At 66.8% G+C, this 82795-nt stretch carries 74 protein-coding genes, 1 other RNA gene and 1 pseudogene; 46 read left to right on the top strand and 30 right to left on the bottom strand.

Going from position 1 to position 82795, the window contains the following annotated elements; genetic code table 11:
• The 5 genes and pseudogenes from BM388_RS09160 to BM388_RS09140 form a co-directional block, all read right to left on the bottom strand.
• A pseudogene (locus tag BM388_RS09160) lies at window positions 1-245 on the bottom strand (hypothetical protein); the annotation flags it as partial.
• 266 nt (window positions 246-511) lie between these two features.
• On the bottom strand, window positions 512-1231 hold the full coding sequence (locus tag BM388_RS09155; protein WP_089849345.1) for a CvfB family protein: 720 nt from the start codon (window positions 1229-1231) through the stop codon (window positions 512-514).
• A 74-nt stretch (window positions 1232-1305) separates the two neighbouring features.
• Complete coding sequence (locus BM388_RS09150; RefSeq protein WP_089849343.1) at window positions 1306-2031, bottom strand: 16S rRNA (uracil(1498)-N(3))-methyltransferase; 726 nt, start codon at window positions 2029-2031, stop codon at window positions 1306-1308.
• A 34-nt stretch (window positions 2032-2065) separates the two neighbouring features.
• Window positions 2066-2590, bottom strand: a complete 525-nt coding sequence (gene secB / locus BM388_RS09145) for a protein-export chaperone SecB (protein WP_089849342.1) — start codon at window positions 2588-2590, stop codon at window positions 2066-2068.
• Window positions 2591-2674: 84 nt separating this feature from the next.
• Entirely contained in the window at window positions 2675-3097 is a 423-nt protein-coding gene (locus BM388_RS09140; protein WP_089849340.1) for a rhodanese-like domain-containing protein, read from the bottom strand.
• 216 nt (window positions 3098-3313) lie between these two features.
• Between BM388_RS09140 and gpmI the strand changes: the two genes are divergently transcribed.
• The 3 genes from gpmI (at window position 3314) to BM388_RS09120 (ending at window position 7491) form a co-directional block, all read left to right on the top strand.
• A complete protein-coding gene (gene gpmI, locus BM388_RS09130; protein WP_089849336.1) occupies window positions 3314-4882 on the top strand; it encodes a 2,3-bisphosphoglycerate-independent phosphoglycerate mutase in 1569 nt (522 codons plus the stop codon).
• Between the two features lie 23 nt (window positions 4883-4905).
• Window positions 4906-6099, top strand: coding sequence for a murein hydrolase activator EnvC family protein (locus BM388_RS09125; protein WP_245781506.1), 1194 nt, complete (start codon window positions 4906-4908; stop codon window positions 6097-6099).
• A gap of 84 nt (window positions 6100-6183) precedes the next feature.
• A complete protein-coding gene (locus tag BM388_RS09120; protein WP_089849334.1) occupies window positions 6184-7491 on the top strand; it encodes a S41 family peptidase in 1308 nt (435 codons plus the stop codon).
• On the opposite strand, the gene BM388_RS09115 is transcribed toward BM388_RS09120, so the two are convergent.
• From BM388_RS09115 to BM388_RS09100, 4 genes are all read right to left on the bottom strand, one after another.
• Entirely contained in the window at window positions 7469-8746 is a 1278-nt protein-coding gene (locus tag BM388_RS09115; protein WP_089849332.1) for a UbiH/UbiF/VisC/COQ6 family ubiquinone biosynthesis hydroxylase, read from the bottom strand. The genes BM388_RS09120 and BM388_RS09115 overlap by 23 nt on opposite strands.
• A 109-nt stretch (window positions 8747-8855) precedes the next feature.
• Window positions 8856-10100: a 2-octaprenyl-6-methoxyphenyl hydroxylase gene (gene ubiH, locus BM388_RS09110; RefSeq protein WP_425431920.1), complete on the bottom strand. Its 1245-nt coding sequence runs from the start codon at window positions 10098-10100 to the stop codon at window positions 8856-8858.
• Window positions 10101-10165: 65 nt separating this feature from the next.
• A complete protein-coding gene (pepP, locus tag BM388_RS09105) occupies window positions 10166-11503 on the bottom strand; it encodes a Xaa-Pro aminopeptidase (RefSeq protein ID WP_089849329.1) in 1338 nt (445 codons plus the stop codon).
• A gap of 34 nt (window positions 11504-11537) precedes the next feature.
• Window positions 11538-12116, bottom strand: a complete 579-nt coding sequence (locus BM388_RS09100) for a UPF0149 family protein (protein WP_089849328.1) — start codon at window positions 12114-12116, stop codon at window positions 11538-11540.
• Between the two features lie 160 nt (window positions 12117-12276).
• Between BM388_RS09100 and BM388_RS09095 the strand changes: the two genes are divergently transcribed.
• The 3 genes from BM388_RS09095 (at window position 12277) to BM388_RS09085 (ending at window position 13455) form a co-directional block, all read left to right on the top strand.
• Window positions 12277-12576 carry a cell division protein ZapA gene (locus tag BM388_RS09095; protein WP_089849326.1) on the top strand — a complete coding sequence of 100 codons (300 nt, stop codon included), beginning with the start codon at window positions 12277-12279 and terminating at the stop codon, window positions 12574-12576.
• A gap of 53 nt (window positions 12577-12629) precedes the next feature.
• Window positions 12630-12813, top strand: a non-coding RNA gene (gene ssrS / locus BM388_RS09090) — 6S RNA.
• 9 nt (window positions 12814-12822) lie between these two features.
• Entirely contained in the window at window positions 12823-13455 is a 633-nt protein-coding gene (locus BM388_RS09085; protein ID WP_089849324.1) for a 5-formyltetrahydrofolate cyclo-ligase, read from the top strand.
• A 494-nt stretch (window positions 13456-13949) separates the two neighbouring features.
• On the opposite strand, the gene ilvA is transcribed toward BM388_RS09085, so the two are convergent.
• A complete protein-coding gene (ilvA, locus tag BM388_RS09080) occupies window positions 13950-15464 on the bottom strand; it encodes a threonine ammonia-lyase, biosynthetic (protein ID WP_089849322.1) in 1515 nt (504 codons plus the stop codon).
• 153 nt (window positions 15465-15617) lie between these two features.
• Here ilvA and rpiA point away from each other — a divergent pair, with 153 nt between their 5' ends.
• The gene (rpiA, locus tag BM388_RS09075; RefSeq protein WP_089849320.1) at window positions 15618-16292 is read left to right on the top strand and encodes a ribose-5-phosphate isomerase RpiA; all 675 of its coding nucleotides are present in this window, start codon (window positions 15618-15620) and stop codon (window positions 16290-16292) included.
• A gap of 171 nt (window positions 16293-16463) precedes the next feature.
• On the opposite strand, the gene waaA is transcribed toward rpiA, so the two are convergent.
• Genes waaA through BM388_RS09060 form a run of 3 tightly spaced genes read right to left on the bottom strand, consistent with a single transcriptional unit; the run spans window position 16464 to window position 20282 of the window.
• Window positions 16464-17765: a lipid IV(A) 3-deoxy-D-manno-octulosonic acid transferase gene (waaA, locus tag BM388_RS09070; RefSeq protein ID WP_089849319.1), complete on the bottom strand. Its 1302-nt coding sequence runs from the start codon at window positions 17763-17765 to the stop codon at window positions 16464-16466.
• A complete protein-coding gene (gene hldE, locus BM388_RS09065; protein WP_089849317.1) occupies window positions 17765-19195 on the bottom strand; it encodes a bifunctional D-glycero-beta-D-manno-heptose-7-phosphate kinase/D-glycero-beta-D-manno-heptose 1-phosphate adenylyltransferase HldE in 1431 nt (476 codons plus the stop codon). Before hldE ends, waaA begins: the two co-directional genes overlap by 1 nt.
• Window positions 19185-20282: a glycosyltransferase family 9 protein gene (locus tag BM388_RS09060; protein WP_089849315.1), complete on the bottom strand. Its 1098-nt coding sequence runs from the start codon at window positions 20280-20282 to the stop codon at window positions 19185-19187. The genes hldE and BM388_RS09060 overlap by 11 nt, the downstream gene beginning before the upstream one ends.
• Between BM388_RS09060 and BM388_RS09055 the strand changes: the two genes are divergently transcribed.
• Window positions 20281-21006, top strand: coding sequence for a 3-deoxy-D-manno-octulosonic acid kinase (locus tag BM388_RS09055; RefSeq protein WP_089849313.1), 726 nt, complete (start codon window positions 20281-20283; stop codon window positions 21004-21006). The two genes, BM388_RS09060 and BM388_RS09055, sit on opposite strands and share 2 nt — an antisense overlap.
• Here the strand turns inward: BM388_RS09055 and BM388_RS09050 are convergent.
• Window positions 20988-22127 carry a glycosyltransferase family 4 protein gene (locus BM388_RS09050; RefSeq protein WP_245781505.1) on the bottom strand — a complete coding sequence of 380 codons (1140 nt, stop codon included), beginning with the start codon at window positions 22125-22127 and terminating at the stop codon, window positions 20988-20990. The two genes, BM388_RS09055 and BM388_RS09050, sit on opposite strands and share 19 nt — an antisense overlap.
• A 44-nt stretch (window positions 22128-22171) precedes the next feature.
• Between BM388_RS09050 and BM388_RS09045 the strand changes: the two genes are divergently transcribed.
• From BM388_RS09045 to BM388_RS09035, 3 genes are read left to right on the top strand one after another with little or no spacing between them, the layout of a single operon-like run.
• Window positions 22172-23269 carry a glycosyltransferase family 9 protein gene (locus tag BM388_RS09045; protein WP_089849351.1) on the top strand — a complete coding sequence of 366 codons (1098 nt, stop codon included), beginning with the start codon at window positions 22172-22174 and terminating at the stop codon, window positions 23267-23269.
• On the top strand, window positions 23266-24039 hold the full coding sequence (locus tag BM388_RS09040) for a glycosyltransferase family 2 protein (protein WP_089849311.1): 774 nt from the start codon (window positions 23266-23268) through the stop codon (window positions 24037-24039). The genes BM388_RS09045 and BM388_RS09040 overlap by 4 nt, the downstream gene beginning before the upstream one ends.
• 1 nt (window position 24040) lies before the next feature.
• A complete protein-coding gene (locus BM388_RS09035) occupies window positions 24041-25654 on the top strand; it encodes a sulfatase-like hydrolase/transferase (protein ID WP_089849309.1) in 1614 nt (537 codons plus the stop codon).
• 29 nt (window positions 25655-25683) lie between these two features.
• Here BM388_RS09035 and waaF read toward each other — a convergent pair whose 3' ends face one another.
• Both waaF and rfaD read right to left on the bottom strand, forming a co-directional pair.
• Entirely contained in the window at window positions 25684-26724 is a 1041-nt protein-coding gene (gene waaF / locus BM388_RS09030) for a lipopolysaccharide heptosyltransferase II (RefSeq protein WP_089849307.1), read from the bottom strand.
• Window positions 26717-27673: an ADP-glyceromanno-heptose 6-epimerase gene (gene rfaD / locus BM388_RS09025; RefSeq protein WP_089849306.1), complete on the bottom strand. Its 957-nt coding sequence runs from the start codon at window positions 27671-27673 to the stop codon at window positions 26717-26719. The genes waaF and rfaD overlap by 8 nt, the downstream gene beginning before the upstream one ends.
• Before the next feature lie 92 nt (window positions 27674-27765).
• On the opposite strand from rfaD, the gene glyQ reads away from it, so the two are divergent.
• From glyQ to gmhB, 3 genes are all read left to right on the top strand, one after another.
• Window positions 27766-28728, top strand: coding sequence for a glycine--tRNA ligase subunit alpha (glyQ, locus tag BM388_RS09020; protein ID WP_089849304.1), 963 nt, complete (start codon window positions 27766-27768; stop codon window positions 28726-28728).
• Complete coding sequence (gene glyS / locus BM388_RS09015) at window positions 28728-30794, top strand: glycine--tRNA ligase subunit beta (protein WP_089849303.1); 2067 nt, start codon at window positions 28728-28730, stop codon at window positions 30792-30794. Before glyQ ends, glyS begins: the two co-directional genes overlap by 1 nt.
• A 303-nt stretch (window positions 30795-31097) precedes the next feature.
• Window positions 31098-31667: a D-glycero-beta-D-manno-heptose 1,7-bisphosphate 7-phosphatase gene (gene gmhB, locus BM388_RS09010; RefSeq protein ID WP_089849301.1), complete on the top strand. Its 570-nt coding sequence runs from the start codon at window positions 31098-31100 to the stop codon at window positions 31665-31667.
• Between the two features lie 125 nt (window positions 31668-31792).
• Here the strand turns inward: gmhB and gyrB are convergent, their stop codons facing one another.
• The 4 genes from gyrB to dnaA all read right to left on the bottom strand — a co-directional run bounded on the left by gyrB (window position 31793) and on the right by dnaA (window position 38030).
• Complete coding sequence (gyrB, locus tag BM388_RS09005; protein WP_089849299.1) at window positions 31793-34213, bottom strand: DNA topoisomerase (ATP-hydrolyzing) subunit B; 2421 nt, start codon at window positions 34211-34213, stop codon at window positions 31793-31795.
• 11 nt (window positions 34214-34224) lie between these two features.
• Window positions 34225-35340: a DNA replication/repair protein RecF gene (gene recF, locus BM388_RS09000; RefSeq protein WP_089849297.1), complete on the bottom strand. Its 1116-nt coding sequence runs from the start codon at window positions 35338-35340 to the stop codon at window positions 34225-34227.
• A 55-nt stretch (window positions 35341-35395) separates the two neighbouring features.
• Window positions 35396-36499: a DNA polymerase III subunit beta gene (dnaN, locus tag BM388_RS08995; RefSeq protein WP_089849295.1), complete on the bottom strand. Its 1104-nt coding sequence runs from the start codon at window positions 36497-36499 to the stop codon at window positions 35396-35398.
• 61 nt (window positions 36500-36560) lie between these two features.
• A complete protein-coding gene (gene dnaA / locus BM388_RS08990) occupies window positions 36561-38030 on the bottom strand; it encodes a chromosomal replication initiator protein DnaA (RefSeq protein WP_089849293.1) in 1470 nt (489 codons plus the stop codon).
• Between the two features lie 573 nt (window positions 38031-38603).
• On the opposite strand from dnaA, the gene rpmH reads away from it, so the two are divergent.
• From rpmH to mnmE, 4 genes are all read left to right on the top strand, one after another.
• Window positions 38604-38738: a 50S ribosomal protein L34 gene (gene rpmH / locus BM388_RS08985; RefSeq protein ID WP_008959105.1), complete on the top strand. Its 135-nt coding sequence runs from the start codon at window positions 38604-38606 to the stop codon at window positions 38736-38738.
• Window positions 38739-38751: 13 nt separating this feature from the next.
• Window positions 38752-39159 carry a ribonuclease P protein component gene (rnpA, locus tag BM388_RS08980; RefSeq protein ID WP_089849291.1) on the top strand — a complete coding sequence of 136 codons (408 nt, stop codon included), beginning with the start codon at window positions 38752-38754 and terminating at the stop codon, window positions 39157-39159.
• 207 nt (window positions 39160-39366) lie between these two features.
• Complete coding sequence (yidC, locus tag BM388_RS08975; protein ID WP_089849290.1) at window positions 39367-41058, top strand: membrane protein insertase YidC; 1692 nt, start codon at window positions 39367-39369, stop codon at window positions 41056-41058.
• Between the two features lie 158 nt (window positions 41059-41216).
• Complete coding sequence (gene mnmE / locus BM388_RS08970; protein ID WP_089849288.1) at window positions 41217-42587, top strand: tRNA uridine-5-carboxymethylaminomethyl(34) synthesis GTPase MnmE; 1371 nt, start codon at window positions 41217-41219, stop codon at window positions 42585-42587.
• A gap of 180 nt (window positions 42588-42767) precedes the next feature.
• Here mnmE and BM388_RS08965 read toward each other — a convergent pair whose 3' ends face one another.
• The 4 genes from BM388_RS08965 to rdgB all read right to left on the bottom strand — a co-directional run bounded on the left by BM388_RS08965 (window position 42768) and on the right by rdgB (window position 46220).
• Complete coding sequence (locus BM388_RS08965; RefSeq protein ID WP_089849286.1) at window positions 42768-43616, bottom strand: 23S rRNA (adenine(2030)-N(6))-methyltransferase RlmJ; 849 nt, start codon at window positions 43614-43616, stop codon at window positions 42768-42770.
• Window positions 43617-43701: 85 nt separating this feature from the next.
• Entirely contained in the window at window positions 43702-44370 is a 669-nt protein-coding gene (locus tag BM388_RS08960; protein ID WP_390882392.1) for a YiaD family glycine zipper/OmpA-like lipoprotein, read from the bottom strand.
• A gap of 48 nt (window positions 44371-44418) precedes the next feature.
• Window positions 44419-45612, bottom strand: a complete 1194-nt coding sequence (hemW, locus tag BM388_RS08955; protein WP_089849282.1) for a radical SAM family heme chaperone HemW — start codon at window positions 45610-45612, stop codon at window positions 44419-44421.
• The gene (gene rdgB / locus BM388_RS08950) at window positions 45609-46220 is read right to left on the bottom strand and encodes an RdgB/HAM1 family non-canonical purine NTP pyrophosphatase (protein WP_089849280.1); all 612 of its coding nucleotides are present in this window, start codon (window positions 46218-46220) and stop codon (window positions 45609-45611) included. The genes hemW and rdgB overlap by 4 nt, the downstream gene beginning before the upstream one ends.
• Before the next feature lie 405 nt (window positions 46221-46625).
• On the opposite strand from rdgB, the gene BM388_RS08945 reads away from it, so the two are divergent.
• The gene (locus tag BM388_RS08945; RefSeq protein WP_089849278.1) at window positions 46626-47327 is read left to right on the top strand and encodes a LuxR C-terminal-related transcriptional regulator; all 702 of its coding nucleotides are present in this window, start codon (window positions 46626-46628) and stop codon (window positions 47325-47327) included.
• A 67-nt stretch (window positions 47328-47394) separates the two neighbouring features.
• Here BM388_RS08945 and BM388_RS08940 read toward each other — a convergent pair whose 3' ends face one another.
• From BM388_RS08940 to BM388_RS08920, 5 genes are all read right to left on the bottom strand, one after another.
• Window positions 47395-48642, bottom strand: coding sequence for a P-loop nucleotide/nucleoside kinase family protein (locus BM388_RS08940; RefSeq protein ID WP_089849276.1), 1248 nt, complete (start codon window positions 48640-48642; stop codon window positions 47395-47397).
• A gap of 27 nt (window positions 48643-48669) precedes the next feature.
• Window positions 48670-49959, bottom strand: a complete 1290-nt coding sequence (hemL, locus tag BM388_RS08935) for a glutamate-1-semialdehyde 2,1-aminomutase (RefSeq protein ID WP_089849274.1) — start codon at window positions 49957-49959, stop codon at window positions 48670-48672.
• Window positions 49960-50134: 175 nt separating this feature from the next.
• Window positions 50135-50992, bottom strand: coding sequence for a bifunctional hydroxymethylpyrimidine kinase/phosphomethylpyrimidine kinase (thiD, locus tag BM388_RS08930; protein WP_245781504.1), 858 nt, complete (start codon window positions 50990-50992; stop codon window positions 50135-50137).
• The gene (hemJ, locus tag BM388_RS08925; RefSeq protein WP_089849272.1) at window positions 50992-51423 is read right to left on the bottom strand and encodes a protoporphyrinogen oxidase HemJ; all 432 of its coding nucleotides are present in this window, start codon (window positions 51421-51423) and stop codon (window positions 50992-50994) included. The genes thiD and hemJ overlap by 1 nt, the downstream gene beginning before the upstream one ends.
• A 17-nt stretch (window positions 51424-51440) precedes the next feature.
• Window positions 51441-53201, bottom strand: a complete 1761-nt coding sequence (locus BM388_RS08920; protein WP_089849270.1) for a chloride channel protein — start codon at window positions 53199-53201, stop codon at window positions 51441-51443.
• A 128-nt stretch (window positions 53202-53329) separates the two neighbouring features.
• Between BM388_RS08920 and argC the strand changes: the two genes are divergently transcribed.
• The 27 genes from argC (at window position 53330) to BM388_RS08785 (ending at window position 82498) form a co-directional block, all read left to right on the top strand.
• A complete protein-coding gene (argC, locus tag BM388_RS08915; protein ID WP_089849269.1) occupies window positions 53330-54364 on the top strand; it encodes an N-acetyl-gamma-glutamyl-phosphate reductase in 1035 nt (344 codons plus the stop codon).
• Between the two features lie 216 nt (window positions 54365-54580).
• A complete protein-coding gene (erpA, locus tag BM388_RS08910; protein ID WP_089849267.1) occupies window positions 54581-54934 on the top strand; it encodes an iron-sulfur cluster insertion protein ErpA in 354 nt (117 codons plus the stop codon).
• Between the two features lie 115 nt (window positions 54935-55049).
• Window positions 55050-55817, top strand: a complete 768-nt coding sequence (locus BM388_RS08905; RefSeq protein ID WP_089849265.1) for a transporter substrate-binding domain-containing protein — start codon at window positions 55050-55052, stop codon at window positions 55815-55817.
• A gap of 110 nt (window positions 55818-55927) precedes the next feature.
• Window positions 55928-56599 (top strand): amino acid ABC transporter permease, encoded by a 672-nt coding sequence (locus BM388_RS08900; RefSeq protein ID WP_089849263.1) that lies wholly within the window; start codon window positions 55928-55930, stop codon window positions 56597-56599.
• A 12-nt stretch (window positions 56600-56611) separates the two neighbouring features.
• Window positions 56612-57385, top strand: coding sequence for an amino acid ABC transporter ATP-binding protein (locus tag BM388_RS08895; protein WP_089849261.1), 774 nt, complete (start codon window positions 56612-56614; stop codon window positions 57383-57385).
• A 576-nt stretch (window positions 57386-57961) separates the two neighbouring features.
• A complete protein-coding gene (mnmG, locus tag BM388_RS08890) occupies window positions 57962-59866 on the top strand; it encodes a tRNA uridine-5-carboxymethylaminomethyl(34) synthesis enzyme MnmG (protein WP_089849260.1) in 1905 nt (634 codons plus the stop codon).
• Window positions 59863-60537, top strand: a complete 675-nt coding sequence (gene rsmG / locus BM388_RS08885) for a 16S rRNA (guanine(527)-N(7))-methyltransferase RsmG (RefSeq protein ID WP_089849258.1) — start codon at window positions 59863-59865, stop codon at window positions 60535-60537. The genes mnmG and rsmG overlap by 4 nt, the downstream gene beginning before the upstream one ends.
• A 31-nt stretch (window positions 60538-60568) precedes the next feature.
• Window positions 60569-61339, top strand: a complete 771-nt coding sequence (locus BM388_RS08880; protein ID WP_089849256.1) for a ParA family protein — start codon at window positions 60569-60571, stop codon at window positions 61337-61339.
• Window positions 61340-61380: 41 nt separating this feature from the next.
• The gene (locus BM388_RS08875; RefSeq protein WP_089849254.1) at window positions 61381-62295 is read left to right on the top strand and encodes a ParB/RepB/Spo0J family partition protein; all 915 of its coding nucleotides are present in this window, start codon (window positions 61381-61383) and stop codon (window positions 62293-62295) included.
• 228 nt (window positions 62296-62523) lie between these two features.
• The gene (locus BM388_RS08870; protein ID WP_089849252.1) at window positions 62524-62910 is read left to right on the top strand and encodes an ATP synthase subunit I; all 387 of its coding nucleotides are present in this window, start codon (window positions 62524-62526) and stop codon (window positions 62908-62910) included.
• Between the two features lie 14 nt (window positions 62911-62924).
• On the top strand, window positions 62925-63752 hold the full coding sequence (gene atpB / locus BM388_RS08865) for a F0F1 ATP synthase subunit A (RefSeq protein ID WP_089849250.1): 828 nt from the start codon (window positions 62925-62927) through the stop codon (window positions 63750-63752).
• A gap of 58 nt (window positions 63753-63810) precedes the next feature.
• Window positions 63811-64038: a F0F1 ATP synthase subunit C gene (gene atpE, locus BM388_RS08860; protein ID WP_089849248.1), complete on the top strand. Its 228-nt coding sequence runs from the start codon at window positions 63811-63813 to the stop codon at window positions 64036-64038.
• Window positions 64039-64113: 75 nt separating this feature from the next.
• Window positions 64114-64584: a F0F1 ATP synthase subunit B gene (locus tag BM388_RS08855; RefSeq protein ID WP_089849246.1), complete on the top strand. Its 471-nt coding sequence runs from the start codon at window positions 64114-64116 to the stop codon at window positions 64582-64584.
• Between the two features lie 11 nt (window positions 64585-64595).
• Entirely contained in the window at window positions 64596-65135 is a 540-nt protein-coding gene (locus tag BM388_RS08850; protein WP_089849244.1) for a F0F1 ATP synthase subunit delta, read from the top strand.
• A gap of 16 nt (window positions 65136-65151) precedes the next feature.
• Entirely contained in the window at window positions 65152-66696 is a 1545-nt protein-coding gene (atpA, locus tag BM388_RS08845; RefSeq protein WP_089849242.1) for a F0F1 ATP synthase subunit alpha, read from the top strand.
• Window positions 66697-66767: 71 nt separating this feature from the next.
• Complete coding sequence (gene atpG, locus BM388_RS08840) at window positions 66768-67649, top strand: F0F1 ATP synthase subunit gamma (protein WP_089849240.1); 882 nt, start codon at window positions 66768-66770, stop codon at window positions 67647-67649.
• 65 nt (window positions 67650-67714) lie between these two features.
• The gene (atpD, locus tag BM388_RS08835) at window positions 67715-69091 is read left to right on the top strand and encodes a F0F1 ATP synthase subunit beta (RefSeq protein ID WP_089849238.1); all 1377 of its coding nucleotides are present in this window, start codon (window positions 67715-67717) and stop codon (window positions 69089-69091) included.
• Between the two features lie 24 nt (window positions 69092-69115).
• A complete protein-coding gene (locus BM388_RS08830; RefSeq protein WP_089849236.1) occupies window positions 69116-69544 on the top strand; it encodes a F0F1 ATP synthase subunit epsilon in 429 nt (142 codons plus the stop codon).
• A 145-nt stretch (window positions 69545-69689) separates the two neighbouring features.
• Complete coding sequence (mgtE, locus tag BM388_RS08825) at window positions 69690-71060, top strand: magnesium transporter (RefSeq protein WP_089849234.1); 1371 nt, start codon at window positions 69690-69692, stop codon at window positions 71058-71060.
• 84 nt (window positions 71061-71144) lie between these two features.
• Window positions 71145-71948: an undecaprenyl-diphosphate phosphatase gene (locus BM388_RS08820; RefSeq protein ID WP_089849232.1), complete on the top strand. Its 804-nt coding sequence runs from the start codon at window positions 71145-71147 to the stop codon at window positions 71946-71948.
• A 1-nt stretch (window position 71949) separates the two neighbouring features.
• A complete protein-coding gene (locus BM388_RS08815) occupies window positions 71950-73062 on the top strand; it encodes an FAD:protein FMN transferase (protein ID WP_089849230.1) in 1113 nt (370 codons plus the stop codon).
• A 33-nt stretch (window positions 73063-73095) separates the two neighbouring features.
• Entirely contained in the window at window positions 73096-74475 is a 1380-nt protein-coding gene (gene glmU / locus BM388_RS08810; protein WP_089849228.1) for a bifunctional UDP-N-acetylglucosamine diphosphorylase/glucosamine-1-phosphate N-acetyltransferase GlmU, read from the top strand.
• A gap of 11 nt (window positions 74476-74486) precedes the next feature.
• Window positions 74487-76322: a glutamine--fructose-6-phosphate transaminase (isomerizing) gene (gene glmS, locus BM388_RS08805; RefSeq protein WP_089849226.1), complete on the top strand. Its 1836-nt coding sequence runs from the start codon at window positions 74487-74489 to the stop codon at window positions 76320-76322.
• Window positions 76323-76428: 106 nt separating this feature from the next.
• Window positions 76429-77292, top strand: a complete 864-nt coding sequence (locus tag BM388_RS08800) for a TnsA endonuclease C-terminal domain-containing protein (protein ID WP_245781502.1) — start codon at window positions 76429-76431, stop codon at window positions 77290-77292.
• Entirely contained in the window at window positions 77279-79366 is a 2088-nt protein-coding gene (locus BM388_RS08795; protein WP_245781501.1) for a Mu transposase C-terminal domain-containing protein, read from the top strand. The genes BM388_RS08800 and BM388_RS08795 overlap by 14 nt, the downstream gene beginning before the upstream one ends.
• Window positions 79359-80975 carry an ATP-binding protein gene (locus BM388_RS08790; RefSeq protein ID WP_089849222.1) on the top strand — a complete coding sequence of 539 codons (1617 nt, stop codon included), beginning with the start codon at window positions 79359-79361 and terminating at the stop codon, window positions 80973-80975. Before BM388_RS08795 ends, BM388_RS08790 begins: the two co-directional genes overlap by 8 nt.
• Window positions 80975-82498, top strand: coding sequence for a TnsD family Tn7-like transposition protein (locus BM388_RS08785; RefSeq protein WP_089849219.1), 1524 nt, complete (start codon window positions 80975-80977; stop codon window positions 82496-82498). The genes BM388_RS08790 and BM388_RS08785 overlap by 1 nt, the downstream gene beginning before the upstream one ends.
• A 124-nt stretch (window positions 82499-82622) precedes the next feature.
• Here the strand turns inward: BM388_RS08785 and BM388_RS08780 are convergent.
• Window positions 82623-82795, bottom strand: a 173-nt coding sequence (locus BM388_RS08780; RefSeq protein WP_175535063.1) for a transposase, incomplete at its 5' end; no start/stop codon positions are given.

Genomic DNA, 82795 nt, shown 5'->3' with positions numbered 1-82795 from the left:
AGCAGAGGCTGCCCCGCGAAGCGCTGGCTCAGCTGGCGGATCAGCGTGTCGATGGCCGTGGGCTCATTGGCGATCTCACCACGAAACTCCGGCTCATGCCGTCCCGCCTCGGCGATGGATACCGCAATGCTGGCCTTATGCACATCCAGCCCGATATAGGCGGCATGGACGTCGCTGGCGGCGCTGAGCCGCTCGGCGGCAGTGCGCTCCACAACGACCTGCTGAGTTGCGTTAGACTGTGTCATGACCTGCCTCCCTCAATAGTGGCTCTGTGTTGTTGCCCAACCTCAACGTAACCCACGACGTTGAGGAGGGGCAGGTCAATCCATCATGTCTATGCCAGGGGTGAGGAGCACTGCTCCGAACGGGCTGGCCATGGATGGCCAGCACCGGACCTGCAAGCGGAGCGGGACGCGAGAGCGCAGCAGGGCATCGGTAGCGCCCAGGGAGGGGTTCACAGCGCCCCCTCGACGCTTCGCTTCCGGGAAGCCGAATGAAAGGGCGGGTTGGATCAGTCTCCGCTGGGCGCCAGCCGGATGCCGCCGGGCTCCAGGAGGATCCTCCGCTGCTTGTAGAGCCGCCCGATGGCCTGCTTGAAGGCGTTCTTGCTCACCCCCAGGCGCGCCTTGATCTCCCCGGCGTCGCTCTTGTCGCCCAGCGGCAGGTAGCCGCCGCTCTCGCGCAGCGCCTTGAGCACCCGCTCGCCGACCACGTCGAGGCGTGCCGACCCCGGCGGCAGCAGCGACAGGTCCAGGCGGCCATCGTCACGCACGCGCTTCACGTAGCCGGCGAGCCGCTGGCCGCGGCGCAGCGGCCGGTTCACGTCGTCGCGATAGAGCAGGCCCCAGCAGCGCTGATCGACCACCACCTTGTAGCCCAGGTCGGTCTGATCGGCGATCACCAGCGCCACCTCATCACCCGACGCCAGGCCCTCGGCCTCGTCGGCCAGCAAGCGGTCGAGTCGCTGGGAGGCGACCGGTCGGCCCTGCTGGTCCTCGTAGATCATCACCAGCACCCGCCGGCCCACGCTGGGGCGGAAGCGCTGCTCGCCGTAGGGCAGCAGCAGGTCGCGGGGGTGGCCCCAGTCGAGGAAGGCGCCGGTCTCGTTGACGGTCACCACCTCGAGGTAGACCACCTCGCCGACGGCGGCCCGAGGCGCGCGATGGCGGCGCGGGGCGGCGGCATGCGGGGCGGAGGAACGCGGCGAACGGCGGTCTCGGGAATCGGGCATGGCGGGCATCCGGTAGAGAGTGGGGAGCGGGAAAGCGTGGGGGAGCCAGGGAGGAGGATAGCCGAGCGCGGGGCTCAGAGATCGCCGAAGCGGGCCTGCAGCAGCGATAGCGCCACCACCGGCGCGGTCTCGGTGCGCAGCACGCGCGGGCCAAGGGAGAGCGGGGCGAAGCCTTCGGCCCGGGCGGCCTCGACCTCGGCCTCGGCGAGCCCGCCCTCCGGGCCAATCAGCACCGCGGCGCTGGCGGGCGCCTCGGCCACATCCAACGCCCCGGGGGTGCCGGGATGCAGCACCAGGCGCAGCGCCTCGTCGCGGGCGGCGAGCCACTCGGCCAGGCCCATCGGGGCATGCACCGGCGGCAGGGTCGCGCGGCCGCACTGCTCGCAGGCGCTGGCGGCCACGGCCTGCCAGTGAGCGAGCTTCTTCGCCGCCCGCTCGGCCTTGAGCCGCACGTCGCCGTGCTCGGTGTAGAGCGGAGTGATGGCCGCCACCCCGAGCTCGACCGCCTTCTGGATGGCGTAGTCCATGCGATCCCCCTTGGAGATCGCCTGGCCGAGGTGCACCGCCAGCGGCGACTCGCCGCGCCCCGGCTCGACGGCCTCGAGGCGCGCCACCACCCGCTTGCGGGAGGCCTCGACGAGCACCGCCCGGGCCTCCAGGCCGGCGCCGTCGAAGAGGCGCAACACGGCCCCCTCGCCCAGGCGCAGCACCCGGGCCACGTGGCGAGCGGGCCCCTCTGGCAGAACGACGTCGCCGCCGACGTGGAAGTCGGCGGCGACGTGGATGCGCGGCGCCTTCACGGGCGGTTCTCGCTCATCAGGATCGGCATCGGCTTTACTGGGTCGCCTGCTCGCCAGCGGCCTGGGCCTGCTCGGCCTCGCGCTTCTTCTTCTGGGCGTAGATCGCCTCGAAGTTGACCGGCGCCAGCATCAGCGGCGGGAAGCCACCGCGGTTGACCAGGCTGTCGATGCACTCGCGGGCATAGGGGAACAGCACGTTGGGGCAGAAGGCACCCAGGGTATGGTCGAGCTGCTGGCCCTCGAGGCCGCCGATGCGGAACAGGCCGGCCTGCTCGATCTCGGCCAGGAAGGAGGTGGTGCCCTCCTCGCTGTGGGTGACCTGGGCGGTGACCTTGATCACCACCTCATAGAGGTCTTCACCGACCTGCTGATGGGTGGTGTTCAGGTCCAGGCCGACCTTGGGCTTGAACGGCTGCTGGAAGATCGCCGGCGAGTTGGGCGCCTCGAAGGAGAGGTCCTTGACGTAGATGCGCTGCAGGGCGAACTGCAGCTGCGGCTTGTCCTGCTGGCCCGACGCCTGACCATCGGCGCCGGCGTTCTGGTTGTTCTCTTCCGCCATGGGAAAGGTCCTTTGTCCGGTGAAACTATCGGGTAAACGGGTCCGGGAAATACGGGGGCGTCGTTTGCTTCTCGACGGCCAGGCCTACTTCTTGACGACCGGCAGGCCATCCGCCTGCCACTGGGCCATGCCGCCCTTGAGCTTGAGCACGCGCTCGAAGCCTGCCTTGGTGAGCTTGGCCTGGGCGACGCCGGCGCTTTGGCCGTGCTTGCAGGCCACGATGATCGGCTTGCCCTTGAACTTCTCGAGCTCGCGCAGGCGCTCGTCGAGCTTGCTCTGCGGGATGTTTCGCGCCCCGGCGATGTGGCCCGCCTTGAAGTCGTTGGCCTCGCGGAGGTCGACCACCACGGCGTCCTCGCGATTGACCAGCTGGGTGGCCTCGCTGGAGGTCACGCCGCCGGCGCTGCTGTTGCGGGCCTCGTAGGCGAGCCAGGCGATCAACACCACCAGGAAGGCCCCCACCAGCAGGGGATGATTCTGCACGAATTCGAACAGCTGATCGATCATGGGTTCGGCTAACTCTTTATCGGGTACACGGTGAACGGGGCCGGCCAGTCGCGGCGGCGCCCAGTATACACAAAGCCGCGGCGCGCCGCGGCCCGGGCGCCGGCCAAAATGACGTCCGACGGTGCCGTGCGATATGATGCCGCAAGCAGATGCAAGTCGCGACCCTGGCCGCCCGAGAGGCCGGTCGGCGCGACCCCGACCACGAGGCCCTCCCCCATGACCGACCCCCGTACCCCGCGTCCGGTAGCCCTGATCATCCTCGACGGCTACGGCTACAACGAGTCGCCCACCGACAACGCCGTGCTCGCCGCCCGCACCCCGGTGATGGATCGCCTGTGGCAGGAACAGCCGCACAGTCTGATCCATACCGACGGTCGCTACGTGGGCCTACCGGACGGCCAGATGGGCAACTCCGAGGTCGGCCACATGAACCTGGGGGCCGGGCGCGTCGTCTATCAGGACTTCACGCGCATCACCAAAGCCGTCGAGGAGGGCGAGCTTGCCACCGTCGAGGCGCTGACCGCGCCGATCGATGCCGCCGTGGCCGCGGGCCAGGCCGTGCACCTGCTGGGCCTGCTCTCGCCGGGCGGCGTGCACAGCCATGAGGATCATATCCTGGCCATGGCCGAGCTGGCCGCCCGCCGCGGCGCCCGGCGCATCTACGTGCATGCCTTCCTCGACGGCCGCGACACGGCGCCGAAGAGCGCTCTGGCCTCGCTTGAGCGCACCGACGCGCGTCTCGCCGAGCTGGTGGGCGCCGAGCACGGTTTCGTGGCCTCGATCATCGGCCGCTACTTCGCCATGGACCGCGACAACCGCTGGGACCGCGTCGAGCAGGCCTACCGCCTGATCACCGAAGGGGCGGGCGAGTTCGAGGCGAAGAGCGCCGAGCAGGGCCTCGAGCAGGCCTACGCGCGCGGCGAGACCGACGAGTTCGTCACCGCCACCAGCATCCGCCCCGCCGACGCCGTGGTGGCCATGGCCGACGGCGATGCGGGCATCTTCATGAACTTCCGCGCCGACCGTGCCCGGGAGCTGACCCGCGCCTTCGTCGAGGACGGCTTCGAGGGCTTCACGCGCCGGGTACGCCCCCGGCTTGCCGCCGACGGCCTGGTGATGCTGACCCAGTACGCCGCCGACATCCCGGCCCCGGCCGCCTTCCCGCCGGCCGAGCTCGTGAACACCCTGGGCGAGGTGATGGAGAAGCGCGGCCTCACCCAGCTGCGCATCGCCGAGACCGAGAAATACGCCCACGTCACCTTCTTCTTCTCGGGCGGTCGCGAGCAGGAGTACCAGGGCGAGACCCGCGTGCTGGTGCCCTCCCCCCAGGACGTGAAGACCTACGACGAGAAGCCCGAGATGAGCGCCGTGGAGGTCACCGACCGCCTGGTGGAGGCGATCGAGGGCGGCCAGCACGACCTGATCGTCTGCAACTACGCCAACGGCGACATGGTCGGCCACACCGGCAAGTTCGACGCTGCCGTCAAGGCCATCGAGGCCGTGGACGCCTGCGTCGGGCGGGTGGTGGAGGCGATCCAGCGCGTCGGCGGCGCCTGCCTGGTGACCGCCGACCACGGCAACGCCGAGCAGATGATCCACCCCGAGACCGGCGCGCCCCAGACCGCTCACACTACCTTCGACGTGCCGCTGATCTACGTCGGGCCGCGTACGGTGCGCCTGCTCGACGACGGTCGGCTGTGCGACATCGCCCCGACCCTGCTGACCCTGATGGACCAGCCGGTGCCCGAGGAGATGACCGGACGCGTGCTGATCGAGGCCGAGTGAGCCGGGGCCCGGAGCGCCAGGGAATGGCAATGCGGCGCGCCCTGCAGAGAGGGCCGAGAGGCCTGAGCGGCCTGGCCTTGGGGCTGGGCCTTGGCCTGACGCTGGGCTTGATGCCAAACCCGGCCTCGTCGCTTGCCGCCGCCCCCTCCGAGCGCGAGGCCCAGGCGCGCCTCGACGCCCTGGGCGAGGAGATCCTGGCCGCCTCCGGGGAGCTTTCCACCACCCGGGAGGCCCGCGACGAGGCGAGTGAGGCGCTGCGCGAGGTGGAGACGGCGCTGGCCGAGACCCATCACCGCCTCGACGCGCTGCAGGCCGAGCGGCGTGCCCTGAACGACGAGATCGCCGATCTGGAGGCCCGGCGCGAGCGCCTGGCCGACGAGCGGCGCGAGCAGCTCGAATCCCTCGAGGTCCAGCTCGAGGCCTTCTATCGCCTGGGCCTCACGCCCCAGCTCAAGCTGCTGCTCAACCAGGACGACCCGGCCCGGCTCGACCGCCTGCAGCACTACCTCAATCGCCTGGCCCGGGCCCGTCACGAGCGCCTCGATCGCATCGAGCGCCTGGAGAGCGAACTCGCCGACACCCATCAGGCCCTGGCCGAGCGCGGCGAGCGGCTGGAAGCCGTGACGGCACGCCTTGCCGAGCGCAGCGCCGCCCTGGCCGAGCAGAGCGCCGAGCGCGCCGCGCTGGTGGCGACACTGGACGAGCGCTTCGCCAGCGAGCAGGCCCGGCTGGCGACCCTCGCCCAGGACCGCGCCCATGCCGAGCGCACCCTGCGCGAGGTGCAGGAGCGGCTGGCCCGCCTCGAGCGCCCGCCCCCCTCCACCGCCATCGACGAGACCCGCGGCGCGCTGCCCTGGCCGGTGCAGGGCGCCATCGCCTCGACCTTTCGCCACGGCGAGGGAGTGCACCTCAACGGCCTGGTGATCCGCGCCGCCGAGGGCACCCCGGTCACGGCCGTGCATCCGGGCCGAGTGGTCTTCGCCGACTGGATGCGCGGCTTCGGCAACCTGCTGATCATCGATCATGGCGACCGGGTGATGACCCTGCACGCCCACCTGCAGCACTTCTCCGCCGGGGTGGGAAGCGCGGTCTCCCGCGGCGACGCCCTGGGCGCCGTAGGCGCCAGCGGCGGCCAGGATCAGCCAAGGCTCTACTTCGAGGTGCGCCGTAACGGCCAGCCCATCGACCCGCGGGGCTGGATCGCCAGCCGCCCCTGAGCGTCGCCGCACGCCCCGGCTATTCCATCGACGCCGGGGCGCGAGCTATGCTGGGCCGCCCGCCACGCAACCGCGAGAGTCTGCATGCCCCTACGTCCCGCCGCCCTGCCTACCGTGACGCGCCACCTGGTGTCGGTGCTGCTGCCGATCGCCCTGCTGGCCATCGCTCCGCTGCCCGCCGCCGCCCAGGAAGCGCCACGGGCGGGCGATGACCTGCCGGTGGCCGAGATCCAGGCCTTCGCCGAGGTGTTCGAGCGCATCAAGCGCGCCTACGTGGAAGAGGTCGAGGACGAGGACCTGTTGCGCAACGCCATGCGCGGCATGCTCAGCGAGCTCGATCCCCACTCCGCCTACCTGGACAGCGAGGAGTTCGAGAGCCTGCGCGAATCCACCCAGGGCGAGTTCGGCGGCGTGGGCATCGAGGTCGGCATGGAGGAGGGTCAGCTGACGGTGATCACGCCGATCGACGACACCCCGGCCTCCCGGGCCGGCCTGCGCTCCCGAGACCGGATCCTGCGCATCGACGACACCCCCACCGATCGGCTCTCGCTACAGGAGGCGGTCAATCTGATGCGCGGCGAACCGGGCACCCAACTGCGGCTGACCATCCTCCACCAGGATGCCAACGCGCCGCTGGAGGTCACCCTGACCCGCGAGGTCATCCGCACCCGGAGCGTGAAGCACGAGCTACTGGAGGACGGCTACGGCTACCTGCGCGTCAGCCAGTTCCAGAGCCGCACCGGAGCGCAGGTCGACGAGGCCCTGGAAAGCCTGGAACAGGACGGGCCCCTCGACGGCCTGGTGCTCGACCTGCGCAACAACCCCGGCGGGGTGCTGCAGGCCGCGGTGGACGTGGCCGACGCCTTCCTCGACAGCGGGCTGATCGTCTACACCGAGGGGCGCCTGGCCGACAGCGCGATGCGCTTCTCCGCGGGCCGCGAGACCGCGGCCCCCGAGGTGCCGCTGGTGGTGCTGATCAACGGCGGCAGCGCCTCGGCGGCGGAGATCGTCGCCGGCGCCCTGCAGGATCAGCGCCGCGGCGTGGTGATGGGCACCCAGAGCTTCGGCAAGGGCTCGGTGCAGCAGATCATGTCGCTGGGCAACGACGAGGGGCTCAAGCTGACCACGGCGCTCTACTTCACCCCCGACGGCCGCTCGATCCAGGCTCAGGGCATCGAGCCCGACGTGGAGGTGATCCGCGGCCGCCTGGAGGTCGCCGAGAGCAGTCGCCTGGATGTGCGCGAGGCGGATCTCGAGGGTCATCTGGACGCCCCCGATGAGCAGCGGGCCCGCCGCGAGGTGAGCCAGCGGCTGCGCGAGGACTACCAGCTCGGCGAAGCCCTGAACCTGCTCAAGGCCCTCAACGTGCTCAGCCAGCGTCGCGACGGCTGAACGGGCGACAGGCGGCGGGCAGCCGGCCGCGGTGGCCGGTGGCCTGCTGCATCAGCAGCCGCTTGAGCGGCCCGAGCCGGTCCACCCCGGAAAGCCCCAGATTGCGCGCCAGGGTCAGCGCCGGATGGCGCGCCCCGAACAGCAACCGAAAGCCATCCATCAGCGCCAGCATGGCGGCATTGTCGCCGCGACGCCGACGGGCATAGCGGGACAGCACGTGCTCGTCGCCGGGTGACAGCCCCCGCCGGCGCCCCTCGACCACCTCCTCGGCCAGCACCGCGGCATCCATCAGCCCCAGATTCACCCCCTGGCCCGCCAGGGGGTGAATGCTGTGCGCCGCATCGCCTACCAGGGCGAAACCCGGGCGCACGTAGTGCTCGGCGTGGCGCTGGATGAGCGGCACCGCGAGTGCCCGGTCGACCACCGTCACCTCCCCGAGGCGATGTTCGATGGCCGCGCCCAGCGCCTGGCCCAACGCCTGGGCGGACAGGGCCGTCAGGCGCTCGGCCTCCTCCGGCGTCGTCGACCAGACGATCGAGCAGTGGCGAGCGTCGCCCTCGACGCAGAGCGGCAGGAAGGCCAACGGTCCCGTCGACAGGAAGACCTGGCGCGCCACGCCACCGTGATCGCGTGCCGTGCGCACCGTGGTGACCACCGCCACCTGGCCGGTGTCGCGCTCGCGGGTCTCGATGCCGGCCCGCTCACGCAGCGGCGAACGGGCGCCGTCCGCGGCCACGATCAGCGGCGCCTGGAGCCGCTCGCCACCCTCCAGCACCACCGTGCGCCGCTCGCCCGCGCTCTCGGTATCGAGCTCGGCCACCCGGGCGTCGAAGCGCACGGTCACCGAAGGCAGCTCGGCCAGGCGCGCCTCCAGGGCCGCCAGGGTCACGTCGTTCTCGACGATGTGGCCGAGCAGCGGAACCCCAGCCTGTTCCGCGGAGAAGTTCACCTCCCCACTGCCCTCGCCGTCCCACACCTGCATGAAGCGATAGGGACTGACCCGGCGCGCGGCCATCGCCGGCCAGGCGCCCAGCCCCTCCAGCAGCTGGCGGGACACCGGCGTCAGGGCGCTGACCCGCAGGGAGGGCGCCCCCGTGCCCGCGGCCTGCCCGTCGAGCGGCGCCTCTCGGGCATCCAGCAGGGCCACCGAGAGCCCGGCCCAGCCCAGCAGGCAGGCCAGGGTCGCGCCCACCATGCCACCGCCGACGACGATCGCCTCGAACGGTGCCGTCGCGTGTGCCTGTTCTGCGCTCATGGCATCTGCTCCTCGTGATGGCCCGGATGGCCATGCCGTCTGTTCATGGTGTTCGTTCCAGCCTCTGTCGTTGCCGCCTCTGTCGTTGCCGCCTCTGTCTTTCCCACGCCTATCGTTCCAGCCCCATGGCCCGCCGCGCCAGGGTACGGCGCAGCGGCCCCACCAGGTTCAGCCCGACGAGCCCCGCCGCCCGGGCATGGGAGAGCACGGGGTGGTCGAGGCCGAACAGCCGGATCAGGCCGTCGCTGAAGCGGATGACGTCCTGGCGATCGCCGTCGCGACGCGCCTCGAAGTCCTGCAGCACTGCCACGCTCCCCGGCGCCTCGCCCCGCTCGCCGCCGGCCTCGATGGCCGCCACCAGATCCATCACCCCGCGCAGCGCCAGGTTGAAGCCCTGGCCGGCCACCGGATGCAGCGAGTGGGCCGCGTTGCCGAGCACCGCCAGCCCCGGGCGCACCGTCTCCCGCGCCGTGACCAGCGACAGCGGGTAGGCGTGACGGCGTCCGACCCGGCGAAAGTGCCCGGCGCGATCGCCGAAGGCCAGCTGCAGCTCGGCCAGGAAGTCGCCATCTGAGAGCGCCTGCCGCCGCGCCTCCTCGCCGCGCGGGTGGGTCCAGACCAGCTCCATGGCCTGCCCGGGGAGGGGCAGCAGGGCGATGGGGCCCTCGGCGGTGAAGCGCTCATAGGCGATGCCGTCATGGGGGCGGCTGATCTCGACGCTGGCGATCAGCGCCACCTGCTCATAGGGCCGCTCGCGGCTCTCGATGCCCAGGCGCTCCTTGAGCCCCGAACGCCCACCGTCGGCGAGCACCGTCAGGCCCGCCTCCAGCGTGCTGCCGTCCGAGAGCGTGAGCCGATGCCCCTCGGCGACGGGCTCGATGGCCTCCACGCTCGCCGGGCAGTGCCAGTCCACCGGCAACTCGCCCAACCGGCCGTGCAGGGCGCGTCCCATCCAGGCGTTGGGCACCACGTGCCCCAGCGCCTCGACGCCGAGCTCCGCGGCGCGCAGCCGGGTCACGCCCATCCGACCCCGCTCGCTGACGTGGATGGTGCGGATCGGTGCCGCCTGCTCGACCATCGCCTCCCACACGCCCAGGCGCTCGAAGTGCCGGGCCGAACCGCTGGCGATGGCGCTGGCCCGGGCGTCGAAGCTCGGCTGCCAGGGCTCGGCCAGCTGGCGATCCAGAGGCGCCGGCTCGATCACCGCCACCCTGAGCCCCGTCCGCTCGACCAGGGCGGCCAGAGCGCAGCCCAGGCTGGCCCCCACCAGGCCGCCGCCGACGATGGCGATATCGACCCGCTCTTCCTTTTTATTCTCCACACCCTCTAACCGCGCTTCCCGCATCGACGCCATGGTCACCGCCTCTTTATTTCATAACGTACATTACATAAAGGCATATGAATCCTCACAAAAACTGATCACTCGCCGACCATCAGCGCCTCGATATCGGCCACCCGCTTGGGCACCGCCGAGGTCAGCACCTCGCCGCCCTCGACGGTGACCGCCACGTCGTCCTCGATGCGAATGCCGATCCCCCGAAAGGCCTCGGGCAGGTCGTCGTCGGCGGGCACGTAGAGCCCGGGCTCCACGGTGAGCACCATGCCGGGACACAGAGCCCGCGGCTCGCCCTCGCGGCGATAGGCGCCGACGTCGTGCACGTCGAGGCCCAGCCAGTGGGAGGTGGAGTGCAGATAGAAGCGCCGGTAGCTGCCGTCGTCGATGCGCGCCTGGACGTCACCCGCCAAGAGCCCCAACTCGATGAGGCCGGCGGTGAGGTCGTGGACCACGCCCGCGTGGATCGACGCCAGGGTAGTACCGGGGCGCACCGCCGCGATGGCGCGCTCCTGGGCCGCCAGCACCACCTCGTAGAGGGCCCGCTGGGCCGGCGTGAAACGGCCGTTGACCGGGAAGGTGCGGGTGATGTCGCCGGCATAGAGATCGAACTCGGCGCCGGCATCGATCAGAACCAGCTCCCCGTCCATCAAAGGAGCGTGATTCTCGATGTAGTGCAGCACACAGGCATTGGGGCCGCCACCGACGATGCTGGCGTAGGCCGGCCCGCTGCCTCCCTGCCAGCGAAACTCGTGCTCGAGCTCCGCTTGAAGCTGATACTCCGAGAGCCCCGGGCGGCAGGCCCTCATGGCGCGCGCGTGGGCTCGGGCGGAGACCTCCCCGACGTGGCGCATCAGCGCGAGCTCCGTGGCGCTCTTGATCAGGCGCTGCTCGTGGATCAGCCCGCTGATGTCGGCGAAGGCGCTCGGGGCCTGCTCCCCACGGCGGGCGAGTGCCGTCAGCTCGCCGCGCACCTCCTCGGCGAGCGCCAGGGCGCCGGCATCGTCCAGCGGCAGGTAGAGCACCTCGCGGCCCTCCAGCAGCGTGGCCAGGCGCTCGTCGCGTTCGGCATTCTCGAAGGCCTGATCGAGACCGTGGCCCTGCACCGCGCCCTCGGCACCCAGGCGCCTGCCGGTCCAGGTCTCAAGCGCCGGGTCGCGATCCTGGCAGAACAGCACGCTCTCGCCGCCCTCGAGGCCGGGCAGCAGCACCAGCAGCGCCTCAGGCTCGGGGAAGCCGGTCAGGTAATGGAAGTCGCTGTCCTGGCGGAAGGCAAATTCACTGTCGCGCGAGCGGGTGACCAGCGCGGCACCGGGCAGCAGCACGGCGCTGCCGGCGGGCAGCTGCGCCATCAGGGTGCGTCGACGGGCGCGGTATTCGTCGGGGGTGATCGGCGCGGGCCGGGGCAGGATCTCAGGGGGCATCGCGGCTCCTGGGTGGCGGGGTGGGGCCAAGGGTTCAGTGGTGGGTCGGCTCGTCGGCCTGCTCGACCTGGGGCTTGCCGGGATGCTGCTCGGTGTAGAGCAGCATGGCGGCCATGCGCGCATGCTCGGTGAGGGCGAAGAGGTCGTTCTCGTTCTCGGCGCTGTCCTCGATGTCGGTCTCGATGGCGGTCAGGCCGGCCAGGTCCTCCAGGGCCTCGCGAAGGGCCGCCGACCAGTCGCGACGCGGGGCGTCGCCGGCATCGGCCACCACCTCGAGGAAGCCCAGGGTCCACTCCTGCAGGCCCTGAGCCCGCTCGGCCAGCGAGAACAGCTCATCGGGCAGCAGCGGTTCGAGGTTGAGCTCGGCCGCCGACAGGGCCTCGAGGGTCTGGCGGCGCCAGCCCAGCAGGCGCTCGGCGCTGGCTTCGTCACGGGGCTGCTCGACGCCCAGGCTCAGGCAGACCTCCTCCAGCCAGGCCTCGGGGGTAATGTCGTGCAGGGCGAGGGAGGCGCTGAGGCGACCGTCGAGGAAGGCCGGCGACTGCATGCTGCCGTGCAGCAGGAAGGTGTCGGCGATGGTCGAGAAGTCCTGGCGCTCATTGATCAGTGACATGGCAAGTTCCGCTGGTGGAGCCGGCGGGCGCGTTGACCGCCCGCGAACGGCTCTCTTATAGTGACTGGGTTTCGCTTCAGGCCTTGATGTTAACGCATCGACCCTGCATGACGCGCACCCGGTGCGCCCCCTCTGCCACTGGCCCTTGCCGGAGCCTGCCATGACCGAGCCGACACGGCCGACCACCGAGATCACCCTCCTGGAGCGCTCCTACTCCATCGCCTGCCCGCCGGAGGAGCAGGACAAGCTCGAGCGGGCCGCCCGCTACCTCGACCGCGCCATGCAGGGCATCCACGCCCAGGGCCGGGTGGTCGACCGCGAGAGGATCGCCATCATGGCGGCCCTCAACATCGCCCATGAACTGCTCGAGACCCTCGACGACCAGCGTGCCGGCGAAGAGAACCTCAACGCGCTCACCGCCCGCCTCGAGAAGGCGCTGGACGCCGTCCCCACCCGCTGAGCGGGCACGCAATTGCCCCTTTGGCCCGGCCCCGGCCTCTGATAGGATGGAGGGGTTCCCTGGGGTGTTGGCCAGTCGTTATAGTCCCTCGAGCCTATGCGCAGTACCCAGGGGGCCAATGCTAGCCGAACCCGTGTGCACGTCCGTGCGTCGGAAAGCCTGACGGTTCGGCTGCGGCCACCCACCTTGAACCACTGGGTTCAAGGGCCAGAACGACAGCGGCACTCTGGGGAACTCTGATCCGACATGACCGCCATGCAGGATATCGCCGCACCCACCCCCACCGACGATGATCGTCGCCGGCTGAGACGCGAACTGCGTCGTCGCCGACGCGAGCTATCGCCTCGAGAGCGCCGCGAGGCCTCCGAACGACTCTGCAGGCGCCTGCGCCGCCTCCCCGAGCTCCAGCGCGCCCGACGCGTGGCCCTCTATCTGCCCAACGACGGCGAGATCGATCCGACCCCCCTGATCGACTGGCTCGAGCGCCGAGGCAGCCGCGTGTACCTGCCGGTGCTGAAGCCGCTGTGTGACAACCAGCTGTGGTTCGTGCACTACCATGCCGGCACGCCCATGGTGGCCAACCGCTACGGCATCCCCGAACCCGAGACCCGCCACGGGGCGCACCGCGCCCGGCGCACGCCGACCTGGGCGCTGGACCTGATCCTGCTGCCCCTGGTGGGCTTCGACGAGCAGGGCCAGCGCATCGGCATGGGCGGCGGCTTCTACGACCGCACCCTGGCCTTCACCCGCCGCCCGGGGCCTCGCCCACGCCTGATCGGCCTGGCCCATGACTGTCAGCGAGTCTCAGCCCTGCCGGCGGCCCCCTGGGATGTGCCGCTGGACGCTATCGCCAGCGACGCCCGCCTGATTCGCCCCTGAGGCCTCCCTGATACCGCCATCAGGGCCGCTTGTCACAACCCGCCAGGAACCAGAAACGACGACGGCCGATGCGAATGCATCGGCCGTCGTCGGCAGGCGGGGTCGGGCAGGGCGGTGGCCGCCATCCCGCGGGGGCTCAGCCTCCCGCCAGCGCCTGGGCATAGCCGGTGGCCACGATCCCGATGCCGAAGACCAGCACCAGAGTCATGACCAGATCGGGCTTGCGCTTCATTGTGGTTAACTCCATGGGAGACGGGACCACGCGGGTCCTGAGTAAAAATGATGACAGCGCGGTGACTATAGAGCCTCGTGCTTACGCATGACAACCGGCAATCTCGGTACGTTACATATCTAAACACTCGCGTGACCGCGACTGCAGAGTGAGTCAGCGCTCACTCTACGATCTTGCCCTGCCACCTTCTTCGAAACCCTTCCTCGCAACCCTTTCTCGAGGACCTATTGCTAAACCGTCTCACAACACCGCGACGCTACCCTCAGGCCATGAAGAGGCGGTAGGCCGGGTTGTCGCTCTCCTTCCAGTAGCGATAACCGATCTCGTCGAAGTAGCCCTCGACGTGGCGGCGGTCGCCGTTGGGCACCTGCATGCCGACCAGCACCCGGCCGTAGGCCGCGCCGTGGTTGCGGTAGTGGAACAGCGAGATGTTCCAGTCCTGGGGCAAATGGGTGAGGAAGTTCATCAGCGCGCCGGGACGCTCCGGGAACTCGAAGCGATAGACCTCTTCCTCGAAGTGCTCCTTGGGGCGGCCGCCGCCCAGATGGCGGATGTGCAGTTTGGCCAGCTCGTTGTCGGTCAGATCCTCTACCGGGTAGCCGGCGTCGCGGAGCCGATCGATGACCGCCTGGCGGTCCTCGCCGCCGGGCTTCACCTGCACACCGACGAAGATGTGGGCCTGATCGGGCTCCGCGTAGCGATAGTTGAACTCGGTGACCATGCGCTTGCCGATGGTGCGGCAGAATTTCTTGAAGCTGCCCGGCTTCTCGGGGATGGTCACGGCGAGGATCGCCTCGCGCTGTTCGCCGAGCTCGGTGCGCTCGGCGATGTGCTGCAGACGGTCGAAGTTGGTGTTGGCTCCGGAGTTGATGCAGACGAGGGTCTCGTGCTCGGCGCCGGTCTGCTGGATGTACTTCTTCAAGCCGGCCAGCGACAGCGCCCCGGAAGTCTCGGAGACCGCCCGAGTGTCCTCGAAGATGTCCTTCACCGCGGCACACATCTCGTCGGTGTTGACGGTGATGACGTCGTCCACCAGGTCACGCATCACAGCGAAGGGCGCCTCGCCGATCTGCGCCACGGCGACGCCCTCGGCGAACACCCCGACCTGATCAAGCACCACGCGCTCGCCCGCCGCCAGCGCCGCCTTGAGGCAGGCGCTGTCTTCGGACTCCACGCCAATCACCTTGATCTCGGGGCGCAGGTACTTGATGTAGGCCGCCATGCCGGCGATCAGGCCGCCGCCGCCGACCGGAACGAAGATGGCATCGATGGGCCCACCGTGCTGGCGCAGGATCTCCACGGCGATGGTGCCCTGCCCGGCGATGACGTCGAGGTCGTCGAAGGGCGGAATGTAGGTGTAGCCGTGCTCGGCGATCAGCTCCTGGGCATGCGCCGCCGCCTCGGCGAAGGCATCGCCCTTGAGCACCACCTTGGCACCCCGCGCCCGCACTGCGGCGACCTTGATCTCCGGGGTGATGCGCGGCATGACGATCACCGCCTTGACGCCCATCAGCTTCGCTGCCATGGCCAGGCCCTGGGCATGGTTGCCCGCCGAGGCGGCGATCACGCCCTTGGCCTTCTGCGCCTCGTCGAGCTGGGCCATCTTGTTGTAGGCGCCGCGGATCTTGAAGGAGTAGACCGGCTGCAGGTCCTCGCGCTTGATCAGGATCTGGTTGTTGAAACGACGGGAAAGGAAGGGGGCCGGTGAGATGGGGGTTTCCCGGGCGGCCTCGTAGACCCGGGCCTGGAGAATCTTCTTGACGGTAGCTTCGAGCATCCTGATATCCCAGAAGTGACGCGAGGGGCACCGTGAGCGGCGCCGCGAGGAACCCTTATTGGTAGCATTCCGGCGACCGCGGCGTCCAGCATCCATCGGCGCCATGGCCTATAATGGCGCCGCATTCGCCCCCCATCAGACAGCGAGCCCGACATGACCCAGGACGAACTCAAGGACGCCGTGGCCGCCGCCGCCATCGACGAGATCCGCCCGCACCTTGGCCGTGATAGCGTCATCGGCGTCGGCACCGGCTCCACCGCGAACCGCTTCATCGACCGACTGGCCGGCCTGCGCGACGACCTGCGCGGTGCCGTGGCGAGCTCCGAGGCCAGCGCCGAACGCCTGCGCGGCCACGGCATCGAGTGCTTCGAGCTCAACGAGGTGGGCATCGTGCCGGTCTACGTCGATGGTGCCGATGAAGTGAACGCTCACCTTCACATGATCAAGGGCGGCGGCGCGGCCCTGACCCGCGAGAAGATCGTCGCCGCCTGCGCCGAGCGCTTCATCTGCATCGCCGACGCCTCGAAGCGGGTCGCGACCCTGGGCGATTTCCCGCTGCCGGTCGAGGTGATCCCCATGGCGCGCTCCTACGTGGCCAGGGAACTGGTCAAGCTGGGCGCCGATCCGGTCTACCGCCAGGGCGTGGTCACCGATAACGGCAACCAGATTCTCGACTGCTATGAGTTCATGATCGAGGACCCGGTGGCCATGGAGGCGCGCATCAATGCCATCGTCGGGGTGGTCACCAACGGGCTCTTCGCCGCCCGGGGCGCCGACCTGCTGCTGCTCGGCGGCGAGCAGGGCGTGGAGCGACTGACGCCGCAGTAGAAGGCCATGTCGAGCTTCAGGTGATGAGCGCCGGGGGCAAGACGAAGCGAGGGTCTTTTGCCATGGATGGCAAAAGTAGCGCCCAAGGAAGGGTTTACAGCGCCCTCGCGCAGGCTTGGCGCCGGAAAAGCTCATCGCATTTGGCAAGATGAGCACAGACCTCGCCAGCACTCACTCCGCGGGCAGGAGCCTTTCCAGGCCCGCCAGGGTGCGTGCCAGGGCCCCGCGGTTGGCCGCCACCACGCCGCGGCCGGCCTCGGCCAGGCGCCGGCGCTCGGCGGCGTCGTCGAAGAGCCGCCCCAGGGCGTCGCTGAGCGCCTCGCCATCGGCCACCTCGACCAGCGCCTCGGCCTCGCGCAGCGCCTCGGCCACGTCGAGGAAGTTGGCAAGTTCCGGGCCGGTGAGTACCGGCACGCCCAGTGCCGCCGGCTCCAGCAGGTTATGCCCGCCGATGGGCACCAGGCTGCCGCCCACGAAGGCCAGGTCCGCCGCGCCGTAGAGCGCCAGCAGCTCGCCCATGGTGTCGCCGAGATAGACGGCCGTGTCGTCGCCGGGCCACTCGTCGCGGGAGCGGCGCGCCACCGAGAGGCCCTCCCGGGCGCACAGCTCGGCCACGGCCTCGAAGCGCCGGGGGTGGCGCGGCACCAGCACCAGCAGCGCCCCGGGAAGGCGCGCCCGCAGCCGCGCGTGGGCCGCCAGCAGCGCCTCGTCCTCTCCCGGATGGGTGGAGCCCGCCACCCAGACGGGCCGGTCGCCCAGCTTTCCGCGCAGCCGCGCACTCGCCTCGCGGCTCGCATCATCGACGGCGATGTCGAACTTCAGGCTCCCCACCACCTCGCTGCGCTCGGCGGGCATGCCCAGCACGCGGAAACGCTCGGCATCCGCCGCGGACTTGGCCGCCAGCCAGCTCACATGGCCGAGGGCGTCGTGCATCAGCGGCCCCAGCCGGCGATAGCCCTGGAAGGCGCGGGGCGAGAGCCGACCGTTGACCACCGCCACCGGCACCGCGGCCCGGTCGCAGGCAGCCAGCAGGTTGGGCCACAGCTCAGTCTCGAAGAAGATCGCCAGTGCCGGGCATAGACGGTCGACGAAGCGGCGCGCGGCGCCGGGGAAGTCCAGCGGCACGAAGTAATGGCTCACTTCGCCGGAAGCCCTTCCCCCACCCGACGCCTCCGACAGCGCCAGCACCCGCTGGGCCCCGGTGGCGGTCATGGTGGTGATCACCAGGCGATGCTCTGGCCAGCGCTCGGCGAGGGCCGCGATCAGCGGGCGGGCGGCCTGCACCTCCCCTACCGAGGCGCAGTGCAGCCAGATCACCCGCTCGCCCTCGCCGGAAGGGAGAATGAGCCCCAGCCGCTCGCGGCGGGGGCGGCCGGGGAGCTGCTCGCGCCAGACGCGCTTCCAGGCCAGCGGGGCGAGCAGATACAGGGCCGCCGAGTAGGCGCGGCGGGCCCAGGCGGGAGAACGTCCCATCAGGTCTCGCGATCGAGGATAGTCGAGATCATCGCGGTGGTGGAGACGCCGTCCTCGAAGCCCAGCACCCGCACCTCGCCGCCGGCCTCGCGCACGGCGGCGCCGCCGGCGATCTCCTCGGGCCGGTAGTCGCCGCCCTTGACCAGCACGTCCGGCAGCACCGTCTCGATCAGCCGCTGGGGGGTGTTCTCGCCGAAGGGCACCACCCAGTCGACGGCGCCGAGACCGGCCAGCACCTGCATGCGCCGCGCCAGGGGATTGATCGGGCGCTTGGGCCCCTTGAGGCGTCCGATAGAGGCGTCGTCGTTGACCGCCACCACCAGGCGGTCGCCGAGCCGGCGCGCCTGCTCAAGGTAGGCGACGTGGCCGGCATGCAGGATGTCGAAGCAGCCGTTGGTCATCACCACCCGTTCGCCGCGGGCCTGGGCGGCGCGCACCGCCTCGACCAGGGGCGACTCCTCGATGACGCCGAACTCGGCCAGCTTGTCGCCGTGCAGGGCGGTGTAGAGCTCGGCGATGGAGAGGGTCGCGGTGCCGGGTTTGGCCACCACCAGGCCGGCGGCCAGGTTGGCCAGGGTCATCGCCTCGGCGAAGCCGTGCCCGGCGGCGAGCGCCAGGCCCAGCACGCCGATCACGGTGTCGCCGGCGCCGGTGACGTCGTAGACCTCGCGGGCCCGGGTCGGCAGGTGCAGCGGCTCATGCCCCTCGCGGATCAGCGTCATGCCCTTCTCGCTGCGGGTGATCAGCAGCGCCTCGAGCTCGAGCTCGGCGCGCAGGGTCTCCCCCTTGGCGGCGAGCTCGGCGTCGTCGCGGCAATGCCCCATGACCGCCTCGAACTCGCCGAGGTTGGGGGTGATCACGCTGGCTCCGCGGTAACGGTCAAAGTCGCTGCCTTTGGGGTCGACCAGCACCCGCTTGCCGGCGCCCCGGACTATCCGGATCAGTTCCTCGACGCGATTCAGGGTGCCCTTGCCGTAGTCGGAGAGGATCACCAGGTCGCAGCCGGGCAGGGCCGCCTCGACCTGCGTCAGCAGCCCCGAAGTATCCACCTCGCCGAGCCCCTCCTCGAAGTCCAGGCGAATCAGCTGCTGGTTGCGGCTCATCACGCGCAGCTTGGTGATGGTCGGAATGCCAGGGCTGCGTGCGAAGCGAGTGCTCACTCCGACATCCTCGAGCCGGGTCACCAGCCGGTCGGCGTTGTCGTCGTCGCCCACCAGGCCGGCCAGGGCGGCGTGGGCCCCGAGGGAGGCGATATTGAGGGCCACGTTAGCGGCGCCGCCGGGACGGTCCTCGGACTCGTCGACCTTGACCACCGGCACCGGGGCCTCCGGCGAGATACGCGAGGTGCCGCCATGCCAGTAGCGGTCGAGCATCACGTCGCCCACCACCAGCAGGCGGGAATGCTCCAGGGCGGTCAGGTCAAGCTTCATCGGGGGACTCCGTCTCGATGGGGGACTCGGGGTGGGTCAGCAGTGCTTCGAGGCGGTCGATCACGTCCTCGGCACGAATCAGCGACATGGCGTCGGGGTGGCGGACCCGCTGGCCCCAGGGCAGCGTCTCGGGATCCTTGTGCAGGTAGCTGCGCACGGCGTCCGGGTAGCGATTCACCACGAACGCCCGCCAGCAGTAGGGGCCCGCCCGATCGGGATTGGTGGTGGCGTAGAGCCCGACCACCGGGGCGCCCAGGGCGTTGGCCATGTGCACCGGCCCGGAATCCGGGGCGATCACCGCCCGGGCGCCCTGGATCAGCGCCAGCAGGCCCTTGAGCGAGGTCTCACCGATGACATCGGTCACCACCTCGTCGGGGCAGAGGGCCTGGATGCGCTCACCGAGCTCGCGCTCCTGGGTGCTGCCGCCACCGGTCAGCACCGTCTTCAGGCCGCGCTGGCGCCAGGCGTGCTCGATCACCGCCGCATAGCCCTCGGCGGACCAGTTGCGGAAGTTGCGCAGCCGGGGGTTGGCGCAGGGGCTGATCAACAGATAAGGCGACTCCCCCGTGATGCCGCGCGCCTCCTCGACGGCGGCCTCGGGCACCGGCAGGTCCCAGGCGAGCGAGAGATCCTCGACGCCCAGCAGGCGGGCGAAGTCGAGGTAGGACTCAAGCACGTGGGCGCGGGAATGGGGTGCCAGCTGACGCTGGGTGAACCAGTGCTGCGCATCCTTGGCGCGCGCCTTGTCATAGCCTATCCGCAGGTCGGCCTTGAGCCCCAGGGAGAGGACGCTGGCGCGCAGCGCCTGCTGCATGTGCAGCAGCACATCGAAGCGCGTATCGGAGAGCTGCCGCCACAGGGCCCGCATGCCGGCCAGGCCCGTCGCCTTGTCGTAGACGACGAACTCGACCCCGGAGAGGCCCGCCAGTAGACTGTGCTCGCCCTTGCCGACGATCCAGGTGATCCGCGCCTTGGGCCACTGACGCTGCAGGGCACGGACTGTCGGCACCAGGTTACAGACATCGCCCAGGGCGGAGAGTCGCAGCACACAGATGTGCTGGGGTCGATCGGGCAGAGGATGCTTCATGCGGTTGGCAACGTATCGAGCGGGAAAGACTTGCATTCTATATGATGCGGACAGTTTATGTGACGCCGACCGGGCGCCACAAACCGCGCCGCAGCTCATGCTCAAGGGCTTCGACCCCGCCTGGTGGCGCGACGCCGGCCGCGTCACCGGCGAGGCGCCGGGGCGCGGCGCCAGCCTCTTCCTGAACGTCGGCGAGGGCGTCGAGTGGGTGCTGCGCCCCTATCGCCGCGGCGGCCTGATCGCCCGGGTGAGCGACGCCCGCTACCTCTGGACCGGCCTGGAGCGGACCCGCGCCTTTCGCGAGCTGCGCCTCACCGCCCTGCTGCACGAACGCGGCCTGCCCGTGCCCCGCCCGGTAGCGGCACGGGTGACCCGCCACGGCCTCACCTACGAAGCGGCCCTGATCACCGTGCGGCTTCCCGGCGCCCGCGCCCTGGCCGAGCTGATCACCCGCCAGCAGGCCGATTCGGCCCTGCTCGAGCGGGTCGGCGCCACCGTTCGCCGCTTCCACGACGCCGGCCTCGACCACGTCGACCTCAACGCCCGCAACCTCCTGATCGACCCCGAGGGGCGGGTCTGGCTGATCGACCTGGACCGCTGCCGGCTGCGGCGTCCCGGCCGCTGGCAGGCCGCCAACCTGGCGCGCCTGCAGCGCTCCTTCGAGAAGTTCGGCGCCGCCGAGGCCATGGCGGCCGTGCGCCGCGGCTACGCCGCCTCGGCGTAGGCGGCCAGAAGCCCGGCGACGTGGGTCTCGAGGGTAAAGTCGCGCGCCACGCGCGAGCGGGCCACCTCCCCCAGCGCCTCCCTCAGGGCCGCATCGTCCGCCAGCTCGGCCAGGGCTTGGCCCCAGGCGGCAGGATCCTCGGGCGCGGCGAGTCGCCCCGTGGCGGGATCGATCAGCTCGGGAAGGGCGCCGCTGTCGCTGCCGACCACCGCCTTGCCGGCCGCCATGGCCTCGATCACCGTCAGCCCGAAGGCCTCGTTACGCGACGGCACGCAGACGATGTCCATCGCCTCGAAGAGCCGCGGCAGGTCGCGGCGAAAGCCGACGAAGGTGATGCGCTCCTCCAGGCCGAGCTCGCGGACCCGGTCGCGCAGCTCGGCCACGAAGGCCTCGTTGCTGCCCTCGGCGGCGGTCAGTCCGCCGACCAGCAGGCCCTGCCAGGCAAGCGCCGGCCGCTGCTCGGCCAGCCAGGCCAGCGCCTCGATCCACACCCGCTGCCCCTTGCCCGGGGTCACACGCCCCGCCAGGCCGATCGCCACGGTGCCCCGCGCCAGGCCGAGTTCCTCGCGCAGCGCGGCCCGCTCGACGTTCGAGAGACGCGGCGCATAGGGCGCCGGGTCGATGCCCAGATAGAGGCGCTGGATGCGCTCGGCGGGCAGGGAGAAGGCCGCCAGGTTGCGCCGGCGAGTCGTCTCGCTGATGGAGAACACCCGGGTGACGCGGCCGTAGGCCCAGCGGTGATAGGGATCCTTCTTGGGGCGGGTGACGCCCATGTGGTCGGTGAAGAAGAGCCGCAGGGAGGGACGCAGGCTCACCAGCAGAGCCCCCAGGCGCAGGTCGCTGGATTTGTGGCAGTGCAGCACGCCGATCTCGTGGGCCTTCAGGTAGGCCAGCAGCCGGCCGAGCCCCAGCAGCGCGCGGCCTCGCGAGGGCACCGTCAGCGGCGTGACGCCGGCCTCGGTGAGGCTCTCGGCCACCCGGGAGCCGGCCAGGGCCAGGCCGTGGGCTTCCCACCCCTGTCGCCTCAGCTCGGGTATAATGCGCGACGGATACATTTCCAGTCCGCCCCAGCCGTTCGAGAGGCAGATATGCAGGACCTTGCGGGACGACTTGCAGGACAAGGCGCTCTCCTTTCTTGCGGTTGCGGGGCCCGGGAGCCCGGATGATGACACTTTCTCCTGCCAGGGACGGCGGCCGCCCTCGCCTGCTGGTCGTGCGCAATGACAAGCTCGGCGACTTCATGCTGGCCTGGCCGGCGCTGGCCTGCCTCAAGGCGGCCGACCCGGCCCCCCACGTCAGCGTGCTGGTACCGGCCTACACCGCGCCGCTGGCCCGGCAGTGCCCGTGGATCGACGAGGTGCTGCTCGACCCCGGCGAAGATGCAGGACGCGAGGCGCAACGTGAGCTGCTGAGCACCCTGCGCGAGGGCCGCTTCGATGCGCTGCTGACGCTCTTCTCCACCCCGCGCATCGGCTGGCTGGGCTGGCGAGCCGGCATCCCGTTGCGCCTGGCCCCGGCCACCAAGTGGGCGCAGCTATTCTACAACCGCCGGGTCACCCAGCGCAGGTCGCGCTCCGAGAAACCCGAGTACGTCTACAACATGGAGCTGGCCGAGGCCCTGCTCGACGCGCTGGGCCTCGCCGTGCCGCCGCGCCCCGGGCCGCCCTACTGGCCGCTGCCGGCCGACACCCGCGACGCCGAGCGGGCGCGCATCGTCGATGAACTCGGCCTGAGCGCCGCGGCTCCCTGGGTCTTCCTGCACCCCGGCAGCGGCGGCTCGGCGGTCAACCTCACCCTCGATCAGTACGCGACCCTGGTGCGCGGCGTCGAGGCACGCCTCGACGCCGCCGGCGCCGTGCCGCCACGCTGGGTGCTGACCGCGGGACCGGGCGAGGAGGCCGCGGCCGACCGGCTTCGCGACGGGCTCGCCGATGCCTCGATCACCGCACACCGGCTACCGGCCCGCCGCGGCATCGACGACTTCGCCCTGAGCCTCTCGGCCGCCGACCTGTTCATCGCCGGCTCGACCGGCCCGCTGCACATCGCCGGTGCCTTGGACCGGCCGACGGCGGGTTTCTATCCCTCGCGCCGTTCGGCCACCCCGCTGCGCTGGCAGACCTGCAACGCGCAGGCCCATCGCCTGGCCTTCTGCCCTCCACAGGGCGCGGGCGAACGCGACATGTCGAGCATCGACCTCGAGGCCGCGGCGCACCGAATCGCCGAGCGCCTGCTGCCCCTCACGACCCGCGAGACGACCCCATGACGCCCATCACCGGAATCATCATCACCCTCGACGAGGCACAGAACATCACCGACTGCATCGCCTCGCTGCGACCGGTCTGCGACGAGATCATCGTCGTCGACTCGGGCAGCCGGGATGATACCGTGGCCATCGCCGAGTCGCTGGGCGCCAGCGTCATCCACCAGCCCTATCTCGGTGACGGGCCCCAGAAGGCCTTCGCCGTGCCCCGGGCGCGGCACGACTGGATCCTCGCCCTGGATGCCGATGAACGCCTCGACGACGATGCGGTCGCGGCGATCCGGTCACTGCCGCTGGACGACCCGAGCAAGGCGTACCGCTTCAACCGCCGCAACTTCGCCGGGCATCACTGGATCAAGGCGGCCGGCTTCTATCCCGACCCGGTCACGCGGCTCTACAACCGCACCACCTCGGGCTACCTGCCGAAGAAGGCGCACTCCTCGGTGCAGGCCCCCGCCGTCGTGGACACGCACAGCCATATCCGCCACTTCACCTATCGCGACCTGTCACACTGGATCACCCGCATCGATCAGCTCTCGAGCCGCGATGCCTGGGCGATGAAGGAGCGGGGCAAGGGCCCCTCGCGCTGGCGCCCCACCCTGCATGCCGCCAGCGCCATGCTGCGCAAGCTGATCCTCAAGGGCGGGCTCTTCCAGGGCGCGGACGGCATGACGGTGGCGATCACCACGGCGTTCCATGCCTACATGAAGTACGCCAAACTGAACGAACTTCATGAGAACGAACGGGCCGCGACGCCTTCCGATCATGCTTAGGATGCCACGCCGCCTCCGTCATCCGCGCTGGTGGGCCCTGCTGGTGCTGGGCCTGTGGCTGGGCTACGCCCTGGCCATGCTGACCCGGTTACCCACCTGGGCTTTCCCCCTCGTCACCGGGGCCTGGCTGCTGCTGGCGCGCTGGCGGCGCTGGGGGGCCCCCGCGAATCCCCGGCCGGCGATCCGGGTATGGCCCTGGTCGCTGTTCCCCCTGTCCCTGTGGGGGTTCTATGTCTACCTGGCCGCCAGCTTCGGGGAGGTCGATCTCGGGGCGGTGTTCTTCCACCTCCAGGCCGGCATCTCGGAGCACGGCGGAAGTGGGCGGATCCTCTCCGCCCTCCTCCACACCCTGGGCATGCTGCTGCTGCTCGCCGCCTTCACCTGGCTGGTGCGGGTCGATCGCCGCTGGCGCACGACGGAGCGCCTGCTGGCCGTGATGCTGCTGGCCGCCAACCCCATGCTCTACGGCCTCGGCCAACGAGGCGCCGCCATCGTCACCGACGACGGCGCCTGGCTCGATCGGCAGTACGTGGAACCGGTGATCCTCGACGCGCCCCGCTCGCCACCCAACCTGGTGCTGCTCTACCTGGAGAGCCTGGAGCGCACCTACGCCGATCCGGAGCGCTTCGGCGATGCCTACGCGCCCCTAAAGGCCCTGGGGGAGCGAGCCCTGGTCGTCGAGGGCGTGCGCCAGCTCGACAACACCGGCTGGACCATGGCCGGCATGATCGCCAGCCAGTGCGGCACGCCGCTGATGCCGGCCGGCCTGCTCCACGACAGCCAGTTCGAGCCGCTCGGCCGAGTCGTGCCGGGGATCGACTGCCTGGGGGACCTGCTCGCCGAGCGCGGCTATGCGCTCTCCTACCTGGGCGGGGCCAGTACCCGCTTCGCCGGCAAGGGGGTCTTCTACCGCGATCACGGCTTCGCGCGGGTGATGGGGCGCGAGGAGCTGGAGCCGCGACTTGCGGATCCCGACTACGTCAACAGCTGGGGCCTCTATGATGACACCCTCTATGACCTCACGGTCGAGGAGATCCGCCGCCTGGAGCGCCAGGGCGAGCCCTGGGGGCTGGTCAACCTGAACCTCGCCGCCCACGCCCCCAACGGCTATCCGGCCCGCGCCTGCCGCGATCGCCAGGGCGAGTTCGACGGCGCCGACATCCTGTATTCGGTGGAGTGCTCGACCTGGCTGGCGCGCCGCCTGGTGGAGCGTCTCGAGGCCGAGGGGCTGCTGGAGAACACCCTGGTGGTGGTCGCCAGCGACCACCTGACCATGCGCGTTTCGGCCTGGGAGCAGCTGGTCGCGGGACAGCGGGAGAACACCCTCATGCTGCTGGGCGAGGGGATCGAGCCGCGCCGGCTCAGCGTCGAGGCATCGACCATGGACGTCCTGCCGACGGTGCTCGAAGCCATGGGGTTCGTCATCGACTGGCACCGGGCGGGACTCGGCGTCTCGCTGCTCTCCGACCAGCCGACGCTGATCGAGGAGCACGGGCTGGAGACCCTGAACGCCCGCCTGCGGGAGGAGACGACCCTCCAGGAGCGACTGTGGGAAGGCCTGGCACCCTCGCAGCGCACCCCGCCGCCCGACGCCGTCATCGCGCCCCGGGGCTGATCCGACGCACCCACGACGCTGAGGTTGCCCTAGGGCGTCGCCGCCAGCACCGCCTGCAGTACGCGCTCGGGAGTGAGCTGCTTCAAGCAGTTCGTATGCCCCAGCGGACAGGTACGCTGGAAGCAGGGCGAGCAGTCCAGGGCCAGGGAGTGGATCTCGGCGTTCTCGGTCAGCGGCGGCGTGTAGGCCGGTGACGAGGAGCCGTAGAGCGCCTGGACTCGGGTTCCCACCGCCGCGGCCACGTGCATCAGCCCGGAGTCGTTGGTCACCACCTGCCGGCAGTCCCCGAGCAGGTCGACGGCATCCGCCAGCCGAGTCCTGCCGCAGAGATTGTGAGTATGGGGCAGGCCGTCGGCGATCACCTCGCCGGCGTCCACATCCTTGGGTCCGCCCAGCACCCGCACCTCGAACCCCTCCACCACCAGAGCCCGGGCCAGCTCGCGGAAGTGCGTGAGGGGCCACTGCTTGGCGGGGCCGTACTCGGCACCCGGCATCATGCCGATGGCCGGGCGCGACGAAAGCCCCAGCGCGACCCGCTGCTCGACCAGGTTGTCGATATCCAGGCGCAGCGAGGGGCGCGGAATGGCGAAGTCGCCGGCTGCGGCCTCCTCGCGGGGCAGCCCCAGCGCCACGAAGCGCTTGACGGTCTGATCCAGCGTCGCCTTGTCGAGGGGGCGGCGATCGTTGAGCAGCCCGAAACGCTGCTCGCCGGTGAAGCCGGACCGCCGGGGGATGCGCGCCAGGAAAGGCACCAGCGCCGATTTCCAGGAGCGCGGCAGCACGATCGCCCGATCGAAGCGCCCCTTGAGAGAGGCGGCCAGCTGCCGACGGCTCACCAGGCCGAACTCACCGTGGCCTACCCCGAGCCCCGCGACCTCGTCGACCTCGTCCATGCGCTCAAGGATCGGCCGCGACCAGCCGGGTGCCACCACGCCGATGCGACAGCCCGGGTGGCGCGCCTTGAGGGTCTTGAACAGGCTCTGGGCCATGACCATGTCGCCGACCCAGGAGGGACCCACGACCAGGATGCGCTCCCCTTCACCGCCGGGCGGCCCTGCGGCCTCAGCCATTCAGCCACTCCAGATAAGCACTCACGCCCTCGGCCACGGTGCGAAACTCGCGATCGTAGCCCGCTTCGCGCAGCCGCGAGATGTCGGCACGCGTGTAGCTCTGGTAGCGCCCCTTGAGCTCGTCGGGAAAGTCGATGTACTCGATCTCGCCCTTGCCGTAATGCTCGATGACCGCCTCGCCGATCGCCTTGAAGGGTTCGGCGCGGCCGGTGCCCAGATTGAAGATGCCGGAGGCCTCGGGGTGATCGAGGAACCACAGGTTCACATCCACCACGTCGCCCACGTAGACGAAGTCGCGGCTCTGCATGCCGGCCTCATAGCCATCCCAGGCGCCGAACAGCTTGAGGTCATGGCCATCACGGATTTGGGTATGGTGATGGTAGGCGACGCTGGCCATCTTGCCCTTGTGCTGCTCGCGGGGCCCGTAGACGTTGAAGTAGCGAAAGCCCACCACCTGGCTCTCGAACTCATCGTGACGGGCCCGCACGTACTGGTCGAACAGCAGCTTGGAGTAGCCGTAGACGTTGAGCGGCTTCTCGTGCTCGGGCGCTTCATAGAACACCTCGCTGCCGCCGTAGGTGGCAGCCGAGGAGGCGTAGATGAAGGGGATGCCCTCGCGCTGACAGAAGTGCAGCAGCACCTTGGAATACTCGAAGTTGTTCTCGAGCATGAAGCGGCCGTCCCACTCGGTGGTGTCCGAGCAGGCGCCTTCGTGGAAGATCGCCTCGATGGGCGGCAGATGCGACTCCTCGCCGTTCATCGCCGCCTTCACCCGAGCCAGGAAATCGTCCTTGTCCAGGTAGTCGCCCAGCGTGCAGTCGGCCAGGTTGACGAACTTGGTGCCGTCACTGAGGTCATCGACCACCAGGACGTCGTCGCGGCCACGGGCGTTGAGCGCCTTGACCAGATTCGAGCCGATAAAGCCGGCTCCGCCTGTTACTACGATCATGGGAATCCTCTTCTCCGGGCCTGCGCCTATAACCGATCTGCCAGTAATTGTATACTTGACGGCTCGTGAATTCATGGCCAACGGTGCTTCCAATGACACAGTCGACGCCAGACGTGACAACCTTCCAGGGCCTGATCCTCGCCCTGCAGCAGTACTGGGCCGAACAGGGCTGCGTGATCCTCCAGCCCCTGGACATGGAGGTCGGTGCCGGCACCTTCCATACCGCCACCTTCCTGCGCTCCATCGGGCCCGAGACCTGGAACGCGGCCTACGTGCAGCCCTCCCGCCGCCCCACCGATGGCCGCTATGGCGAGAACCCCAACCGCCTGCAGCACTACTACCAGTTCCAGGTGGTGATGAAGCCCTCTCCCGCCGAGCTCCAGGAGCTCTACCTGGGATCGCTCAAGCGCCTGGGACTCGATCCGCTGGTCCATGATATCCGCTTCGTCGAGGACAACTGGGAGTCGCCGACCCTGGGCGCCTGGGGCCTCGGATGGGAGATCTGGCTCAACGGCATGGAGGTGACCCAGTTCACCTACTTCCAGCAGGCCGGCGGCCTGGAGTGCTACCCGGTCACCGGCGAGCTGACCTATGGCCTCGAGCGTATCGCCATGTACCTGCAGGACGTCGACAGCGTCTACGACCTGGTGTGGACGGTGGCCCCGGACGGCACCAAGGTGACCTACGGCGACGTCTACCTGCAGAACGAGCGCGAGCAGTCGGCCTACAACTTCGAGCATGCCGACGTCGACTTCCTGTTCGCCTCCTTCGACCACCAGGAGCGCGAGTGCACCAAGCTGCTGGAAGCCCGGCTGCCGCTGCCCGCCTACGAGCAGGTGCTGAAGGCCTCTCACACCTTCAACCTGCTGGATGCCCGCCACGCCATCTCGGTCACCGAGCGCCAGCGCTACATCCTGCGCGTGCGCACCATGGCCCGAGGCGTGGCCCAGGCCTACTACGATTCACGCAAGGCCGCCGGCTTCCCGCTGGCCTCCGAGGCCCTGCGTCATGAACTGCTGGCCGACGAGCCGCTTGCCGAACAGGGAGATGTCTGATGGCTGCCAATACCCTACTGGTTGAACTGGGTGTCGAGGAACTGCCGCCGAGCGCCATCGATGAGCTCTCCGACGCGCTGGCCGAGGGCATCCGCCGCGGCCTGGCCGATGCCGACATCGACGCCGGCGAAGTGCTGGCCTACGCGAGCCCGCGACGCCTGGCCGTGCAGATCCAGGAGCTCGCCGACAAGCAGCCCGACCGCGAGGTCGAGCGCCGAGGTCCGGCCCTGGCCGCCGCCTTCAAGGAGGGCCAGCCGACCAAGGCCGCCGAGGGCTTCGCCCGCTCCTGCGGCGTCACCGTGGATCAGCTGATCCACCTGGAGACCGACAAGGGCACCTGGCTCGGTTACCGGGAGCACCAGCCGGGGGAGGCCACGACTGCCCTGCTGCCCGCCATCGTCGAGAAGGCCATCGGTGCCCTGCCGGTGCCCAAGAACATGCGCTGGGGCGCCTCGCGAATCGAATTCTCCCGCCCCGTGCACTGGCTGGTGATGCTCTACGGCAACCAGGTGGTCGAGGCCACTGCCCTGGGTCTGACGGCCGGTCGCACCACCCGCGGCCATCGCTTCCATGCCCCCGCGCCCATCGAACTCACCCATGCCGACGACTACCTCGCCGCCCTCGAGGGCGCCTGGGTGCTGGCCGATCGCGAGCTGCGCCGTGAGCGCATCCGCGAGCAGGTGCTGGCCGAGGCGGAGGTCCAGGAGGCCACGGCGGTGATCGACGAGGACCTGCTGGTCGAGGTCAGCGGCCTGGTGGAATGGCCCGTCGCCTTGACCGGCAGCTTCGACGAGCGCTTCCTCGAGGTCCCGCCCGAGTGCCTGATCTCGTCGATGAAGGCCAACCAGAAGTACTTCCACCTGCTGGATGAGGCGGGCCGGCTCAAGCCGCTGTTCATCACCGTCTCGAACATCGACAGCACCGATCCCGACCAGGTGATCCAGGGCAACGAGCGGGTGATCCGTCCGCGCCTGGCCGATGCCGCCTTCTTCTATGACACCGATCGCAAGCACACGCTGGCCGAGCGCGCCCCGGCGCTGGCCAGCGTGGTGTTCCAGAAGCAGCTGGGCAGCCTGGCCGACAAGGCACACCGCAACGCGGCCGTGGCCGCCTTCATCGCCGGCCACATCGAGGGCGACGTGCACGATGCCCGGCGCGCCGCCGAGCTCGCCAAGTGCGACCTGGTCACCGAGATGGTGCTCGAGTTTCCCGAGCTGCAGGGCACCATGGGCCGCTACTACGCGCTCAACGACGGCGAGCCCGAGGAGGTGGCCCTGGCGCTGGAGGAACAGTACCTGCCGCGCTTCGCCACCGATGCCATCCCCCAGGGCCGCACCGGCCTGGCCCTGGCGCTGGCCGATCGCCTCGACACCCTGACCGGTATCTTCGGCATCGGCCAGCGCCCCAGCGGCACCAAAGATCCGTTTGCCCTGCGCCGCGCCGCCATCGGCGTGATCAACATCCTGGTCAAGGGCGAGCTCAGCCTCGACCTGCGTGAACTGCTTGAGCTGTCGGCCGCCCAGCACCAGGAGCTGCCCTACGCCGAGGGACTCGTCGACGAGGTCCTCACCTACATGCTCGATCGCTTCCGCGCCTGGGCCGGCGACGAGGGCATTGCCACCGAGGTCTACCTGGCCGTGCGAGCTCGCCCGGTTACCGAGCCCCTCGACTTCGCCCGCCGCCTGCGCGCCGTGCAAGGCTTCGCGCGTCGCGAGGAGGCCGCCGCCCTGGCCGCCGCCAACAAGCGCGTCTCCAACATACTCGCCAAGCAGCAGCACGATGGCGACCTCAGCGTCGATGCCGACCAGCTGCAGGAAGCCGCCGAGAAGACGCTTTTCGAGGCGCTGGAGGCCTGTCGGAGCGAGGTCATGCCACTGTTCGCGGAGGCGCGCTACAGCCAGGCCCTGGACGCCCTGGCCACTCTGCGTGAGCCGGTGGACCGGTTCTTCGACCAGGTGATGGTCATGGCCGAAGACCCCGCCGTGCGTCGCAACCGCCTGGCGCTGCTGGCCGGTCTCCAGGCGCTGTTCCTAGAAGTGGCCGATATCGCCCTGCTTCAGCAGTAGCGATAGCCCGCTCCAGAACCCAAGGGCCGGCGAGATTCTCGCCGGCCCTTTTTCGTGCAATGTTCCACGTGAAACAGGCCGGCCTTGCCGGAGCTGGAAGCTGGAAGCTGGAAGCTGGAAGCTGGAAGCTGGAAGCTGGAAGCTGGAAGGCAGCATCTTGCTTCCAGAGCCTGAGCCAAGGATTTTCTTACAACTTAAAGCTTACGGCTTATAGCTCCCGGCGAAGCCGGGCAGGCTTGGCACACGATGTTCCACGTGAAACACTCCCGCCATCTCTTGGCTGCTACCGAACGGATCCGACACATGCCCCATTCCTCGAAGCTCGTGATCCTGGATCGCGATGGCGTCATCAACCGCGACTCCGATGCGTACGTGAAGTCCCTGGACGAGTGGGTCCCCTACCCCACCGCCATCGAGGCCATCGCCAGGCTTAGCCGGGCCGGATGGACCGTGGCGGTCGCCACCAACCAGTCCGGCATTGCCCGGGGCTACTACAGCAAAAGCGTGCTGGAAAGCATGCATCAACGGCTACGCGAGCTGGTCCGCCAGGCCGGCGGGGAGATTGCCCACATCGCCTACTGCCCACACGGTCCGGACGATGGCTGCGACTGCCGCAAGCCGCTGCCGGGACTGCTCGAAGAGATTCGCCAGGCGCTCGGCCTGGAGACCCTGGCCGATAGCTGGATGGTCGGCGATAGCCTGCGCGACCTGCAGGCGGGCGAGCCGATGGGCTGCCGGCCAGTGCTGGTCAGGACCGGCAAGGGGCGTCGCACGGAGGCGAAGGGAGAAGGCCTGTCGCAGGCGATGATCTTCGACGACCTGGCCGCCTACGTGGATTGGCTGCTGGCTACAGAAGCGGATAGCGCCGACTGAAGCGAGGCGCTACCAGGCATCCCAGAACGCGACGAGGCCGGCTATTAAGCCGGCCTCGTCGTCAATGCCACCCGTCCGCGGGTGGCGAGAACCGCGATGTTCCACGTGGAACATCGCATGGACGGTCAGATGTCCAGGTTAGCCACCAGGGCATTGCGCTCGATGAAGTCGCGCCGCGGCTCCACCTCGTCGCCCATCAAGGTGTTGAACATCATGTCGGCGGCCACCGCGTCCTCGATGGAGACCCGCAGCATACGACGGGTGTTGGGATCCATGGTGGTTTCCCACAGCTGCTCCGGGTTCATCTCGCCCAGCCCCTTGTAGCGCTGGATCGAGAGGCCTCGCTGCGCCTCGGCCATCAGCCAGGCCAGGGCATCGTAGAAGTTCGTCACGGGACGCTTGCGCTCGCCGCGCGCTACGTAACTGCCCTCTTCCAGCAGGCCGTCCAGGGTCTCGCCCAGCGTCGCCATGGCACGGTAGTCGGCGCTGGTGAAGAACTCGACGCCCCAGACGTAGTCGGTGGTGACGCCATGCGCGGTCAGCGTGACCGCCGGCAGGAAGAAGCCGCGCTCGCCGTCCTCTTCGAGGCGGAAGGTATAGCGCGGCCCGCCCTCATAGGAGACCAGGGCGTCCATCTCCGTCTGCAGGTAGTCGATCCAGTTCTGCATGGTGCCGCGGTCACGCAGGCTCTGCTCACCATCCAGATGGGCGGCATGCACGATCTTGCGCAACACGACGTCGGGATAGACCCGCGACAGGCGATCGATGCGCTTCATCACGTCGCGATACTGGTTGACCAGCTCCTCGAGGTGGGCGCCGGCGATACCGGGGGCGTCGGCATTGACGTGCAGCCGCGCCCCGTCCAGGGCGGTCGTCGTCAGGTAGTCGACCATCGCCTGCTCATCCTTCAGGTAAAGCTCCTGCTTGCCGCGCTTGATCTTGTAGAGCGGCGGCTGGGCGATGAAGACATTGCCCCGCTCGATAAGCGCCGACATCTGACGGAAGAAGAAGGTCAGCAGCAGCGTGCGGATGTGCGAGCCATCCACATCGGCGTCGGTCATGATGATGATCGAGTGGTAGCGCAGCTTGTCGGGATTGAACTCCTCGCGCCCGATGCCGCAGCCCAGGGCCGTGATCAGCGTGCCGACTTCGGCCGATGAGAGCATCTTGTCGAAGCGCGCCTTCTCCACGTTGAGGATCTTGCCCTTGAGCGGCAGGATCGCCTGAGTGCGGCGATCGCGCCCCTGCTTGGCACTGCCGCCGGCCGAGTCACCCTCGACCAGGAACAGCTCGGAGAGGCTGGGATCCTTCTCCTGGCAGTCGGCGAGCTTGCCCGGCAGGCCGGCGATATCCAGTGCGCCCTTGCGGCGCGTCATGTCGCGCGCCTTGCGTGCCGCCTCACGGGCGCGGGCCGCGTCCAGCATCTTGTTGACGATGGCCTTGGCTTCGTTGGGCTTCTCGATCAGATAGTCCGAGAACAGGCGACCCATCTCCTGCTCCACCGCGGTCTTGACCTCCGAGGAGACCAGCTTGTCCTTGGTCTGGGCCGAGAACTTGGGGTCCGGCACCTTGACCGAGATGATCGCGGTGAGTCCCTCACGGGCATCGTCGCCGGAGGTGTTGACCTTGGCCTTCTTGAGTAGGCCCTCGGCCTCGATGTAGTGGTTCAGCGAGCGCGTGAGCGCGGCACGGAAGCCGGCCAGGTGGGTGCCACCATCGCGCTGCGGGATATTGTTGGTGTAGCAGAAGATGTTTTCCGAGAAGGTATCGTTCCACTGCATCGCCACCTCGACGCCGACCCCATCCTCGCGCTCGGCGTTGAAGTGGAACACCGGATTGAGCACCGTCTTGTTGGTGTTCAGGTGGTTGACGAAGGCCTTGAGGCCACCCTCGTAGTGGAACAGCTCTTCCTTGCCGCTGCGCTCATCGATCAGGCGGATCGCCACGCCGGAGTTGAGAAAGGAGAGCTCTCTCAGTCGCTTGGCGAGGATATCGTAGTGGAATTCGATGTTATGGAAGGTTTCGGAAGAGGGCCGGAAGTGCACGCGGGTGCCACTCTGCTCGGTCTTTCCGACCACCGCCAGCGGGGAATCGGGCACGCCGTGGTGGTAGAGCTGCTCAAATACCTGGCCGGCGCGCCAGATGGTCAGCTTGAGCTCCTCGGACAGGGCGTTGACCACCGAGACCCCGACGCCGTGCAGGCCGCCCGACACCTTGTAGGAGTTGTCATCGAACTTGCCGCCGGCGTGCAGCACGGTCATGATCACCTCGGCCGCCGAGACCCCCTCTCCCTCGTGGATATCGGTGGGCACGCCGCGACCGTTGTCGGTCACGGTGATCGACTCATCGGGGTGAATGATCACCCGGATCTCGCTGCAGTGCCCGGCCAGCGCTTCATCGATGGAGTTGTCCACCAGCTCGAACACCATGTGGTGCAGGCCCGTGCCGTCGTCGGTATCGCCGATGTACATGCCCGGCCGCTTGCGTACGGCATCCAGGCCCTTGAGGACCTTGATGCTCGATGAGTCGTAAGCCTGTTCGCTCATTGACTACTCCGTCATGAAGTCTGTCTGTCCATTGGCAGCAGCTGCCCCTGGCCTGATTCGGAATGTTCCACGTGGAACATCGTCAACTGGGTGTCCGCCTGCCACAGGCCCGCCAGGGCTTCGGGGTCGACGCTGGTGATGAATACCTGGCACTGCATGCGCTCCAGCCACCGGCAGAAGACGCGCCGATGGTCGCTGTCCAGCTCGGCAGGCAGGTCGTCGATCAGGTAGATGCAGGTCCGCCCGGTCAGCTGCTCGAGCAGACGCCCCTGAGCCAGCTTCAGGGCGCTCACTACCAGCTTCTGCTGGCCGCGGGAGAGCACCTCAACCGCCGGCCGCTTGCCGAGCCGTATGCCCAGTTCGGCGCGCTGTGGCCCCTGCTGGGTGAAGCCCATCTGGTGGTCGGTGTGACGCGCCTGGCGGAGAATGTCGCTCAGCTCACGCTTGCGGTCCCAGCCCCGCGCGTAGCGCACGGCCAGGCCGGGCAGCGTGATGAGCTCCTGCAGAGTGTCCTCGAACACCGGCAAGAACCTGTCGATCCATTCACGGCGCATGCCGTCCAGCAGCCCGCTCCAGTGCACCAATTCCTGTTCCCAGGCATCCAGTGAAGCATCCGATATTCTACCATGCCTGAGAAGGGCATTCCGATGTTTCAGCGCGCGCCGGAAGCGTCGCCAGGCGTCGAGAAAATCGTGTTTCACGTGAAACACTCCCCAGTCCAGGAACTCGCGGCGGCCGGCCGGCGGGCCTTCCAGCAGGCGAAAGGCATCGGGGTTGATCAGCTGCAGCGGGAGGGTTTCCACCAGCCGCGAGACGCGATCGAGACGCTCACCGGAGAGACGCATCTCGAGCTCCGCCGCGTCACGCTGGCGGCGCACGCCGATGGACACGGCCGGGTCGCCGGCCAGCCTCGCGTGCAGCGTCATGGCATTGGCCTCGTGGGCGATGGCCTGGCGCAGCTGGCGCGCCCGGAAGGAGCGACCCATGCCGAGGACGTGAATGCCCTCCAGCAGGCTGGTCTTGCCGCTGCCGTTGGCTCCGGTGAGGAGGTTGATGCGTGGACCCGGGGCGACGTCGATGGCCTGCAGGTTGCGCAGGCCCTGGAAGGTAAGGCGTTCGAGAGGCATTAGACAGGTTCGACAGCGTCGGCGGCGCCCTCGTCAGGCACCGCCGGACGGCGTCTTAGAGGCGCATGGGCATGACGACGTACATGGCGTCGCCGCCACCGGGTTCTTCCATCAGCGCGCTGCTGTTAGGGTCGGCCAGGGTCATCTGCACACGATCCTCGTCCAGCACGCTGAGCACGTCGACGAGATAGCCGACGTTGAAGCCGATCTCCATGGCCGGACCGTTGTACTCGATGGCCACGTTCTCCTCGGCCTCCTCCTGCTCTGGGTTGTTGGCCATGACCCGCAGGTTGCCCTCCTCGAGGTGCAGGCGCACGCCGCGGTATTTCTCGTTGGAGAGGATGGCCGTACGCGACAACACCTGACGCAACTCGGCACGATCGGCGATGAAGACTTTGTCGCCACCGCGTGGCACGACCCTCTCATAGTCGGGGAACTTGCCGTCCACCAGCTTGGAGGTGAAGGTAAAGTCGCCGGTATGGGCCCGCACGTGGGTGGCGCCGAGGGTCAGGCTGACCGGCTCCTCACCGTCGTCGAGCAGGCGCACCAGCTCCATGATGCCCTTTCGCGGCACGATCAGCTTCTGGGAGGGCTCCACCTGGATGTCGGCGGAGCGCGAGCAGACGGCCAGGCGGTGGCCGTCGGTCGCCACGGTGCGCACCAGGTTGGGGCCCATCTCGAGCAGCATGCCGTTGAGGTAATAGCGCACGTCCTGCTGGGCCATGGCGAAGGAAGTGGCATCGATCAGGTGCTTGAGCGTGCCACGCGGCAGGCTCAACTCCACGTTGCCCTGGTCGTCCTCGATGTTCGGGAACTCGGCCACCGGCAGGGTCGAGAGCGTGAAGCGCGAGCGGCCGCTGCGCAGCACGGCCCGGCCCTCTTCGAGGCTCAGCTGGATCTCCGACTGATCGGGCAGCGACTTGCAGATATCCATCAGCTTGCGGGCCGGTACGGTGGCGGACCCCGACTCCTCCACGAGGCTGGCCGCGGTGCGCCCGATCAGTTCGACCTCGAGGTCGGTGCCGGTCAGCGATACCTGATCCTGATCGACCTGAATCAGCACGTTGGAGAGTACCGGCAGGGTCTGGCGGCGCTCCACCACGCCGGCAACCAGCGTCAGCGGGCGCAGGAGCGCTTCTCGGGAGATGGAAAATTTCATGTCGACTCCACTACTTGTCCTGGAGGGATTGAGGCCGGCGTCCCGACCGCTGGTGTTCCGTTCAGCTGGTCAACAGCCTCAGCAGATTCTTGTAGTCCTCGCGGATGTCCGCGCTCTCCTCCTGCAGCGACTTCACCTTGCGGCAGGCATGCAGCACCGTGGTGTGATCGCGGCCGCCGAAGGCGTCGCCGATCTCGGGCAGGCTATGGTTCGTCAGCTCCTTGGCCAGCGCCATGGCCACCTGGCGGGGACGGGCCACCGAACGCGAGCGGCGCTTGGAGAGCAGGTCGGAGAGCTTGATCTTGTAGTACTCGGCCACGGTGCGCTGGATGTTATCCACCCCGACCTGCTTGTCCTGCAGGGCCAGCAGGTCCTTGAGCGACTCGCGGATGAAGTCCTGGGTGATCGTCTTGCCCATGAAGTGAGAGTCGGCGATCACCTTCTTCAGCGCCCCCTCCAGCTCGCGAACGTTGGAGCGGATCTTCTGGGCGATGAAGAAGGCGGCGTCGTGGGGCAGGTCGACCTTGGCCTGATCGGCCTTCTTCATCAGGATGGCCACGCGTGTCTCCAGCTCCGGCGGTTCGATGGCCACCGTCAGCCCCCAGCCGAAGCGAGACTTCAAACGCTCCTCTACCCCACTGATTTCCTTGGGATATCGGTCGGACGTCAGGATCATCTGCTGGCCGCCCTCGAGCAGCGCATTGAAGGTGTGGAAGAACTCCTCCTGGGAGCGCTCCTTGCCGGCGAAGAACTGGATATCATCGATCAGCAGGGCATCGACGCTCCGGTAGAAACGCTTGAAGTCATTGATCGCATTGAGCTGCAGCGCCTTCACCATGTCGGCCACGAAGCGTTCCGAGTGGAGATAGACGACGCGGGCATTCTCGCGCCGTGTCGCCAGGGCATTGCCGACGGCATGCATCAGGTGCGTCTTACCCAGGCCGACGCCGCCGTAGAGGAACAGCGGGTTGTACGCCCCGCCGGGGTTCTCGGAGACCTGGCGGGAGGCGGCACGAGCCAGCTGGTTGGACTTGCCCTCGACGAAGGTTTCGAAGGTGAAGTTGGGATTGAGGCCGCTGTTGTGCTTGAGGCTGCCCTCGACCTGCACCTGTCGCTCACCGCCTCGCCGCTGGCCGGCCCCCTCCTCGCGCATCTGATCGATCTCGCGCTCGTCACCCACATCTCCCCGAGGGAGCACCTGCACGGCGGGCGCCGCCGGTGCTCGGGGCGCGGCCGAGACCGGGTTGCCCAGCTCACGGGGCTGCGGGTTCGGCGCCGCGCTGCGCCGGCTGCCCACGGTCAGCACCACCTTGGGCGGCTTGGCCGGCGAGAGCTCGCGCATCAGCTCGCTGATCCGCTTGGCATACTTGTCGCTGACCCAGTCGCGCACGAAGCGATTCGGCGCCAGCAGACGCAACTGATTGGACTCCCCTTCCTCCGCCTGCAGCGGGCGGATCCAGGTATTGAACTGCTGCGAATTCAGTTCATCCTGCAGGGTATCCAGACATTGTTGCCAGAGAGCCAGTGACACGCGAACTCACCTTTGCGTAGAAAACGACCGCCTATTGTATCGTTCAGGCCCTGGGTTATCCACATGACCGGCCTAACGCCTCGTGCTGTGGAAAACCTGGCCGCCGTGTCCGCTGTTTTTCGACAAGACACGACAAGCAGGCAAACGCGACGACACCTCAGACGCCGCAAGCCTTCGAGCCGGACCCGATACGACGACACCACGCAGGCACCGTTACCTCGCTCCCCACCCCATCCCCACTTTTTCCACAGCAAGGACACCCTCTCAATACGCTGATATATATAAATTAAATCATCTTATTCACACTACCCGTCCCCAGGAGTGACCACAGGGCCCGGCACGTTACGACATGCCGCGAGGGCAACCGAATGGTGGATAGCGGTCGAACGACCACGCCGGAGGCCGCGCCAGCAGGGCGCTCGAGCGACCGCGAAACGCAGGTAAGAATTGCACCGCAGGGCTGGAATCACTACAATTTCCGGTCTTGAGTCGAATACCCCCGGATCCGCCTGCGGCTTCCGGATCTCTACGAGTGATCAAATCATTCAGAAAACCACGTGGGAATAACGAGTTATGAAACGTACTTTTCAACCCAGCGTCCTCAAGCGCAAGCGCGCACATGGCTTCCGTGCTCGCATGGCCACCAAGAACGGTCGTGCCGTGCTGGCTCGCCGTCGCGCCAAGGGCCGCAAGCGCCTGAGCGCCTGATCGCGGCCCTCGCGTGTCAGATCAGGGCTATCCCCGGCAGCTGAGACTGCTGACTGCCGGGGACTATCGTCGTGTCTTCGAAACGGCAGCCTTCAAGGTCCATGGCAAAGGGCTGATGGCTCTGGCCTCGCCCAACGCGCTCGGCCACCCGCGACTCGGCCTGATCTTCAGCAAGAAGAACGTGCGCCGGGCCGTCGATCGCAACCGGCTCAAGCGCATCGTGCGCGACTCCATCCGGCTCCGGCAACAGCGCCTTCCCGCCGTGGATATCGTGGTACTGGCCAGGCGAGGCGTCCACGAGCTGGACAACGCCACCGTGCATCGCCAGCTCCACGGCATGTGGCGGCGCCTGGAGCGTGAGGCGAACAAGTCCGCCCGCGAGCCAGAGCTAGAACGGGGCGAAGACACGCAGCGCACATGATGACCGACCCCCCTGAGCGCCAGCGCATCCCGGAGCCTGCATGAGCATGACCACCTCGCTCTTTGCCGCGCCCCTCCACGCCGACGCGTCAGATGCCGCCGGACAGCGTGCGTTTCCTAGCCTGCCTCCGGCAGGCTTTCGTGTATCTCGGGTGTGCGACCTGCGTTGCGCCATCGGAATGTTCACTACCCATCGGGCAGACCCCTCATGGACGTAAAACGACTACTCCTGCTGATTCCCCTGGCGGTACTCGCCTACCTGTTGATGGTCCAGTGGAATCAGGACTACGGCCAGGTTCCCCCTGAGCCGCAAGCCCCCGCCATGACCAGCAACGCAGCGGACAGCAACCGCGCGTCGACCGACGGCGGCGATGATCTCTCGGTCCCCACCAGCGCCTCGTCGTCGAGCGACATGGCCGGTGGCATTCCCGGTGAAGCCGAGGCGCCGACGGGCAGCCGCGACCTGGTGGCCGTGGTCACCGACGTGCTGGACGTGCGCATCGATCCCCAGGGCGGTGACATCGTCTATGCGGCGCTGCCCCAGCACCGCTTCAGCCTCGATTCCGAGCGCCCCTATGTGCTGCTCTCCGACAGCGAGACGCGCAGCTACGTGGCGCGCTCAGGGCTGCAGCTCGAGGGCCATGAGGGCCGGATCACCTTCACCCCCGAGGCGACCGAGTACCGGCTGGGCGAGAACGACGACCGCCTCGAGGTCGATATGACCGCCGAGGTCAACGGCGTCGAGGTGATCAAGCGCCTCACCTTCGAGCGTGACAGCTACGCGGTCGACGTGAACTACTTCCTGGCCAACAACACCGAGGAGCCGGTCACCGCCCGCTTCATCGGCCAGCTGGTCCGCGACAACAGCAGCGATCCGTCAAGCGGCCCGAAGATGGGCATGCGCTCCTATCTCGGTGCCGCCTACTCCACGCCGGAGGATCGCTACCTCAAGGTCGACTTCGAGGAGATTCAGGAAGGCGCCTTCAACAACCGCGACGTCGAGGGCGGCTGGGTCGCTATCATCCAGCACTACTTCACCTCCGCCTGGGTCCCGGCTCAGAACCAGCAGAACCTCTACTACGCCACCACCGATGCGCGCGACCGCAACGTGGCAGCCTTCGCCGGCCCGACCAGCACTGTGGCCGGCAACGGGGAAGCGACGCTGGCCGCGACCCTCTACATGGGGCCCAAGGTGCAGGACCGCCTCGAGGCCGTGGCGCCCAACCTGGAGCTGACGGTGGACTTCGGCTGGCTGTGGTTCATCGCCAACCCGCTGTTCTGGCTGCTCGACCACATCCATGACCTGATCGGCAACTGGGGCTGGTCCATCGTCCTGCTGACCATGCTGGTGAAGGCGGCCCTGTGGCCCCTCTCCGCCAAGGCCTACAAGTCCATGGCTCGCATGCGCAAGCTGGGCCCGGAAATGCAGCGCCTCAAGGAGCAGTTCGGCGACGACCGCCAGAAGATGTCCCAGGAGATGATGAAGTTCTACCAGAAGGAGAAGATCAATCCTCTGGGGGGCTGTCTGCCGATCCTGGTACAAATGCCGGTGTTCATCGCCCTGTACTGGATGCTGCTGGAATCCGTCGAGCTGCGCCATGCGCCCTTCATGTTCTGGATCCAGGATCTGTCGGTGAAGGATCCGTACTTCATCCTGCCGATCCTGATGGGCGCCTCGATGTTCGTGCAGCAGATGCTCAACCCGACGCCTCCGGACCCCATGCAGGCGAAGATCATGAAGATGCTGCCGATCGTCTTCACCTTCTTCTTCCTGTGGTTCCCGGCGGGCCTGGTCATCTATTGGGTGGTCAACAACTGCATCTCGATCATTCAGCAGTACACCATCACCCGCAAGATCGAGGCCGATCCGAGCATCGGCAAGGGCATGAAGACCAAGTAGCCGAGGTTTCATCCCGCGTCTCCAGACCCCCGCCTCGGCGGGGGTCTGGCGTTTGAGGGGACCCGGTTTTTGAAGGGCTGGCCTTTGAGAGCCCCGCCCCGGACAATGCCCTCTCCAAGGCCCCTCGATCACTCCTCTTTCTACCACAGGAACCGTCCATGGCCGCCAGCCTCTACGATCAGGACACCGTCGCCGCCCTGGCCACGCCGCCGGGACGCGGCGGCGTAGGGATCATCCGCGTCTCTGGCCCCGCCTGCACGACGATCGCCCAGGCGATGCTGGGCCACTGCCCCGCCCCGCGCCAGGCACACTACGGCCCTTTCCGGGGCGCCCGCGAGGTGATCGACGAGGGCATCGCACTCTACTTCTCCGGCCCCCACTCCTTCACCGGCGAGGATGTGCTGGAGCTGCAGGGGCATGGGGGGCCGGTAATCATGGATCTGCTGCTCGAGCGCTGCGTGCAGCTCGGCGCCCGACTGGCCCGGCCCGGCGAGTTCTCCGAGCGGGCCTTCCTCAACGACAAGCTGGACCTGGCCCAGGCCGAGGCCATCGCCGACCTGATCGAGGCGAGCTCCCGAGGGGCCGCCGAGAACGCCCTGCGCTCCCTGCAGGGCGAGTTCTCGCACCGCGTCGAGGCGCTGGTCGAGCGGCTGGTCGAGCTGCGCATCTACGTGGAGGCGGCCATCGACTTTCCCGAGGAGGAGATCGACTTCCTCGCCGACGGACACGTGGCCGGCAAGCTCGCGGCCATCCAGGCGGAGCTGGCCGAGGTGCGGGCCGCCGCCGGCCAGGGGGCGCTGATGCGGGAGGGCATGAGCGTGGTGATCGCCGGACGCCCCAACGCCGGCAAGTCGAGCCTGCTCAATGCGCTGACGGAGCAGGAGACGGCCATCGTCACCGACATCGAGGGCACCACCCGAGACGTGCTGCGCGAGCACATCCACCTGGACGGCATGCCGCTGCACGTGATTGATACCGCCGGCCTTCGCGACACCCCGGACGCCGTCGAGAAGATCGGCGTGGCGCGCGCCTGGGAGGAGATCGAGAAGGCCGACCGGGTTCTCCTGATGGTCGATGCCGCCACCACCGAGGCCGTGGATCCCATGGCCATCTGGCCGGAGTTCGTCGCGCGCCTTGCCGATCCCTCACGGCTGACCCTGGTGCGCAACAAGATCGATGCCAGCCATGAATCCCCGGGGCTCGATACCGGAAGCGAGCGGCCGGTGATCCGGCTGTCGGCGAAGAGCGGCGCCGGGATCATTAGCCTCAAGGAGCACCTCAAGGCGGTGATGGGCTTCGCGGCCACCACCGAGGGCCGCTTCTCGGCGCGTCGACGACACCTGGACGCCCTGGACCGGGCCGAGGCGGCGCTCGCCAACGGCGAGGCGCAGCTGGCCGGTCATGGCGCCGGCGAGCTGCTGGCCGAGGACCTGCGCGATGCTCAGCAGGCGCTGGGCGAGATCACTGGGGAGTTCAGCGCCGATGACCTCCTGGGCGAGATCTTCGGCAGCTTCTGCATCGGCAAGTAGCCCCCTGCTCCCCCCTGGGCTATTGCAGTTAGCGTTGTGGCTTGGGACTGATCCGTCGACAGGTCTGCGAGGGGGCGCTGTGAACCCCTCCCTGGGCGCTACCGACGCCATCCCTGGCGTAGGACCCCCTCTTCGACCTGTCCCCGGCGTCCCTCGCTAGACCCAACTGCAATTGCCCTGCTACTCCCCCACCCACCAGTCGCCGCGATGGCGACTGGTCTCGCCCAGCAGCGGCAGAATCTTCGCCACCGCGGCCTCCAGGCGTTCATCGAGCCCCCAGGGCGCATTGATCACCAGCATGCCGCTGCCGATCATGCCGCGTTCGCCCTGCTGCGGCTCACGGAGGTGCAGTTCGCTGCGCCAGATCTTGCGTACCCCGCCGTCGCGCAACCCCTCCAGCAGCTCACGATGGCGTCCCGCCGGCAGCAGCGGATACCACACCAGCACCACCGCATGGCGCGCCTTGCGCATGGCCTGGCACACCGCCTCGGCCACCTCGGCGTATTCTTCCTTGCGCTCGTAGCTGGGGTCGACCAGCACGCAGAGTCGTGGCGAGGGCACCGGCAGGCGCTTCACCAGTCCCTGGAGACCATCGCCATGGATGCGCTGCACGTTATCCGGCAGCGCCTGTTGGGCCAGATGGCCGTGCTCGCCGGGGTGGAGCTCGAAGAGCATCAGCCGGTCCTGCTCGCGCAGGCGCTGAGACAGCCACCAGGGTGAGCCGGGATAGTGATCGAGTCCGCCCGCGCGCGACTGCATGCGGCCCAGGGCGGTGAGCCAGTCGCCGAGCAGCAGGTCATCGCCGAGGCGCTCACGGGCCTGCCATAGCCTGGCAACGCCCTCACGATACTCCTGAAGCTTCGCCGTCTCCTCGGCCGCCAGGGGATAGAGGCCACGACCGGCATGAGTATCCATGTACGTAACAGATGATCTCTTACGTAACAAGTGATCGATGACGGCAAAGAGCGTCAGATGCTTGTGAACGTCGGCGAAATTGCCGGCATGGTAGGCATGCTGATAGGAGAGCATGGAAGGGATCCGTGGGTTAGAGACAGAAGGGCCCGCCACTTCAGCAGTGGCGGGCCCGAGGGTGCATGGTGCCAGGCGTCGCTGATTACTGCTGGAAGCGCTCCTGGATCGGCGTCAGGGTGATCTCCACCCGGCGGTTCTGGGCGCGCCCCTGCTCGGAGTCGTTGCTGGCGACGGGCTGGTTCTCGCCATAGCCAGTCGTGTACAGGCGGTTGCGGGTCACGCCGGACTGGGCCAGGTAGTTGCCCACCGCGCTGGCTCGACGCTCGGAGAGCCGCTGGTTATAGCCGGCATCGCCGGTGCTGTCGGTATGGCCGGCGATGTTGACCCGGGTGTCCGGGTACTGCTGGAGCACGCGGGCCACATCATTGAGGGCATTGCGCGCATTGGGGGTCAGGTCGCTGGAGTCGAAGGCGAAGGTCACCTCACTCGGCATGTTGAGCACGATGTCGTCGCCGCGACGATCGACCCCGATGCCGGTGCCCTGGGTGCTCTGCCGCAGCTGCTCTTCCTGCTTGTCCATGTAGGCACCGATACCGCCACCGGCGGCCGCACCCACGGCGGCACCGATCAGGGCCCGGTCGCGCCGACTGGTGCTGCCGTCGCCGCTGAGGGCACCGGCCGCCGCGCCGATGGCCGCGCCGATGGCAGCACCGGTGCCGGTCTGGCTGCGCTGGGTCTGACCGCTATAGGGATCGGTGGTGGTGCAGCCCACCAGCAGCGCCGAAGCGGCCAGGGGGGCCATCCATCGCATTACTCTTCTCATCGTGTCCTCTCCTCCTTGGTAATCAGGGGTCATCCTTCACTGGCCGACATCGTCCATCATGGCCAGCAGTTCGTTCAAGAATAATAGACCCTGGGCCGAGGCCCCAACCCTGTCGGCATCTTCCACGAGAAGTCCTTTTTCCCGCGCCGCCGAGAGCCTGGCGAGCAGAACCGAGTCGCTGCGCCCCGTGTGGGCCTGCCAGGTCGAGAGCGGCACGCCCTCCACCAGGCGCAGGGCATTCATGGCGAACTCGAGGGGCAGTTCCCGCTCGTCGATGAGGTCACGGCCGGCCACGAAGCCGCGGGGGTCATTGGCGCGGCGCAGGTAGTCCTCGGGCCGCCGGGACTTCCAACGACGCTCTATCTCAAGCCCCGCGGGGCCCGGCATGCTGAGCTTGCCGTGGGCGCCGGCCCCGATGCCCAGGTAGTCGCCGAATTGCCAGTAGTGCAGGTTATGACGCGACGCCCGGCCGGGACGCGCATAGGCGGATATCTCATAGCGCGCGAGGCCGGCGGACTCGAGGCGCTCGTGCCCGGCATCCTGGATGTCCCACAGCACCTCCTCCTCCGGCAAGACCGGCGGGAAGGAGTGAAATTCGGTATTGGGCTCCAGGGTCAGCTGGTACCAGGAGAGATGCTCCGGCTCGAGCGCCAGGGCCCGCTCCAGATCCGCCAGCGCCAGCGCCGGAGTCTGGCCGGGCAGCCCGTGCATCAGGTCGAGGTTGAGGTTGCCGAAGCCGGCCCGGCGCGCCTCGTCGAAGGCCGCCACGGCATCGTCGCCGCCATGGATGCGACCGAGTGCCGACAGCTGAGCATCCTGGAAGCTTTGCACTCCCAGCGATAGCCGGTTGATGCCCGCTGCCCGGTAGCCGGCGAAACGCCCCCGCTCCAGGGTGCCGGGATTGGCCTCCAGGGTAATCTCGATGTCCCGAGCAAGCGGCAGGCGATCCGCCACGGCCTGCAGCAGCCGCTCGTAGAAGCCGGCCGACATCAGGCTCGGGGTGCCGCCGCCGATGAAGATGCTGACCAGCTCGCGCCCCGCGGCGAGCGGCAGGTCGGCCTCGAGATCGGCGATCAACGCCTCCAGGTAGGCCGCCTCGGGGAGCTCGGCTCCCCGCCCGACACCGTGGGAGTTGAAGTCGCAGTAGGGGCACTTGCGCACGCACCAGGGCACATGCAAATAGAGCGACAGCGGTGGCAGGCCGGTCGTAATCGAGCGCGACTCACTCATGAGCGCGCCGGCTCCGGCGCCATGGCGGCCACCAGTGCCTGGAGGGCCCGCCCTCGATGGCTGAGGCGGTTCTTCTGCTCGGCATCGAGTTCGGCGGCGCTGGCCTGCTGGTCGGGTAGCCAGAACAGCGGATCGTAGCCGAAGCCGCCCTCGCCGCGGGGCGCCTGAAGGATCTCGCCCTCCCAGCTACGCTGCACGATCAACGGCACGGGATCCTCGGCGTGACGCAGCAGCACCAGTACGCACCAGTAGCGCGCGCGGCGGCGACCCTCCGGCACTTCGGCAAGGGCCTCGAGCAGCCTGGCATTGTTGCGGGTATCGCTCTTGGGCTCGCCGGCATAGCGAGCCGAATAGATACCGGGCGCCCCCGCCAGGGCATCCACCTCCAGGCCCGAGTCATCGGCCAACGCCGGCAGCCCGCTGAGACGGCTGGCTTCCCGGGCCTTGAGCAGAGCGTTCTCGACGAAGGTCAGGCCGGTCTCCTCGACGTCGGCCACCCCGTAATCGGCCTGGGCGTGCACCTCGAGGCCCAGCGGTGCGAGCAACTGGTGAAACTCGCGCAGCTTGCCGGCGTTACCGCTGGCCAGGACCAGCAGGGCTGGACTCATGATCGATTCTCCATGACGTCAGGTAAGCCCCCATTCTACGAGCCCGCCTCGCCCCAGGGAAACGCACGCATCATGCGCCGAATGCATGAAATGCCAAGTGACGACTTTTCTCATTATTACGAATGAGCTATTCGCTTGGAAACGACGAGCGAGGGGATGAATTTCCTTGAAGGTCGCCCCGAGCGCTGGGGTTATCGAACCCTCAAAAGAGTAAAAATACGCTTATTATCAAGAACAAGCTCGACTGGCTGCAAAGACGTGAAAAAAAGGCATATAAATATAGCTAAAAGTTAGTAACTAAAACTTACATTCTGACCAAGACTTACTCCCAGTATGACAGGGCATACCACCTTTATCTGATGGCCTCACCAGAAACGTCATCGCACTTGCGCAGGGGTCGGGATCATGGAGCAAGAGCAACGCCTGGTGTTGCTGGTCACCGCCAACAACCCTCAATCGCAACTCTTCATCGACTACCTGCACCAGCAGCTCGACTGTCAGGTCTCGGTCGTCGCCCCCACCGCGGAGTGGAAGGGCATGGAGGCCTCACCGACGGTAGTGCTGCTCGATGCGGATCATATCGATGAGGCCACCATGCAGCAGTGGCACGTCAGGGCCGCCGAGGCCGATGACATGTCACTGGCCGCCTTCAACCTGCGTGACGAGGAACATGCCGTCGAGATCCTCTCGGCCATGAACCTGCAAGGCGTCTTCTATCGTAGCGATGCGCTGGAGATGATCTGCAAGGGGCTGACCATCCTCCTGGAAGGCAACCTGTGGATGTCTCGCTCGCTGATGACCCGGATGATCCAGTTCTTCCGTCGCCAGCAGCTCAACTCCTATCGGCCGGTCTGCGGCCTGACGCACCGAGAGCTTGAGATCATCGCCATGCTCGGCACGGGCGCCTCGAACATCGAGATCGCCGATCAGCTCTTCGTCAGCGAGCACACCGTCAAGTCACACCTCTACAACATCTTTCGCAAGATCAAGGTGCACAATCGCCTGCAGGCGGTGAACTGGGCGCGCCAGAACCTCGGCGCCCCGCCGCCACTGGTGGGACGACGCCAGCGGGACAACCCGGCATCGATCATCCCGCCCCCCTCCTGAGCAACCCGGACGGGGTCTCCGGTGCTCGGCCAAGGCCAGGGGGGAGCACAGGTCTTGCCCCACTCCTTCACGTCAGGCGTACATGCTCCTGGATGAGCCCGGCCAGGGTCTCGGCGGCATTGTCGGCGGTGGTGTCCAGGCGCAGCAGGTGCAGGCGCTCCTCGTCGCCGATCGCCTCGAAGCCGGCCTGCTGAGCCTCCAGTATCGCCAGGCTCTCCTGAGGCGCGACGCCCTGGCGCCCGGCCCGCTTCTCGATGCGACGACGCAGGGTCGCCTCATCGGCCTCGAAGCTGACCAGCAGCACCGGCAGGCCTCGGGCCTCGGCCTCCTGGCGCAGCAGATCGCGCTGGTCACGCTTCAGGAAGGTGCCGTCGACACAGGCCGGGAAACCTGCCTCTAGCAGCATGCCGGCGCACTCGGCCATGCGGTGATAAGTCTGTGCGGTGGCCTCTCGACTAAAGATATCCACAGCCGGTGGCGTTAACAGATCCTGTGGATCGAGGCCGTGGACGCGACGCCGTTCCACGTCGGAGCAGACCCGTACGGCGCCTAACCGTGAGACCAGAGTGCGCGTGAAGCGACTCTTGCCGCTGCCGGAGACGCCGATGCCGATCACCAGCGGCGGGAAGCGGAACTCGGCATAGGACTCGGCCAGAGTCAGATACTCGTGGCAGGCCCGCATGGTCTCGGCCAGCAGCGCCGGACGCTCGGCGTCCTCCCCCGCCGTGCGCCGACGCTCCAGGGCTCGACGCGCACCGGCGAGGGCCTCGACGACGCGAAACACCGAGAGCAGCCGGGCCATGCCGTAGTCGCCGGACAGGCGCAAGTAGCGATCCAGCGCCTGGCGCGCCAGGGCGGTCTCGCCGCGCGCCTCCAGCCCCACCAGCAGCGCGGCCAGGTCGTTACCGGGATCGAGGATCCCATCGGCGCCGGGTCCCAGCAGGTCGCGGCCGATGGCGTTGGCGAGCAGCACTCGGCCCTCATCGCACAGCCGACTCTCGGGATGCTCGACCGCCCAGCTGGCCGCCAGCAATCGATCCCGGCGCTCGAGGAAGACCGAGGCCAGGCGCTGCACGTCCTGATCGAGCCACTCGCGAAGCGAGGCGAGGCGATGGCGATCCTCCTCGCCGATCAGCAGCGGCTCGAGGGCCGTCACCTCGCCCTCGATGCGCTGCTGGAAGGCGACCAGGCCAGCATCGTCAGCAAGGGCCCCCACGCTTTTGCGACGGTGGAAGGCCACCAGTCGATCGATCAGTGCCTCCAGCGGCAGGGCGTCATCGCACGCCACCTCGTGTTGCGCATCTTTCTGGCCCATCTCGGGTCTCCCGATCGGTAAAGGGAATCAGCGACGCTGCATCGTCGCAAACGCGCGCTCAGCCGCATCCAGGGTCAGCTGGATGTCCTCCGGGGCATGGGCGCTGGACATGAAACCGGCCTCGAAGGCCGAGGGTGCCAGGTAGACTCCCTCGTCGAGCATCGCGGTGAAGAAGCGACGGAAGGCGTCTCCGTCGCAGGCGGTGGCCTGAGCGAAGTTGTCGACTCGACTCTGACCGGTGAAGAAGAGACCGAACATGCCACCGGCGCGCTGGGTGATCATGTCGATGCCCGCCGCCGCGGCGCGCTCCTCGAGACCATGACAGAGCGTTTCGACCCGCTGTGCCAGGGCATCGTGGAAGCCAGGCGCCTGCAGCTTGTTCAGCAGGGCGATGCCCGCCGACATGGCCAGCGGATTGCCAGAGAGGGTGCCCGCCTGATAGACCGGCCCCAGCGGCGAAATGACCTCCATGATCTCGCGACGCCCACCGAAGGCCCCCACCGGCATGCCGCCGCCGACGATCTTGCCCAGGCAGGTCAGGTCGGGCTTCACGTCGTAGTGCGCCTGGGCCCCGCCCATGGCGACCCGGAAACCGGTCATCACCTCATCGAAAATCAGCAGGCTGCCGAACCGGTCGCAGACCTGGCGCAGGGTCTCCAGGAATCCCGGCTGGGGCGGAATGCAGTTCATGTTGCCGGCCACCGGCTCAACGATAATGCAGGCCACCTCGCTGCCGATCTCCTCGAAGCACTGCTCCACGGCCTCGGGGTCATTGAAGGAGAGCGTCACGGTATGTTCGGCCAGGGAGGCCGGCACCCCAGGGGAGCTGGGCTCGCCGTGGGTGAGGGCGCCGGAACCCGCCTTGACCAGCAGCGAGTCGGTATGGCCGTGGTAGTTGCCCTCGAACTTGACGATCTTGTCGCGCCCGGTGAAGCCGCGCGCCAGGCGTACCGCCGACATGGTGGCCTCGGTGCCGGAGTTGACCATGCGCACCATCTCGATGGAGGGGATCATCTCGCAGATCAGGTCGGCCATGGTGGTTTCGACGGCCGTGGGGGTACCGAAGGAGAGGCCCGCATCGAGGCGCTCGCGCACCGCGCCCAGCACCTCGGGGTCGGCGTGTCCGGTGATCATCGGCCCCCAGGAGCCGACGTAGTCGACGTAGCGCTTGCCTTCCACATCGAACAGATAGGCGCCCTTGGCACGTTCCATGAATACCGGGGGACGATCCATGCCCTTGAAGGCGCGCACCGGCGAGTTAACCCCGCCGGGGATGTGCCGGCAGGCCTGTTCGAAGAGCTTTGCGGATGTGGTCATGTCAACCTCTTGCCCTGTTGCGGCCTGCCCGTCGGCAGGCTGTGGATAGTTCTCTGGATAACCCTGTAGCGGGCGGGAAAAGCCGGTGAATGTCGCCAAACGAAGCGCGGCCGGCACGGCCCGAGTTTGTCCCTATTCTCATCTGCCGGCAGGGCGATGACCAGCCCATCCCGGCTCAGCGTCCGCCCGTTGCCCCGGGGGCCAGACAGGCGGGCAGCGCCGGCAGCTCCCAGAGGCGACGCGGCAGGCGCTGATCCTTGCCGGGCTGCCAGCCGTGGGCCAGCGCCTGCCAGGTGAAGGCCTGGGCCTGTTCGCAGGCGGCAACCAGCGACTCGCCCACGGCCAGACGCGCCGCCAGGGCGCTCGCCAGGGTGCAGCCGGAGCCGTGATAGACACCGGCCAGGCGCGGCCAGGTCCACTGGCGGCTGGTGTCCGTGGCGTGCAGGGTGTGCTCCACGCGATCGACCGGTACCCGCCCCTCGGGATCGTCGGTACCGGTGACCAGCAGCGCCTGGCAGCCCAGCGACATCAGTTCCACCGCCCGCTCGATATCATCACCGCTATCGGGGTCGGCCAGCCGAGCCAGCTCGCCCCGGTTGGGCGTCAGGATATCCACAAGCGGCAGCAGATGGTGGCGGACGACATCGATCAGCTCGATTGTGGACAACTTGCTGCCGCCACCGGCACTGAGCACCGGGTCCATTACCACCGGCACGCCCGGACGCCGCCGCACGATGTCCACCACGGCATCCAGCACGGCCACGTCGGGGATCACGCCGATCTTGATGGCGGCGATCTCGAAGTCGTCGAGGGCCGCCGCCATGGCGCGCAGATCATCGGCGCCGACGGGGCGCACCGCGCTGACATCGCGGCAGTTCTGCACCGTCAGCGCCGTGGGCAGGGTCAGGGCCCAGCCGCCGCAAGCGGCGACCGCCTCGCTGTCGGCGATCAGGCCGGCGCCGCCGGTGGGGTCGTGACCCGCCAGCACCAGCACGGTCGGCAGGTGGGGCATCAGTTCCGTGTTATCGGCCATCAGAAGGGCTTCATCACGGCCAGGAAGATGATCAACAGCAGGGCGATCACCGGCAGCTCGTTGAACCAGCGGAAGAAGACGTGGCCGCGCGTGCAGCGCGCCGCGGCGAACTGCTTCAAGTAGATCAGGCAGACATGGTGATAGGCCACCAGTAGCACCACCAGCGCGAGCTTGGCATGGAGCCATCCCTGGGAAAGCCAGGCGGGATTGAGCGCCAGCATGGCGCCGCCGAAGAGCAGCACGGCGATCATCGACGGCGTCATGATGCCGCGATAGAGCTTGCGCTCCATGACGAGGAAGTGGTCGATCGCCTGCTGCTCGCCGCGGTCACGCGCCTGAGCGTGATAGACGTAGAGGCGCGGGAGATAAAAGAGGGCAGCGAACCAGGTCACCATGGCCACCAGGTGCAGGGCCTTCATCCACAGGTACATGACGACTCCTCAGCCGTTTATGAATCGGAAAAACGATAGTGTCGCTCGATGGCGTCACGGGTGATGATACCGGAAATCCGCTTGTTCTTCGGCCGATGGCCGTGCTCCACGTAGAGGGCATCGACCGCCTTGTCGTTGAGCCGGTCGAAGGCCTCGGTGAGGGTTGCCTGCAGATGGATCGGCGCCATTTCCAGACGCTGACCGGGGATCTCGACCAGATCCAGCAGCGCGCCGGCGGCGGCGTTGTCCTCCTGATGCTCGAGCAGCCAGCGCGCCAGGTCGGCGGCCTTGAGCGCCAGCAGCGGCTTGTCGGCGGAAGAGCGCTCGATCAGCACCCAGACGGGATTGGCCTCGAGCAGGGCCCGAGCCTGGTCGCGGGTCACCATCCGCGGGCTGCGCACCAGGCTGCGCTCCATGACCGCCGGCACCGACACCCGGGATAGCGCCTGCATCAGCGGCTGCTGCAGCGGGTGCATGCCGTGTCGGGTGACGCTGATGAAGAAGCCGTCGCAGCGACACAGCTGGCGGGAGGTCAGTCCCGCCACCACCACCGCCAGCATCCCCGGCAGGATGATGTTGGGGTTGCTGGTCAGCTCGAGCAGCGCCATGAGCGCGGCCAGCGGGGCCTGCAGCACCGCCCCCATCATGGCGGCCATACCGAGCATGCCGTAGATCTCGGGGCCGGCGGCCAGGCTCGGCATCAGCTGGGCGCCGAGCAGACCCAGCAGCGTACCGGCCGCGGCCCCGACCACCAGCACCGGCCCGATGATGCTGACGGGGATACCACAGGCCACGGCACCGGCGGTGAGCAGCAGCTTGCCGACGGCCACCGCCAGCAGCACGTCCAGCGGCAGGCTACCCGAGAGGGTCAGGGCCAGGGTGTCGTAGCCCATGCCCTGCACCTGGGGATACCACCAGGCCACGCCGCCCACCAAGACTCCGACCAGCGCGCAGCGCACGCCCCAGGGCAGGCGCTCAAGGCGGCGTCCGGCGCGCGCCACCCGCACGAAGAGCCCCGCCAGCAGCCCGATGATCAGCGCGCAGACCACCAGCCACGGCAGATTGACCAGCGAGCCCAGCGCCACGTCGGAGGACTGGAAGGCGCGCTCGGTGCCGAAGACCAACTGCGCCACCACCGCGCCCATGGTCGAGGCCAGGATCACCGGCATGAAACCGACGATGGTGTACTCCATCATCACCACTTCCATGGCGAAGATGACCCCGGCGATGGGAGTATGGAAGGATGCCGAGATGCCCGCCGCGGTGCCGCAGGCGACCAGCACCCGCAGGCTGTTGTGGGGCAGCTTGAGCCGCTGGCCGAGGCCGCTGACGGCCGCGGCCCCCAGGTGGATGGCCGGCCCCTCGCGCCCGGCAGAGAGCCCGCCGAGCACCGAGATCAGCCCGACCCACCACTGGGTGATCCAGTTGCGCAGCGGGAAGCGACCCTGGTGGTAGGTCAGGCGCTCGATCACGTGGGCTACGCCGATCTTGCGGTTAGCCACCGGCTGACGCCACAGCCACAGGCCGATCAGGGTCACCGCCAGCAGCGGCAGCAGGGCGCGCCCCCAGGGCGGGAGCTGCTCGAAGGCTTCGGGGTTGCCGTCGGGCATGAAGGCCATCGCGCCGAGGGTAAGCAGCAGCCGGAACGCCACCATCAGCCCCCCGGTGATCAGCCCCGAGACCACGCCCAGCACGCATAGCTGGGGCAGGGCATCCACATTGGCGAGCTGGCGACGGAAGCCATCCAGGCTGAAGTCGGGTAGCGAGAAGCGCGGCACGGCGACGTTCCTGTTCGGCCTCGGCATCGAGGATCCCCCGTCTGGGTGGACCCTGCCCTCTTGTGTATCATATCCAGACGCGGAGGTCTCAGCGCTTCCTATCCCAGCCCCGTTCCCAGGAGTCCATCGTGATCAAGGTCGGAATCGTCGGCGGCACCGGATACACCGGCGTCGAACTGCTCAGGCTGCTGGCTCGTCATCCGAACGTGGAGGTGGATGCCATCACCTCGCGCTCCGAAGCGGGCATGGCCGTCAGCGAGCTGTACCCCAACCTGCGTGGCCACTACGACGAGCTGGTCTTCAGCCTGCCCGATGCCGAGCGGCTGGGACGCTGCGATGCCGTATTCTTCGCCACCCCCCACGGCGTGGCTCACGCCCTGGCGGGCGAGCTGCTCGAGCGCGGCACCCGGGTCATCGACCTGTCGGCCGACTTCCGGCTGCGCGATGCCGACGAGTGGGCGCACTGGTACGGTCAGGCCCACGGGGCGCCTGCGCTGCTCGGCGAGGCCATCTACGGCCTGCCGGAGGTGCGTCGCGAGCGCATCCGCGAGGCCCGGCTGATCGCGGTGCCCGGCTGCTATCCCACCGCCGTGCAGCTCGGCCTGCTGCCGCTGCTGGAGGCCGGCCTGATCGATGTCGAACACGTGATCGCCGACTGCAAGTCCGGCGTCACCGGGGCCGGGCGCGGCGCCAAGGTGCCCTCGCTGCTGGCCGAGGCCAGCGAGTCCATGAAGGCCTATGGCGCCTCGGGTCACCGCCACCTGCCGGAAATCCGCCAGGGGCTCGGCGATGCCGCCGGCGGCCCGGTGGGCCTGACCTTCGTGCCGCACCTGACGCCGATGATCCGCGGCATCCACGCCACCCTCTACGGGCGCCTTACCGGCGAACCGGGCGATCTTCAGGCGCTCTTCGAGCGCCGCTTCGCCGACGAGCCCTTCGTCGACGTGATGCCCGCCGGCAGCCATCCCGAGACGCGCAGCGTCAAGGGCGCCAACGTCTGCCGGCTGGCGGTGCACCGCCCCGGCGACGGCGACACCGTGGTGGTGCTCGCGGTGATCGATAACCTGGTCAAGGGCGCCTCGGGCCAGGCCGTGCACAACCTGAACTTGATGTTCGACCTCGACGAGACCGCCGGCCTCGACGCCCCGGCGATCATGCCCTGACAATCATCCCTCATGGACGAGAACGGGGACACGTCGTAACCAGGGTCTTTTTCCAGGGAAGGAAAAAGTAGCGTACAGGGAAGTATTCACAGCGCCCTGGTGGAGACGTGTCGCCGGAATACCTCGCCTTGGCCCCGGTAAAAGTTGACCCTTTTGATGGGGAATGGGGATAATCGCCAGCTGTCACGTCATTCATCGATCCAGGGGAGGTCACCCATGAGCGGTGCCGAATCCTTCGTTCCCACCCCCTTGATGCTCTCCGACGGTGCCCGGTCTCGACTCGCGGCGCTGATCGAGGAACAGGGCAACCCCCGGCTCAAGCTTCGCGTCTACGTCACCGGCGGCGGCTGTTCAGGCTTCCAGTACGGCTTCGACTTCGCCGATGAGACCGCCGAGGATGACACCCTCGTCGAGTTCGGCGCCGTGTCGCTGGTGGTCGACCCGCTCTCCTACCAGTACCTGGTTGGCTCCACCGTCGACTACGAGGAGGGCCTCGCCGGCGCTCGCTTCCTCGTCCAGAACCCCAACGCCACCACCACCTGCGGGTGCGGCGCCTCCTTCATGGTCTGAACGACAACGTTGGCTCAGCGGCCAAAGGCCGCCTTGCCCGTCACTTGACGCTTCTCCGGGAACTCGCCATCGTTGAAGGCGCGAATGAATAAGAAATCCTTCCACGGGGAATGCCATGAAACCGCAACTGAAGAGAGCCACACTGGCCGCCAGCATCGCCATCGGACTGGGTGGTGCCACGCTGGCCAACGCCGACGAACACATGCTCGAGGTCGTCACCGACCCAAGCTTCGTGCCCTTCGAGATGATGGATCAGGAATCCGGCGAGATGGTCGGCTTCGACATGGACATCATCAGCGAACTGGCCGAGCGGGCCGGCTTCGAGTACAACCTGCGCACGATGGACTTCAACGGCATCATTCCCGCCGTGCAGACCGGCAACGTCGACATCGCCATCGCCGGCATCACCATCACCGATGAGCGCGCGGAGATCGTCGACTTCTCCGATCCCTACTATGACAGCGGCCTGCGCATCCTGGTCGGTGCCAACGACGACAGCGTCTCGGAACTCGACGACCTGAACGGCAAGAAGATCGGTACCAAGGTCGGCTCCACCAGCTACGACTTCCTCCAGGAAAACCTCGGCGACGGCGCCGACATCACCCCCTACCCGGGCAGCAGCGACATGTACATGGCCCTGCTCGGCGGCAGCGTCGATGCGGTCTTCTACGATGCGCCCAACGTCGGCTACTTCTCCCAGACCAAGGGTGAGGGGCGCGTGAAGGTCGTGGGTGACCTCTACGAGGGCCAGCAGTACGGCATCGTCTTCGTCGAGGGCAGCGAATGGGTCGAGCCCGTCAACGAGGCCCTGGCCGAGATGAAGGAAGACGGCACCTACGACGAGATCCACGCCAAGTGGTTCGGTAGCGTCAGCGACGAGTAACGACCGGCGACTTCCGCCTGCGGGGTCGGGTCATGTGGCCCGGCCCCGCTGCGTTGCGCCTCCGTTACCTTCCCCTGTCGTCATCCCACGCGTCTTGACGGAGAAACCTTGTGGACGTCACCTTCCAATTCGACTGGCAGGCGGCCTTTGCCTCCATTCCCTTCCTGCTCGAGGGTATCCCCTATACCCTGCTGATTTCTTTCGGCGGCCTGGCCATCGGCTTTCTGATCGGCATCCTGTTCGGCCTGCTGCGCATCAGCCGCCTCGCCTGGCTGAAGATCCCGGCCGTGGCCTATATCGAGATCTTCCGCGGCACCCCGGTGCTGGTGCAGGTGCTGTTCATCTTTTACGGCCTGCCACAGCTGCTCGGAAGTCCGATCAACGCCCTGGTGGCCGGTATCGCCGCCATTGCCGTCAACTCCGGCGCCTATATCTCGGAGATCGTGCGCGGCGGCGTGCAGTCCATCGAGCGCGGCCAGCGCGAGGCCGGCCTGTCACTGGGCCTGTCACGCCGCCAGACCTTCCGCTACATCATCTGGCCCCAGGCCTTTCGGCGCATGATCCCGTCGCTCGGTAACCAGGGCATCATCAGCATCAAGGACACCTCGCTGTTCTCGGTGATCGGGGTCGGCGAGCTGGTCCGCCAGGGCCAGGTCTACATCGCCACCACCTTCAATGCCCTCGAGGTCTACCTGATGGTCGCCCTGCTCTACCTGGCGATCACCCTGACCCTCTCGCTCGTGCTCCGCCAGCTCGAGCGCAGAGGCCTGGTCGGACAATAAGGAACGCGCGACATGACACACCAGAAGTCCACGTCCGGCAGCGATCCCATCGTGCGCATGGACAAGGTCAACAAGCATTTCGGCAGCCTTCACGTGCTGAAGGATATCGACCTGTCGGTCTCCCCCGGCGAGGTGGTGGTGATCATCGGCGCCAGCGGCTCGGGCAAGTCGACGCTGATCCGTTGCATCAACGGCCTCGAGGAGTTCCAGCAGGGCTATCTGGAGGTCGATGGCAGCCCGCTGGTGCCCCATGGCAAGGCCACCCAGGCGCTGCAGAAGATCCGCACCGAAGTCGGCATGGTCTTTCAGCAGTTCAACCTCTTCCCCCATCTGAGCGTGATGGACAACGTGACCCTGGCGCCGATGAAGGTGCGCGGCTGGAGCCGCGAGGATGCCACCGAGACCGCCGAGCGCCTGCTCGAGCGGGTAGGCATCAGCGACCAGGCTGCCAAGCATCCCGGCCAGCTCTCCGGCGGCCAGCAGCAGCGCGTGGCCCTGGCCCGTGCGCTGGCCATGGAGCCGCGCCTGATGCTGTTCGATGAGCCCACCTCGGCGCTCGATCCAGAGATGATCGGCGAGGTCCTGGACGCCATGCGCGAGCTCGCTCGGGAAGGCATGACCATGCTGATCGTGACCCACGAGATGGGCTTCGCCCGCGAGGTCGCCGACCGGGTGATTTTCATTCACAAGGGCGAGATTACCGAGGAGGGGCCACCCGAAGAGGTCTTCGATTCGCCGCAGAACGAGCGCACTCAGAGCTTCCTCTCGCGCGTCCTCAAGCACTGATCTCGCCTACTCCGCTCACCTCGTGAGCCACTCTTAGGCACTTTGAAAGCTCTTCTGAAGCCCTTCAGACAAGGCCCTGTCGTTATCGACAGGGCCTTTTTTTGCCTGTGGATAGAAAAAATTTGATACCCGCCTCTGCCCGTCTGCAGGCCCCGTCATACGCGGGTATGGCGACCTCACAGGCAACTGTTCACAGTCGCGGTAACAAGCCCGGTAGAAAGCGGTGGACAAGGCGTGATCGTTTTCGCGTGTGGACAAGGCGCCATTTCATCCACAGTCTCCGGACACCTCGTCCGCAGGCAGTCACGGCTTTCTCCCGCGAGGGGTCAACAATGCAAACTGTTGATAAAAAAAGGCTTTATTATCTTATCCACCAAAAATGTCCACACCAGTAGTTACAACAACAACAGAACTTCTCTTTTATATTCTGTTTTATTGTATATGGAGAGTGACGACGGCCACGGTGAGGAAATTCGGGTGTGGAAAACCCTGACGATTACCCACAGGGGGTTTATACTGCCCCGCTGATTTCCACCCCTGACTGCCACATCGGCGCACCGCGCCAAGAGGTGACCCTTGGAGTATCCCGACCGCTTTGACGTCATCGTCATCGGCGGCGGCCATGCCGGAACCGAAGCCGCCCTGGCCTCGGCCCGCATGGGCTGCCGGACCTTGCTGCTGACCCATAACATCGAGACCCTCGGCCAGATGTCCTGCAATCCCGCCATCGGCGGGATCGGCAAGAGCCATCTGGTCAAGGAGATCGATGCCCTGGGCGGTGCCATGGGCCTGGCAACCGACCTCGGGGGCATCCAGTTCCGGGTGCTCAACGCCCGCAAGGGGCCAGCCGTGCGAGCCACACGGGCCCAGGCCGATCGGGTCCGCTACAAGGCTGCGATCCGCACCATGCTGGAGAACCAGGCCAACCTGACCCTCTTCCAGCAGGCCGCGGGCGACCTGATCGTCGACGGCGATACGGTGCGCGGCGTGGTCACCGAGACCGGCATTCGTTTCCTCGCCGAGACGGTGGTGCTGTGCACGGGGACCTTCCTCGGCGGGGTGATCCACATCGGGCTCGATACCAGCCGCGGCGGACGCGCCGGGGATCCCGCCTCCAACGGCCTGGCCGACCGGCTGCGGGCGTTGCCGTTCCGGGTCGATCGCCTGAAGACTGGCACGCCGCCGCGTCTCGATGCCAAGAGCGTCGATCTCGCCTCGCTCGAGGAACAGCCCGGCGACACGCCGACGCCGGTGATGTCCTACCTGGGCAACCGCGAGATGCACCCCCGTCAGGTGAGCTGCCACATCGCCCACACCAACGAGCGCACCCACGAGATCATCCATGCCAATCTTGATCGCTCGCCGATGTACTCGGGGGTGATCGAGGGCGTCGGGCCGCGTTACTGCCCGTCGATCGAAGACAAGGTCCACCGCTTCGCGGACAAGGCCAGCCACCAGGTGTTCGTCGAGCCCGAAGGCCTCGATACCCACGAGCTCTATCCCAACGGAATCTCCACCTCGCTGCCCTTCGACGTGCAGCTTGAGGTCGTGCGCTCGATCAAGGGCTTCGAGAACGCCCATATCACGCGCCCGGGCTATGCCATCGAGTACGATTTCTTCGATCCGCGGGACCTCAAGCACTCGCTGGAAACCAAATTCATCCACAACCTGTTCTTCGCCGGCCAGATCAACGGCACCACCGGCTACGAGGAGGCGGGCGCCCAGGGGCTGCTCGCCGGACTCAACGCGGCCCGCCGGGCCCGCGGACGGGACGCCTGGTCGCCGCGTCGCGACGAGGCCTACCTCGGCGTGCTGGTCGACGACCTGATCACCCTGGGGACGAAAGAGCCTTACCGGATGTTCACCTCCCGGGCCGAGTACCGCCTGCTGCTGCGCGAGGACAACGCCGACATGCGACTCACCGAGCTTGGCCGCGAGCTCGGCCTGGTCGACGACGCACGCTGGTCGGCCTTCGCCACCAAGCGCGACGCCGTAGAGCGTGAGAGCGCCCGCCTCAAGGCCAGCTGGGTGCAGCCGGGTAGCGCCGCCGCAGCAAGGGTCGAGGCCAAGACCGGCGCGCCGCTGCCGCGCGAGTACCGCCTGATGGACCTGCTCAAGCGTCCCGAGCTCGCCTACGCCGATCTCGCCGACCTGCCCGGCATCGAGGGGGCGCCCGTCGAGGACGAGACGGTGGCCGACCAGGTACAGATCCAGGCCAAGTATCAGGGCTACATCGATCGCCAGCAGAACGAGATCGATAAGCTCAAGCGCCATGAGGCGACCCCGCTACCGACCGACCTCGACTACCAGCGTGTCGAGGGGCTCTCCAACGAGATCCGCCAGAAGCTCGAGGCGGCACGCCCCGAGACCCTGGCCCATGCCTCGCGCATCTCCGGCGTGACGCCGGCCGCAGTATCGATTCTGCTGATTCACCTCAAGAAACGGCGGCTGCTCGACGACAGCCGGGCGGTCAACGCATGACGGGCGTCGACGCGACCGTCGAGGCGACCGTCGAGGCGCGCCTCGACCAGGGCCTGGCCGCGCTGGACATCCCCGTGGACGCCGAGCAGCGCGGTCGCCTGCTGGCGCTGGTGGGGCTGTTGCACAAGTGGAATCGCGCCTATAACCTCACCGCGGTACGCGCGCCGGAGGAGATGGTCAGCCGCCACCTGCTCGACAGCGCCGCGGTGCTGCCCTTCGTCGAGGGGCCGACGCTGCTCGACGTGGGCTCGGGCCCGGGGCTGCCCGGGCTGGTCCTGGCGATTCTCCGGCCGTCTCTTGCGGTCACGCTGCTCGACAGCAACGGCAAGAAGGTGCGCTTCCAGCGCCAGGCCGTGATGGAACTCGGCCTGACCAACGTCACCCCGGTGCAGGCAAGGGTCGAGGCCTTCACGCCGATCGCCAATGGCTACGCGCAGGTGATTTCGCGAGCCTTTTCGAGCCTTGGCGATTTCGTCGCGCTGACCTTGCCCCTGGTGGCCCCCGACGGCGAGTGGCTGGCCATGAAGGGCCCTGCCGTGGATGATGAGCTGGCCGGCCTTCCCGAGGGAGTCGACGTGGCGGCCCGTCATGACCTCGCGGTCCCCCTCGCGTCCGGCAGCCGACCGCTGGTGGTTCTGCGCCACCGGGCGTCCGTCGAGGCCCGCCCCTGAGGCGTCTGTTTCCCCAGCAAGGGAGTTGCACGTGACCAAGATCATTGCCCTGACCAACCAGAAGGGCGGCGTGGGCAAGACCACGACCGCCGTCAACCTTGCCGCCAGCCTGGCGGCGCTGGATCGCCGCGTGCTGCTGGTCGACCTGGACCCCCAGGGGCATGCCACCATGGGCAGCGGCGCCAACAAGCACGAGCTGGACGGCAGCGTGCTCGACGTGGTGCTGGGCGACAAGAAACCCACCGAGGTGATCCTCGACTGTCCTGAGGCCGGCTACGCTCTGCTTCCCGGCAACGGCGATCTGACCGCCGCCGAGGTGGAGCTGCTCGCCGCCGGCGAGGGCCGGGAGCGCAATCTGGTCACCGCCCTGGCGGAGGTGGCCGGCGAGTACGACGTGGTGCTGATCGACTGCCCGCCATCGCTGAACATGCTCACCGTGAACGCGCTGACCGCGGCCGACGGCGTGCTGATTCCGCTGCAGTGCGAGTTCTATGCCCTGGAGGGACTCTCCGCCCTGCTCGATACCGTTGAGCAGATCAAGGACAGCGTGAACCCGCAGCTCGAGATCTTCGGTATTCTGCGTACCATGTTCGACGCTCGGAACAGCCTGACCCGGGACGTCAGCCATCAGCTGCGCGACTACTTCGGCGATGCGCTGCTCAAGACCACCATTCCGCGTAACATCCGGGTCGCCGAGGCGCCCAGCCACGGGCTGCCGGTCACCAAGTACGCGCGATTATCGCGAGGCAGCCAGGCCCATCGGGTGCTGGCCAAGGAACTGATCCGACGCCTGTCGCTGTAGGCCGGCCGTCGAACTCCGCTGGTAGTGATGAGGGAATGTCGATGACGCGTAAACGCGCCCTGGGACGTGGCCTGGATGCCCTGATCGGTGCCAACGCCCGCCGTCGTGAAAGCCTGGACCTGCCCGAGGTCGAAATCGAGCAGGGCGTTGAATCGGCGGCGCCGCGCACACCTGCGCCCGAGGAGCGCCTCGAGCGCCTGCCGCTGGGGCAGCTCTCCCGCGGCAAGTACCAGCCGCGGCGCGATATCCAGCCCGAGGCCCTCGAGGAGCTGGCCGACTCGATTCGCGCCCAGGGCGTGATGCAGCCGATCGTGGTGCGCCCCGTGGGGGAGGCTCGCTACGAGATCATCGCCGGCGAGCGCCGCTGGCGGGCCGCCCAGCTCGCCGAGCTCGACGTGATTCCCGCGGTGATCCGCGAGGTGAGCGACGAGGTGGCGCTGGCGCTGGCGCTGATCGAGAACATCCAGCGCGAAGACCTCAATCCCGTCGAGGAGGCGATGGCGCTGAAGCGCCTGCTCGAGGAGTTCTCGCTGACCCAGCAGCAGACCGCCGACGCCGTGGGCCGCTCCCGCGCCCAGGTGGCCAACCTTCTACGGCTGCTGACGCTGGACCCCGAGGTGCAGACCCTGCTCGAGCGCGGCGATCTGGACATGGGCCACGCCCGGGCGCTGCTGGCGCTGACGGGGGCCAAGCAGCGCAAGGCCGCCCACGAGGTGGTCAACAAGGACCTTACCGTTCGCGCGACCGAGGCGCTGGTCAAGCGGCTGGCCAACGGCGAGCCGGCGAAGCCCGCCCCCGAGGCGCCGTCCGCGGACGTGGCCGGCCTCGAGACGCGTCTCGCCGAAGTGCTGGGGGCGCCGGTGAAGATTCAGCACGGACGCGGCGGCAAGGGGCGCGTGACGATCCGCTATGCGAGCCTCGACGAGCTCGACGGGATCCTCGAGCACATCCGCTAGCGGGCCGTCGGCGAGGTCACGATAAAATTAGCCGACTAAGCATACTGGGCGCATTTATCGACTTTTAGTCGTAGAGCAATGAGATATCGCGTCCAATGGCGACGTCCTCGGTTGAAGCTTAAGTGGGGCTTCCCTATAATCGCGCCGGACCTTTCGTTGACCTTCGCGCGACGAGAAGCAGCGAAGCACAGGGGTCACCGGCCATCGGCAGCGCGAACGGAGACCCCCATGGCAGCCAGGATCAGGCGCCCTAGCCTGCGACCACTATGGGTCGCACAGCTCGCCGCCATGGCGATCATGGTCGGGCTCTCGGCCGGGTTCGAGGGCCCCGCCGATGCCACCTCGGCCCTGGTGGGAAGCGCCGTGGCGCTGCTGCCGAACATCTATTTCGCCTGGCGCGTGTTTCGCCACCGCGGCGGTCGCCAGGCGCGCCGAGCGGTCCACGGGCTCTACCGAGCGGCGGCCGGAAAGTTTGGTTTGACAGTGGCACTCTTCGCACTGGTATTCGTCACAGTGCCCCTCTCAAATCATGCTTTATTCTTTGGCGCTTATGTGGTGACCCTGTTCGCGTATTGGCTGGCCTCCTGGCAGATGACGCGACAGACACCCAACTGAAATCGAGGCAGCTCATGGCAGGCAACAACTCGACTCCTACGGAGTATATTCAGCACCACCTGCAGAACCTGACCTATGGTTACCATCCGGAGAATGGCTGGTCGCTGGCCCACTCGGCCGGCGAGGCTCAGGAGATGGGTTTCTGGGCCATCCATCTGGATTCCATGGGCTGGTCGCTGGCGATGGGCGCGCTGTTCATCTGGCTGTTCCGCATGGTCGGCAAGGCCGCGACCACCGGCGTTCCCGGCAAGCTGCAATGCGCCATCGAGATGGTCTTCGAGTTCGTCGAAGGCACCGTGCGTGGTGCCTTCCTGCACGGCAAGAACCCGGTAATCGCCCCGCTGGCGCTGACGCTGTTCGTCTGGATCTTCCTGATGAACCTGCTGAAGCTGGTGCCGGTGGATCTGGCCCCGCAGCTGTTCGCCAAGTTCGGCGTTGAGTACATGAAGCTGGTGCCGACCACCGATCCTAACGTCACCCTCGGCATGGCGCTGGGCGTGTTCTGCCTGATCATCTACTACAGCATCAAGGTCAAGGGCGCCGGCGGCTTCGTCAAGGAGCTCTCGTTCACCCCGTTCAATCACTGGTCGCTGATCCCCTTCAACCTGGTCATGGAGCTCATTGGCCTGCTCGTGAAGCCGCTCAGCCTGGGCCTGCGTCTGTTCGGCAACATGTTTGCCGGCGAGGTCATCTTCCTGCTGATCGCGCTGCTGCCGTTCTGGGTCTCCTGGACGCTGAACGTGCCCTGGGCCATCTTCCACATCCTGGTCATCACCCTGCAGGCGTTCATCTTCACCGTCCTGACGGTGGTGTATCTGAGCGCGGCACATGAGCATCACTGAATCACGTAACACCCGCTAAACCCTTGAACCTAAACGTAAACTCGATAGGAGCACCACCATGGAACTCGTCTACATTGCTGCCTCCCTCATGATCGGCCTGGGCGCACTGGGTACCGGCATCGGCTTCGCCCTGCTGGGCGGCAAGCTGCTCGAAACCACCGCTCGCCAGCCGGAGCTGGGTGACCAGCTGCAGACCAAGACCTTCCTGATGGCAGGCCTGCTGGACGCCGTGCCGATGATCGGCGTCGGCATCGCGATGTACCTGATCTTCGTCGTTGCCGGTTAACGTTTGGCACACCGGGCGCTCCGCGCTCGGTTTGCTTGTTTCCGGACGCCACGAATCTGTCAGAGGTACGTCCCTGTGAATATCAACATGACGCTAATCGGACAGATGATCGCCTTCGCGATCTTCGTCGGATTTTGCATTAAGTTTGTGTGGCCGCCGATCAGCAACGCGCTCCATGAGCGTCAGAAGAAGATCGCCGACGGCCTGGACGCGGCTAGCCGCGCCTCGCGTGACCTGGAGCTGGCCGAAGAACAGGCCGGCGAGACACTGCGCGAGAGCAAGGAGCAGGCCGCCGAGATTCTGGAGCAGGCCCACAAGCGGTCCAGCCAGATGATCGAGGAGGCGCGCGACCAGGCGCGCCAGGAAGGCGAGCGGATGATCGCTCAGGCCAAGTCCGAGATCGACCAGGAAGTGAATCGCGCGAAGGAAGATCTGCGGGTGCAGGTGTCGCGTCTCGCCATCGTGGGTGCGGAGCGGATCCTGGAATCCTCCATCGACGAGAAGAAGCACGGCAAGCTCGTCGACGAACTCGCCAACGAGCTTTGAGGAGGTGACCCATGGCGGAAACGTCTACCGTCGCACGACCCTACGCCAAGGCGGCTTTCGAGTACGCCGTTGAGCAGCAGGCACTGGATGACTGGGCCGCGATGCTCGAGACCGCGGCGCGTGTCGTCACCGATGACGACATGCAGCGCCTCGTGCTCGGCAACCCGCAGCTGTCGAGCACCCAGAAGGCCGATGTGGTCGTCGACGTCTGTGGCGACGCCGTGAGCGACGCCGTCCGCAACTTCTTGCGCCTGGTCGGCCAGAAGGGTCGCCTGGCGGCGCTTCCGGCCATCGTCGAGCAGTTCACCATGCTCAAGGCCCAGCAGGAGAAGCGCATGGACGTGAACATCGTCTCTGCCTTCCCGCTGGACGATGCTCAGCAGGACAAGCTCGCGAGTGCACTGGCCAAGCGTCTGAACCGCGAAATCTCCATTACCACTCAGGTGGATTCCACCCTCCTGGGAGGCGTCATCCTGCGTGCCGGCGATACCGTCATCGACGGTTCGGTACGCGGTCGACTGAATCGCCTCCACGAGGCCCTTTCCGCCTGAGTCTGAGGGACATGGCATGCAGCAACTGAATCCTTCCGAGATCAGCGACATCATCAAGCAGCGTATCGAAAAGCTGGATGTCGCATCTGAAGCCCGTAATCAGGGCACCATCGTCAGCGTGTCTGACGGTATCGTGCAGATCCACGGCCTGGCCGACGCGATGTTCGGCGAGATGATCGAATTCCCCGGCGGCATCTTCGGCATGACGCTGAACCTCGAGCGCGACAACGTCGGCGCCGTGGTGCTGGGCGACTACCTGCAGCTCGAAGAAGGCATGACCGCCCAGTGCACCGGGCGCATCCTCGAGGTGCCGGTAGGTCCCGAGCTCGCCGGCCGCGTGGTCGACGCCCTGGGCAACCCCATCGACGGCAAGGGTGATCTCAACACCAAGCTGACCGACGCGGTGGAAAAGGTCGCCCCCGGCGTCATCACCCGTCAGTCCGTCGACGAGCCGATCCAGACCGGTTTCAAGTCCATCGATGCCATGGTGCCGATCGGCCGTGGCCAGCGTGAGCTGATCATCGGCGACCGCCAGATCGGCAAGTCGGCCATCGCCATCGATGCGATCATCAACCAGAAAGGCAAGGGCGTCACCTGCGTCTACGTGGCCATCGGCCAGAAGCAGTCGACCATCGCCAACGTGGTGCGCAAGCTCGAAGAACACGGTGCCATGGAACACACCATCGTGGTCGCCGCCGGCGCCGCCGATCCGGCCCCGATGCAGTTCCTCGCCGCCTACTCCGGCTGCACCATGGGCGAGTACTTCCGCGACCGCGGCGAAGACTCGCTGATCGTCTACGACGATCTCTCCAAGCAGGCCGTGGCCTATCGTCAGGTCTCCCTGCTGCTGCGTCGTCCGCCGGGCCGCGAGGCCTTCCCGGGTGACGTCTTCTACCTCCACTCCCGCCTGCTCGAGCGTGCCGCTCGCGTGAACGCCGACTACGTCGAGAAGTTCACCAACGGCGAAGTGAAGGGCAAGACCGGCTCGCTGACGGCCCTGCCGATCATCGAGACCCAGGGCGGCGACGTCTCCGCGTTCGTTCCGACCAACGTGATCTCGATCACCGACGGTCAGATCTTCCTCGAGACCGACCTGTTCAACTCGGGCATCCGACCGGCCATCAACGCCGGCCTCTCGGTGTCTCGTGTCGGCGGCTCGGCCCAGACCAAGATCATCAAGAAGCTCGGCGGCAGCGTGCGTCTGGCCCTGGCCCAGTACCGCGAGCTGGCGGCCTTCGCCCAGTTCGCCTCCGACCTGGACGAGGCCACGCGCAAGCAGCTGGAGCACGGTCAGCGCGTCACCGAGCTGATGAAGCAGCACCAGTATGCGCCGATGTCCGTGGCCGAGATGGCCGTCTCCCTGTATGCCGCCAACGAGGGGCATCTGGAGAACGTCGAGGTCAACAAGGTGCTGGACTTCGAGCGCGCGCTGCAGGACTACATGAAGTCCGAGCACGCCGATCTGCTCGAGACGATCAACCAGACCGGCGACTACAGCGACGAAATCAAGTCGGGCCTCAAGGCCGGTCTCGAGAAGTTCAAGGCCACTCAGAGCTGGTAATGCCGACGGCCCGCTCCTCCGGGGCGGGCCCTGGAGCTTTCTGAGGGCCACGAACGATAAGGTAGATCGCTATGGCAGCTGCAAAAGAGATTCGCACCCAGATCGGGAGCATCAAGAACACGCAGAAGATCACCAGCGCCATGGAAATGGTGGCTGCGTCGAAGATGCGCAAGGCACAGGACCGGATGAAGGCCAGCCAGCCCTATGCCAAGCAGATCCGCAACGTCGTGGGCCACGTCGCCGATGCCAACCCGGAGTACAAGCATCCGTGGATGGAAGAGCGCGAGGTCAAGCGGGTCGGCTACATCGTGGTCTCCTCCGACCGTGGACTGTGCGGGGGCCTCAACGTCAACCTGTTCAAGTCCGTGGTGAAGGATGCCAAGGCCCAGCGTGAGCAGGGCGCGGAGCTCGACTTCTGTGCCCTGGGCAGCAAGGCCACCGGCTTCTTCCGCAAGTTCGGCGGCAGTCTCGTCGCGGCCAAGAATGGTCTCGGTGAGGCGCCCGATCCGGAGGACCTGATCGGCAGCGTGAAGGTCATGCTGGATGCGTACGACGAGGGCAAGCTGGACCGCCTCTACGTGGTGTTCAACGAGTTCGTCAACACCATGACCCAGAAGCCGGTGGTTCGTCAGCTGTTGCCCCTGTCGGCCGAGATGGGGACGGACACGTCCACCGAGGAAAACAAGCGTCCCGGTAGCTGGGACTACCTGTATGAGCCGGATGCCAAGGCGCTGCTGGATAGCCTGCTCGTGCGTTTCGTCGAGGCGCAGGTCTATCAGGCGGTGGTCGAGAACGTGGCGTGCGAGCAGGCCGCTCGGATGATCGCCATGAAGAGCGCCACCGACAACGCCGGCAATCTGATCGACGACCTGGAGCTGGTGTACAACAAGGCCCGTCAGGCGGCCATTACCCAGGAAATCTCCGAGATCGTCGGTGGCGCCGCCGCCGTTTAGCGTCGGGGAGGGCGGTGCCCTCCCGGCATGCAGGTTTCATTTGCAGGTATTTGAGAGGAACCAAGATGAGCGGACGTATCGTACAAATCATCGGCGCGGTGATTGACGTAGAGTTTCCGCGGGACGATGTGCCCAAGGTCTACGACGCGCTGAATGTCTCGGACACCGGGACCGTTCTCGAGACCCAGCAGCAGCTGGGTGACGGCGTGGTGCGCACCATCGCCATGGGCACCACCGAGGGCCTCAAGCGCGGCCTGAACGTGGTCGGCACCGGTGCCCCGATCTCCGTGCCGGTCGGCAAGGAGACCCTGGGCCGCATCATGAACGTGCTGGGCGAGCCCATCGATGAGGCCGGCGACATCGGCGAAGAAGAGCGCATGCCGATTCACCGCAAGGCGCCGGGCTACGCCGACCAGGCGGCCTCCAGCGAGCTGCTGGAGACCGGCATCAAGGTCATCGACCTGGTGTGCCCGTTCGCCAAGGGCGGCAAGGTCGGCCTGTTCGGCGGCGCCGGCGTCGGCAAGACCGTCAACATGATGGAGCTGATCCGCAACATCGCCACCGAGCACAGCGGCTACTCCGTGTTTGCCGGCGTGGGCGAGCGGACTCGTGAGGGTAACGACTTCTATCACGAGATGACCGAATCCAACGTCATCGACAAGGTGTCGCTGGTCTACGGTCAGATGAACGAGCCGCCCGGCAACCGCCTGCGCGTGGCCCTGACCGGCCTGACCATCGCCGAGAAGTTCCGCGATGAAGGTCGCGACGTGCTGCTGTTCGTCGACAACATCTACCGCTACACCCTGGCCGGTACCGAGGTCTCCGCACTGCTGGGCCGCATGCCGTCCGCGGTGGGCTACCAGCCGACTCTGGCCGAGGAGATGGGTGTCCTGCAGGAGCGCATCACCTCCACCAAGGATGGCTCTATCACCTCCGTGCAGGCCGTCTACGTGCCCGCGGATGACCTGACCGACCCGTCCCCGGCGACTACCTTCTCGCACCTGGATGCGACCGTGGTACTGGCGCGCTCGATCGCCGAGCTGGGTATCTACCCGGCCATCGATCCGCTGGATTCTACCTCGCGCCAGCTCGACCCGCTGGTCGTCGGCGACGAGCACTACGGCATCGCTCGCGGCGTGCAGGGCGTGCTGCAGCGCTACAAGGAGCTCAAGGACATCATCGCCATCCTGGGCATGGACGAGCTGTCCGACGAGGACAAGCTGGCCGTCTCCCGGGCGCGTAAGATCCAGCGCTTCCTGTCGCAGCCGTTCTTCGTGGCCGAGGTCTTCACCGGGGCGCCCGGCAAGTACGTGTCCCTGAAGGACACTATCCGCGGCTTCCAGGGTATCCTCAACGGCGAGTATGACGAGCTGCCCGAGCAGGCCTTCTACATGGTTGGCACCATCGACGAGGCCGTCGAGAAAGCCAACCAGATGAAGTAATCCCTCCACCTGGGAGACGTCATCATGACGAAAAGCTTCAAGTGCGAGATCGTCAGCGCCGAGGCGTCGATCTACTCCGGGTCCGCCGAGCAGGTCGTGGCGGCCGGTACCATGGGGGATCTCGGGATACTGGCCGGGCACACGCCGTTGCTCACCGAGCTGGCGCCGGGTCCGGTACGGATCGTCCATGGCGGAGGTGAGGAAGATCACTTCTACGTCTCGGGCGGTTTCCTCGAGGTTCAGCCCGACGTGGTCACGGTGCTGGCGGATACCGCCGTGCGTGCCGACGACCTCGACGAGGCGGCCGCCGAGGAGGCCCGTCAGCACGCGCTGAAGGAGATGGGCAACAAGTCTGCGGAGCTTGACTACAGTCACGCCGCCGCGGAACTGTCCGAGGCCATGGCGCAGCTGCGTACCATCCAGCAGGTGCGTCGCAAGTCCGGCCGCGGCTAACGCTCGGCTCGTGTCTCGACCTCGACGCCCTCCGGACCCTGTCCGGGGGGCGTCGTCGTTTCTGGGTACGTGAGGCGCCGCCTCGAGGCACCACCGTTCTCTTCCCGCCGGCCCAGGGGCCGGCTTCGCCGTCGGGAGGCCCGCCATGTCATTGAGCGAACCCCTGCAGACGCACAAGTCGACGCTGCTCGCCGCCCTGGAGGGCGGCGACGCGCGTCTTCAGGGTCTGCTGCCGGAGCTGCGTTCCGCCGATATCGCCGAGATCCTCGAGACCCTGGTCGAGGACGATCAGGACATGCCGCGAGCCCTGGCGCTCTTCGCGCGGCTGCCGCTGGAGCGCCGCGCCAGCGTGCTTGGCTATCTCGCAGGCGACGAGCAGCTGGCGATCACCGAGGCGCTGGATGACGAGGACCTGCTGGCGATCCTCGAAGAGATGGGCGCGGACGAGCGCGCGGATCTCTTCAAGACGCTGGGTGACGATCGTCGCGAGGCTCTGCTGCGACGCATGGCCCGGCAGGAGCGTGAGGCGCTCAAGCGCCTGGCGAGCTACGCCGAGGGCACCGCCGGTGCCCTGATGACCTCGGATTATGTGGCGATCCCCACCGGCCTGACGGTGTCCCGGGCGATGATGCGGGTGCGCCAGACTGCCCCGGATGCCGAGACGGTCTACCAGCTCTATGTCGTCGATCCCGACGGTCGGCTGGCCGGTACCCTGTCGCTGCGCCAGCTGATAGTGGCCCGCCCCGGGGCGCGGGTCGACGACCTGATGATTCATGAAGTTATCCACACCCGAGTGGACGCGACCCAGGAGGACGTGGCGCGTATCGTCGCCCGCTACGACCTGCTGGCGCTGCCGGTGGTCGATGCCGAGAGCCGCCTGATCGGCATCGTCACCCACGACGATGCCCTGGACGTGGTCGAGTCCGAGGCCACCGAAGATATCCACAAGGGGATGTCGATCGGTGCCCTGGAAGGGGGCGTGCGCCGGGTGCCGCTGTGGAGCCTGTATCGCAAGCGGGTGCTCTGGCTGGTGCTGCTGGTGTTTGGCAACCTCTTCTCCGGGGCGGGCATCGCCTACTTCGAGGAGACCATCGCCGCCCAGGTGGCGCTGGTGTTCTTCCTGCCGCTGCTGATCGGCAGCGGCGGCAATGCCGGCGCCCAGGCGTCCACCCTGATGGTGCGCGGCATGGCCACCGGTGATGTAGGCGTCAAGGACTGGGGCAAGCTGCTCGGTCGTGAGCTGCTGGTGGCGGGGGCTCTGGGGCTGACCATGGCGCTGGCGGTGGCACCCATTGGCATGATCCGTGCTGGCGAGGCGGTGGCGCTGGTGGTGGCGGTGAGCATGATCGCCATCGTGCTGTTCGGCAGCCTGCTCGGCATGTGCCTGCCCTTCGTTCTCGATCGCCTCGGCTGGGACCCGGCCACCGCCTCGGCGCCACTGGTCACGACCCTGATTGATGCCTCGGGGGTGGTGATCTACTTCGGCTTGGCTTCCGCCATGCTGTCGGCGTCCTGAGCCGCTGGCGGCGGACAGGCGGGCCGCACGGGTGTATCCTCTTGGGCCGCCCGAGCCGCCTTATTCCACCACACGGACCGTTCCATGGACTGGCTACAGATCTTCGTCCTCTCCATCGTTCAGGGATTGACCGAGTTCCTGCCGATCTCCAGCTCCGCCCACCTGATCCTGGTGCCGGTCTTCACTGACTGGGACGACCAGGGCCTGGTCTTCGATGTCGCCCTGCACATCGGCAGCCTCAGCGCGGTGGTGCTCTACTTTCGCCACGAACTGGTCGGTATGACCACCAGCTGGTGTCGCAGCGTGGCGGGACGCGGCACCGACGACGAGGCGCGCCTGGCCTGGTGGGTGATCCTGGCCACCATCCCGGTGGGGCTGGCGGGGCTGGCCTTCGAGGACACCGTCCAGGGGGTCATGCGCTCGCCGCTGGTCATCGCCGGGGGGCTGATCGGCTTCGGGCTGCTGCTGGCCTACGCCGACTGGCGCCATCGCGGCACCCGCAACGAGTATCGCCTGAGCTGGCGGGATGCCCTGTGGATCGGCTTCGCCCAGGCGCTGGCGCTGATTCCGGGCACCTCGCGCTCCGGCATTACCATGACCGCCGGCCTGCTGCTGGGCCTGAGCCGTGAGGGCGCGGCGCGCTTCTCCTTCCTGCTCTCGATCCCGGTCATCGTGCTCGCCGGGGGGCTGGAGATCCTCCATCTCGCCGATGCCACCGTGCCGGTGGACTGGGGCGCCCTGATCATGGGGGCGCTGCTCTCCGGCGTCAGTGCCTATCTGTGCATCCACTTCTTCCTGGTCTTCATCAAGCGGATCGGCATGCAGCCCTTCGTGGTCTATCGCCTCGTGCTGGGTGTCGCGCTGCTCTGGCTCTTCGGAGGCGCCTGACATGACGATACTGCGTTCGCTCCTGGTTTCCCTGCTGCTCGGCCTGCTGCTCTCGGGCTGTTCCGAGCGTGATCGCCCGCTGGAGTCCCCGGTGACCCTCGAGGGGGAGATCTTCGGCACCTTCTATCAGGTGAGCATCGCCGACCCCCTGACTCAGGGCGAGGCCAACGAGCTCGAGGCGGGACTGCTCGCCGAACTCGAGGCGGTGGACGCCGCCATGTCCACCTGGCGCGACGATTCGGAGCTAATGGCCTTCAATCGCGCCCCCCTGGGCAAGTGGCAGCCGCTCTCCGATCCGCTGATCGAGGTGCTGGCCATCGGCCAGTCGGTGGCCAGGGCGAGCGGCGGGGCCTTCGACATGACCATCGGTGATCTGGTCAACCTGTGGAGCTTCGGCCCCGAGGCGCGACCCCAAGAGGTGCCGGGTGACGCGGCGCTGGCCGAGCGGCTGGCCGAGATCGGGCCCGACAGCCTGGAGGTCGACGCCGAGGCCCGCCAGGCGCGACGCCTGCGCGACGTCTTCGTCGATCTTTCCGGCGTGGCCAAGGGGCATGCCACCGACCGGGTCGCCGCCTATCTCGCCCGCCAGGGGCTCGACCACTACCTGGTCAACCTGGGCGGCGAGCTCAAGGTGAGCGGCCATCGGGACGCCGAGTCCGAGCCCTGGCGGATCGGCATCGAGGTGCCTCGCGACGGCCGCCCCGAGGCCCGCCACGTGCTCGCTCTGGAACGCATCGCGGTGGCCACCTCTGGCGACTACCGCAACTACTTCGAGGAGGACGGCCAGCGCTACTCCCACACCCTGGATCCGCGCACCGGTCGCCCCATCGAGCACCGCCTGGCCTCGGCGACCGTCGTGCACCCCTCCGATGCCTGGGCCGATGCCTGGGCCACCGCGCTGATGGTGCTGGGCGAAGAGGCGGGCATGGCGCTGGCGCGCGAGCGGGGGCTCGCCGTGCTGATGCTGGTGCGCCAGGGCGAGGGCTGGACGAGCCTGGCGAGCCCGGCCTTCGCCGAGCGCTTCGGCCGCGCGGCGATCGACGCGCTGGGCGTGACGGTGGTCGAGGGCCCTTCGGCCGACATGGCGGCAGAACCCTCAGGCCCCCTAGAATAGAAGCCAAGCAATGAACGCGGACAAGGAGTCATGATGACGCTCGACGTGGTGATACTGGCAGCCGGGCAGGGGACCCGGATGCGCTCGACCCTGCCCAAGGTACTGCACCGCCTGGCTGGCAAGCCGATGGTGCGACACGTGATCGATACCGCCGAGGGACTCGCCGCCGAGCGCACCCACGTGGTGGTCGGTCACGGCGCAGAGCACGTGCGCGAGGCCCTGGCCGAGGCGCCGACCGAGGGTCGCCTGCGCTTCGCCCTGCAGGCCGAGCAGAAGGGCACCGGCCATGCCGTGGCCCAGGCCCTAGACGGCCTCGGCGAGGGCAAGGTGCTGGTGCTCTACGGCGACGTGCCGCTGATCCGCCGCGAGACGCTGGTCGAACTGCTGGCGCGGGTCGACGAGCAGCACCTGGGCCTGCTCACCGTCACCCTGGACGATCCGACCGGCTACGGGCGCATCCTGCGCAACGCGGAGGGCGAGGTGGTGGCCATCGTTGAGCACAAGGACGCCTCCGAGGCCGAGCGGGCCGTGCGCGAGTGCAACACCGGCATCATGGCCATGACCGCCACCCAGCTGCGTCGCTGGCTGCCGAGCCTCTCCGCCGACAACGCCCAGGGCGAGTACTACCTCACCGACGTCATCGCCATGGCCGCCGCCGAGGGCGTGCGGATCGCCACCGTCCAGCCGGCGCGCGCCCAGGAGGTCGAGGGCGTCAATAATCGCGCCCAGATGGCCCGCCTGGAGCGTGCCCTCCAGCACGACATCGCCGAGCGGCTGATGGAGCAGGGCGTGGCGCTCGCCGACCCGGCGCGCCTCGACGTCCGCGGGCGCCTGACCTGCGGCCACGATGTCGAAATCGACGTGGGCTGCGTCTTCGAGGGCGACGTCGAGCTCGGCGAGGGGGTGCGCATCGGCCCTAACTGCGTGATTCGCGACAGCCACGTCGGCGCCGAGTCGGTGATCGAGGCCCACAGCGTCCTCGAGGGCGCCGCGGTGGCCGGCCACAACCGCGTCGGGCCCTTCGCCCGGCTGCGGCCCGGCTCGCGCCTGGCGGTCGGCGCCAGGGTCGGCAACTTCGTCGAGACCAAGAACGCCGAAGTGGGTGAGGGCAGCAAGATCAACCACCTGAGCTATGTCGGCGACGCCCGGCTGGGGCGCGACGTCAACGTCGGCGCCGGCACCATCACCTGCAACTACGACGGCGCCAACAAGCACCATACCGAGATCGACGACGGGGCCTTCATCGGCTCCAACACCGCCCTGGTGGCGCCGGTGATCGTCGGCCGGGGCGCCACCGTGGGGGCCGGATCGACCATCGCCAAGGACGTGCCCGACCATGCCCTGGCGGTCACGCGCGGCCGCCAGATCAGCAAGCCCGATTGGCCGCGACCGACCAAGCGCCAGGAATCCTGAGGAGAAATCACATGTGTGGAATCGTCGGCGCCGTTGCCGAGCGCAACGTCCAGGGCATCCTGCTGGAGGGCTTGAAGCGCCTGGAGTACCGCGGCTATGACTCGGCCGGGATGACGGTGCGCTCGCCCGAGGGGCGCCTGCAGCGCCAGCGGGCGCTGGGCAAGGTAGCCGCCCTTGAGGAGCGCTTGGTGCCCGAGCCGCTGCCGGGGCGCAGCGGCATCGCCCATACCCGCTGGGCGACCCACGGTCGCCCCAGCGAGGCGAATGCCCACCCTCACCAGTCCGGCGAGCGCTTGGCGGTGGTGCATAACGGCATCATCGAAAACCACGAGGCCCTGCGTCGCGAGCTCGAGGCCGAGGGCTACGCCTTCACCTCGGAGACCGATACCGAGGTGATCGCCCATCTGCTGGAGCGCGAAAGCCGCCGCGTCGGCGACCTGCTCACCGCCGTGCGCGGCGTGCTGGCCCATCTCGACGGCGCCTACGCCCTGGGCGTGATTCATGCCGACGAGCCTGACGTGATCATCGGGGCTCGCAAGGGCAGTCCGCTGGTGGTGGGCGTGGGCATCGACGAGGCCTTCCTCGCCTCCGACCCGCTGGCGCTGCTGCAGGTCACCGACCGTTTCCTCTACCTGCAGGAGGGCGACGCGGTGCGCCTCTCTCAAGGTGGCGTGATCGAGGTGGTCGATGCCGAGGGACGCGCGGTCGAGCGCGAGGTACAGGTCTTCGAGCACGGCGACGGCGCGGCCAGCAAGGGCGACTACCGCCACTTCATGCTCAAGGAGATCCATGAACAGCCGACGGTGATCGCTGCGGCCCTGGAAGGACGACTGGGCGAGCGCTCGGCGCTGGTGGAGAGCTTCGGTCCCGAGGCCGAGGCGCTGTTTGGGCGGGTCAAGCAGATCCATGTCGTGGCCTGCGGCACCAGCTATCACGCCGGCATGGTGGCCCGCTACTGGCTGGAGCGTTACACCGGAGTGCCGGTCCAGGTGGAGGTCGCCTCGGAGTACCGCTATCGCCAGGTGGTGGTGCCCGAGGACACGCTGTTCGTGACGCTCTCCCAGTCCGGCGAGACGGCCGACACCCTGGCGGCGCTGCGCTTCGCCAAGGAGCGTGGCTACCTGGGCAGCCTGGCGATCTGCAACGTGCCGGGCAGCTCCCTGGTGCGTGAGTCGGACCTGACCCTGATGACCCGGGCCGGCCCCGAGATCGGCGTGGCCTCCACCAAGGCCTTCACCACCCAGCTCACCGCCCTGATGCTGCTGACTCTGGCGCTGGGTAGGGTCAAGGGCCTCGCGGCCTCCGAGCAGGCGAGCCTGGTCGAGGCGCTGCGCGGCCTGCCGGGCCTGGTGGCGCGGGTGCTGGCGCTGGATCCGGCCATCGAGGTGCTCGCCACGGCCTTCGCCGAGAAGCAGCACGCGCTCTTCCTGGGGCGCGGGGCCCACTTCCCCATCGCGCTGGAGGGGGCGCTGAAGCTCAAGGAGATCTCCTACATCCATGCCGAGGCCTACCCGGCGGGCGAGCTCAAGCACGGCCCCCTGGCGCTGGTCGACAGCGAGATGCCGGTCATCTCGGTGGCGCCCAACGATGACCTGCTCGACAAGCTCAAGTCCAACCTCCAGGAGGTGCGGGCCCGGGGCGGCGAGCTGTTCGTCTTCGCCGATGCCGAGGTGGGACTGGTCGAGGAGGAGGGCGTGCAGGTACTGCATCTGCCCGGCGTGCATGAGGCGCTGGCGCCGATCCTCTACACCGTGCCGCTGCAGCTACTCAGCTATCACGTGGCGGTGCTCAAGGGCACCGACGTGGATCAGCCGCGTAACCTCGCCAAGTCCGTCACCGTGGAGTGAGCGTGCCACCGCCGCGCCTGTTCCTGTGGGAGGAAAATAAAGTGTCATCCTTAAAAATAAAGTATCATCCTTGAGAATAAAGTGTCATTCTAAGCCGGTGTCGGCTATGTTGGACTCAAGAACACAAGGCGCTGGCTTTTTTATGGCTGGAACATTCAAGGGACTCAATCAGGCGCAAATCGACAAGCGACTGAAAGAGGGGCGTGGCCAAGGCCGCGGCCCTGACTACAAGCCATTCATCTATACCCGGGACGTTTCCTCGCTGGGGCGCTCACATCGCCTGTTCGGCAACAAGTGCCAGCGGATGCATCATCTCTTATCTGATCTTGAGCTTGCGGTCTTCCTGTCGTTGGACTGGTCGCCCAAGGTCGTCGACGTCCGAGAACAGTTTCCCTTGCGGGTTGAGGACACGGTCCGGATCGCCGAAGAAGCCGGCCTACCTCATGCAAGGTTCAAGGGCACTCCACAGGTACTGAGCAGCGACTTCCTGGTCGATTTTGATGATTCCGCGAGGCCGGCTATGGCCATCCAGGCCAAGTACAGCAGCGATCTCGAGAAGTCAGAGGTCGTCGAGAGGCTGGAACTCGAGAGGCGGTACTGGGCTGAGAAGGGAATTCCTTGGGCCATAGTCACCGAAAGGGAAGTCTCCAAGACGGCATTCGCTAACATCCAATGGCTTTATCCTGCCCAATCTGAAAATGAGCTCTCCCTGGACGAGCTCGATAACTACCAAAAATTGTATCTTCACGAGTTCCAGCGCGATCCCGGCAGGACGCTTACGACCATCGCCCAAGGTTTGGATATGGCCTACGGGCTGGAACCTGGTCAAGCGCTCTATTGGCTTCGTCAGTTGTTGGCGCAGCACTATTTCCTTTTCGATATCAACAAGCCGTATAGGGTGCTTAAGCCAGTAGATATTGCCATCACCCTCCAAAGCCAACGGCAGGAGGTACTTCGTGCTTCCCGTTAATCAGGTTTTTCGAATTGATGAACATCGAAGGCGCTTGCTCTGGTGTGATGCGAAGCTGGCGATTTGGATCGACATCGATTCGACCACTGCCCTACCAGCTTCAATTCCAGTCACCGACTTGGAACGGTTGCTCATGGATGGGGCCATTCAGCGAATAGATGATCCCTTCCTGGACAGAACGTTACGGGAAGTAGAAGAAGGCTCCGTTGACCGGCAGAAGCGCGATGCCGCCTGGGCCATCATTACCGAGGCAGTGATGGATACCGGTCTATTCACGCGCCAGTCCAGGGGGCGAATCGTCACGACCATCATGCAGCGCAACGGTGTCACCAAGCAGACGGTGTACAGGCTTTTGAGGCGTTACTGGCAGCGCGGAATGTGCAAGAATGCCTTATTGCCGGACTATGTCAATTCCGGGGGACGGGGTAAACGCCGCAAACCGGGCCACGTCAAGCTAGGAAGACCACGTATCATTCGGGATGGACGGGGAAGCAACATCACTCCCGACATTGAGCGTATCTTCCGACGAGTTATTGAAGAGCGGCTGCTCAAGGAAAAGCATCCGTCGGTCACCGATGCCTACGCCGCCGGCTTGAACTTGGTCGGCGCCATCCGGCCCGACCTGCCGGCGAAAGAATTGCCAACGCTGGAACAATTCCGCTATTTCTACAAGCGCGAATACCACTTTTTCGACACATTGGAGCGTCGCACTTCCGCTGTCGATTTCGCCAAGGACGTTCGTCCCCTGACGAGCACCTCGACGACCGAGACGCTGGGACCAGGCTATCGTTACCAAATAGATGCCACCATAGCTGACATCTACCTGGTGTCCGAGCATGACCGTAGCCTGATCGTTGGCAGACCGGTCGTGTACATGGTGGTGGACGTGTTCAGCCGCATGGTGACCGGCATGTACGTCGGTTTCGAGGGGCCATCCTGGGTCAGCGCCATGGTGGCCTTGGCGAATACCGTGTTGGACAAGGTGATTTACTGTCGCCAATATGGATTGGACATCGATGCCGATGATTGGCCAGTGCAGGGTTTACCTGACGTGGTGCTGGCCGATAAAGGTGAATTGAACGGCACCAAGGTCGAGGCATTTTCCCAAGCATTCGGTGTACGTATAGAAAATGCGTCAGCTCGGCGCGGGGATGCCAAGGGCATAGTAGAGCGCTATTTCAGGACGGCTCAGGATCGGTTTAAGCCTTACGTCAGTGGTGTGGTCGAAGGAACCACCAGCCGTAAGCGTGGCGGGCGTGACTACAGGCTAGATGCCAGCCTGACGCTGGCCGAGTTCACCAAGACCATCATCGCTGGTGTTCTTTGGCACAACAACTTCCATACCCTGAGCAAATACGACAGGACCATCGGCATGCCTGCAAGTCTGCCGGCCATACCTGTGAAGCTATGGAACTGGGGACTGGCTAACCTGACTGGGCGGTTGCGCACGGCACCAGAGAACTTGGTCCGCATCAATTTGCTGCCCCACGAACAGGCCACCGTATCGGACCTTGGGATCAGGATCTTCGGCTGCTTCTACACGTGCCAGGAGGCGCTGAAGGCAGGGTGGTTCCACCGGGGTCAAGGTCGCAGACCGCAGAAGATATTGGTGGCCTACGATCCACGTAGTGCCGATCATATTTACATCCGGCCGTCCAGCAACCTCAAGGAATACTGGGTTTGCGACCTTGCTGATCGCAGTCGGCGTTTCAGGGGTATGACCTTCTGGGACGTTTGGTTGTTATCCCAGGCTGAGCGTAGGAGTGATGCCAACGCCGCCATGGAGGCAATGAAGGAAAAAGGCAAGCTGCTGGAGACGATCGAATCCATTGCCGACGAGGCGGAACAGAGCAGCCCCGTCCGTTCAGGTATCGTCAGACAGGACCTGGGCGCACAGGTGAGGAAGAACAAGCAGGAAGAAAAGCAGATTGAGCGTCACACCACCGCCTTCAGGCCCGCCAAGCCGGAGCGGCAGACCCCGGCTGAGGTCGTGCGCATCCACGGCGAGAGTGAAGATGACTATGCCTATCCCGACATGACGGATCTGCTGTTTGGGGAGGATGGAGATGAGTGAGTCGTCAACTCAGGGGCAGATCCCCGAAGCGAGTTACCAGGATCCTGGTCTCGTGGAATACCGGGACAACCCCTTGATTTGCGCCCTCCCTCCAGTGATGCCATTAGCGCAGTTGGTATCTGGGTTGCAGCTCAAACCTCGCTATGACGAGCAGGAACTCAACTTGGACGGCAGGCTGAGGGTTCACGCCATCGCCAGGCTTCTTCACTCCTTCTTCCAACCCTTGGGTCACCACTTGCAACTGGAAGCCAAGATCTCCTTGTTGATTCGGCAAGGCTACTTGGGCCGGAACCCGGCTAACGGTTCCTTGTATGCGCACTTACAGAATGGTTTCCAAAGGGTGATGACGGAGGACCTGGAGGCGCGAGCTTTCGAAGGCGTCGTATCCACGGCTAACAGCCTGTCCCTCTTTGGATGCTCGGGGTGCGGCAAGAGCCGAACACTCGAGCGGATCCTCGGCATGTATCCGCAGGCGATCTATCATCCTGATCACGGTGTCACCCAGTTAACCTACCTCAAGGTTGACTGCCCCATTGACGGCGACCTGGATGAGCTATGCCTGAGCTTCTTCAACCAAGTCGATAAGGTACTGTATACCGACTATAGCCGCAGTCACGGACGCAAGAAGCTCGGTACCAAGCGATTGTTGGCAAGTATGTGCCAAGTAGCCAACCTGCATGCCCTCGGCGTTCTTATTATAGATGAAGTACAGAATCTTAACGAAGCAAGATCCGGCGGTGCAGAGAAGATGCACAATTTCTTTGTGTCCCTGGTGAACACCATCGGGGTGCCGGTGATTCAGGTGGGTACCCATAGAGCCAGGAAATTCTTTCAACGGACTTTCCGGGCTGCACGGCGAGTCTCAGGCATGGGCAGCCTCTTCTGGGACAGGCTACCCAGGGACAAGCAGTGGAGCAAGCTGATGAAACGCCTCTGGCAATACCAGTGGCTACGCAATGCTCGTCCCTTGGATGACGAGCTCGAAACAACGATGTACGACCTCACTCAGGGCGTGATGGATATCGTCGTGAAGTTGTTTGTCTTGGCTCAGATCCGTGCTATCGCCACCGGTGATGAGTGCATCACTTCGGCTCTGCTTCGCAAGGTCTACGAGGACGAATTGAAGCCGGTGCATCCCATGCTGGCCGCCTTGAGGAGCAACCGACCGGAACTCATTGCTCAGTACGACGATCTGCAGATGCCGGAGATCGAGACGAGAATGCTTGCTATGGCGGCATCAGTGCAGGAAAAGCTGCCGGAAACCAAGGCAGCGCCAAGGGTGAAAGATGACAAGGCCAAGCGTCTGCTTGACCTGCTGAATCAGATGGAGATCCCGGAAGACATCGCGATACCGATGGCCGACGAGATTCTATCCAGTCACCCTGACCTACCATTGGCCGCCCTGGTCCATAAGGTAACCGCCTATATGTCCGGGACGAAGCCCGAGCAACCCAAGGCTAGCAGGGTGAAACGGGCCGAGTGGAAATCCCTGCCCCAAGAGGATCTACGCCGGATTCACGTCTCGGGTCCAGAGAGCCAAGCCTACCGGCGGCTCAAGGATCAAGGGATGGTGTTTGACCTTGGTAGCCTTTGGGGGGAAGCGGGCTGATGTACTTCCCCATGCTGCATCAGGATGAACTACTCTACAGTGCCTTGGCTCGTTGCCGGGTCCACTTGGGCTTGGACAGCCAAAAGGAGTTGTTAAGGCAGCATTTTTCGGACCCTTGGGTGGCTGCTACCACAGATCTGCCAAGCCACTTAGGGAAGCTGGTAATGAACGTTGGTAGGCCATTGGGCCTGGACGCTGCACTTTTGGTGCGTCGTCATACGCTATTCCCGCTGTATGCACCTTTCATGCCCCTAGAGCGCCGGAACCGCCTAGAGGCAGCTATAATCGGTGAGGGTCAGCCCGGTACCTTGGGCCTTTCGGGGATCACCACGGCCACGGTGAAATGGCCTCCTTGGCTGCGATACTGTCCCATCTGCCTAGCCGAGATGCACGCTCGGCATGGGGAATACTATTGGCGCCGCGAGTGGCAAGTCATCGGGGCAAATGCTTGTCTCGAGCACCTGTGTCGCTTGTTGGGTTCCAGCGTGCCCTTTAGACGTAGGTCGCGATACGATTTCCAAGCCGCCTCCCCCTGGAACTGCCCGCACAGAGGGCTACCGGCTCCGGCGGACGCAAGCGATCTGCTGATTACTAGAGGCGTTCGCCAGTTACTGTCGTCCCCCAATGCCCCGTCGCCAACTTTTCGCCAGTGGAGCCGTTTCTATTACAACCTGGCTGTTGAGCAAGGAGCGACAAAGGGCCACCACATTCGTTTCGACATCCTTTGGCGACGGGTGCTGTCCAGCCATTCCAGTAACTGGTTGGCTTCCAATGAGGTGTTGGTCTCGGAAGCGCCCTACTGGTTCGTTGCCATGTTCCGCAAACATCGCAAGTCCTTCAGTTTCCTCCAGCATCTCACTGTATGGACCTGCTTCAAGCAGGGGCAAGATGCCGGATCCCTTTTGGTGGAAGTGGCTCAGTTTCCCGATGAAGACAAGGTGAGAAGCAGGGCGGCTCCAGTCACTGCACATACCGATTCGCAGCTTTTTCGGCAGAGGGAAAAGTGGCTCAAGGCGCTGTGCAAGGCTGGGGGAACGAAACGGGCGAGGGATCAAGGTAGTCAAGCTCTCTATTTCTGGCTATACCGCCACGACCGTCAGTGGCTGATGTCTACGAATGCCGTTAGGAAAGTTAAGCATGGCAACCATCGTCAGATCGATTGGTCTAGGCGAGATCGGCAACTGGTCAGGCGTTTGATCCGTATTGAGACAGAGAGTGGAGAAAACCTGTCTGCCCCCAGGCGAAGCCAGGCTTGGTTCCTCAGTCAGCTCCCCCATTCCGCTTCGGTATCGAATAACCTCCATCGACTGCCACTCTGCAGGGCCTTCTTGGATAAGTATTCTGAGATTTTGAGTGAGTACCAAGTGAGGAGACTAACCAAGGCACTCATCAACGACGCCTTGGCAGGCAGGACACGGAAGAAATGGGAATTGAAGCGCTTGTGTGGATTGCAGCCATCGCGTACGACCGAACTGGCTAGCCTGAATATTGCATCAGTATCGCGAGTTTGGCCTGGCGGGTGAGCAGGCCAGCTCTTCATGCTGGATGGCGCGAGAATCGCTCACTTTTTGATCGATTTCCCGCCTTCAAGACGCACTGCCCCCTACCCCCATTGTTTATCTCGTGCCGGGGACAGCACCCTGCCGGTCATCCCGGCACCAGTTTCTTGATCAGCTTGAGGAAGAGGTCTTGGTCGGGGTAGTGGCTACTCAGCATCAGCCGGACGCGCCGGGTATTGCGGATCACCACGCCACCGATCTTCAGCAACTTCAGGCGCAGGGTGGTGACCTGGGCCGTGGCGTATACCGTGCGCTTGAGGT

Source organism: Halomonas saccharevitans (assembly GCF_900116405.1).
Taxonomy (GTDB): Bacteria; Pseudomonadota; Gammaproteobacteria; order Pseudomonadales; family Halomonadaceae; genus Halomonas; species Halomonas saccharevitans.
The sequence above is the reverse complement of the archived record's forward strand: the minus strand, read 5'-3'. Positions and strand labels throughout refer to the sequence as shown.

Bases quoted from the DNA above. Each gene is read 5' to 3' on its own strand.
- BM388_RS09155 (WP_089849345.1), bottom strand. From the start codon at position 1,231: ATGCCCGATTCCCGAGACCGCCGTTCGCCGCGTTCCTCCGCCCCGCAT.
- secB (WP_089849342.1), bottom strand. From the start codon at position 2,590: ATGGCGGAAGAGAACAACCAGAACGCCGGCGCCGATGGTCAGGCGTCG.
- BM388_RS09140 (WP_089849340.1), bottom strand. From the start codon at position 3,097: ATGATCGATCAGCTGTTCGAATTCGTGCAGAATCATCCCCTGCTGGTG.
- gpmI (WP_089849336.1), top strand. From the start codon at position 3,314: ATGACCGACCCCCGTACCCCGCGTCCGGTAGCCCTGATCATCCTCGAC.
- BM388_RS09125 (WP_245781506.1), top strand. From the start codon at position 4,906: ATGGCAATGCGGCGCGCCCTGCAGAGAGGGCCGAGAGGCCTGAGCGGC.
- BM388_RS09120 (WP_089849334.1), top strand. From the start codon at position 6,184: ATGCCCCTACGTCCCGCCGCCCTGCCTACCGTGACGCGCCACCTGGTG.
- BM388_RS09115 (WP_089849332.1), bottom strand. From the start codon at position 8,746: ATGAGCGCAGAACAGGCACACGCGACGGCACCGTTCGAGGCGATCGTC.
- ubiH (WP_425431920.1), bottom strand. From the start codon at position 10,100: ATGGCGTCGATGCGGGAAGCGCGGTTAGAGGGTGTGGAGAATAAAAAG.
- pepP (WP_089849329.1), bottom strand. From the start codon at position 11,503: ATGCCCCCTGAGATCCTGCCCCGGCCCGCGCCGATCACCCCCGACGAA.
- BM388_RS09100 (WP_089849328.1), bottom strand. From the start codon at position 12,116: ATGTCACTGATCAATGAGCGCCAGGACTTCTCGACCATCGCCGACACC.
- BM388_RS09095 (WP_089849326.1), top strand. From the start codon at position 12,277: ATGACCGAGCCGACACGGCCGACCACCGAGATCACCCTCCTGGAGCGC.
- BM388_RS09085 (WP_089849324.1), top strand. From the start codon at position 12,823: ATGACCGCCATGCAGGATATCGCCGCACCCACCCCCACCGACGATGAT.
- ilvA (WP_089849322.1), bottom strand. From the start codon at position 15,464: ATGCTCGAAGCTACCGTCAAGAAGATTCTCCAGGCCCGGGTCTACGAG.
- rpiA (WP_089849320.1), top strand. From the start codon at position 15,618: ATGACCCAGGACGAACTCAAGGACGCCGTGGCCGCCGCCGCCATCGAC.
- waaA (WP_089849319.1), bottom strand. From the start codon at position 17,765: ATGGGACGTTCTCCCGCCTGGGCCCGCCGCGCCTACTCGGCGGCCCTG.
- hldE (WP_089849317.1), bottom strand. From the start codon at position 19,195: ATGAAGCTTGACCTGACCGCCCTGGAGCATTCCCGCCTGCTGGTGGTG.
- BM388_RS09055 (WP_089849313.1), top strand. From the start codon at position 20,281: ATGCGGTTGGCAACGTATCGAGCGGGAAAGACTTGCATTCTATATGAT.
- BM388_RS09060 (WP_089849315.1), bottom strand. From the start codon at position 20,282: ATGAAGCATCCTCTGCCCGATCGACCCCAGCACATCTGTGTGCTGCGA.
- BM388_RS09045 (WP_089849351.1), top strand. From the start codon at position 22,172: ATGACACTTTCTCCTGCCAGGGACGGCGGCCGCCCTCGCCTGCTGGTC.
- BM388_RS09040 (WP_089849311.1), top strand. From the start codon at position 23,266: ATGACGCCCATCACCGGAATCATCATCACCCTCGACGAGGCACAGAAC.
- BM388_RS09035 (WP_089849309.1), top strand. From the start codon at position 24,041: ATGCCACGCCGCCTCCGTCATCCGCGCTGGTGGGCCCTGCTGGTGCTG.
- waaF (WP_089849307.1), bottom strand. From the start codon at position 26,724: ATGGCTGAGGCCGCAGGGCCGCCCGGCGGTGAAGGGGAGCGCATCCTG.
- rfaD (WP_089849306.1), bottom strand. From the start codon at position 27,673: ATGATCGTAGTAACAGGCGGAGCCGGCTTTATCGGCTCGAATCTGGTC.
- glyQ (WP_089849304.1), top strand. From the start codon at position 27,766: ATGACACAGTCGACGCCAGACGTGACAACCTTCCAGGGCCTGATCCTC.
- glyS (WP_089849303.1), top strand. From the start codon at position 28,728: ATGGCTGCCAATACCCTACTGGTTGAACTGGGTGTCGAGGAACTGCCG.
- gmhB (WP_089849301.1), top strand. From the start codon at position 31,098: ATGCCCCATTCCTCGAAGCTCGTGATCCTGGATCGCGATGGCGTCATC.
- gyrB (WP_089849299.1), bottom strand. From the start codon at position 34,213: ATGAGCGAACAGGCTTACGACTCATCGAGCATCAAGGTCCTCAAGGGC.
- recF (WP_089849297.1), bottom strand. From the start codon at position 35,340: ATGCCTCTCGAACGCCTTACCTTCCAGGGCCTGCGCAACCTGCAGGCC.
- dnaN (WP_089849295.1), bottom strand. From the start codon at position 36,499: ATGAAATTTTCCATCTCCCGAGAAGCGCTCCTGCGCCCGCTGACGCTG.
- rpmH (WP_008959105.1), top strand. From the start codon at position 38,604: ATGAAACGTACTTTTCAACCCAGCGTCCTCAAGCGCAAGCGCGCACAT.
- yidC (WP_089849290.1), top strand. From the start codon at position 39,367: ATGGACGTAAAACGACTACTCCTGCTGATTCCCCTGGCGGTACTCGCC.
- mnmE (WP_089849288.1), top strand. From the start codon at position 41,217: ATGGCCGCCAGCCTCTACGATCAGGACACCGTCGCCGCCCTGGCCACG.
- BM388_RS08965 (WP_089849286.1), bottom strand. From the start codon at position 43,616: ATGCTCTCCTATCAGCATGCCTACCATGCCGGCAATTTCGCCGACGTT.
- BM388_RS08960 (WP_390882392.1), bottom strand. From the start codon at position 44,370: ATGCGATGGATGGCCCCCCTGGCCGCTTCGGCGCTGCTGGTGGGCTGC.
- hemW (WP_089849282.1), bottom strand. From the start codon at position 45,612: ATGAGTGAGTCGCGCTCGATTACGACCGGCCTGCCACCGCTGTCGCTC.
- rdgB (WP_089849280.1), bottom strand. From the start codon at position 46,220: ATGAGTCCAGCCCTGCTGGTCCTGGCCAGCGGTAACGCCGGCAAGCTG.
- BM388_RS08945 (WP_089849278.1), top strand. From the start codon at position 46,626: ATGGAGCAAGAGCAACGCCTGGTGTTGCTGGTCACCGCCAACAACCCT.
- BM388_RS08940 (WP_089849276.1), bottom strand. From the start codon at position 48,642: ATGGGCCAGAAAGATGCGCAACACGAGGTGGCGTGCGATGACGCCCTG.
- hemL (WP_089849274.1), bottom strand. From the start codon at position 49,959: ATGACCACATCCGCAAAGCTCTTCGAACAGGCCTGCCGGCACATCCCC.
- thiD (WP_245781504.1), bottom strand. From the start codon at position 50,992: ATGGCCGATAACACGGAACTGATGCCCCACCTGCCGACCGTGCTGGTG.
- hemJ (WP_089849272.1), bottom strand. From the start codon at position 51,423: ATGTACCTGTGGATGAAGGCCCTGCACCTGGTGGCCATGGTGACCTGG.
- erpA (WP_089849267.1), top strand. From the start codon at position 54,581: ATGAGCGGTGCCGAATCCTTCGTTCCCACCCCCTTGATGCTCTCCGAC.
- BM388_RS08905 (WP_089849265.1), top strand. From the start codon at position 55,050: ATGAAACCGCAACTGAAGAGAGCCACACTGGCCGCCAGCATCGCCATC.
- BM388_RS08895 (WP_089849261.1), top strand. From the start codon at position 56,612: ATGACACACCAGAAGTCCACGTCCGGCAGCGATCCCATCGTGCGCATG.
- rsmG (WP_089849258.1), top strand. From the start codon at position 59,863: ATGACGGGCGTCGACGCGACCGTCGAGGCGACCGTCGAGGCGCGCCTC.
- BM388_RS08875 (WP_089849254.1), top strand. From the start codon at position 61,381: ATGACGCGTAAACGCGCCCTGGGACGTGGCCTGGATGCCCTGATCGGT.
- BM388_RS08870 (WP_089849252.1), top strand. From the start codon at position 62,524: ATGGCAGCCAGGATCAGGCGCCCTAGCCTGCGACCACTATGGGTCGCA.
- atpB (WP_089849250.1), top strand. From the start codon at position 62,925: ATGGCAGGCAACAACTCGACTCCTACGGAGTATATTCAGCACCACCTG.
- atpE (WP_089849248.1), top strand. From the start codon at position 63,811: ATGGAACTCGTCTACATTGCTGCCTCCCTCATGATCGGCCTGGGCGCA.
- BM388_RS08850 (WP_089849244.1), top strand. From the start codon at position 64,596: ATGGCGGAAACGTCTACCGTCGCACGACCCTACGCCAAGGCGGCTTTC.
- atpA (WP_089849242.1), top strand. From the start codon at position 65,152: ATGCAGCAACTGAATCCTTCCGAGATCAGCGACATCATCAAGCAGCGT.
- atpG (WP_089849240.1), top strand. From the start codon at position 66,768: ATGGCAGCTGCAAAAGAGATTCGCACCCAGATCGGGAGCATCAAGAAC.
- atpD (WP_089849238.1), top strand. From the start codon at position 67,715: ATGAGCGGACGTATCGTACAAATCATCGGCGCGGTGATTGACGTAGAG.
- BM388_RS08830 (WP_089849236.1), top strand. From the start codon at position 69,116: ATGACGAAAAGCTTCAAGTGCGAGATCGTCAGCGCCGAGGCGTCGATC.
- mgtE (WP_089849234.1), top strand. From the start codon at position 69,690: ATGTCATTGAGCGAACCCCTGCAGACGCACAAGTCGACGCTGCTCGCC.
- BM388_RS08820 (WP_089849232.1), top strand. From the start codon at position 71,145: ATGGACTGGCTACAGATCTTCGTCCTCTCCATCGTTCAGGGATTGACC.
- BM388_RS08815 (WP_089849230.1), top strand. From the start codon at position 71,950: ATGACGATACTGCGTTCGCTCCTGGTTTCCCTGCTGCTCGGCCTGCTG.
- glmU (WP_089849228.1), top strand. From the start codon at position 73,096: ATGACGCTCGACGTGGTGATACTGGCAGCCGGGCAGGGGACCCGGATG.
- glmS (WP_089849226.1), top strand. From the start codon at position 74,487: ATGTGTGGAATCGTCGGCGCCGTTGCCGAGCGCAACGTCCAGGGCATC.
- BM388_RS08800 (WP_245781502.1), top strand. From the start codon at position 76,429: ATGTTGGACTCAAGAACACAAGGCGCTGGCTTTTTTATGGCTGGAACA.
- BM388_RS08790 (WP_089849222.1), top strand. From the start codon at position 79,359: ATGAGTGAGTCGTCAACTCAGGGGCAGATCCCCGAAGCGAGTTACCAG.
- BM388_RS08785 (WP_089849219.1), top strand. From the start codon at position 80,975: ATGTACTTCCCCATGCTGCATCAGGATGAACTACTCTACAGTGCCTTG.